General features: G+C 69.4%; 100 protein-coding genes (1 of these 100 only partly in view). 50 read left to right on the top strand and 50 right to left on the bottom strand.

What is annotated here, in order from left to right:
• From ACE3SG_RS00500 to ACE3SG_RS00485, 4 genes are all read left to right on the top strand, one after another.
• A protein-coding gene (locus tag ACE3SG_RS00500) for a glycoside hydrolase family 16 protein (RefSeq protein WP_374561895.1) crosses the window boundary here: on the top strand, nucleotides 1-939 show its 3' portion. It extends 18 nt beyond the left edge of the window; only the last 939 of its 957 coding nucleotides appear in the window; its start codon lies off the left edge, out of view; its stop codon occupies nucleotides 937-939.
• Nucleotides 939-2027: an acyltransferase family protein gene (locus tag ACE3SG_RS00495; protein WP_374561893.1), complete on the top strand. Its 1089-nt coding sequence runs from the start codon at nucleotides 939-941 to the stop codon at nucleotides 2025-2027. The genes ACE3SG_RS00500 and ACE3SG_RS00495 overlap by 1 nt, the downstream gene beginning before the upstream one ends.
• Nucleotides 2028-2185: 158 nt before the next feature.
• A complete protein-coding gene (locus tag ACE3SG_RS00490; protein WP_374561892.1) occupies nucleotides 2186-2407 on the top strand; it encodes a hypothetical protein in 222 nt (73 codons plus the stop codon).
• A gap of 328 nt (nucleotides 2408-2735) precedes the next feature.
• Nucleotides 2736-3827: an acyltransferase family protein gene (locus ACE3SG_RS00485; RefSeq protein ID WP_374561891.1), complete on the top strand. Its 1092-nt coding sequence runs from the start codon at nucleotides 2736-2738 to the stop codon at nucleotides 3825-3827.
• Between the two features lie 89 nt (nucleotides 3828-3916).
• On the opposite strand, the gene ACE3SG_RS00480 is transcribed toward ACE3SG_RS00485, so the two are convergent.
• Nucleotides 3917-4840, bottom strand: coding sequence for a LysR family transcriptional regulator (locus ACE3SG_RS00480; RefSeq protein WP_374561889.1), 924 nt, complete (start codon nucleotides 4838-4840; stop codon nucleotides 3917-3919).
• A 149-nt stretch (nucleotides 4841-4989) separates the two neighbouring features.
• Here ACE3SG_RS00480 and ACE3SG_RS00475 point away from each other — a divergent pair, with 149 nt between their 5' ends.
• Nucleotides 4990-5703 (top strand): type 1 glutamine amidotransferase domain-containing protein, encoded by a 714-nt coding sequence (locus tag ACE3SG_RS00475; RefSeq protein WP_374561888.1) that lies wholly within the window; start codon nucleotides 4990-4992, stop codon nucleotides 5701-5703.
• 10 nt (nucleotides 5704-5713) lie between these two features.
• On the opposite strand, the gene ACE3SG_RS00470 is transcribed toward ACE3SG_RS00475, so the two are convergent.
• Both ACE3SG_RS00470 and ACE3SG_RS00465 read right to left on the bottom strand, forming a co-directional pair.
• Nucleotides 5714-7684, bottom strand: coding sequence for a PhoX family phosphatase (locus ACE3SG_RS00470; protein ID WP_374561887.1), 1971 nt, complete (start codon nucleotides 7682-7684; stop codon nucleotides 5714-5716).
• Between the two features lie 143 nt (nucleotides 7685-7827).
• Nucleotides 7828-9102, bottom strand: a complete 1275-nt coding sequence (locus ACE3SG_RS00465) for a hypothetical protein (protein WP_374561885.1) — start codon at nucleotides 9100-9102, stop codon at nucleotides 7828-7830.
• 214 nt (nucleotides 9103-9316) lie between these two features.
• Here ACE3SG_RS00465 and ACE3SG_RS00460 point away from each other — a divergent pair, with 214 nt between their 5' ends.
• The 3 genes from ACE3SG_RS00460 to ACE3SG_RS00450 all read left to right on the top strand — a co-directional run bounded on the left by ACE3SG_RS00460 (nucleotide 9317) and on the right by ACE3SG_RS00450 (nucleotide 13045).
• The gene (locus ACE3SG_RS00460; protein WP_374561884.1) at nucleotides 9317-10171 is read left to right on the top strand and encodes an ROK family protein; all 855 of its coding nucleotides are present in this window, start codon (nucleotides 9317-9319) and stop codon (nucleotides 10169-10171) included.
• An 88-nt stretch (nucleotides 10172-10259) separates the two neighbouring features.
• Complete coding sequence (locus ACE3SG_RS00455) at nucleotides 10260-12401, top strand: sensor histidine kinase (RefSeq protein ID WP_374561882.1); 2142 nt, start codon at nucleotides 10260-10262, stop codon at nucleotides 12399-12401.
• A complete protein-coding gene (locus tag ACE3SG_RS00450; protein ID WP_374561881.1) occupies nucleotides 12398-13045 on the top strand; it encodes a response regulator transcription factor in 648 nt (215 codons plus the stop codon). Before ACE3SG_RS00455 ends, ACE3SG_RS00450 begins: the two co-directional genes overlap by 4 nt.
• A gap of 34 nt (nucleotides 13046-13079) precedes the next feature.
• Here ACE3SG_RS00450 and ACE3SG_RS00445 read toward each other — a convergent pair whose 3' ends face one another.
• Together ACE3SG_RS00445 and ACE3SG_RS00440 are read right to left on the bottom strand one after the other, a co-directional pair.
• The gene (locus ACE3SG_RS00445) at nucleotides 13080-13325 is read right to left on the bottom strand and encodes a hypothetical protein (protein WP_374561880.1); all 246 of its coding nucleotides are present in this window, start codon (nucleotides 13323-13325) and stop codon (nucleotides 13080-13082) included.
• A 217-nt stretch (nucleotides 13326-13542) separates the two neighbouring features.
• Nucleotides 13543-14559 carry a 1-aminocyclopropane-1-carboxylate deaminase gene (locus tag ACE3SG_RS00440; protein ID WP_374561879.1) on the bottom strand — a complete coding sequence of 339 codons (1017 nt, stop codon included), beginning with the start codon at nucleotides 14557-14559 and terminating at the stop codon, nucleotides 13543-13545.
• A gap of 127 nt (nucleotides 14560-14686) precedes the next feature.
• Between ACE3SG_RS00440 and ACE3SG_RS00435 the strand changes: the two genes are divergently transcribed.
• The gene (locus ACE3SG_RS00435; RefSeq protein WP_374561878.1) at nucleotides 14687-15214 is read left to right on the top strand and encodes an Lrp/AsnC family transcriptional regulator; all 528 of its coding nucleotides are present in this window, start codon (nucleotides 14687-14689) and stop codon (nucleotides 15212-15214) included.
• On the opposite strand, the gene ACE3SG_RS00430 is transcribed toward ACE3SG_RS00435, so the two are convergent.
• A complete protein-coding gene (locus ACE3SG_RS00430) occupies nucleotides 15177-16676 on the bottom strand; it encodes a PLP-dependent aminotransferase family protein (RefSeq protein ID WP_374561877.1) in 1500 nt (499 codons plus the stop codon). The two genes, ACE3SG_RS00435 and ACE3SG_RS00430, sit on opposite strands and share 38 nt — an antisense overlap.
• Nucleotides 16677-17029: 353 nt before the next feature.
• Between ACE3SG_RS00430 and ACE3SG_RS00425 the strand changes: the two genes are divergently transcribed.
• Both ACE3SG_RS00425 and ACE3SG_RS00420 read left to right on the top strand, forming a co-directional pair.
• Nucleotides 17030-17500: an OsmC family protein gene (locus ACE3SG_RS00425; protein WP_374561876.1), complete on the top strand. Its 471-nt coding sequence runs from the start codon at nucleotides 17030-17032 to the stop codon at nucleotides 17498-17500.
• Between the two features lies 1 nt (nucleotide 17501).
• A complete protein-coding gene (locus ACE3SG_RS00420; protein ID WP_374561875.1) occupies nucleotides 17502-18134 on the top strand; it encodes an FMN-binding negative transcriptional regulator in 633 nt (210 codons plus the stop codon).
• Between the two features lie 28 nt (nucleotides 18135-18162).
• Here the strand turns inward: ACE3SG_RS00420 and ACE3SG_RS00415 are convergent, their stop codons facing one another.
• The 3 genes from ACE3SG_RS00415 to ACE3SG_RS00405 form a co-directional block, all read right to left on the bottom strand.
• Nucleotides 18163-18603 carry a PilZ domain-containing protein gene (locus ACE3SG_RS00415; protein ID WP_374561874.1) on the bottom strand — a complete coding sequence of 147 codons (441 nt, stop codon included), beginning with the start codon at nucleotides 18601-18603 and terminating at the stop codon, nucleotides 18163-18165.
• An 80-nt stretch (nucleotides 18604-18683) separates the two neighbouring features.
• Entirely contained in the window at nucleotides 18684-19961 is a 1278-nt protein-coding gene (locus tag ACE3SG_RS00410) for a sensor histidine kinase (RefSeq protein ID WP_374561873.1), read from the bottom strand.
• Entirely contained in the window at nucleotides 19954-20595 is a 642-nt protein-coding gene (locus ACE3SG_RS00405; protein ID WP_374561872.1) for a response regulator, read from the bottom strand. Before ACE3SG_RS00405 ends, ACE3SG_RS00410 begins: the two co-directional genes overlap by 8 nt.
• A gap of 162 nt (nucleotides 20596-20757) precedes the next feature.
• On the opposite strand from ACE3SG_RS00405, the gene ACE3SG_RS00400 reads away from it, so the two are divergent.
• Both ACE3SG_RS00400 and ACE3SG_RS00395 read left to right on the top strand, forming a co-directional pair.
• Complete coding sequence (locus ACE3SG_RS00400) at nucleotides 20758-21312, top strand: ECF-type sigma factor (RefSeq protein WP_374561870.1); 555 nt, start codon at nucleotides 20758-20760, stop codon at nucleotides 21310-21312.
• A gap of 115 nt (nucleotides 21313-21427) precedes the next feature.
• Entirely contained in the window at nucleotides 21428-22051 is a 624-nt protein-coding gene (locus ACE3SG_RS00395) for a hypothetical protein (RefSeq protein ID WP_374561869.1), read from the top strand.
• Between the two features lie 42 nt (nucleotides 22052-22093).
• Here the strand turns inward: ACE3SG_RS00395 and ACE3SG_RS00390 are convergent, their stop codons facing one another.
• Nucleotides 22094-23044 (bottom strand): agmatinase, encoded by a 951-nt coding sequence (locus ACE3SG_RS00390; protein WP_374561868.1) that lies wholly within the window; start codon nucleotides 23042-23044, stop codon nucleotides 22094-22096.
• A gap of 99 nt (nucleotides 23045-23143) precedes the next feature.
• Here ACE3SG_RS00390 and ACE3SG_RS00385 point away from each other — a divergent pair, with 99 nt between their 5' ends.
• Nucleotides 23144-24109 (top strand): LysR family transcriptional regulator, encoded by a 966-nt coding sequence (locus ACE3SG_RS00385; protein ID WP_374561867.1) that lies wholly within the window; start codon nucleotides 23144-23146, stop codon nucleotides 24107-24109.
• A 130-nt stretch (nucleotides 24110-24239) separates the two neighbouring features.
• Complete coding sequence (locus ACE3SG_RS00380; RefSeq protein WP_374561865.1) at nucleotides 24240-26165, top strand: GspE/PulE family protein; 1926 nt, start codon at nucleotides 24240-24242, stop codon at nucleotides 26163-26165.
• Nucleotides 26166-26168: 3 nt separating this feature from the next.
• Here the strand turns inward: ACE3SG_RS00380 and ACE3SG_RS00375 are convergent, their stop codons facing one another.
• The gene (locus tag ACE3SG_RS00375; RefSeq protein ID WP_374561864.1) at nucleotides 26169-27149 is read right to left on the bottom strand and encodes a LysR substrate-binding domain-containing protein; all 981 of its coding nucleotides are present in this window, start codon (nucleotides 27147-27149) and stop codon (nucleotides 26169-26171) included.
• Between the two features lie 158 nt (nucleotides 27150-27307).
• On the opposite strand from ACE3SG_RS00375, the gene ACE3SG_RS00370 reads away from it, so the two are divergent.
• The gene (locus ACE3SG_RS00370; RefSeq protein ID WP_374561863.1) at nucleotides 27308-27463 is read left to right on the top strand and encodes a hypothetical protein; all 156 of its coding nucleotides are present in this window, start codon (nucleotides 27308-27310) and stop codon (nucleotides 27461-27463) included.
• 28 nt (nucleotides 27464-27491) lie between these two features.
• On the opposite strand, the gene ACE3SG_RS00365 is transcribed toward ACE3SG_RS00370, so the two are convergent.
• A complete protein-coding gene (locus ACE3SG_RS00365; protein WP_374561862.1) occupies nucleotides 27492-30470 on the bottom strand; it encodes a response regulator in 2979 nt (992 codons plus the stop codon).
• A 32-nt stretch (nucleotides 30471-30502) separates the two neighbouring features.
• Nucleotides 30503-31003, bottom strand: a complete 501-nt coding sequence (locus tag ACE3SG_RS00360; protein ID WP_374561861.1) for a DUF2231 domain-containing protein — start codon at nucleotides 31001-31003, stop codon at nucleotides 30503-30505.
• 330 nt (nucleotides 31004-31333) lie between these two features.
• Here ACE3SG_RS00360 and ACE3SG_RS00355 point away from each other — a divergent pair, with 330 nt between their 5' ends.
• Nucleotides 31334-32680 carry a hypothetical protein gene (locus ACE3SG_RS00355; RefSeq protein WP_374561860.1) on the top strand — a complete coding sequence of 449 codons (1347 nt, stop codon included), beginning with the start codon at nucleotides 31334-31336 and terminating at the stop codon, nucleotides 32678-32680.
• Between the two features lie 21 nt (nucleotides 32681-32701).
• On the opposite strand, the gene ACE3SG_RS00350 is transcribed toward ACE3SG_RS00355, so the two are convergent.
• The 7 genes from ACE3SG_RS00350 to ACE3SG_RS00320 all read right to left on the bottom strand — a co-directional run bounded on the left by ACE3SG_RS00350 (nucleotide 32702) and on the right by ACE3SG_RS00320 (nucleotide 40757).
• Nucleotides 32702-33556 (bottom strand): fumarylacetoacetate hydrolase family protein, encoded by an 855-nt coding sequence (locus ACE3SG_RS00350; RefSeq protein WP_374561859.1) that lies wholly within the window; start codon nucleotides 33554-33556, stop codon nucleotides 32702-32704.
• A gap of 59 nt (nucleotides 33557-33615) precedes the next feature.
• Nucleotides 33616-34683 carry a hypothetical protein gene (locus tag ACE3SG_RS00345; RefSeq protein WP_374561858.1) on the bottom strand — a complete coding sequence of 356 codons (1068 nt, stop codon included), beginning with the start codon at nucleotides 34681-34683 and terminating at the stop codon, nucleotides 33616-33618.
• Between the two features lie 141 nt (nucleotides 34684-34824).
• Complete coding sequence (locus ACE3SG_RS00340; protein ID WP_374561857.1) at nucleotides 34825-36522, bottom strand: glycoside hydrolase family 9 protein; 1698 nt, start codon at nucleotides 36520-36522, stop codon at nucleotides 34825-34827.
• Entirely contained in the window at nucleotides 36519-37637 is a 1119-nt protein-coding gene (locus ACE3SG_RS00335; protein ID WP_374561856.1) for an ABC transporter ATP-binding protein, read from the bottom strand. Before ACE3SG_RS00335 ends, ACE3SG_RS00340 begins: the two co-directional genes overlap by 4 nt.
• Before the next feature lie 8 nt (nucleotides 37638-37645).
• Nucleotides 37646-38488, bottom strand: a complete 843-nt coding sequence (locus ACE3SG_RS00330; protein ID WP_374561855.1) for a carbohydrate ABC transporter permease — start codon at nucleotides 38486-38488, stop codon at nucleotides 37646-37648.
• Nucleotides 38478-39404 (bottom strand): carbohydrate ABC transporter permease, encoded by a 927-nt coding sequence (locus ACE3SG_RS00325; RefSeq protein WP_374561853.1) that lies wholly within the window; start codon nucleotides 39402-39404, stop codon nucleotides 38478-38480. The genes ACE3SG_RS00330 and ACE3SG_RS00325 overlap by 11 nt, the downstream gene beginning before the upstream one ends.
• Before the next feature lie 24 nt (nucleotides 39405-39428).
• Complete coding sequence (locus tag ACE3SG_RS00320; protein ID WP_374561852.1) at nucleotides 39429-40757, bottom strand: extracellular solute-binding protein; 1329 nt, start codon at nucleotides 40755-40757, stop codon at nucleotides 39429-39431.
• A gap of 169 nt (nucleotides 40758-40926) precedes the next feature.
• Between ACE3SG_RS00320 and ACE3SG_RS00315 the strand changes: the two genes are divergently transcribed.
• From ACE3SG_RS00315 to ACE3SG_RS00280, 8 genes are all read left to right on the top strand, one after another.
• A complete protein-coding gene (locus ACE3SG_RS00315) occupies nucleotides 40927-43653 on the top strand; it encodes a TonB-dependent receptor (RefSeq protein ID WP_374561850.1) in 2727 nt (908 codons plus the stop codon).
• Nucleotides 43650-44888 carry a DUF5009 domain-containing protein gene (locus ACE3SG_RS00310; protein WP_374561849.1) on the top strand — a complete coding sequence of 413 codons (1239 nt, stop codon included), beginning with the start codon at nucleotides 43650-43652 and terminating at the stop codon, nucleotides 44886-44888. Before ACE3SG_RS00315 ends, ACE3SG_RS00310 begins: the two co-directional genes overlap by 4 nt.
• Before the next feature lie 18 nt (nucleotides 44889-44906).
• The gene (locus tag ACE3SG_RS00305; protein WP_374561847.1) at nucleotides 44907-46127 is read left to right on the top strand and encodes a glycosyl hydrolase family 8; all 1221 of its coding nucleotides are present in this window, start codon (nucleotides 44907-44909) and stop codon (nucleotides 46125-46127) included.
• A gap of 409 nt (nucleotides 46128-46536) precedes the next feature.
• A complete protein-coding gene (locus tag ACE3SG_RS00300; protein ID WP_374561846.1) occupies nucleotides 46537-47220 on the top strand; it encodes a response regulator in 684 nt (227 codons plus the stop codon).
• Nucleotides 47202-48623, top strand: coding sequence for a sensor histidine kinase (locus ACE3SG_RS00295; protein ID WP_374561845.1), 1422 nt, complete (start codon nucleotides 47202-47204; stop codon nucleotides 48621-48623). Before ACE3SG_RS00300 ends, ACE3SG_RS00295 begins: the two co-directional genes overlap by 19 nt.
• Nucleotides 48624-48674: 51 nt before the next feature.
• Nucleotides 48675-49253, top strand: coding sequence for a cytochrome b (locus ACE3SG_RS00290; RefSeq protein ID WP_374561844.1), 579 nt, complete (start codon nucleotides 48675-48677; stop codon nucleotides 49251-49253).
• A 33-nt stretch (nucleotides 49254-49286) separates the two neighbouring features.
• Complete coding sequence (locus tag ACE3SG_RS00285) at nucleotides 49287-50633, top strand: cytochrome c1 protein (protein WP_374561843.1); 1347 nt, start codon at nucleotides 49287-49289, stop codon at nucleotides 50631-50633.
• Nucleotides 50618-51058: a cytochrome c family protein gene (locus ACE3SG_RS00280; protein ID WP_374561842.1), complete on the top strand. Its 441-nt coding sequence runs from the start codon at nucleotides 50618-50620 to the stop codon at nucleotides 51056-51058. The genes ACE3SG_RS00285 and ACE3SG_RS00280 overlap by 16 nt, the downstream gene beginning before the upstream one ends.
• Nucleotides 51059-51173: 115 nt before the next feature.
• Here ACE3SG_RS00280 and ACE3SG_RS00275 read toward each other — a convergent pair whose 3' ends face one another.
• The 3 genes from ACE3SG_RS00275 to ACE3SG_RS00265 form a co-directional block, all read right to left on the bottom strand.
• Nucleotides 51174-51929 carry a GntR family transcriptional regulator gene (locus ACE3SG_RS00275; RefSeq protein ID WP_374561841.1) on the bottom strand — a complete coding sequence of 252 codons (756 nt, stop codon included), beginning with the start codon at nucleotides 51927-51929 and terminating at the stop codon, nucleotides 51174-51176.
• A 25-nt stretch (nucleotides 51930-51954) separates the two neighbouring features.
• Nucleotides 51955-52617 carry a DUF6445 family protein gene (locus tag ACE3SG_RS00270; RefSeq protein WP_374561840.1) on the bottom strand — a complete coding sequence of 221 codons (663 nt, stop codon included), beginning with the start codon at nucleotides 52615-52617 and terminating at the stop codon, nucleotides 51955-51957.
• Nucleotides 52618-52753: 136 nt separating this feature from the next.
• On the bottom strand, nucleotides 52754-55381 hold the full coding sequence (locus ACE3SG_RS00265; RefSeq protein ID WP_374561838.1) for a TonB-dependent receptor: 2628 nt from the start codon (nucleotides 55379-55381) through the stop codon (nucleotides 52754-52756).
• 383 nt (nucleotides 55382-55764) lie between these two features.
• On the opposite strand from ACE3SG_RS00265, the gene ACE3SG_RS00260 reads away from it, so the two are divergent.
• Nucleotides 55765-58560 carry a TonB-dependent receptor gene (locus ACE3SG_RS00260; RefSeq protein WP_374561836.1) on the top strand — a complete coding sequence of 932 codons (2796 nt, stop codon included), beginning with the start codon at nucleotides 55765-55767 and terminating at the stop codon, nucleotides 58558-58560.
• Between the two features lie 105 nt (nucleotides 58561-58665).
• On the opposite strand, the gene ACE3SG_RS00255 is transcribed toward ACE3SG_RS00260, so the two are convergent.
• The 3 genes from ACE3SG_RS00255 to ACE3SG_RS00245 all read right to left on the bottom strand — a co-directional run bounded on the left by ACE3SG_RS00255 (nucleotide 58666) and on the right by ACE3SG_RS00245 (nucleotide 62180).
• Nucleotides 58666-59343, bottom strand: a complete 678-nt coding sequence (locus ACE3SG_RS00255; protein ID WP_374561834.1) for a glutathione S-transferase — start codon at nucleotides 59341-59343, stop codon at nucleotides 58666-58668.
• Nucleotides 59340-60803, bottom strand: coding sequence for a diguanylate cyclase domain-containing protein (locus ACE3SG_RS00250; protein WP_374561833.1), 1464 nt, complete (start codon nucleotides 60801-60803; stop codon nucleotides 59340-59342). Before ACE3SG_RS00250 ends, ACE3SG_RS00255 begins: the two co-directional genes overlap by 4 nt.
• Nucleotides 60804-60884: 81 nt before the next feature.
• A complete protein-coding gene (locus tag ACE3SG_RS00245) occupies nucleotides 60885-62180 on the bottom strand; it encodes a TIGR03862 family flavoprotein (RefSeq protein ID WP_374561832.1) in 1296 nt (431 codons plus the stop codon).
• A 73-nt stretch (nucleotides 62181-62253) separates the two neighbouring features.
• Between ACE3SG_RS00245 and ACE3SG_RS00240 the strand changes: the two genes are divergently transcribed.
• The gene (locus tag ACE3SG_RS00240) at nucleotides 62254-63555 is read left to right on the top strand and encodes a GGDEF domain-containing protein (protein WP_374561830.1); all 1302 of its coding nucleotides are present in this window, start codon (nucleotides 62254-62256) and stop codon (nucleotides 63553-63555) included.
• 163 nt (nucleotides 63556-63718) lie between these two features.
• Here the strand turns inward: ACE3SG_RS00240 and ACE3SG_RS00235 are convergent, their stop codons facing one another.
• A complete protein-coding gene (locus ACE3SG_RS00235) occupies nucleotides 63719-64111 on the bottom strand; it encodes a DUF2917 domain-containing protein (protein WP_374561828.1) in 393 nt (130 codons plus the stop codon).
• Between the two features lie 127 nt (nucleotides 64112-64238).
• On the opposite strand from ACE3SG_RS00235, the gene ACE3SG_RS00230 reads away from it, so the two are divergent.
• Nucleotides 64239-65774 carry a PLP-dependent aminotransferase family protein gene (locus ACE3SG_RS00230; protein ID WP_374561826.1) on the top strand — a complete coding sequence of 512 codons (1536 nt, stop codon included), beginning with the start codon at nucleotides 64239-64241 and terminating at the stop codon, nucleotides 65772-65774.
• Nucleotides 65775-65808: 34 nt separating this feature from the next.
• Here the strand turns inward: ACE3SG_RS00230 and ACE3SG_RS00225 are convergent, their stop codons facing one another.
• The 7 genes from ACE3SG_RS00225 to urtA all read right to left on the bottom strand — a co-directional run bounded on the left by ACE3SG_RS00225 (nucleotide 65809) and on the right by urtA (nucleotide 72531).
• Nucleotides 65809-66054, bottom strand: a complete 246-nt coding sequence (locus ACE3SG_RS00225; RefSeq protein ID WP_374561824.1) for a hypothetical protein — start codon at nucleotides 66052-66054, stop codon at nucleotides 65809-65811.
• A complete protein-coding gene (locus tag ACE3SG_RS00220) occupies nucleotides 66038-66514 on the bottom strand; it encodes a MarR family winged helix-turn-helix transcriptional regulator (RefSeq protein ID WP_374561822.1) in 477 nt (158 codons plus the stop codon). The genes ACE3SG_RS00225 and ACE3SG_RS00220 overlap by 17 nt, the downstream gene beginning before the upstream one ends.
• 60 nt (nucleotides 66515-66574) lie before the next feature.
• Nucleotides 66575-67267 (bottom strand): urea ABC transporter ATP-binding subunit UrtE, encoded by a 693-nt coding sequence (gene urtE, locus ACE3SG_RS00215; protein WP_374561820.1) that lies wholly within the window; start codon nucleotides 67265-67267, stop codon nucleotides 66575-66577.
• A gap of 375 nt (nucleotides 67268-67642) precedes the next feature.
• A complete protein-coding gene (gene urtD, locus ACE3SG_RS00210) occupies nucleotides 67643-68524 on the bottom strand; it encodes an urea ABC transporter ATP-binding protein UrtD (protein WP_374561819.1) in 882 nt (293 codons plus the stop codon).
• Nucleotides 68521-69627, bottom strand: coding sequence for an urea ABC transporter permease subunit UrtC (gene urtC, locus ACE3SG_RS00205; RefSeq protein WP_374561816.1), 1107 nt, complete (start codon nucleotides 69625-69627; stop codon nucleotides 68521-68523). The genes urtD and urtC overlap by 4 nt, the downstream gene beginning before the upstream one ends.
• Nucleotides 69624-71210, bottom strand: a complete 1587-nt coding sequence (urtB, locus tag ACE3SG_RS00200) for an urea ABC transporter permease subunit UrtB (protein ID WP_374561813.1) — start codon at nucleotides 71208-71210, stop codon at nucleotides 69624-69626. The genes urtC and urtB overlap by 4 nt, the downstream gene beginning before the upstream one ends.
• Before the next feature lie 10 nt (nucleotides 71211-71220).
• A complete protein-coding gene (gene urtA, locus ACE3SG_RS00195) occupies nucleotides 71221-72531 on the bottom strand; it encodes an urea ABC transporter substrate-binding protein (RefSeq protein ID WP_374561811.1) in 1311 nt (436 codons plus the stop codon).
• Between the two features lie 293 nt (nucleotides 72532-72824).
• On the opposite strand from urtA, the gene ACE3SG_RS00190 reads away from it, so the two are divergent.
• Nucleotides 72825-73736 (top strand): response regulator, encoded by a 912-nt coding sequence (locus tag ACE3SG_RS00190; RefSeq protein ID WP_374561809.1) that lies wholly within the window; start codon nucleotides 72825-72827, stop codon nucleotides 73734-73736.
• Between the two features lie 19 nt (nucleotides 73737-73755).
• On the top strand, nucleotides 73756-74718 hold the full coding sequence (locus tag ACE3SG_RS00185; protein WP_374561808.1) for a hypothetical protein: 963 nt from the start codon (nucleotides 73756-73758) through the stop codon (nucleotides 74716-74718).
• A 28-nt stretch (nucleotides 74719-74746) separates the two neighbouring features.
• Here ACE3SG_RS00185 and ACE3SG_RS00180 read toward each other — a convergent pair whose 3' ends face one another.
• Entirely contained in the window at nucleotides 74747-75163 is a 417-nt protein-coding gene (locus tag ACE3SG_RS00180; RefSeq protein ID WP_374561806.1) for a hypothetical protein, read from the bottom strand.
• A gap of 148 nt (nucleotides 75164-75311) precedes the next feature.
• On the opposite strand from ACE3SG_RS00180, the gene ACE3SG_RS00175 reads away from it, so the two are divergent.
• Nucleotides 75312-76292 carry an NAD-dependent epimerase/dehydratase family protein gene (locus tag ACE3SG_RS00175; protein WP_374561804.1) on the top strand — a complete coding sequence of 327 codons (981 nt, stop codon included), beginning with the start codon at nucleotides 75312-75314 and terminating at the stop codon, nucleotides 76290-76292.
• A 7-nt stretch (nucleotides 76293-76299) separates the two neighbouring features.
• Here the strand turns inward: ACE3SG_RS00175 and ACE3SG_RS00170 are convergent, their stop codons facing one another.
• The 6 genes from ACE3SG_RS00170 to ACE3SG_RS00145 all read right to left on the bottom strand — a co-directional run bounded on the left by ACE3SG_RS00170 (nucleotide 76300) and on the right by ACE3SG_RS00145 (nucleotide 87151).
• Nucleotides 76300-77739: an NAD-dependent succinate-semialdehyde dehydrogenase gene (locus ACE3SG_RS00170; protein WP_374561802.1), complete on the bottom strand. Its 1440-nt coding sequence runs from the start codon at nucleotides 77737-77739 to the stop codon at nucleotides 76300-76302.
• A gap of 105 nt (nucleotides 77740-77844) precedes the next feature.
• A complete protein-coding gene (locus tag ACE3SG_RS00165; RefSeq protein ID WP_374561800.1) occupies nucleotides 77845-78780 on the bottom strand; it encodes a LysR family transcriptional regulator in 936 nt (311 codons plus the stop codon).
• A 21-nt stretch (nucleotides 78781-78801) separates the two neighbouring features.
• Nucleotides 78802-79746, bottom strand: a complete 945-nt coding sequence (locus ACE3SG_RS00160; RefSeq protein ID WP_374561799.1) for a response regulator — start codon at nucleotides 79744-79746, stop codon at nucleotides 78802-78804.
• On the bottom strand, nucleotides 79733-83314 hold the full coding sequence (locus ACE3SG_RS00155) for an ATP-binding protein (RefSeq protein WP_374561798.1): 3582 nt from the start codon (nucleotides 83312-83314) through the stop codon (nucleotides 79733-79735). The genes ACE3SG_RS00160 and ACE3SG_RS00155 overlap by 14 nt, the downstream gene beginning before the upstream one ends.
• Nucleotides 83315-83475: 161 nt before the next feature.
• On the bottom strand, nucleotides 83476-86130 hold the full coding sequence (locus ACE3SG_RS00150; protein ID WP_374561795.1) for a PAS domain-containing protein: 2655 nt from the start codon (nucleotides 86128-86130) through the stop codon (nucleotides 83476-83478).
• A 94-nt stretch (nucleotides 86131-86224) separates the two neighbouring features.
• Nucleotides 86225-87151 carry a recombination-associated protein RdgC gene (locus ACE3SG_RS00145; protein WP_374561794.1) on the bottom strand — a complete coding sequence of 309 codons (927 nt, stop codon included), beginning with the start codon at nucleotides 87149-87151 and terminating at the stop codon, nucleotides 86225-86227.
• A 195-nt stretch (nucleotides 87152-87346) separates the two neighbouring features.
• Here ACE3SG_RS00145 and ACE3SG_RS00140 point away from each other — a divergent pair, with 195 nt between their 5' ends.
• Together ACE3SG_RS00140 and ACE3SG_RS00135 are read left to right on the top strand one after the other, a co-directional pair.
• Nucleotides 87347-87877: a hypothetical protein gene (locus ACE3SG_RS00140; protein WP_374561792.1), complete on the top strand. Its 531-nt coding sequence runs from the start codon at nucleotides 87347-87349 to the stop codon at nucleotides 87875-87877.
• Nucleotides 87878-87915: 38 nt separating this feature from the next.
• Complete coding sequence (locus ACE3SG_RS00135) at nucleotides 87916-88365, top strand: N-acetyltransferase family protein (RefSeq protein ID WP_374561790.1); 450 nt, start codon at nucleotides 87916-87918, stop codon at nucleotides 88363-88365.
• 127 nt (nucleotides 88366-88492) lie between these two features.
• Here the strand turns inward: ACE3SG_RS00135 and fahA are convergent, their stop codons facing one another.
• From fahA to ACE3SG_RS00105, 6 genes are all read right to left on the bottom strand, one after another.
• A complete protein-coding gene (gene fahA, locus ACE3SG_RS00130) occupies nucleotides 88493-89779 on the bottom strand; it encodes a fumarylacetoacetase (protein WP_374561789.1) in 1287 nt (428 codons plus the stop codon).
• A gap of 76 nt (nucleotides 89780-89855) precedes the next feature.
• Entirely contained in the window at nucleotides 89856-90413 is a 558-nt protein-coding gene (locus tag ACE3SG_RS00125) for a VOC family protein (protein ID WP_374561788.1), read from the bottom strand.
• A gap of 12 nt (nucleotides 90414-90425) precedes the next feature.
• Complete coding sequence (hppD, locus tag ACE3SG_RS00120) at nucleotides 90426-91478, bottom strand: 4-hydroxyphenylpyruvate dioxygenase (RefSeq protein WP_374562439.1); 1053 nt, start codon at nucleotides 91476-91478, stop codon at nucleotides 90426-90428.
• 267 nt (nucleotides 91479-91745) lie between these two features.
• Nucleotides 91746-92774: a Bug family tripartite tricarboxylate transporter substrate binding protein gene (locus tag ACE3SG_RS00115; RefSeq protein ID WP_374561786.1), complete on the bottom strand. Its 1029-nt coding sequence runs from the start codon at nucleotides 92772-92774 to the stop codon at nucleotides 91746-91748.
• A 53-nt stretch (nucleotides 92775-92827) separates the two neighbouring features.
• Nucleotides 92828-93715, bottom strand: a complete 888-nt coding sequence (locus tag ACE3SG_RS00110) for a DMT family transporter (protein ID WP_374561784.1) — start codon at nucleotides 93713-93715, stop codon at nucleotides 92828-92830.
• The gene (locus ACE3SG_RS00105) at nucleotides 93712-94668 is read right to left on the bottom strand and encodes a LysR family transcriptional regulator (protein ID WP_374561783.1); all 957 of its coding nucleotides are present in this window, start codon (nucleotides 94666-94668) and stop codon (nucleotides 93712-93714) included. The genes ACE3SG_RS00110 and ACE3SG_RS00105 overlap by 4 nt, the downstream gene beginning before the upstream one ends.
• 98 nt (nucleotides 94669-94766) lie before the next feature.
• On the opposite strand from ACE3SG_RS00105, the gene ACE3SG_RS00100 reads away from it, so the two are divergent.
• Nucleotides 94767-95660, top strand: coding sequence for a DMT family transporter (locus ACE3SG_RS00100; RefSeq protein ID WP_374561781.1), 894 nt, complete (start codon nucleotides 94767-94769; stop codon nucleotides 95658-95660).
• A 12-nt stretch (nucleotides 95661-95672) separates the two neighbouring features.
• On the opposite strand, the gene ACE3SG_RS00095 is transcribed toward ACE3SG_RS00100, so the two are convergent.
• The gene (locus tag ACE3SG_RS00095) at nucleotides 95673-96212 is read right to left on the bottom strand and encodes a DUF2242 domain-containing protein (protein ID WP_374561779.1); all 540 of its coding nucleotides are present in this window, start codon (nucleotides 96210-96212) and stop codon (nucleotides 95673-95675) included.
• 149 nt (nucleotides 96213-96361) lie between these two features.
• Between ACE3SG_RS00095 and ACE3SG_RS00090 the strand changes: the two genes are divergently transcribed.
• From ACE3SG_RS00090 to ACE3SG_RS00065, 6 genes are all read left to right on the top strand, one after another.
• Nucleotides 96362-96664, top strand: coding sequence for an urease subunit gamma (locus tag ACE3SG_RS00090; RefSeq protein WP_374561777.1), 303 nt, complete (start codon nucleotides 96362-96364; stop codon nucleotides 96662-96664).
• A 12-nt stretch (nucleotides 96665-96676) separates the two neighbouring features.
• The gene (locus tag ACE3SG_RS00085; protein WP_374561775.1) at nucleotides 96677-96982 is read left to right on the top strand and encodes an urease subunit beta; all 306 of its coding nucleotides are present in this window, start codon (nucleotides 96677-96679) and stop codon (nucleotides 96980-96982) included.
• Nucleotides 96982-98709, top strand: coding sequence for an urease subunit alpha (ureC, locus tag ACE3SG_RS00080; RefSeq protein ID WP_374561773.1), 1728 nt, complete (start codon nucleotides 96982-96984; stop codon nucleotides 98707-98709). Before ACE3SG_RS00085 ends, ureC begins: the two co-directional genes overlap by 1 nt.
• A gap of 150 nt (nucleotides 98710-98859) precedes the next feature.
• Nucleotides 98860-99297 carry a universal stress protein gene (locus ACE3SG_RS00075; RefSeq protein WP_374561771.1) on the top strand — a complete coding sequence of 146 codons (438 nt, stop codon included), beginning with the start codon at nucleotides 98860-98862 and terminating at the stop codon, nucleotides 99295-99297.
• Nucleotides 99298-99615: 318 nt separating this feature from the next.
• Nucleotides 99616-100284, top strand: coding sequence for an urease accessory protein UreE (ureE, locus tag ACE3SG_RS00070; protein ID WP_374561770.1), 669 nt, complete (start codon nucleotides 99616-99618; stop codon nucleotides 100282-100284).
• The gene (locus ACE3SG_RS00065; RefSeq protein WP_374561769.1) at nucleotides 100235-100984 is read left to right on the top strand and encodes an urease accessory protein UreF; all 750 of its coding nucleotides are present in this window, start codon (nucleotides 100235-100237) and stop codon (nucleotides 100982-100984) included. The genes ureE and ACE3SG_RS00065 overlap by 50 nt, the downstream gene beginning before the upstream one ends.
• A gap of 12 nt (nucleotides 100985-100996) precedes the next feature.
• Here ACE3SG_RS00065 and ACE3SG_RS00060 read toward each other — a convergent pair whose 3' ends face one another.
• Nucleotides 100997-102262, bottom strand: a complete 1266-nt coding sequence (locus tag ACE3SG_RS00060) for an HD-GYP domain-containing protein (RefSeq protein WP_374561767.1) — start codon at nucleotides 102260-102262, stop codon at nucleotides 100997-100999.
• A 49-nt stretch (nucleotides 102263-102311) separates the two neighbouring features.
• Nucleotides 102312-103997: a hypothetical protein gene (locus ACE3SG_RS00055; RefSeq protein WP_374561765.1), complete on the bottom strand. Its 1686-nt coding sequence runs from the start codon at nucleotides 103995-103997 to the stop codon at nucleotides 102312-102314.
• A gap of 232 nt (nucleotides 103998-104229) precedes the next feature.
• On the opposite strand from ACE3SG_RS00055, the gene ureG reads away from it, so the two are divergent.
• From ureG to ACE3SG_RS00005, 10 genes are all read left to right on the top strand, one after another.
• Complete coding sequence (ureG, locus tag ACE3SG_RS00050) at nucleotides 104230-104868, top strand: urease accessory protein UreG (protein ID WP_374561763.1); 639 nt, start codon at nucleotides 104230-104232, stop codon at nucleotides 104866-104868.
• Nucleotides 104869-105045: 177 nt separating this feature from the next.
• Nucleotides 105046-106167, top strand: a complete 1122-nt coding sequence (locus tag ACE3SG_RS00045) for a 4-oxalomesaconate tautomerase (protein WP_374561761.1) — start codon at nucleotides 105046-105048, stop codon at nucleotides 106165-106167.
• Nucleotides 106164-107198 (top strand): amidohydrolase family protein, encoded by a 1035-nt coding sequence (locus tag ACE3SG_RS00040; RefSeq protein ID WP_374561759.1) that lies wholly within the window; start codon nucleotides 106164-106166, stop codon nucleotides 107196-107198. The genes ACE3SG_RS00045 and ACE3SG_RS00040 overlap by 4 nt, the downstream gene beginning before the upstream one ends.
• A gap of 17 nt (nucleotides 107199-107215) precedes the next feature.
• Complete coding sequence (gene ligK, locus ACE3SG_RS00035) at nucleotides 107216-107899, top strand: 4-carboxy-4-hydroxy-2-oxoadipate aldolase/oxaloacetate decarboxylase (protein ID WP_374562438.1); 684 nt, start codon at nucleotides 107216-107218, stop codon at nucleotides 107897-107899.
• Nucleotides 107900-107941: 42 nt separating this feature from the next.
• Nucleotides 107942-108916 carry a Bug family tripartite tricarboxylate transporter substrate binding protein gene (locus ACE3SG_RS00030; RefSeq protein WP_374561757.1) on the top strand — a complete coding sequence of 325 codons (975 nt, stop codon included), beginning with the start codon at nucleotides 107942-107944 and terminating at the stop codon, nucleotides 108914-108916.
• A gap of 125 nt (nucleotides 108917-109041) precedes the next feature.
• Nucleotides 109042-109965, top strand: coding sequence for a DUF1932 domain-containing protein (locus ACE3SG_RS00025; RefSeq protein WP_374561755.1), 924 nt, complete (start codon nucleotides 109042-109044; stop codon nucleotides 109963-109965).
• 1 nt (nucleotide 109966) lies between these two features.
• Nucleotides 109967-110878 (top strand): amidohydrolase family protein, encoded by a 912-nt coding sequence (locus tag ACE3SG_RS00020; RefSeq protein ID WP_374561754.1) that lies wholly within the window; start codon nucleotides 109967-109969, stop codon nucleotides 110876-110878.
• A 148-nt stretch (nucleotides 110879-111026) separates the two neighbouring features.
• Nucleotides 111027-111416, top strand: coding sequence for a protocatechuate 4,5-dioxygenase subunit alpha (ligA, locus tag ACE3SG_RS00015; RefSeq protein ID WP_374561752.1), 390 nt, complete (start codon nucleotides 111027-111029; stop codon nucleotides 111414-111416).
• Nucleotides 111417-111501: 85 nt separating this feature from the next.
• The gene (locus ACE3SG_RS00010; RefSeq protein ID WP_374561750.1) at nucleotides 111502-112362 is read left to right on the top strand and encodes a class III extradiol dioxygenase subunit beta; all 861 of its coding nucleotides are present in this window, start codon (nucleotides 111502-111504) and stop codon (nucleotides 112360-112362) included.
• On the top strand, nucleotides 112359-112866 hold a 508-nt coding region (locus ACE3SG_RS00005; RefSeq protein WP_374561749.1), incomplete at its 3' end, for a Gfo/Idh/MocA family oxidoreductase. The genes ACE3SG_RS00010 and ACE3SG_RS00005, both read left to right, overlap by 4 nt.

The following is a 112866-nucleotide window of genomic DNA, read 5'->3' as shown; positions in this document are numbered from 1 at the left end:
GCGGCACTGCTCGGCCTCGCGCTGTACAGCCTCGGGCTGATCGGTGCGGTGCTGCTCAGCGCCGGCAACGCCGGTGCGGCCGAGCCCCAGCGCTTTTTCGACGACTTCGGCTACGCCAGCACCGAGCAGTTGGCCAAGGAAGGCGGGTGGACGCTGCGCGACGGCCCTGGCCACCCGGGTGTCGAGGGTGCCCAATGGCGCGCCGATGCGATCGGCCTCGCGCCCGACGAAGCCCTGCCCGGCAACCAGCTGCTGCGCCTGAACGCCCGCACCGATGGCACCGGCGCCGGCACCGTGCAGGCCCAGCTGTGCCACGCGCGCAAGTACCTGGCCGGCACCTACGCGGCGCGCGTGCGCTTCGCCGACGAGCCGGTCTCCGGCGCCGACGGCGACCCGGTGATCCAGACCTTCTACGCGGTCAGCCCGCTGCGCTTCGACTACGACCCGCAGTTCAGCGAGATGGACTGGGAATACCTGGCCAACGGCGGCTGGGGCAGCGACAAGACGCGGCTGTACGGCATCACCTGGCAGACCGTGCGGCTCGACCCGTGGCAGGCCTTCAACCAGCCGCACGAAGAGTTCGGCCCGCTCGGTGGCCGCTGGCACACGCTGGTGATGCAGGTGCTGCCGCCGCCGATCGGCGTGACCCGCTGGTTCGTCGACGGCCGCCAGATCACCGAGCACAGTGGCCGCAACCACCCGGTCGTGCCGATGGCGATCAGCTTCAACCTGTGGTTCTCGTCCGGCGGCCTGTTGCCGCCCAGCGCCGCACCGCGTGTCTACCGGCAAGACGTGGACTGGGTCTTCCACGCCCGCAACGAGGTGCTGTCGCCGGCCGATGTCGACACCGCGGTCGCCGCGTGGCGGCAGGCGGGCGTGGCACGCCGCGACACCGTCCCACCCGCCGAGCCTGCGCTGGCCAGCCCCTGCAACTTCTGATGAGCAACACGAATCCGCAGCGCCTGGACAGCGTCGACGCCCTGCGCGGCCTGACGGTCGCCGCGATGATCTTCGTCAACGATCCCGGCGACTGGTCGCACCTGTGGTGGCCGTTCGAGCATGCCGAGTGGCACGGCTGCACGCCGACCGACCTGGTGTTTCCGACCTTTCTGTTCATCGTCGGCGTGGCGCTCGCGCTGGCCGGTGGCCCGAAGCTCGATGCCGGCAGCGACCTGGCCGCGCTGCAGCGCGCGTGGTGGGGCCGAGCGTTGCGCATCGTGCTGCTGGGCTGGGCGCTGGCCGCGCTGATCGCCTTCAGCTTCGGCCACCACTGGCGACCGCTGGGCGTATTGCAGCGCATCGCCATCTGCTTCGGCGGGGTCGGCTGGCTGTACCTGCACGTGTCGCCGCGTGCGCGTTGGGGCCTGCTGGCCGCGCTGCTGGTGGGTTACGGCCTGCTGTTGAACGCCGGCGCCGACCTCGGCCGCGACACCAGCCTGCCGTCGCGGGTGGACGCCACGCTGCTCGGCCCGTTCGCCTACCGCTACGACCCGGCCACCGGCCTGGGCTACGAGCCCGAGGGCCTGCTCAGCACCCTGGGCGCTCTGGCCACCACGCTGTTCGGCGCCGCCTGCGGCGACTGGCTGCGCCGGCGTGAGCTCCGGCCGATCGTGATCGCCGGACTCATGGCCGCTCTTGCCGGCGTCGCACTGCACCTGCTGTGGCAACCGATGAACAAGGCCTTGTGGACACCGGCCTTCGTGCTCTTCACCGGCGGCCTGGCCGCGCTGGCGCTGGTGCTGCTGCACACGGCGATCGATCGCCACGGCGCACCGCCGATCGGCCGCCGCTTCGGCGTCAACGCCATCACCGCCTACGCCGGCAGCATGGTGATGGTCTGCCTGATGTACGGCGTGAAGTGGCAGGGCCGCTCGCTGCACGGCCACCTGTTCGACGCCGGCTTCGCCTGGCTCGTGCCCAGCTTCGGCCCTGAAGCCGCCTCGCACGCCTGGGCTCTGGTGCAGGTCGTCTTCTGGTGGGCGGTGCTGCGCTGGATGGACGCGAAGAAGCTGCGGATCAGCATCTGATGCTGGTGCCTCACGGCATCTTTCGGCAGTACTCCATCGCCTCGGCCGGCCTGACGCCGAAGCTCTCCTCCTGGCCGAAGGCCTGAAGATTCTCGGCGGGGATCCTGGCCCACAGGGTCGAAAACCTTCTCGGGTGCCGCGGTGTCCACGGGAATCGTGTGCAAGTCGCTGATCGTTTTCGCGAGTTCTCGCCTCCGAGCATCCGCATCGCTCACGACAAGGATGCGGCTGGGTATGTCGATGTTCTGATGGGGCAGATCAACGGATTGAAAGCCTGGCTTCCCGGCCAAGATGAAGAACAGGTGGCAGTCGCGGACGTCCGTCGGCGACAGGACAAAACTTCCGTCCGCCGCGCTGACGGCCTTCATACGACCGACTGAGACGTTTCCCAGGCTGATGAGGCTCCCCCTTCGGCAATCGATGTCCACCGTCACGCCTTCGACAGGTTGGCCGCTTCCCGGATCCAGGACCACGCCCTTCGTGTTGTGCAGGGGAATGAACGGGCTGGCGCAGGACGCCACCGAAAGCGCGACAAGAATCCAGGACACTGCTCGAACCGCTGACATCCCATACTCTCGAACCGTGAAGATGCGCCCACTGTAAGGTGCCCGTGGCCCGGCCGCGTCAGCCATGCGGTCGTGGGATGGCGCTGTGTCCCGGCGGCGCGGCATGATGCCGTCCCCCCGCTGTACAGGCCCCCGCGGCACCATGCATTCCTCCCCTTCCCAGCGCTTCGTCTCGGTCGATGCGCTGCGCGGCCTGACCGTGGCCGTGATGATCTTCGTCAACGACCCCGGCGACTGGTCCCACATCTTCGGCCCCTTCGGCCATGCCGCCTGGCACGGCTGCACGCCGACCGACCTGATCTTCCCGACCTTTTTGTTCCTCGTCGGCGTGTCGCTGGCGCTGGCTGGCGGGCCGAAGCTCGACAACGCGGTGGACACCGCGGCCTTGCAGCGCAGCTGGTGGTGGCGCGCCGCGCGCATCATCGCGCTGGGTTGGCTGCTGGCCGGCATCGCGGTGCTGACGCTGCCCAGCTCCCCAGGCGACACCGTGCCCTGGCGCCCGATGGGCATCTTGCCGCGCATCGGCATCTGCTTCGGCCTGGGCGGCTGGCTCTACCTGCACTTGGCCACCAAGGCCCGCTGGTTCGTCTACGCCGGGCTGCTGCTGGTCTATGGCGGGCTGCTGCTGTGGTGGGGTGACCTGACCCGCGACCACAGCCTGCCGTCGCGCGTCGATGCACTGGTGCTCGGCCATTTCGCCTACCACTACGACGCCGCCACCGGCGTGGGCTTCGACCCCGAGGGCCTGCTGAGCACGCTGGGCGCATTGAGCAACACCGTGCTCGGCGCGCTCTGCGGCGACTGGCTGCGCCGGCGCCAACTGCGCCCGATCGTGCTGACCGGCGCGGCCTTCATCGCCGCCGGCCTGCTGCTGCACTGGAAGGTGCTGCCGCTGAACAAGAACCTGTGGACGCCGCCTTTTGCGCTGTTCACCGGGGGCATCTCGGCCCTGGCGCTGGCAGCGGTTCATACGCTGGTCGATCGCCTGGGCGTGCCGCCCATCGGCCGCCGCTTCGGCGTCAACGCGATCACCGTCTACACCGGCAGCATCCTGCTGTTGTGCCTGCTCGACGGCACTCCGCTGCACGCGTGGCTGTACAGCCACCTGTTCGATCCGATGATCCCGGCGCTGGGCGCCAAGGCCGTGTCGCACGTCTATGCCTTGAGCGAAGTGCTGTTCTGGTGGCTGATCGTGCTGTGGATGGACATCAAGCGCATCCGCCTCAGCATCTGATCGAAAGCCCGCCGCACACCACCGACTGTGCCTGCAGAGCGGGGGCACCGCCGCCGCCCTGCCGCCACCACCACGGCCAGGACGTAGGCCTAACGTTGAGCCTTCGCCGACACCCGCGCCACCACAAAGTCGACAAACGCCCGCACCCGCGGCGCCACATGGCGGTTGTGCGGGTACAGGATCGTGAACGGCCGCGAGCGCCCGCCGAAGGGCTTGAGCACCTCTTTCAGCTCGCCGCTGCGCACGGCCCCCTCGGCGATGAAGTGGTAGATCTGGCACAGGCCGCCGCCGGCCCGTGCATGGCTCACGCAGCCCAGCACATCGTCCAGCACCCGCACCGGGCCGTCGACCGCGCGCTCGATGTCGACACCGTCTTCGCGGAAGAGCCAGGCCACCGCACGGCCGGTGCGCGGCAGCACGAACGGGATGCAGTCGTGCTGCCGCAAGTCTGCCAACGTGGCCGGCGTGCCGCGCTGCTTCAGGTAGGCCGGCGAGGCGAACACGCCCAGCGTAGCCTCTTCGAGCGGCCGTGCCACCAAGCGTGAATCGGCCGGCGCGCCCAGGCGGATCGCCAGGTCGAAACCCTCTTCGACGAAATCGATGTTGCGGTTCGAGACGCTGATCTCGAGCTTCAATTTCGGGAACGCCGCGTTGAACGCCGGCAGCAGCGGGAACAGCCGGTGGTGCGCGTAGGTGGTCGGCACGCTGATGCGCAAGGTGCCGCTCGGCTCGCTCTGACGGCCCGACACCACGCGCCCGGCCTGCTCGATCTGCGCCAGCGCCTGCTCGCATTGCTCGAAGTAGCTGCGCCCGTCGTCGGTCAGGCGGATCTGCCGCGTGCTGCGCACGAACAGCCGCGCGCCGAGCCGGGCTTCCAATCTGCCCACCGATCGGCTGACCGCCGCCGGCGTGATGCCCAGCGCCTGCGCCGCCGCGGTGAAGCTGCTCAGCTCGGCGGCCTTGCAGAACAGCTCGATGCTGCCCAGCTGCATCGGGTCGAAGCTGCGCGACATGAATTACACGGGGTAATGAGTGATGTTCACTCAAGCCAGTTTATCGCCGTGGCATGGCTGCATACAGTTCACGTCACCGGGCCCCGCGATTGCCTGCCCCCCACCACCTCTCACACCACCTCACACCAGCCCGCCTGAAGGAGTCTTGAATGAACCGCCGCATCCTGATGATCGTGACCTCCAACGCCCGCATGGGCAGCACCGGCCAGGCCACCGGCCTGTGGGCCGAAGAGCTGGCCGTGCCCTACTACCGCTTCGTCGACGCCGGCCTGCAGGTCGACCTCGCATCGCCCGCAGGCGGCGCCGCGCCGATCGACGCCGGCAGCCTCAAGCCCCGTGGCCAGAACGAGCCGATGGTCGAGCGCTGGCTGGCCGACGAGGCCTCGCAGGCCAAGCTGCGCGCCACCAAGAAGGCCGCTGATGTGGACGCCTCGACCTACGACGCGGTGTTCTTGCCCGGCGGCCACGGCACGATGTGGGATCTGCCGGGCGATGCCGGCGTGCAGCGCGCGGTCGAAAGCGCCTACGGTGCCGGCCGGCTGGTGGCCTCGGTCTGCCACGGCGCGGCCGGGCTCGTCAGCGCCAAGGGGCCGGACGGCCAGCCGCTGGTCAAGGGCCGCCGCATCAATTCGTTCACCGACGAAGAAGAGGCCGCCGCCGGCCAGACCGAGACGGTGCCGTTCCTGCTCGAAAGCCGGCTGCGTGAGCTGGGCGCGCTGTTCGAGGGCGCGCCCAACTGGCAATCGTTCAGCGTGCGCGACGGCCAGTTCATCACCGGCCAGAACCCGCAGTCGTCGGACCGCGTGGCGCTCGACGTGCTGAACGCGCTGGGCGTCAAGCCGGCGCCGCAGCGCACGGCCTGAGCGCGACGGGTCAGGCGCCGAGCTTGATCTGCGAGCCGACGGCCGTCACGTAGCCCACCGCGGCGCCGAAACGGTCGTTGTAGTTGGCGCGCACCAGCGGGTCCAGCGTCGGCTTAACGATGTCGTGCAGCGGCGATTCCCAGTCGCCCGGGTGCTGAAAGTTGCTCATCAGGTAGGTCCAGCCGTTGACCTCGTCGACCGCCTGCAGCCCGGTGGATTCGGCACCCGCCGGGCAGCTCAGGATGCGGCTGAGCTGTTGGGTCTCGACGTGGTAGGCCCACAGGAAGTTGTTGACGTGCATGCCGCTGTCTTCGCCGATGAACAGCGTGCGCATCTCTTCCGAGAACTTCAGGTTGTCGGGATTGCCGATCTTGTCGGCGTTGGCCAGGTTGCCCAGCGCATCAGGCGTGGCGAGGTCTTCGCCCAGCAAGATGAACTGCGAGCTGGCCGGCACCCAGTCGCTGTCGATGGCGTTGCCGTCGCTGTCGGTCTGGCTGGCCGCGAGCGTGTGCTCCAGCACGCCGCCCGAATAGACGCCGGCCGGGAAGACCACGTTGTGGGCCGCCACGAAGCCGCTGCCGCCACTGACCATCGAGTCCTTGATGGCCGAGATCGCCGAGTAGGCCTTCTTGTCCCGGATGTTGACGGTCGTGCCTTCCATCTTGGTGAAGGCCAGGCTGCCACCCTTGAGCGCAGCGTAGCGGTGCGTTTCCAGGAACGCGGCGGCCTTCTCCTGGCCGGCCTTCACGCGCACCCACAGCGTCTTCTTGTTCAGCACGATCCGGGTGTAGCTCGCGTCCAGCGGGTCGACGTTGACCGAGTCCATGATGTCGGTCGCGACGATGCCGCCGTCCACCAGGGCCTTGATCTCGGCGCTGGTGGCCTGCCCCAGCTTGATCCAGCGGATGCTGGCGCTGGCGGTGGCGTTGAGCTCGGTGGTGTACTGGGCCACGTAGAGCGTGCCGGCGGACAGGTCCTTCTCGGTGTCTGCCACGAACATGAACAGCCCGCCGTTGGTCGCGTCGTCACCCATCAGCGCGGTGCGGTTGTCGGGCATGACCTGGATCAGCTCGTGCGAGATGCGGCCCAGGCAGTAGTGCTTCTTGATCGTGCCGGTGCCGTCGGCATTCACCGTCACTTCGGGCAGGTGCCCGTAGTCGTAGGGCTTGGCCGTGGCCGCGTCGCCGAACAGGTTCTGGCTGAACTTGCCCAGCACGGCCAGCGATTGGCCCAGCGCGCCCTGATCGAAGGCGTCGGGCTCGTACTCTTCGGACGACAGGTGAGTGCCCCAGGGCGACAGGCTGGCGCCGCAGGTGATCCACAGGCCCTTCACGCCCGAGGTGTCCACGTTGTGGTACTTCACCAGCGTGAGCTTGCCGGTGTCCTTGTTCTGGTCGAGCGTCAGCACCGCGATCGGCGACGGCAGCTGGCCGTACAACGAGCTCTGGGCCTGGTCGCGCGTGGCGTATTCGAACTGCACCACGGCAAACACGGTGTTGCCGGTGACGCCGGCCACGTTGGCGCCGTCCACGGTCAGCAGCGAGGTGCCGTCGGGGCAGTCGGAGAAGAATTGGCGCTCCGAGCCGGCCACCGACCTGTCCACGATCGGCTGGTTGTGGATGTCGTAGTAGCCGCCGGCGATCACCGTGCCGCCGGCGCCGTTCGACACCGCGGTGCCGGTGATGAAGAAGGGCTCGTAGCCCAGCGTGAAGCTCTGGGTGCTGTGATCGTCGAAGCTGGCGACCAGCGTGGAGCCGACGCTGGTGGTGGCCATGGCCGCCGGGGTCGTCAGCGTCGGGGCCGGCATCGCGGTGAAGCTGACACCGGTCAGCGTGGCGGGCGGGGTGTCGTTGTCGTCGTCGCCGTTGCAGGCGGTGAGCAGGCCGGCCGAAGCGAGGGCGCTGCCCAACGGCAGCAGCGGCACGCCGGCAAGCATCTTGACGAGGTGGCGGCGAGAGGGCTGGAAGGTGGAAGAAGTCATGGGCTCTGGCGATGGCTGAAAAGCCGTCTGTGACCGGGGCCCCCACAACCACGCAGCGGCCCGCCGATCGACGGCGAAGCCGGGCACTCTAGGAAACTTAAATGTCAGGACCGTGACCGATTCAGGACGGCCGGCCGGCCCGCTCAAGGCGTTACAGTCGTGCGCCGTTCGGCGAAGTCGGCCCACAGCCCGGCCAGCGCCACCAGGCCAGGCTCGCCCTTGACCTGCGCCAGCGCCTGGCGGGCCTCGGCCGGTTGGCCGGCCAAGGCCAGCGCCATGCCGTGGTGCAGGCGGGCCTCGTCGGCACGCACCAGGCCACCACGCTGCAGCCCTTGCGCGATCAGCGGCAGGCCGGTGTCGGCCTGGCCTTCGGTGACCCAGGCCCAGCCCAGCGTGACCAGGGCCTGGCCATCGTGCGCCTTGCGTGCTGCGGCCTCGTCGCGGGCGCGGTTGCGGCGGTCGGCCTCGGCCTGGCGTTGGGCCGAATCGCGCCGCTGGGTCAGTGCCGACATCTGCGGCGCTGTCACGCCGGGCTGCGCCAGCGCTTCGTCGATCACCTTCACCGCCTCACCCGGAAAGCCGGCCTGCTGCGCCTGCGCGGCCAGGATCAACGCGTTGTCGGCACTGCCCAGCGCCCCGGCGGCGCGCAGCAGGCGCTGCACGTCGAGCAACTGGCGCTCCGGCCAGGCGGTGGGCTCGCCCAGCTCGCGCTCGACCAGCTCGGCCCACAGCGCGGGCTGCGGGTGCTGCACCGCCATGCGGCGCAGGCTGGCGCGATAGCCGGCCTCGTCTCCCAGCTGACGCTGGCTGCTGGCGAGCAGGCGCCAGGTGGGCAACGGGGTCGGCCGCGCGGCATCGGCATCGGCCTGCGTGGCGGCCAGCAGCAGCGTGCGCGCGGCGGCGTAGTCTTTCGAGAAGTAGGCCGCCGGGGCGCGCAGCGCCAGCACCTCGGCCTCGTGGCCGCCGGCGTCGGCATAGCGCCGCAGCCACTTGGCGGCAGAGGCGAAGTCTTTCGCGCGGTACAGGGTCTGGCCCATCGACGCCAGCATCTGCAGCTGCTCGGCCGGCGTCAGCCGCTGCGCGGCCAGCACCGCCTCGAACGCCGCCTGCGCGCGCCCCAGGTCGTTCTCTTGCAGCGCCGCCGCGCCGCGCAGGCGTTGCAGCATGAAGGCTTCGTACGCGTTCAATGGCCCGAGCGCATCGACCGCCTGCAGCTTGGCAGTCGCCTGCGCGCCCTGGCCGCTGTTGACCAGCGCCTGTGCCTCGACCAGCACCGCGCCCACTGCCGGGCGCGCGGTCTCGGTGGCCGCTGCGGCCGGCGCCTTCTCGGCGGCGCACCACGCCGGTGTCAACGTGCAGGCGGCCGCACAGGCCAGGGCAATCAGCAACGCGCGAGGGGCAAAAGGGACGGTCGGCATGGCGAAGTCAGCAAGTGGATCAATAAGATACCAGTAGCGTACCACTTGGCCTCGTATTTCATCAATCACCTCGTGCAAACTGGTAACACACTGGCATTGTTTCTCACGCCGGCCGTCGGTAGAACTACCGTCACCGCCCGGTAGATCGCCGCCTTGCGACCGACCGGTCCCGCCCGTCCAATCGGGTGCCAATCGGATATGGGGAGTACGTCGCGTGAGCCGAGTGATCGCACTGGACATTGGGGGCACCCACAGCCGCGCCGCGTTGGTCGAGAGTGGGCACATCACCTGGCGGGCCCACGTGCCGACGCCGGCCCACGACGGGCCGGAGGCGGTGGTCGCCACGCTGACCGACCTGCTGCGGGCCGAGCGCAGCGAGCCCGCGCTGCCGATCGGCGTGGCGGTGGCTGGCTTCGTCGAGCGCGGCTGCGTCACGGCCCACGCCGGGCTGCCGGGCTGGCAGGCGTTTCCACTCGCCACGCGCCTGAGCGAGCGCTGGGGCCGGCCGGTGCAGGTGTTCAACGACGCGCGCGCCGCCGCCTGGGGCGAGTACCAGCACGGCGCCGGCCGGGGCTGCAGCGAGTTCTGTTTTGTGACCGTGTCCACCGGCGTCGGCGCCGGGCTGGTGCTGGGCGGGCGCCTGCACCGCGCCCGCAACGGGCTCGACGCCGAGCTGGGTGAAACCCTGGCTGCCGATGGCCGGCCGATGGAAGAGCATGCCTCGGGCACCGCGCTGACCCGCCAGGCCCATGCGCTCGGCTATGCCAACGCCAGCGCGCTGTGCGACGCTGCCGATGCCGGCGAGCCGCGCGCCGAGGCCGCGCTGCAGCACGCGGTGGCCGTGCTGGCGGCCAAGCTGGCCGACCTGAGCGTGCTGCTGGGCATCACCCGCACGGCCATCGGTGGCGGCCTGGGCCTGCGGCCGGGTTACCTGCCGCGGCTGCGCGCTGCGCTGCAGGCGCTGCCGCCGCTGTACCACCACGAGCTGGTGTCGGCCACGCTCGGCGGCGACGCCGGCCTGCACGGCGTGGCCGCCTTGATGGATCGCCCGCCGTCGGCCCCGCCATGAGGCCACCGGCTTGACCAACGGTGGCCGCGTGGGCACCAGCGGCGCAAAGCTCCACGTTACGTTGGGTGCGGCAGCAGGGCCTTCGCCTATGCTGCGGGCCAAGCCGGGTGGCGCCCACCCGGCACCGCCCCACGCCGCCGTCACCGTGCCCGACGCCCACCTGCCTTTTGTTCACCGCCGCTGGCCCTGGTGGGCCGCCTCGCTGGCGCTGGTGCTGGGCCTGTTCGTCTCGTCGACGCTGGGCTGGCAACGGCTGCGCGACCAGCGCGAGCAGCAAGAGCACCGCAGCGCGCTCGACGGGCTGTGGCTCGAACAGTCGATCCGCGCGACGCTGGACCAGCACGAGCACATCCTGGGCAACTGGGCCCACGACGTGGCGCCGCCCGCGCCGGCCGCGCTGGACGAGTTCACCGCCCGCATCGACGGGCTGATGAAGGAATACCCGGCGCTGGTGGCGATCGACTGCCTCGACCGCAACGGCCACCGCCTGGCCGGCCTGCCTGCCTATACAAGCGCCAACCTGCGCCCGGCCCACCTGCCGCCCTTGAGCGACCCGCTGATCGCCAGCGCGATCGAGCGCGCCCACACGCTGCAGCAGCCCGAGTACAGCAAGGTCATCGAGCAAGGCGCGCCGCTGTGGGTGCTGGCGGTGCCGGTCACCGACGACAGCTCGACCTACGGCACGCTGATCGCCACCTACGACCTCGACCGCCTGCTGGAGCAAGAGGTGCCGTGGTGGTTTGTGCAGCGCTACGACCTGGCGTTGGTCGACCGCCAGAACAAGCGCCTGTCGCCGCGCGACGTGGCCATGCCGGCCGACCTGTCGGCCAACGGCGCCGACCGCCAGCAGCTGGGCTTCGGCCCGCCCGACAGCGGCCTGGCGCTGTGGACGCGCCCGCACCCGAGCGGCCACCCGTCCACCTTGCTGGCCGGCCTGGCCGCCGCGGTGGTCGCCTTCGGCCTGCTGATCGTGGGCCTGCTGCGGCTGCTGCAGCGCTGGTTGCGCGAGCGCCTGGCCGCCCAGCAGGCGCTGGCCGACGCGCTGCGCTTTCGCCAGGCGATGGAGAACTCGCTGCTGACCGCGCTGGTCGCCTTCGGCCGTGACGGCCGCATCATCTACGCCAACCCGGCGCTGGGCCGCATGCTGGGGCTCGACAGCACGGCGCTGGTCGGCACTGCGGCGCCGTTCCCCTTCTGGCCGGCCGAGCAGCGCGACGAATGCGCGGCCGCCCACGCCGCGATGATGCGCGGCGACAGCCCCCCACTCGGCCAGGCGCTGACCTTGCAACGCGCCGATGGCTCGCTGCTGCCGGTGCGGCTGTTCGCCTCGCCGCTGGTCGGCAACGAGCGTGAATCGCAAGGCTGGATGGCCTCGCTGCACGACACCAGCGCCGAGCACGAAGCCGCCCGCGTGGCACGCGAGCGCGACGAGCTGCTGCAGCGCACCGCGCGGCTGGCCAGCCTGGCCGAATTCGCCTCGGGCATTGCGCACGAGCTGAACCAGCCGCTGGCCGCGATCGCCAACTACGCGGCGGTGGCCGACAGCGTGTTGTCGCAAGACGCACCGCCGCGCGGCAAGGCCGAAGACGCGGTGGCCCGCATCGGCGAAGAAGCGCGCCGCGCCGGCCGCATCGTGCAAAGCCTGCGCGGCTTCATCCAGAAGCGCCAGGTCGAGCACCGGCGCCACACGGTGCGCTCGCTGCTCGAAGAGCCGCTGCTGCTGCTGGAGCCGCTGGCGCAGCGCCTGCGTGTGCGCATCGCGGTGCAGGCCAACCACGGCGCCGAGCACGAGCCCGAGATCGACTGCGACGGCGTGATGATCGAGCAGGTGCTGGTCAACCTGCTGCGCAACGCGCTCGAATCGCTGGCCGTGGCCGACAGCCCCGGCAACCACCCGACGCCCCCGCTCGACGCCGTCAGCGTGGGCGTCGAGGTCGACGATGGCCATGTCGTCGTCAGCGTGGCCGACCGGGGCCGTGGCCTGGCCGACCCGGCGCAGCTGTTCCAGCCCTTCTACACCACCAAGTCCGACGGCATGGGCCTGGGCCTGGCGATCTGCCGCACGGTGATCGAAAGCCACGGCGGCCGGCTCTGGGCCGAGCCGCGCGAGGGCGGCGGCACCTGCTTTCACTTTCGCCTGCCGCTGGCCGCCGACACCGGGCCGCTGATGGCCGCCGCCGCCAACCCGGTCCCTGCGACCGCTTCACCTCTTCACCTGCCTGCCGAATGAGCACCGCCTCTGCCACCATCGCGCTGATCGACGACGACCCTTCCGTGCGCCGCTCGCTGGCCATGCTGCTGGACACCCGCGGCTGGGCCAGCGTCGAGTTCGAGCGCGCACAAGATTTTCTCGACGACCCGCAACCCGAGCGCTTCGGCTGCCTGGTGCTCGACGTGCGCATCCCCGGCATGAGCGGGCTCGAGCTGTACGACGCGCTGACGCGCCGCGCGCAGCGTAGCTTGGCCTACCTGCCGCCGGTGCTGTTCCTGACCGGGCATGGCGATATCCCGATGGTCGTGCAGGCGCTCAAGCAAGGCGCCGCCGACTTCCTGGAAAAGCCGGCCGACCCGCGCACCCTGATCGACGCCATCGGCCGCGCGCTGGCCAGCGACCGCGAAGCCCGCCGTGCCCACGAAGGCCGCGCCGGCCTGGTCGCCTCGATCAACGAGCTGACCCCGCGCGAGCGCGAAGTGCTCGGCGAGATGATCGCCGGCTACCTGAGCAAGCAGATCGCCGCGCACCTGAACATCAGCACCAAGACGGTCGAGGCGCACCGGCTGCGCATCTACCAGAAGTTCAACGTGCACACCAGCATGGAGCTGGCCGCGCGGCTGCGCGATGTGCCGCCGAGCTTGTGGCAGGGCTCGGCCTGACGCGAATCAGCGCGCCGCGGCGCCCCCGCAGCGCTCAGTGCTGGTGCTCGACACCCACCCGATCGGCCTTCTTGGCCGGGCGCTGCTTGGCCTTGGCCGCGTGGGCGTCCAGCAGCCAGCCGATGTCTTCGGCGGTGCCGACGACGACGTAGTGCGGCGGCTGGTCGTCGCTGGCGGGCATCTCGAGCAAGAAGCCGCTGCGGGCCGTGTACTCGATCAGGTCGAGCGACGCCAGTTTGACCGCCAGCTCGAGCTCGGGGAGGGTGTTGTCGACTTGCATGGGCATCCCTTTGTTTGGATACGTGACTTCAAAAGCAAGCGGCACGCTGGTGGCCAGGCACGGGGCCGGAGCCAGACAGACAGTGAGCGCTCCATGAAGAAGACGGAATACAGCGCGCAAGTCAGACAAGTCAGTGTGTTAGCACGGGTAACCACTTAGGTCGGGTGGGCGGGCCGGTGCGGCCCGTCGCCGGCGGCCAGCGCGGAGCGCCCGGCGCTCAGCCGTTGCGGAACAGGAAGCTGTAGGCGTTCAGCGCCGGCACGCCGCCCAGGTGGGCGTAGAGCACCTTCGAGCCCGGCGGAAACTCGCCGCGGCGAACCCGGTCGATCATCCCGTGCATCGACTTGCCCTCGTACACCGGGTCGGTCAGCATGCCCTCTTGCCGCGCGCACAGGCGAATGGCCTCCAGCGTGCCCTCGTTGGGCAGGCCGTATTCGGGCCCGCCGTAGCGGGTGTCGAGCACCACGTCGTGCTCGGTGATTGGCCGGCCGAGATCGACCAGTTCGGCGGTGTGGCGAGCGATGCGCAGGATCTGCGCGCGGGTCTTCTCGGGCTTGGCCGAGGCGTCGATGCCGATCACCCGGTCGGCCCGGCCATCGGCCGCGAAGCCGACCACCATGCCGGCCTGCGTGCTGCCAGTGACCGAGCAGACGACGATGTAGTCGAAGCGAAAGCCCAGCTCGGCCTCTTGGGCACGCACCTCTTCGGCAAAACCGACGAAGCCGAGGCCGCCCAGCGGGTGCTCGGAGCAGCCCGCCGGGATCGCGAACGGCTTGCCGCCGGCGCGTTTCACGTCGGCCAGCGCCTGCTCCCAACTCGGCCGGATGCCGATGTCGAAGCCGGCGGCGTCCAGCCGCACATCGGCGCCGAGGATGCGTGACAGCTCGATGTTGCCGACGCGGTCGTACACGGCGTCCGAGTAGTTGACCCAGTTCTCCTGCACCAGCACGCACTTCAGCCCCAGGTGGGCCGCGACGGCAGCCACCTGGCGCGTCTGGTTCGACTGGATGCCGCCGATCGAGACCAGCGTGTCGCAGCCTTGCGCCAGTGCCTCGGGGATCAGGTATTCGAGCTTGCGGGTCTTGTTGCCGCCGAAGGCCAGGCCGCTGTTGCAGTCCTCGCGCTTGGCGTACAGCTCGACCTGGCCACCCAGGTGGGCACTCAGGCGCTTCAAGGGCCGGATCGGCGACGGGCCGAAGGTCAGGGCGTGGCGGGGGTAGCGGTGCAGGTTCATGGCGAGGGCTCATGCAGTGGGTCGGTGAGCCCGATGCTAGGAACAAGCGCCTTTAACAGGGTTGCGAAATCAACGCCATGAACGCATCATCGAAACGCCACGGCCCAGCGTTTGACGCTGCCATTGCATGAAATCCATCCAACGCGCAACAAAAGTTCGTCGCCCCTCCGTGCCGGCGCCGCAGCCTTCGCTCACCAGCGAGATCGACCGCACCGACAAGGCCATCCTGCGCCTGCTGCAGCGTGATGCGTCGCTGTCGAACGTGGCGCTCGCGGCCAAGGTCAACCTAAGCCCGCCGGCCTGCCTGCGGCGTGTCGAGCGGCTCAAGCAGATGGGGCTGATCACCGGCATCGTCGCGCTGCTGAACCCGCGCGCGCTCGACGCGGGCATGCTGGTGATGATCGGCGTGGTGCTCGACCGGTCCACACCCGAGTCGTTCGCCGATTTCGAGAAGGCCGCGGCCAAGGTCTCGGGCTGCATGGAATGCCATGTCGTCACCGGCGAGTTCGACTACTTCATGCTGATCCGCACCCGCGACAACGACAGCTTCAACCAGCTGCATGCCGAGCAGCTGCTGCACCTGCCCGGCGTGCGGCAGATCCGCTCGTTCCTGGTGCTCAAGCAGGTGCTGTCGACGACGCAGTTCCCGATCTGACCGCCATGCGCCGCAGCAGCGGCGCGATCGCCGCCACCGCGCGCTGCAACGCCGCCTCGTCGTAGCCGGCGTAGCCGAACAGCCAGCCGCGCCGGGTCGACTCGATCGCGTAGCGCGACAGCGGCGCGAGCATCACGCCGGCCTCCAGCGCGCGCGCCGACAACAGATGGTCGGCCGCACCGGCGCGGGCCTCGTGCAGCAGGTGCAGGCCGTGGTCTTGCGGCGCGAGCTGCAGTGCCCCGTCGGTCGCCTCGGCCAGCCAGCGCCGCAGCGCCGCCTGGCGCGCCGGGTAGAGCTCGCGCATGCGGTTCAGGTGGCGCAGCAGATGGCCCTCTCCGATGAAGCGCGCCAGCACCGCCTGCTGGTCGCCGGGCGCATGTCGATCGGCCACCGCGCGGGCCACGGCAAACGCCGGCACTAGCGCCGGCGGCAGCACGATGAAGCCCAACCGCAAGCCTGGGTGCAGCGCCTTCGAAAAGGTGCCCACATACAGCGTGCGCTCGGCCTGCAGCAGGCTGCCCATCGCCGGCAGCCGGTGCGCGCCGTACTGGAACTCGCCGTCGTAGTCGTCCTCGACCACCCAGCCCTCGTGCGCACGGGCCCAGGCCAGCAGCGCCAGGCGCCGCGGCAGGCTCATGCGCACCCCCGTGGGGAACTGGCAGCCGGGCGTCGCCACCACCAGCTTCGCGCGGGGCCAGCGGGCGGCGCCCTGCGCGATGTCCAGGCCCTGCTCGTCCAGCGGCACCGGCCGCGCCACCGCGCCCTGGCCCAGCAGCGCCGCGCGGATGCCCGGGTAGCCCGGGTCTTCGACCATCACCTCGTCGCCGGGGTCGAGCAGCAGGCGGCCGATCAGGTCCAGCGCCTGCTGCGAGCCCGAGCAGACCAGCACCTGCGCGGGGTCGCAGCGCAGGCCGCGCGAAGCCCACAACCATTGGGCGATCGCCTCGCGCAGCGGCGCCCAGCCGGCCGGGTCCAGGTATTGCGCCAGCGCGCGGCGCTCGGCCGCCGGCACCTGGCGCGAGAGCCGGTCCCACAGCGCGTACGGAAAGCTCTCGACCTCGGGCGCGCCGATGCGAAACGGCAGCGCCGCTTGCAGCGGTGGCTGCCAGCGCAACGCAATGTCGGCGATCGCCTGCCCGCGGCGCGACAGCACCGGCGCCACCGCGCGCGCCACGCGCTTGCCGCGTGGCAGCGCGCCGAAGCTGGGCGCCACGAAACTGCCGCGGCCGACATGCGCCAGCACGTACCCCTCGGCGCGCAGCCGCTCCATCGCCCACAACACCGTGTTGCGCGACACGCCCAGCTGCTGCGCCTGGGCGCGTGTGGGCGGCAGGCGCGCGCCGGGCTTCAGGCTGCCCTGCTCGATCGCGCTGCGCAGCTGGCGGTAGACCTGCAGCCGCAGCGGCGTGTCGTCGCCAGTGGCTGGGGCAGTGGCGGGGGTCGATTTGGCTCTGCGCGGCATCCCGAATTGGCTCCTTGGCCGTTCAGCATAGCGCGTAAGCTGAAGGGCCAATACCGCTTAGGGCCTGTTAACAGTACGGAGACCCGATGCGTTGTCACCAGAACAAGTCGAGCGCAAGGCGCAAAACGAAGCCGGGGCGCGGCCCCGGCGAGGCTTTGCAACGTCGCGATCGGCTGTTCTGGTGGCAACCCTTCGGGAACGGGCCGTGCAGGGCGCATGGCGTCGTTGCCCACCTTGCCCAGGCACCAGCCTGGGCGGCGGCGGGCGCCTTGCCCTGCATCCCTGCACTGCCCGTTCGCACGGGTCTCCGTAGTGTTAACAGGCCCTAACCCGCCCAACCCGAGGACCACCCGATGGCCGATTACACCGCCCGCACGCTTTGGCAGCGCCAGCCGCACGAAGTGTTCACCGACCAGCGCTACCACCGCCGCCACTTGCTGCAGTTCGACGGCGGGCTCGAGGTGCCCGGCTCGTCGTCGCCGCACTCGGTGCCGCTGCCCTATTCCGACCCCGCGGCGGTCGACCCCGAAGAGGCGCTGGTCGCGTCGGTGTCGAGCTGCCACATGCTGTGGTTCCTGTCGCTCGCGGCCAAGGCCGGTTTCGTCGTCGACGACTACCGCGACGACGCCAGCGGCACGATGGCGCGCAATGCCGAGGGCCGGATGGCGATCACGGCCATCACGCTGCGGCCCGCGGTGCGCTTTGCCGGCACGCCGCCTTCGGCCGACGCGCTGCAGCACCTGCACCACGAAGCGCACGACGCGTGCTACATCGCCAACTCGGTCAAGGCCGAGGTGCGTTGCGAGCCGAAGACCGAGGTCTGACATGCACCTGCCGCAGTTCACCAACGACGACCCCGCCGCTTGGCAGGCGCTGATGGCCGAGTACCCGCTGGGCACCTGGTTCAGCGCGCACGACGGTGCGTTCCGCGCCGACCATGTGCCGTTCCTGTTCGACCCCACGCGCGGCGCGCACGGCACGCTGCTGGCGCACGTGTCGCGCGCCAACCCGGTCTGGCGCCACCCGGGTCAGAGCCTGGTGGTGTTTCACGGCCCGCAGGCCTACGTGTCGCCCAACTGGTACCCCAGCAAGCACGCGCACGGCAAGGCCGTGCCGACCTGGAACTACGCGGTGGTGCAGGTGCATGGCCAGGCGCGGGCCGTCGAGGGCCGCGACGAGTTGCTGGCCCTGGTCGAGCGCCTGACCGCGACGCACGAGCGCGGCCAGGCGGCGCCGTGGCAGGTGTCAGACGCCCCGGCCGACTACATCGACCAGTTGCTGCGCGCGATCGTCGGCATCGAGATCACGGTCGAGCGCATCGAGGGCCGCTGGAAGATGAGCCAGAACCGCAGCGAGGCCGATCGGCTCGGTGTGGCGGCCGGGTTGCGGCAGATCGGCAGCGAACAAGCGCAGGCCGTGGCCGCGCTGGTTCAGCCCCGCCAGGCCCCTGCCCCGTGAGCCGGACCACGGCCGATGCGGCAGGGGGTCAGTGGCGCGTCTGGCGCGGGCTGGCCTCGATCTCGGGGAAGTGCTCGGCGTATTTCTCGATCCACTCGGCGGCGGCCTCGTCGATGCCGAGCTCGCGGCCCTCGGTGCGTTGCACCGCGCGGCGGTAGTCTTCGATGTGGCACACCTGCTCGACCATGCGGGCGCGGAACGCATCGTCGGCATCGAGAAAGGTCACCCCCAGCTCGTAGCCGCTCAACGGGTGCGGTTTGCACCAGGCCACCCGGGCATGCACCTGGAACGGCGGCTGCACATAGCCGATGCTGATGTCGACCATCGAGCCCGGCCGCACCGCGCAACCCGACCGAAAGGCGAGCCCGCCCAGGCTGATGTCGTGGGTGTGGTAGCCCGAGACAGGGCCGTCGTCACCGATCCCGATCTCGATCGGGACATCGATGGGGTGCCGAATGAACTGACGCATGTCACCTCCCTCCGGGCGCTCGCCCAATCCGAGGATACGCCTTCGGCCGCCGCCGCAACAGCCACCCCCCCAATAGCCCGTCAGCCATCCAGCGGCAGCTGCAGCTCGACCCGGGTGCCGCCGCCGGGCCACGAGTCGACCTCGATGCGCCCGCGCAGCGCCGCGATGCGCTGGGCCATGAAACGCAGGCCCCGGCCCGACGCGGCGCAGACCACGTCGAAGCCGCACCCATCGTCGCTGACGCGGATCCGCAGCGTGCCGCCCCGCGGCTGCGCCTCGACCCGGATGCAGCGCGCCCCGGCGTGCTTGATCGCGTTGGTCAGCAGCTCTTGCACCACCCGCAGCAGCTGCAGTGCTTCGGACGGCCCGAGCCACGGCACCGCGGGCAGGTCGTGCATCTGCCAATCGAGCGTCACGCCGGCAGCCGCCAGCCGGTCGCTCATGCGAAACCGCAGCGCGGCCAGCAGGCCGACCACGTCCAGCTCGGCCGGCTCGAGCGAGTCGATGATCAGGCGCAGGTCGACCAGGCATTCGCGCAGCATGTCGGCCAGCGCCTGCGGCCGGGCCTCGCCGTTCTCCACCGCCACCAGCGACGCGGTCAGGCCGCCGCCGACGACGTCGTGCATGTCGCGCATCAGCCGTTGCCGCTCGAGCAGGATCGCGCGCTGGCGCTCGCTCTCGACCAGTTGCGCCTGGCGGTGCTGCAGCTCGGCGGCCAGGCTGTCCGCCACGCGCCGTTGCCGAAACACCGCGAAGATCGCGTCGCCCAGGCGCACGCTGTAGGCATAGATCAGCCCGAAGCCGACCACGCAGCCCAGGCTCGCGTAGCCCAGCCCCAGCCGCCACACCGGCGCCAGCGAGGTCGGCACGCAGGCGGTGACGATCGCGCAGGTCAGCATGCCGCGCGTGACCGGGGTGTTGGCGGCGCAGAAGAACAGCATCAGGTTGAACGCGCAGGCCAGCAGCATCGCCGGCGCCGACGGCGCCGTCAGCAGCCACGGCACCGCCCCCCACAGCAGGCCGCTGCAGCCCACGCTGGCGGTCACCCACGGCATGCAGGCGGCGATGGTGTCCAGGCTGCGCCCCGCGCGTTGGATACGCCGGTACAGCCAGCCCTGCCCCGCATAGTTCAGGCACGCCGCCGCGCACCAGCCCGCGAGCAGGGCCGCGGGCGCCTGGTTCTTCCAGCCCAAGGCCACCGCGATCGTCACGAGTGAGATCGCCAGCAGAGAGACCCGCCAGTACGCGACGAACGCCAGCACCAGGTCGATCAACGCGGCGTCGGCGGCCGACGGGGCGCCGACGCGCTCGTCGGCGTGGACCGGTGCGCCGCCGACCGGCAAGGCCAGCTCAGTCATGCACGATCCCCAGCTTGCGGGCCTCGTAGACCGCCTCGGTCTTCGAATGCACCTGCAGCTTGCGGTAGATTCGCTTCACGTAGGTCTCGACGGTGTGGCGCGACAGCCCCATCAGGCCGGCGACCTCTTCGTAGCCGTAACCCTTGGCGCTGAGCACCAGCACCTGGCGCTCCTGCGTCGAGACCAGGCCGGCGCTGGCCTGTGGGCTGGCCAGCGCGCCGATGCGCAACATCAGCCGGCGCGCCACGGTTGGGCTGATCGGGCTGCCGCCGGCGCACAGCAGGCGGATCTGCTCAACGATGTTGACCGGGCGCGCGTCCTTCAGCAGATAGCCGGTGGCACCGGCCTCGATGCACGACAGCACCGCCTGCTCGTCGGCAAAGACCGTCACGACCATCGACTCGCACGCCGGCCGCGTGGCCTGCGCGTGGCGGATCAGCTCGATACCGCTGCCGCTGGGCAGCCCGAGATCGACCAGCAGCACGTCGGGCTCGGTCGCGTCGAACAGCTCACGCGCTTCGGGCAGGTCGGCCGCAACGCCCGCGACGCGCAGGTCGACGGTAGCGCGGATCGCCAGCTCGAACCCGCGGCGGATGCGTTGGTCGTCTTCGACGATGAGGACCGTTCGTGCCATGGCGCCGACTCTACGAGGCCCGGTCGAGGCGTGCGCTGCCACCCCGGCCACTCGTCATCAACATGCATGAGGTGTCACGGGATCCCGGTACGTGCGCCGGTCGACGCGGCGCCGTGGCCGCTTCCACAGTGCCCCCGCATCGACACAGAGGGCACCGACACCATGCCGGATCTCAGTTTGCTCATCGACCAGGTCGCCAACGGCAGCCACGAGGCGCGCCATCTCTTGTTTGCCGCCGCCTATGGTGAGCTGCACCAGCTGGCGCGTGCGCGGCTGCGCCGCTGCGGGCACGACCCGATGCTCGACGCGACCACGCTGGTGCACGAGTCCTACCTTCGGTTCCTGACCGCCGCGCCGCTGCGGCGAGCCGATCGACGCACCTTCTTTGCCTATGCGTCGCAGGTGATGCGCTCGGTGATCACCGACGCTGCGCGCAGCCGCTGGACCGAGCGGCGCGGCGGCGGCGACTCACCGCAAGTGCTGGACGACGACACGCTGGCCGCGCTGCCCGCAGGCCACGAGCAAGGACAGTGGGTGCACGAGGCCTTGGCCGCGCTGGAAGCGGTCGAGCCTCGGCTGGCGCAGGTCGTCCACCTGCGCTGTTTCGGTGGCTACGAGGAACGCGAGATCGGCGCGGCCCTCGGCCTGCACGAGCGCACCGTGCGGCGCGACTGGCGCAAGGCCTGCCGGCTGCTGAAGAGCTTGATCCGCAATTGAGGGGATGCCGCGAAGCCGCCTGTCCGCTTTGCCCTGACGCCCACGTCTGGGCGGGTGAAGGGCTTCAGGTGGCATCGCCGCCGACCTTCGACATCCAAACGCTAGGAGAGAAAGCATGAACGTCAACAAACTCGCCCGCCTGCTGGCCGCCGCCGCGCTGTGCAGCAGCGCGGCCGTCCAGGCCCAATCGAGCTGGGACGGCGTGGGCAACTTCAGCATCGGGGCGAACGCCAACGGTGCCTGGTCGTACCGCGTGCGCGCCGCCGACGGCAGCCTGTCGCTGATGGGCTACTCGAACGCCAACTGCCGCGGCACGCCGGGCCTGGCCTGCTGGAACACCGATGCAGGCGACTGGGACCTGCCGATGATCGGCCTGAACACCACCGGGGCCGAGATCGTGTTCCCGAGCGGCGTGGTCCCGCTGTCGTCGCTGCACATGCACCCCGGTGCCGACGGCGATCGGCCGGTGCTGACCTTCACCGCGCCCGCCACCGACTGGTACCGCGTGACCGGCCAGTTCCAGATGGTCGATCGCACGCCGACCGGTGTGCAGGTGCTGGTGAGCCAGGACGCGACGACGCTGGTCGACAAGCCGTTGACGCTGTTCGGCCAAACCGTGCAGTTCAACCTGAAGCGCAAGCTCAACGCCGGACAGACGATCAACTTCTCGGTCGACGCCGCGGGCAACTTCGCCAACGACAGCACCGAGCTGAAGGTCGGCGTCCTGCGCCTGAACTGATGCGTTAGGGGCTCTCAGGCCTGCGGGGCCCGCGTCCGGTCGTCAGGCCGTGCGCGGGCCTTTTGCCGTGCCGTGGGCCATGCGCCCGCACAGGTGAGTCCAGACGAAGCTGGCCGCCGCGTACGAGGTCAGCTCGGCATGGTCGTAAGGCGGCGCCACCTCGACGCAGTCCATGCCGACGAAGTCGAGATCGGCCAGGTCTTCGAGCAAGCTCAGCACCTGGTTGGTCGTCAGGCCACCGGGCTCGGGCGTGCCGGTGCCGGGGGCGAAAGCGGGGTCGAGGCAATCGATGTCCAGGCTCAGGTACAGCGGCGGCTGGCCGTGGGCCGCCAGGCGCTGGCGGATCGCGCCGGTCACCTCGGCCAGCTGCGCGCTGCTCTCGCGGCCGCGCAGGTCGCGCGCGGTGAAGATCTGGCCGCCCTGGTCGCGCACATAGTCGCGCGCGGCGCGCTCGCCGGCCGAGCGGATACCGATCTGCGTGAAGCACTCGGGCACCACCAGCCCTTCCTGGAAAGCCTCGTAGACCCAGGTGCCGTGGCCGCTGGGCTCACCGAAATGGTCGGTCCAGGTGTCGCAGTGGGCGTCGAAGTGGATCACCGCCAGCGGCCGGCCGAGCCGCTCGCGCTGCGCACGCAGGATCGGCAGCGTGATGGAGTGGTCGCCGCCCAGCCAGACCATGTGCTGGCGCGCCAGCAGCGCCGGCAACTGCCGCGCGAACGCGGCGCGCATGCCGTCGATGCCGGTGTTGGGCAAAGCCAGGTCGCCCCGGTCGTCGAGCGCGTCGATCGGGCTCACGTCGAACAGCGGGTGGATCGCGTCGCACAGCATGTGGCTGGCCTCGCGGATCGCGCGCGGGCCCAGGCGTGCGCCGGGCCGGTTGGTGGTCGAGCCGTCCCAGGCCAGGCCGGCCAGGCCGAACGGGCGCGCCGCGCCGTCGACCGGCGGCGGCGCCTTGAGAAAGCTGGACCCGGAAAGGAAGGCGAATTGGCTCATGGCAACCGTCGGTGAAGCCGCGGCCGGCGGCTCTGGCAACATGCCCGCCACCGTCGCTCGCGAAGACCCGCAGCCTAGCCTGCCTGCCCGCCACCACCCATGACCCGCCGCGCAAGTTCACTTGACACGCCGGCGCTGTTCGCCGGCGACGCGGCGCGCGGCCTGGCACCGGTCGGCGATGCCGAGTTGCGCCAGCTGCGCCTGTTCTGCGTCGTCGTCGCGGCGGGTGGCTTCTCGGCCGCGACGGCCGAGCTGCAAGCCGACCTGTCGACCGTCAGCCGGCGGTTCAAGGAGCTGGAGACCCGCGTCGGCACCCGGCTCGCGCAGCGCGGGCGCAGCGGCTTTGCGCTGACGCCGGCGGGCGAGCAGCTGCACCGCGCGGCGCAGGCGCTGCTCGCGTCGCTGCAGGGCTTTCGAGACCAGATGGCCCACCTGGGCGAGGCCCCTGCGCCGGTGCTGCGGCTGGGCATCGTCGACGCGCTGCTGACCGCGCCACACAATCCGCTGCCGGCCGCGCTGGCGCGCTGTGTCGACAGCCTGCCCGGCCTGCGGCTGCAGTTGCTGTCGCTGCGGCCGATCGAGATCGAGCGGCGCCTGGTCGCCGGCGAGCTCGATGCCGGCGTGCTGGCCGCCCATGCGCCGGCCGCCGGGCTGCAGCAGCAGCGCCTGTACGCCGAGCCCAGCAGCCTCTACATCGCGCCCGGCCACCCGTGGTTCGAGCGCGCCGACGCGACGATCACGCGCGACGACCTGGCGCTGCTGGGCTGTGTCACCGACCCGTATTCGGTCGACCTGCCGCCGCACGCGCAGGCCACCGTCCAGCCCGGCAGCCCACGTGCCGACAGCATCGAGGGCGTGGCGCTGCTGGTCGCCAGCGGCCGCTTCGCCGGCTTCCTGCCCGACCACCTGGTCGCCTCGACCCCCGCGCTGGCCGGTTGGCGCCGCGTGCACCCCACCGTGTTCAGCCACCGGCAAGACATCGTGCTGAGCACCCGACGCGGCAATGCCAGCCCGGCGCTGCGCCGCCTGCTGCGCGAACTTGAGCAGGTTTCGCCGGCCGCTTGACACCGGTCAAATCCGCGACGAAATCGGCCCCGCGCCGCGATGCGGACGCTGGACTTGCAGAATCCATCACAGGCATCCGAGAGGCCATCTGCCGACAATGGTTTTGTAGTCACGAAGCCCTGCCGGACCGATGTCTGTCGACCTTGCCACCGCCCCCAAACCCCAGCCCGCCGCCCCCGGCAACAGCTCGATGCCCGGCAACCTGGACGAGTTGTGGGCCCGCCTGGCCAACCCGCCGGGCCGCCGCGCACGGCATCTCGGCGAAGCCTTGATCGACCACGGGCTGATCGACCAGCAGATCCTCGCCGCGGCGCTGCAGCAGCAGGCCGCCACCCGGCCCCACCGCCTGATCGGCCAGCTGATGGTCGAGCGCGGCGCGCTCTCGTCCAGCCAGCTCGACGCGGTGCTGGCCGAATGGCTGGGCGTGCCGACGGTGGACCTGCGCCAGCTGCTGCCGCAGCCCGACGCGCTGGCCCGCGTACCGGCCGGCCTGGCGCTGCGCGAGACGGTGCTGCCGCTGATGCAGCGCGGCGAGACGCTGGTCATCGCGCTGCCCGACCCCTGGGACCACGCGCTGATCGACGAGCTGCGCTTCGTCAGCGAACGCCATGTGCTGCCGGTGCTGGCCGCGCCGGGCAGCCTGGCGCCGGCGGTGGCCCGGGCCTACACCACGCCGCGCGGCGACACGGCCAACACCCCCGCCGCAGGCGCCACCGAACACGCGTTCGCCCAGCGCGACGTGCACGCACTGGCAGCCGAGCTCGCGGCCTACGACAACGGGCCGGGCCGCCCGGGCGAGGCCGTCGTCTCCGAGTCGGACAACACGCTGGTGCGCCTGGTCAACACGATGATCAGCGATGCGATCCGCCTGCGCGCGTCGGACATCCACGTCGAGACCGCCGACGGCGCGAGGCCGACGCGCATCCGCCTGCGGGTGGACGGTGAGCTGCAGGCCTACCTCGAGCTGCCGGCGCACTGGCGCTTCGCGGTCGTCGCGCGGCTGAAGATCATGGCCGACCTGGACATCTCGGAACACCGCAAGCCGCAGGACGGCAAGATCGACTTCGCGCGCTTCGGCGGCCCGTCGATCGAGCTGCGCATGGTCACCGTGCCGACCACCCGCGGGCTCGAAGACGTGGTGCTGCGGCTGCTGTCGGGCCTGAAGCCGATGCCGCTGGAGTCGATCGGCCTGAGCCCGGGCAACCTGGCCGCGCTGCGCACGATCACCGCCAAGCCCTACGGCCTGATCCTCGTCTGCGGCCCGACCGGCTGCGGCAAGACCACCACCTTGCACTCGGTGATGCGCGAGCTGAACACCACGCAGCGCAAGATCTGGACCGCCGAGGACCCGGTCGAGATCACGCAAGACGGGCTGCGCCAGGCGCAGATGAACCCGCGCATCGGCTGGACCTTTGCCGCCGCGATGCGCACCTTCCTGCGCGCCGACCCCGACGTGATCATGATCGGCGAGATGCGCGACGAAGAGACCGCCCGCATCGCGATCGAGGCCTCGCTGACCGGCCATCTGGTGCTGTCGACGCTGCACACCAACTCGGCGCCCGAGAGCATCACGCGGCTGCTCGAGATCGGGCTGGACCCGTTCACCTTCTCCGACTCGCTGCTCGGCATCCTGGCCCAACGCCTGGTGCGGCGCCTGTGCGTGCACTGCCGCGTGCCGCAGCCGCTGAACGAGGCCGCGCAGCAGCAGCTGGCCGACCACTACCTCGGCCACCGCCGCGACGATGCCGCGGCCCGCACCGCGCTGCTGGCCGGCTGGCGCCGGCTGCACGGCGGCCCCGGCGGCGAGCTGCGCCTGTACCGGCCCGGCGGCTGCGCGGCCTGCGAAGGCCACGGCTACCACGGCCGCCTGGGCCTGCACGAGCTGATGCTGTCCGACACGCAGATCAGCGAGCTGGTGCGCCACCGGGCGCCGGCCTCGGCCCTGCAGACCGCGGCGCTGGCCGGCGGCATGGTCACGCTGCGGCAGGACGGCATCAACAAGGCCCTGGCCGGCTTGACCGACCTGGCCGAGGTGCTGGCGGCCAGCAACAGCTGAGGGCTACCTGCGCGTGCGGCGCGGCCGCGCGGTGACCTTGGCGGTGGCGGCCGCCGTTGTCGTGATCGAGGCGGCTGCGGCGACCGGCGCGTCCAGCTCACGCTGCGACAAGGCCAGCTCGTCCAGCAGCCATTCGCGCAGCGCCACCAGCGGCGGCCAAGCGGCCAGCTCGGGTGGGTAAGCCAGCCAGTAGGTCTGGCCCTGCTCTTCGCGCATCGCCACCGGCGACAGCCGCACCAGCCGACCGTCGCGCAGCGCGTCGGCCGCGAGGATCTCGCGCGCCAGCGCCAGGCCCAGGTTCTGCTCGGCGGCCTGCAGCATCAGGCCCGCGTCGCTGAAGGCGGCCACCGGGTTGACGCGGGTTCGCACCTGGTTGAGCGCAAACCAGCGCTGCCATTGCACGTTGCTGCCCAGCAGCGGCTCATCGGCCAGCTCGGCGGCGCAGCAGCCCTGCAGCCGGCGCGCCGCCTGCGGTGAGCCCAGCACGATCATCGGCGAGTCGGTCAGGCAGACCGCGTCCAGCCCGCGCCATTGGCCGCTGCCCTGGCGCAGCGCGGCGTGAAAGCCCTCGCGCTGCAGCTCGACCAGCTGCTGCGAGGTGTGCAGCTCCAGCCCGATGTCGGGGTGCCGCTCGCGCCAGCGGCCCATGCGCGGCAGCAGCCAGCGCTGCGCGAACGACGACAGCAGCGTGATGCGCAGGCGCTGCTCGGCGTTGCCCGAGGCCAGCGCGGCGGTGCGCACACCTTCGTCAAGCGCCGCCAGCGCCGGCTCGACCGCCCGCAGCAATGCCATGCCGGCCGCGTTCAGCGCCACACGGCGACCACGCCGGTCGAACAGCTCGAAGCCGATCTGCTCTTCGAGCAGCTTGATCTGCTGGCTGACGGCGCTGTGCGTCAGGTGCAGCTCATCGGCCGCGGCGCGCAGGTTCTCGAGCCGCGCAACGGCGCGGAAGGCGGGCAGGGTCTGGAGCGGCAGTCGGGCCATGGCATTTCCCTCGTCTGGTAAGCATAGACGACCAACTTCGCCAGAACAAATCGATTCCTTTCCAGCGACTGGACTTCTATTCTTACCAGCACCGAATCACCCGGCAGCCCCACCGCCCCACCCGGGCGGCCCGCGCTGCCACCTGCCGGAGAAGCCGTATGAAGACCCCGCTGCGTGTTCGCGCCACCGCCCTCGTCGTCGCCGTGATGTTGACGACCGTGCTGGCCCAGGCCCTGGCCCTGTTCGCGCTGCCGCCCTCGGGCGACGTGCTGCTCGCCCAGGCCGCCACAGCCGTCGCTCACCACGCGCCGTGAGGGCCGGCCTGCAGGCAGCGCCGGCCGGTCACGCGGTGGCCATGCCGGCGGCCGCGGCGACCCGCGGCGCCACCGCGTCGAGCGTGGTGAAGGCCTGCTCCAGTGCGCCGTGCAGCCGCGCCGCGGCGGCAGCCTGCGCACTGTCCGGCCTCACCTGGCTGTGCGACAGCTCGCGCGCCAGCTCGTGCACCTCGGCCAGGCCCAGCATGCCCGACGAGCCGGCCAAGCCATGGGCCAGGCGCGACAACGCCGGCCAGTCGCCGGCGCGGCTGAAGGCGTCGATGCGCGCCAGGTCGCCCTGGTGGTGCGAGACGAAGGCCTGCAGCAGCTTGCGGTACATGCGCGTGTCGCCGGCCAGCCGCTCCAGCGCCTGCGGCACCGCCACCCCGGGCAGCAGTTGCGCCAGCGCGCTGGCCTCGCCCGAGATGCCGGACTCGGTCTGCGCCAGTTGCACGCTGCCCTGCTTCGGCGCGATGCGCGACAACAGCGTCTCGACCAGCTCGCGCGGGTCGATCGGCTTGGCCACATGGCCGTCCATGCCGGCGGCCAGGCAGTCCTGCCGGTCTTGCGACAGGGCCGACGCCGTCATCGCGACGATCGGCAGCTCCTGCCCCTGCGGCAGCGTGCGGATCAGGCGCGTGGCCTGCAGCCCGTCCATCTCGGGCATCTGCACGTCCATCAACACCAGGTCGTAGTGCTGGCCCTTGACGCAGTCGACGGCCTCGATGCCGTTGCCGGCCACCGTCACGTTCATCCCGGCCTTGGCCAGGAACTCGGCCGCCACCTGCTGGTTGATCGCGTTGTCCTCGACCAGCAGCACGCGCGCACCGTGGATCGGCCGCGTCGCCTCGGCAAAGTCGAAGCGGCGCCGCGCCGCCGGCGTCACCTGCACCCGGCCGACGCTGCGGTTTTGCAGCAGCACCACCGCGTCGAACAGGCGTGACGGCGTGACCGGCTTGGTCAGCAGCATGTCGGCCGGCACCGCGCCGGCCAGTGCCAGCACCCGCTCATGCGCCGACACGGCGACCAGCATCACGATCGCCAGCGGCCGGCCACGGGCCGGGTGCGCGTGCCGGCGCAACGCGGCGGCCAGCCCGCCGCCTTCGGCGATGCCGGGGGTCTTCTCGTCCAGCAGCACCAGGTCGAACGGCGCGCCGCGCTCGTCGGCGGCGCGCAGCTCGGCCAGCGCCTCGTCGCCGGCCGCGGCGCCCTCGACCTCGAAGCCCCACGACTGCAGTTGCTGCGTCAGGATCTGCGCCGAGGTGTCTTGCGGGTCGACCACCAGCACGCGCATGGCCTGGATGCGGTGCAGCTCGAGCCGGCGGCGCTGCAGCGGCGCCGCGTCGAAACGCGCGGTGAAGGCGAACACGCTGCCGTGCCCCGGCGCGCTGCTGACGCCGATCTGCCCGCCCATCAGCCCGACCAGCCGGCGGCAGATCGCCAGCCCCAGCCCGGTGCCGCCGTACTGGCGCGTGGTCGACCGGTCGGCCTGCGTGAAGGGCTGGAACAGGCGCGCTGCCTGCTCGGGCGACATGCCGATGCCGGTGTCGCGCACTTCGAAGCGCAGCATCACGGGCGGTGAGGGTGCGTCGTCGCTCGCCGCGGCCGGCGCCGACTGCGGGGTGGCATCGACCGCCACGATGACCTCGCCGCGCGGCGTGAACTTGATCGCGTTGCCGACCAGGTTGGCCAGCACCTGGTTCAGGCGCATCGCGTCGCCCATCAGGCTTCGCGGCACGCCGGGGTCGATCTCGAAATACAAGCCGAGCCCGGCCTCTTCGGCCCGCGCCGCGAACAGGCTGCCCACCTGGTCGACGACCTCTTCGGGGCTGAACTCCTCATGTTCGAGCGTCAGCTTGCCGGCCTCGATCTTCGAGTAGTCGAGGATGTCGTCGAGCAGCCGCATCAGCGAGCGCGACGAGCCGTGCACCTTGGTCAGGTAGTCGCGCTGGCGCTCGCTCAGCTCGGTGTCCAGCGCCAGGTGCGTCAGGCCGATGATCGCGTTCATCGGCGTGCGGATCTCGTGGCTCATGTTGGCCAGGAACAGGCCCTTGGCGCGGTCGGCCTCCAGCGCGGCGTCGCGCGCCTCGGCCAGCGCGGCGCCCTGCTCGTGCTCTTGCCGGTGCATCGCCACCAGGCGGCTGTACAGGTGCGCGTTCTCGGCCAGCAACTCGGCCAGCACATAGGTGGCCGCCAGCAGGCCGTACAGGCGCCCGCCGTAGAAGCCCAGGTCGTAGCGGCCGGCGTTGAAGACGGCCGACAGCGCGATGTCGAAGGTCCACGCGAACATCACGACCACCAGCCACAGGTCGAGCACGGTCTTGCCGGGCCGGCGCAGCAGCAGCACCACGGCCGCCAAGTTGACCAGCCAGACGCCGCCCACCACCGTCGTCATCGCCGGGCTGTAGTGGTTGCCGACCATGATCGGCGGCAACAGCCCTTCGCCGGCGGTCGCGAGCACCGTCAACGCAGCCACCACCGCCAGCACCACCAGCAGGCCCAGCCCCACCGCCCGGCGAACCCACGCCAGCGACCGCACCGGCGCCACCCCGGGCAGCGCGCTGCGGCCGGCGTAGACCAGCACCCCCAGCGGAAAGCCGGCATGCCAGAGCATGTAGAGCCAGGCGGTGGTCTGCGGCCCGGCGCCGAGCGCACCGCCCGGCGCGAACAGGCCCGGAAAACTCAACGCATGCACGCTCGCCATCAGCGCCGAGAACAGGTAGGCCGCGGCCAGCCCACCCAGCATCGGGCGCCCGAGGATGCGGAACTGGCCCAGCAGCAGGTAGGCCGTGATCAGGTCGCTGAGCACCAGCGCCGACTGGTACAGCGGGATGAAAGCCGTCAGCGGCGGCAGCGGTGTCTTGGCCCATGGCACCAGTGCCATGAACAACAGCGCCGAGACCAGCACCACGGCCAGCGCGCGGCGCTGCACCGGCCGGCGCGCCGGCGTGGTGGCCACGAAGAGCTCGCTGCTGTCGGGGAGCGCGGCCGGCGGCGTCGACACCATCGGCCCAGCGCGGGGGGTATCGGCCGGCACCTTCAGCGGGCCCTCGGGTGAGGCGGCATCGGCGGCGGCTCGGTCGGCGGGCTGCCCGTGTCCGCCGGCGCGCGCGGCGGCACCGTCTTCAACCGATCGACCAGTTCACCGCCCAGCCAGGCGGCGACCAACGCGACCGCCGCCGCGCCGAACGACAACAGATGCGCCAGCATCGGCGGCGGGGCCGTCTCGTCCTGGCGCAGCCACCAACTGCCGGCGAACAACAACAGGACCAGCACATTGCCCGCGCCGTGCCAGGCGCCGATGCTCTTGGCGCGAGAGCCGCGCGCCATCGCCCGCCAGTCGAGGTAGCCCCACGGTGCCGCGACCACACCGCCGACCAGCCCGGCCGCGATCAGCGGCCGCGCGACGATCGCCGCCGATTCGCTGTCGCCGAGCAGATGGACCAGGTCGAACACCACCGACGCCGCCAGCAAGCCGAGCGGCAGCACCACCAGCACCTGGTGCAGGGGGTGTCCGAACAGCGTGGCGCGACTTTGCATGGACAAGCGGCTTGGCGCGGGGCGATGTGGGAATTCGGCAATCGGCATTCCCGGCGAACGCCGGGCCGCCGCAGCGCAAACCGCTCATTTCTCAGTGAAAGCTGGCAAGCGACGGCCTGCGCGAACGGCGCCCAGCGACGCAGCGGCAATTTCGGCGGCAGGTTTGCCCGGCGTGCGGGCACACCGGCGTTGCGGGCGCGGGGGCGGTCGACGTAAAGGCCAGGTAAAGCAGCCCCGCAAAAGCGCGCGCCCCTGGCTCGCCAGTGGGACGGACGAACCCGTGGCTCCTACACTGGTTTCTTCACCACTTCGCGAACGATGGCCATGCGCTTGCGTGCCCTCCCCTCGTTGTTGTTCGTCGGTTTCGCCGTCGCCGCGGGCCCGAGTGCCCAGGCGGCGGCGCCGTGCACCGTGTTCAGCGGCAGCACCTTGCCAGCGATCGATCCGCTCACCTACAAGTACCGCGACCCCGGGCACCCGGAAGACGACCTGACGGTGACCTACCGCAAGTGGAACGACTACTGCTATGCCGACGCCGAGACCTGGCAGGAATGGCGTGACGAAAACAACTGGCTGACCTCGAAGGGCAAGCCCGACAAGGTCTCGCTGTCGCAGCGGCTGGACTTCTATCGCCGCGCCAACCAGCCGCTGACCGAAACCCTGCCGCTGGTGCTCTTTGCGCATCCAGGTGGCCCGACCGAAGATTTCTCGGACGACTCACCGCAGTTGCGCTGGGTCGTGATGACGCTGGTCAAGGCGGGCTATGCGGTGGCTTCCGTCGAATCGCGCCACCCGCTGAGCAGCATCGTGGCGCCGCGCCTGCCCAAGTTCGAGAGCCCCGACTGGCCGCCCGTCACCAAGAGCCCGATCCCCAGCGACGACATCGCCTCGGCGGTGCGCTGGCTCAAGCTCAACAAGACCGCTTTCGGCATCGACCCGACCCAGGTGGTGGTGGTCGGCCAGTCGCGCGGCTCGGCCGCGCTGCTCAACGCACTGCTGAACATCCCCGGCGATCCGCATGCGAGCGACTGGCGGTCAAAGTCATCGACCGTGCGCGGCGCCTATCTCTACCAGGCGCAGACGACCTATGTCGAGGACGAACTCGCCCAGGTCTTCGTCGCAGACGAAGGGCTGTACCGCTACTGGCTGCACCAGGACACGCCCGACGCCATCTTGCCGCCCGGTGGTGACCCGAACCGGTTGCCCGGCAGCGCCGTGCAACTGGCCCGAACGATCCCGCTCGACGGGCTGGTGCCGGTGCACCTGTCATACGACCACGACACCGTGCTTCAACCCGACGGCGTGCACCTGAAGCCGCAATGCTTCGAGAGCAACAACCGCAACCGCCGCTACGAGGGTGACGACGACGACAACGATCCCGACACCAAGCCGATCTACGACCCCCGTCTGATGCCACGCTGCCCGGGCGACGTGGATCGCGAAGTGTTCGATGTGCACGACCCGAACTACGGCCAGTATTTCGCCCAGGCCTATGCGGACCGCGGCACGCCCGAGCGCGTGACGCGTTGCGGTGGTGTCGGCGACGACAACGTCAAGGGCGGTTATGCCGACCTGCTCGGCTTCGTGCAGAGCGCGCTGAAAGGCTTGCCTTACACGCCCACCTGCCCGGCCGGCGGCCATGTCGTGCCCACGCCGCCGCCCGACGCCATGAACTGATGTGGCCCGGTCGACGAGGTATCAGCCCTCGTCGACCACCGGGTTGCGCAGCACACCGATCCCTTCGACCTCGACCTCGCAGACGTCGCCGGCCTTCATCCACACCGGCGGCGTGCGGGCCATGCCGACGCCGGCCGGGGTGCCGGTGATCAGCATGTCGCCGGGCTGCAGCGTCATCGCCTCGGAGCAGGCGGCCACCAGCGACGCCACGTCGAAGATCATGTCGCGGGTGTTGGCGTTCTGCAGCGTCTGGCCGTTCAGGCGGCACTGGATCTGCAGGCCCGCGGCACCCGGGGGCAGCTCGTCGGCGGTCACGAACACCGGGCCAAAGGCGCCGGTGGCATCGAAGTTCTTGCCCAGCAGCCACTGCGGCGTGCGCAGCTGGTGGTCGCGGATCGATCCGTCGTTGAACATCGAATAGCCGGCGACATGCGCCAGCGCCTGCTCGCGCGGGATGTGGCGGCCGCCACGGCCGATCACCGCGACCAGCTCGGCCTCGTAGTCGAACTGCACCGACGCCTTCGGCCGCACCAGCGGCTGGCCGTGCGCAACCCATGACGATGGGTAGCGCGGGAACACCACCGGGTGTTTCGGCAACTCGAAGCGGCTTTCAGCCGCATGATCTTGGTAGTTCAGCCCGATGGCCAAGGCCTTGGCGGGCTGCAGCAGTGGCGGCAGATAGGTGAGGCCGGCCAGCGGGCGGCGTGGGGCTTTTTGAAGCGCGGCCGGCACCGCGGCGAGGCCGGCGGGGCCCAGGCGCAGCAGCCCGTCCAGCGTGTCGGGCAGGCCCGCCGCGCCGAGGTCGGCCAGTTCCTCACCCACGCAAGCGCCGAGGGCCGGCCGGCCCTGCTCGTTGACGAACGCGATCAGTCTCATCACCGCTCCCCGCCCCGGGGCGGGGCACCGGCCGATGATGCCTCAGTGACCGAAGGTGGTCATTCAGCGTCGTCGCCGTAGCGCGCCTGAGCCACCGGCTTCAGCCGCTGCCGCGACACCCGCGCCGTCACCCCCTGCTGCCCCGGCTCACTCGGCGTGATCGAGACCACCACCGCGTCACGCTCGAAGCGAAGGTCGACACGATCGTCGTTGGTGCTGACACAGTCTTCGTCGAGCGCCTGCTCCGGGTCGTCGGCATCGACCACGCTGCACAGCTTGGCCAGCTCAGGCAGCGCGGCCGCATAGGCAGGCACGGCGCCGGGGTAGACGGCGCGGGAGGTGTCGATCATCACCAGCCAAGCTTTGCCCGCATGCGCGTCGAGCACGGCCAATTCGCGCCCGTCGGCCGACCAGACCAGCCGGGACAGGCTGACGTGCCGATCGGCCGCCGCGTCCACCACGGTCGATCGCGCCAGCTCCCGCGCGGACAGAGGATAGAGCGCGACACCGGGCGCGAAATTGCTGAGCGTGTCGCCGTCTGTGGGCCCCGCAGGGTGTTTCTTCGAATAGGACGGCCGATTGGCCTGCGGGGTCGAGAAGACGTCGTACAGGCGGTACTGGCTCTCGCCCTGGGGCGCGAACGGCGCCGGGTGAAAACGCTCGAAGGCGATGCGCCGCCCGTCCGGCGACGCCGAGACGTTCTGCCCCCAGAAGTTGTCGAGCTGCCGCCCCGAGGCCAGATCGAAGAGGGTGACATCGCCACGCAGGCTGTGGTTGGCCCAGGCGCACACCACCAGCCGGCCATCGGCCACCCACATGCGGTGGACGACCCCGGCGATGCTGGACAGGTCGAACAAGCGCAGCACGCCGTCCGGGCCCTTGGCACTGACCTGCTTCGTCTCGCCCTTCTTGTTCTGCACCACACGCAGCTCGAAGCCCTGGCTCGACACCGGTGTCTTCACCCCATAGCGCGGGTGCTGCATGTCAAAGACACTGGCCACGTCGTCCGCGCCGTATTGCTGGCCGATCGGCTGGCTCCAGACCGTGGGCGCCAGGGCGGACAAGACCAGCGCCGGCGCCAGGCAGCGGCAAAGCGAGAAACGCGAAGGCGAGAGACGTGAAGACATGAGGGCGGCGTGATCCAGGCCAGCCCCGCGCCGGCCTAACGCCAAGAATGCTAGGCAATCCGACTGCGCACCACCGACTGCAAACGTGGGGTGTGGCCGGCGAGCCACGGGGCAGCAGCCTCGCCGCGCGCCGCCACCGGCCTATGCCTGCGCCAACGCCAGCGCCAGCATCAGCCACGCCCCGTGCGGCAGCCACTGCTCGCTCCAGCGCCACGAGTGCATCGGGTCGGTCTGCGCGGGCAGGCGGAAGTCGATGTCTTCTTCGTCGTCCAGCCCGGCGGTGATGCCGTTGCAGACGCCGCCGGGCGCGTTCCAGTAGCGCGGCTCGTAGCGCGGCGCGGGGCCGTGGCCGGCACCTTGCATCATGCAGGTGTCGAAAGGGTTGCGGCCGAAGATCCAGTCGAGCGTGGCATCGGCGTAGGCCTGCAGCGGGCCTTCGCCGGCTGCGCCCAGGTGCGGGCGGGCCCACAGCATCGCCGCGGCCAGCGAGGCCAGGCGCGCGTTCTCGCCTTGCCACCAGTAGCCGCTGTCGTTGGTGTGCGGCATGAAGAACTGCGCGCGGCCCGGCCGGGTGGGCGTCTGAACGTATTGGCGCGGCAGGTCGAACGGGTTGCTCTCGCCACTGGCGGTGACCTGCAGCTCCCACTGCAGGCCGCGGCGCAGTGCGGCGCGCAGGGCATCGGCATCGGCCACGCCGGCGCAGGCTTCGAGCGTGCGCAGCAGCGCCACATAGGGCAGGCCGGCTTCGGCGGCGTGGGTGTAGCTGCGGGTCTTCGCGTCGTCGGCCCAGAACCAGCCGTCGGCATGCTGGCGGGCCAGCAGGCGTTCGGCGCGGTGGCGCACCGCGGCGGCATGGGTCGCCTGGCCGTCGGTCGCTGCGCACAGCTCGGTCGCAGCGAGCAACGCGCAGTAGTCGTCGATGATGTTCTCGCGGCCGTCGGGCAGGTAGCGGGTGTTGTGCTCGGCCAGGTGGGCAAACGCGCGCTCCGCGGCGGCCAGGTAGGCGCCGCGCGTGAACGCACCGTCGCGCGGCAAGCTGCTCGCGCGGGCCAGCGCCGCGATCGCGCTGCCGGCGCCCTGGCGAAAGCCGGCCTGCAGCGTGGTCAGCAGCTGGCCCTTTTGCGTGGCGTAGGCGCAGAGCCGGCGTTGATCGACATCCTTGCTCCAGCGGTCGAACACTGTCTGGCAGAAATAGCCATCGGGGTGCAGCATGCGGTGCAAGAAGTCGGCGCCGTGCAGCGCCTCGTCGACCAGGCGGTCTTCCATCCAGATGCCGGGCTCGGCCAGGCGCGCGCGAGTCTCGAGCAGGTTCCACACCACCTGCGGCGTTTGCTGCGGGTTGAGGAAGTTCGCGTACGACAGGTGCGTCAGGTACTTGCTCGCGTCGCCCGAGGCGTCGTACCAGCCGCCGTGCACGTCCATCCGTTCGGCCAGTTCTGCGTCCTCACGCTGGACGGGGCATTGGCGATCCGCCGCGTCGAAGACACCCCCACAGCGCTGCGACTTGATGTAGTGCAGCAGGTCGGAGATGTGTTGCCCGTCGTAGAGCTGCTCGCTGATCGAAAAGGGCTGCGACTGCAAGGGCAGGCCGGTGCCCGCTGCGGCGACGATGTAACGCCCCGGCGCCTGCAGCGCACCGAACTCGGCCGCCCAGTACTGCCAATCGCGCCAGCGCTGCACCGGGCCCAGCGGCTGCCAGCGGCCCGCGAACACGACCTGGCGTTGGTCCACTTCATAGACGATGAAGCGCTCGCCCGGTGGCGCGCTGCTGGCTTGCAGCAGGGCGCGTTTGCTTGGTGCCGCGGCGCGGTAGCCCAGGTGGTTGTGCAGGATCTTCATGGCGCGTCGTCTTGGCGGGTCCGCGGCAGGGCGCGGCCGGCGGCGTCGAACAACAAGGCCTGGCCGGCGGCCGCCTGCAACACCACCGGGCTGCCGACGGGCGCCACATCGAGCGGTGGTCGCTTCAACGCCAGCCGCGTGCCATCGGGGCCTGCCACCACGTGCAGCAGCTGGTGGTCGCCCAGGTACTCGGCCAGCGCCACCTGGGCCGGCAGGCTGTTGCCAATGGGCGTGGCATCGGCCAGCTCCAGGTGCTCCGGCCGAATACCCACCGTCACCGCGTCACCCGTTGTCAACCGGCGCGCATCGGCCGCCACCTGAAGCCGCGCGAGACCCGTCACCTCGACCTCGGCCAGCTCGGCGCCGGCGCGCAGCAGCCGCCCCGGCAGCAGGTTGATCTTCGGCGAGCCCAGGAAGCCCGCGACGAACAGGTTGCACGGCGCACGGTACAGCTCGGCCGGCCGCCCCACCTGTTGCACCACGCCGCCGTCGAACACGGCCATCCGGTCGGCCAGCGTCATCGCCTCGACCTGGTCGTGCGTCACGTAGACCATCGTCGCGCCGAGCCGGCGGTGCAGCGCGGCCAGTTCGACCCGCAGCGTCTGCCGCAGCGCGGCGTCGAGGTTCGACAGCGGCTCGTCGAACAAGAAGACGCGCGGCTCGCGCACGATCGCGCGGCCGATCGCCACGCGCTGGCGTTGCCCGCCCGACAGCGCCGCCGGCTTGCGCTGCAGCAGCGGCTCGATCTGCAGCAGCTTGGCGGCTCGGTTCACACGCTGCGTGACCTCGGCCTTGGCCATGCCGGCCATGCGCGGCGCAAAGGCCAGGTTGTCGTGCACGCTCATGTGCGGGTACAGCGCGTAGCTCTGGAACACCATCGCCACGCCGCGCTGCGCCGGCGGCAGGTCGGTCGCCCGGCGCTCGCCGATGAAGATCTCGCCGCCACTGGCTTCTTCGAGCCCGGCGATCAGCCGCAGCAGCGTCGATTTGCCCGAGCCCGACGGGCCGACGAAGACGACGAACTCGCCGTCGGCGATGTGCAGGTCCACGCCCGCCAGCACCGGTTGACCGGCGGTGAACTGTTTCGCGACGCCCTGCAGAGATACCGAAGCCATCTTTGAACCTAACCCTTGACCGCACCGGCCGCCAAGCCCTTGACGAAGTAGCGCTGGCCGGCAAAGAACACGATCAGCACCGGCAGCGTGGCCACCGCGCCGGCAGCCATCATCAGATCGACCCGGTGCTGGAACTGGTTGATGAACAGGCGGATGCCCACCGGAATGGTCTGCACCTCGGGCGAGCTGGTCAGCACCCAGGCGAAGAACAGCTCGTCCCACGCCAGCAAGAAGACGAAGGTGGCGGTGGCGATCAGGCCCGGCGCGCACAGCGGCAGCACCACGCGCACGAACGCGCCCAGGCGCGAACAGCCGTCGAGGATGGCCGCTTCTTCCAGCTCGCGCGGCACCGAGACGAAGAAGCCGCGCATGATCCAGATGCTGGCCGGCGTGAACAGCGCCACGTAGAGAAACACCAGGCCGTGGCGCGTGTCCAGCATCGCCACGCCCCACTCGTCACCGATGTGGCGGTACAGCATGTACAGCGGCAAGAAGAACAGCATGCCCGGCACGACCTGCGTCGCGGTGATCGACATCGACACCACCTTGTCGCCGCGGAAGCGAAAGCGCGCCAGTGCGTAGGCCGCGCAGGCCGCGCAGGCGGTGGAGATCACCGTCGCCGCGCCGCAGACGATCAGGCTGTTGGCGAAGTAGTTGAAGAAGTCGACCTGCAGCCACAGGTCGACATAGTTGCGCCAGCGCAGGCCCGCGCTCGGCTCGCCCTCCAGCGCCAACTCGCTGGGCAAATGCAGCGACGACCACAGCAGCCACATGATCGGCGCCAGCATCAAGGCGACGATGGCCCAGGTCAACGCGTCCAGCGCCCAGGCGCCGAGATGCCTAGATTTCATGGCTCACCAGGCTGCGGCGGAAAGCCCGCATCCACACCGCGACGAACGCCAGCATCAGCGCCATCAAGACGAACGACACCGCCGCGCCCTGGCCGAACAGCCAGTAGCTGAACGACTGGCGCGTCAACAGCGGCATCAGCAGGTCGGCCCATTCGCCCGGGTGGCCAGCGCCCTGGCCGAACATCATCGAGACGATGTTGTACGAGTAGACGTTGTCGATCACCTGGAACAGCGCCTGGATCGCGATCACGGGTTTCAGCAGCGGCAGCGTGATGTGTACGAAGCGGCGCCAGCGGCTGACACCGTCCAGCTCGGCGGCTTCGTAGGGCTCGGTCGGCAAGGCCTGCAGCGCGGCCAGGAAGATCAGCATCAGCAGCGGCGCGTTGCGCCAGACGGTGGGGATGACGATGGCCCAGAAGCTGTTCGAGCCAAGCAACCAGAACGGTCGCTCGTCCAGCAGGTGCAGGCCATCGACCAGGATCGTGTTGATGAGCCCGTTGTCGCGCTGGAACAGCTGGCCCCACAAGGTGCCCACCACATAACTCGGTACGATCCAGGGCAGCAGCAACAGCGTGCGGGCGATGTTCTTGCCGGCGAAGTCGCGGTGCATCAGCAGCGCCAGGCCCATGCCGATGGTGATCGACAACGCCGACACCACCAGCGTGAACAGCGCCGTGTTGCGCAGCGCCAGGCCCAGGCCATGGCGCAGCGGGCTGGCCGGGTCGGTCAGCACACGGCGGTAGTTGTCCAGCCCGATGAAGGGCGCGTCCAGATACTGCGCCAGCGTGTACTGGTTCAGCTTCAGCAGCGACATGTAGAAGCCCTGCACGATCGGCAGCAGATTGACCGCCGCCATCAGCCCGATCGCCGGCAAGAGCATCAGCCAAGGGAAGGTATTGGCGCTGCGCAGACGCATGGCGACGACCCGGATGCGTCAGCTTCAGTTTGATTCCGACAGCACCTGGTCGGCTTCTTTCGCAGTCGCATCCAGCGCCTGCTTCACCGCCAACGGGCTGTACTTGCCGCGCACGCCGGCGACCATGTCGAACATGTTGCCCAGGTTCTTCAGGTACACCGATTCGAGCGGGCCCCAGCCGGCCACCGACGGGTAGTGGCGGCCGTTGCGCACCTGGGCGAGAAACTCGGCGTAGTGCGGGTCGGCGGTCAGCGCCGGGTCGTTGGCCGCATCCAGCCGCGCCGGCAACATGCCCGACATCTGGCTGAACTGCACCTGGGCGTCGCGGCTGGTGATGAAGGCGGCGAGCTTCCACGCGTCGGCCTTGTGCTTCGATGACTTCATCACCGCCAGGTTCGAGCCCGAGAAGAAGGTCTGGCTGCCTTTCAGGCCCGCGGGGTAAGGCGCGATGCCGAAGTTGCGCGCGGCCAGGCTTTCGAGCTGGCCACCCTTGGCCTTGGGCGTCTTCATCTGCTTCAGGATCCACGGGCCCGAGAAGATCACCGCGTACTGGCCGTTGAAGAAACCGTTCTCGATCTGGCCCGAGTCCTTCTCCAACGCGCTCAGGGGCACCAGGCCCTCGGCGGCGAAGCTGGTGTAGTAGACGGTCGCCTGCACGGCCTCGGTCGAGTTGATGGTCGAGCGCTTGCGGTCGTTGCCGAGAAAGTCACCCCCGGCGTTCCAGATCCACGGCGCCATGTTGTGGACCACGTTCCAGTCGTTCTTGCCGGGGTAGCCGAGCGCGGCGATCTTCTTGCCGTTCAACTCGGTGCCGTTGAGCTTCTGCATCGCCTGCTTGAAGCTGCCCCAGTTGGCGAACGCGTCGCGCGGCTCGATGCCGGCCTTCTTGAACACATCGGTGCGGTAGAAGGCCGCGCGCGCGTCGGCGTACCAGGGCACGGCGTAGACCTTGGCGTCGTCGTAGCGGTGGGTCGTGCCCCACATCACCGGGAAGTACGCGGCCGCACCGCCCGCTTCTTTCTGCTGCGCATCGCTCAAGGGCTCGAGCGCGCCCATCGACGAGATCGCGGCGACCCAGGTGCTGCCCAGCTCCAGCACGTCCGGCCCCTGGCCCGACGCGGCGGCGGCGGTGATCTTGGCCCAGGCCGATTCCCAGTTCAGCACCGTCACGTTGACACGCAGGTTGGGCTGTTTGGCCAGGTAGGGCTTGAGCAGCTCGCGCATGTCCTGCTGCTGCTGCTCGGTGGTCGACATGACCCACAGGTTCAACTCGGTGGCCTGGGCGGCGGCCTGGGTGCAGGCCAGTGCCAACGCGGCAGCGGCCAGGCCGCGGGTGACAAGAGAGGACAGCATCGGGAGTCTCGGTTTCACGGCCATCATTTCAGGCGAAGGCGCTTTCACGCACAAGACAGAGATATACCCTCGACCCTTGGTAGAACTACCGGGGCGCCGAGGTACATCTCAGAATGGCCCGCCCGGGCGTGTGAGGCTCCAATGGCGACGTTGTCGATGAGGAGTACGCATGAGATTGGCCTCCAGCCCCTTGATCCGGTTGACCCCGCTGGCCGCCGCGGCCGCCCTGGCCCTGGCCGGCAGCTGCCTGCCGGCGTTCGCGCAATCGGCCGCCGAGCCGGGCAGCGCCCCCGCCCCGGTCGAGCCGCCGAAGGACAGCAAGAGCACCGAGCCGCCGGTCGAGCGGGTCGAGGTGACCGGCATCCGCGCGTCGCGCCAACAGTCGCTGACGGTCAAGCGCCAGGCCGATTCGCTGGTCGAGGTGATCTCGGCCGAAGACCTGGGCAAGCTGCCGGACAAGAACGTGGCTGACGCGATCCAGCGCGTGCCGGGCGTCAACATCAGCTCGTCGTCGGGCGGCGAAGGCGGCTTCGCCGAGAACGACCGCGTCAGCATCCGCGGTCTGTCGCCCAGCCTGACGCAGACGCTGGTCAACGGCCACGGCGTGGCCAGCGGCGACTGGTTCGTGCTGGCACAGACCGAGGCGGTGGGTCGCAGCGTCAGCTACTCGCTGCTGCCGTCAGAGATCGTCGGCCGCGTCGTCGTCAACAAGAGCATGACGGCCGACCTGCCCGAAGGCGGCGTCTCGGGCGCGGTCGACATCCAGACCCGCAACCCCCTGAGCTTCACGAAGCCGCTGACGATCGAGCTGGCGGCGCAGGCGGTCTATGCCGATCTGTCGGCCAAGACCGACCCGCAGTTCAACGCCTTGTTCAACTGGAAGAACGAAGCCGGCACGTCGGGCCTGCTGTTCCAGGTGTTCTCCGAGACGCGGCACGAGCGCCGCGACGGGCAGGAGTTTCTCGGCTACAGCGTGATCGACCCCGAGAGCGCGGTGGCCCTGGCCCACCCCGACCTGGCCGGCATCGTCTACCCCTCGCTGATCGGCTCGGCCTATTTCGAGCAAAAGCGCGTGCGCCAGGGCGGCCTGCTCGATTTCGAGTTCAAGCCGACCAAGGACCTGACGCTCGACCTGAACGGCTTCTACTCGCACGTGGCGGCCGACAACTACGACAACAACTTCATGGCCGCGCCGCAGGCCCTGATCGACGGCGGCGTGTCGCCGACGAGCTACAGGATCAAGAACGGTACCCTCGTGCAGGCCACCTTCCCGACGGTGGCCTACAACCCCAATGACCCGTTCACGACACCGGGCATCGTCGACCGCATCTACCGCCCCGGCGCCGCCGCCGAGACCTACTACATCGACGCCGGCGCCAAGTGGCGCGTCAGCGACGACGTCAAGCTCTCGGGCAAGCTGGGCTACACCCACGGCATCGGCGAGACGCCGGGCGACCTGGGCTACGAGTCGGCGCTGGCCGGCCACGGCATGGCCTACCAGATGTACGGCCTGGGCCAACCGGCCGATGTCTCGTTCCCCGGCGGCGACCCGACCGACTTCACCAAGGCCTACCCGCTCGGCGCCTGGTACTCGACCGTCAAGGTGGTCGACGAAGAAAGTTATGCCCAGGTCGACGGCGAGCTGAGCATGGACATGGGCGTGCTGGACTCGTTCAAGTTCGGCCTGCGCTGGAACGAGCACAAGCGCACGCTGAACTTCCCCAACAACGGCGGTTGCGGCTGGGCCGATGGCGGCTGCGGCGCGGTGCCCGAATGGCACGGCGAGCAGTACCCCGGCAACTTCGGCCATGGCCTGGGCGGTGGCGCCGGCTTCCTGTCCCACGTCTGGCACCTGGACGGGCGCGCGGTCGAAGACTTCGTGCTCGGCCACGCCGCCAAGACCACGCCCTACTGGCCCGGTGAGCTGGCGGTGAACGAGCAGGTGAGCGCCGGCTACGGTATGGCCAACCTCGAAGGTGAACAGTGGCGTGCCAACGTCGGCGTGCGCCTGGCCAGCACGCGGCAGAAGGTCGACTTCAACGAGCCCGACGGCCCGGCGCCGGTCGATTCGGAGTTCGGCCCGTTCACCCACGTGGTGGCGACCAATACCTACTTCGATGCACTGCCGAGCGCCAACATCCGCTTCAACCTGAACAAGGACCTGGTACTGCGCGCCGCCGTGTCGCGCACGATCGCACGCGCCGACTACAGCGCGCTGGCCGGCGCGATCACCAGCCAGGACGACCTGACCCACTCGGGCACCGGCGGCAACGCCGAACTGAAGCCGGTGCGATCGAACAACTACGACGCCACGGTCGAGTGGTACTACGCGCCCAAGGCCTTGTTGTCGTTCGGCGTGTTCTACATGGACATGCCCAGCTACGTGAGCTTCGGCACCTCGCGCCACCTGCTGCTGAACAAGACCACCAAGCAGCTCGAGTGGTACGACATCACCTCGCCGGTCAACGTCAGCGCCAGCAACCGCGGCTTCGAGCTGAGCTGGCAGCAGCCGCTGTGGGGCGGCTTCGGCGTGCAGGCCAACTACACCTACGCCGACGGCAAAGAAGGCAACGGCGCCAAGCTGATGGGTTCGTCGAAGAACACCTACAACGCCGAGGCCTACTACGAGAACGACAGCTTCAGCGCCCGTGTGGCCTACACCTGGCGCTCTGACTTTCTGGTGGGCCTGGACCGTTCGACCAACGAGTACATGGCCGCCGAGGCCAACCTGGCCGCGAGCCTGAACTACAAGATCAACGACACCTTCACCGTGACCTTCGATGCGCTGAACCTGAACAACCCGGTGCTGAAGTACTACGCCGACAACAAGGACCAGCCGCGCGCCTTCTACTCCAACGGCCGCCAGTTCTACCTCGGCGTTCGGGTGTCGCTGTGATCGCCACCGCGGCCCTGCCCCGCCTGGCCGTGCTGCCGCGCCTGAACGAGCTGCAGCGCGGCCGGGTGCTGCCGATCGACGCGTTCCGCGGCCTGACCTTTCTGGTGATGGTGTGGGTCAACGAAATGCACGGCGTGACCGGCATCTCGCGCTGGTGGAAGCACATGCCGGCCGACGCCGACGCGATGAGCTTCGTCGACGCGGTGTTCCCGGCCTTCCTGTTCATCGTCGGCATGTCGATCCCGTTCGCGATCCACGCGCGCATCGCCAAGGGCGATGGCTGGGCCGCGCTGCAGGGCCACATCGTCTGGCGCGCGCTGGCGCTGATCGTGATGGGCGTGTTCATGGTCAACGCGGAGGAAGACTACGTGCACCCCGCTTCGATGGCCCTGCCGGTCGAGGCCTGGTCGCTGCTGTTCTACGCGGCCGTCGGCCTGGTCTGGGGCGTGTACCGCGCGCCCAGCCCGGCGCTGGACCGCGTGTTGCGCCTGGGCGGCGTCGCGCTGATGGGGCTGCTGGCGCTGCTGTACCGCGGTGGGCCCGATGGCAGCCAGGGCCTGGCCCCGCAGTGGTGGGGCATCCTCGGGCTGATCGGCTGGGCCTACCTCATCGCCTGCATGCTGTACCAGCTGTCGCGTGGGCGCCTGCCCGTGCTGTGGGCGATGCTGGCCGGCTGCGTGGCCTACTACGCCGCACACGCGGCGCTAGGCGACGGCGCAACCGGCCTGGCCGCCACGCTGCTGAGCCAGGACGGCCATGCCGCGCACACCAGCATCGTGCTGGCCGGCGTGATCTGTGCCTTGATCTACCACGAGCGACAAGACGCACGGACGCTCGACCAGCGCCATGCGCGCGCGCTGGCGATGGCCGCGGCGCTGGTGGCCGCCGGCTTCGCGCTGCGGCCGTGGTTCCCGATCTCGAAGATCTACGCCACGCCGAGCTGGTGCCTGCTGAGCGCGGCCGGGTGCGTCGGCGTCTACGTGGTGTTGCAGGCGCTGATCGTGCAGGTGGGCGCGACGGGCTGGGTGGCCTGGGTCGAGCCGGCGGCGAACAACCCGCTGGTGACCTACCTGCTGCCCTTCGTGATCGGTGCGGTGATGGGCTGGGCCGGCTGGGGCTGGCCGCCGGCGCTGAAAGACGGCACGCTCGGCATCGCCTTCTGCGCGCTGTACGCCGCCGCAGTGCTGTGGGCGGTGTCGCGCCTGAACCGATGGAATGTTCGCCTCAAGATCTAACCACTGAAGGAGACTGACTTGTTGCATCTGAACCGTTGGGCTGCTGCCGGCCTGCTGGCCTGCACGCTCGCCACCGCGTGGGCCGGCAACCGCCCGTTCCCGCAGCACGTGACCTACACCGCCGGCGCGATCAAGCCGAACCATGTCACCCAGGCCAGCATGGACGCCGCGGTGAGCAGCCAGTACGCCAAGTGGAAGACCACCTACCTGCGCAGCGACGGCGGCGACGGCAGCTGGATCAAGTACGACAACACCAACTCCACTGTGTCCGAGGCGCATGGCTACGGCATGGTGCTGGCCGCCTACATGGACGACCAGGCGGTGTTCGACGAGATGCTGCGCTACTTTCGCAACCACCCGACCGACCAGAGCCCCGACCTGATGGCCTGGAAGCAGACGCTGCAGAACGGCCAGATGGTGGACGTGGAAGGTGTCGACTCGGCCACCGACGGCGACCTCGACGTGGCCTATTCGCTGCTGCTGGCGCATGTGCAGTGGGGCTCGAACGGCAGCCACAACTACCTGGCCGAGGCCAAGAAGGTGATGGCCGCGATCCTGCAGTGGGACGTCAACCCGAAGAAACACAACCTGACGGTGGGCAGCTGGGTCAGCGGCACGGATCGCAAGTTCACCCGCCCGTCAGACTTCATGGCCAGCCACATCCTCGCCTTCGCGCGCTGGGACACGGCCAATGCCACCGCGTGGAACCAGGTGCACGCGTCGATCGTCAAGGCGGTCAACGACCAGTTCACCCACGGCAGCGAAGCGACCGGCCTGGTGCCCGACTTCATGGTCTTCAAGAACGGCGTGTGGGTGCCCACGCCCGGCAAGTTCCTCGAGACCAAGCACGACGGCGACTACAGCTACAACGCCTGCCGCACGCCGTGGCGCCTGGCGATGTCGTGGCTGGTCGACGGCCGCACCGACCTGCTCGCCGCGCAGCAGAAGACCGCGAGCTGGATCCGCGCCAAGACCAACGGCGTGCCGACCAACATCGATGCCGGCTACATCGTGCTCAACGGCACCAACGGCCAGTCGTTCCGCAGCTACGACGACCTGCCGTTCACCGCGCCGATGGCCGTCAACGCGATGACGGGCGGCGCGGCGACGCAGACCTGGCTCAACAGCCTGTGGACCTCGATCAACGGTGGTGACTACGGCGCGGTGGTCGACTACTACGGCGATGCGATCCGGATGCATGTACTTTTGACCGTCTCCGGCAATTGGTGGACGCCGTGACACCCGAGGTGGCTTGCTGACAGGCGTGACGGTGGGGCGAGATCGGGAGCGCGGGTGTTCCGTTCCGCTCATGTCCCCCGGGCCGGGCTACGCCCAGCCCTCCTCCTAATACTTCGCTGCACGGAACACCCGCCCTCCCGATCCGGCACTGTCGCGTTTCTCCCGCGTGTCAACCCCGGGTGATGGCCGAGGGTGCCGGGTGACTGGCGAAGTGAAGTATTAGGAGGAGGAGATGGCCGTCAGGCCATCGCCGGGGGACATGAACGGAGCCGGTCACCCGGCGCCCTCGGCCTGCGCAACATCCGCGCACTTGATGAAAGGCAAACCGGTCCACCAACTGCCCAGCCCGTGAACTGCCATTGCCTTACGATGGCCATCGCCCCGCAAAGCGGTGTCGAGGGCCATTGGAATGCGCATATTGCTGGTTGAGGACGACGAACTGGTGGCAGCCGGCCTGCGAGAGGCCCTGGGCGAGGCCGGCTATGCGATGGACCACCTGCCCTCGGCCGCGGCCGCGCTGGACGCGCTGGCGCACGGCATGCACGACCTGGCCATCTTCGACATCGGGCTGCCGGGCATGGATGGCCTGAGCCTGCTGCGCAAGGTGCGTCAGGCCGGCTTGACGCTGCCGGTGCTGATGCTCACCGCGCGCGATGGCCTGTCGGACCGGGTCAGCGGCCTCAACGAGGGCGCCGACGACTACCTGACCAAACCGTTTCTGCTGCCTGAGCTGATGGCGCGGGTGAAGGCGCTGATCCGGCGCAGCAAGTCGGTGGCCACCTCGGTCATCAGCGTCGGCCCATTGACGCTGAACCTGGCCACCCACGAAGCCAGCCTGCGTGGGCAGGTGCTGTCGCTCACCGGCCGCGAGCGAAGCCTGCTGGAAGCCCTGATGCTCGACGCGCCGAAGGTGGTGGCCAAGCGCAAGCTGGCCGACAGCCTGAGCCGCTGGGACAAGGAGCTGACCGACAACGCGGTGGAGATCTACGTCTCCCGCCTGCGCGCCAAACTGGCCGATGCAGGCCTGGCGCTGCGCACCGTGCGCGGCATCGGCTACCGGCTCGAAGCCGACGCATGCGACCCGCCAGCCTGAGCCTGCGCACCCGGCTGCTGCGGCAGCTGGGGTGGCCCTTGCTGACCGTGTTGCTGCTCAGCGGCGTGTACGACTACGTGCGCGCGCTGGAACGCGCCCGCAGCGACCAGGACCTGGCGCTGGAGCGGATCGCCATCGCACTGGCCTCGCGCCTGGACCTGGACGCTGACGACAAGGAAGACAACCTGGCACCGCACCTGCAGGGCACGGTCGGCGCGATCCAGCGTGCCGACGGCATGGACCTGCTGTACTTCATGGCCACCGGCGATCGGCAAGGCCTGATCGGCGGCGACCCGGCCCTGGCCTCCATCGTCGATCTCGAGGCCGGGCAGGACGCCACCTTCGTCGACCACCAGTTCAAGGGTCATGACGTGCGCGTCGTGACCTACCCGCACCTGTCACCAATCGGCCAGACCACGGTCGTCGTGGCGCAGACCACGCGCCGGCGAGACGACCAGGCCCGCCTCGTGCTGTTCGACACGCTGACGCCCAACGTGGTGTTGCTGGTGTTGGCGCTGCTGCTGGTGCGCCGCGCGGTCACGCAGGCGCTGCGGCCGCTGGACGAACTGAGCAGCGCGTTTGCCGTGCGGCAGGCCGAAGACCTGAGCCCCGTGTCCGACCTGTCGCTGCCGAAAGAGCTGGTGCCCGTCATCAAGGCCATCAACCAGCTGGTGTCCAACCTGAGGAATGCGGCACAGATGCAGCAGACCTTCTTGTCCAACGCCGCGCACCAGCTTCGCACCCCGCTGGCCGGCATCCAGACGCAGATCGAGCTCGCGCTGCGCGAAGACCCATCGGTGCCACAGCACCACGAGCGCCTGAGCGCGGTCGACGCCGCGCTGCGACGGCTGGCCCGCTCGACCCACCAGATGCTGGCCCTGGCCCGCTCGGGCCCGCAGGCGGTGACGGTGGATGCGATGGGCGTGGTCGACCTGCAGGTGTTGCTGGAAGAGGCCGCCTCGACCTGGCTCGACACCGCCTTGCAAGCCGGCGTGGACCTCGGCTTCGAGGCCTCGCCGGCCAAGGTCTGGGGCTCGGCCTGGATGCTGGGTGAAGCGTTGAACAACATGGTGCACAACGCGATCCGCCACAGCCCGCGCGACGGGAAGGTAACGGTTCGTTGCGGGACAGACGCGCAAGGGGCCGGTTGGCTGTCGGTCGAAGACGAAGGCCCGGGCATTGCCGTGGCCGAGCGGGCGCGCGTTTTCGAGCGCTTCTACCAGGCCGCCGGTGCCGCCTCGGGCGGCTCTGGCCTGGGCCTGGCCATCGTGCGCGAAGTGGCACAACGTCACGGTGCGAGCGTCACGCTGGCCGACCCGCCGAGTGGGCGCGGCCTGCTGCTGACCATTCGGATACCGGCAGATACATCGCGCGCGAGCGCCGAAAAACTGTCAGGCGTTTGAAGGCTTCGGGCCCGTACCCTGCGGGCCCGATCAAAGCCTGCGCGCCCGACCATGTCCGACCCTACTTCTCCTGCCGCCTCGGCGCGGGCCATCGCGCGCCACCCTAACGCGATCGTTGCTGCGCACTGGCTGACGGTGCTCGCGATCCTGCTGGCCTTCTCGCTGGTGTTGTTGCGAGAAGTGGCAGACGGTGACTTTTTGCGCGCCGGGCTGCTCAACGTGCACCGCATGCTGGGCCTGCTGATCGGCCTGCTGGCGATCGGGCGGCTGCTGTTCCGCTGGCGCCAGCCGATGGCCAAGCCGATGGCCACGACGAGCCGCGCGCAGCGCTGGGCCGCCGCGGCAGTGCATGGGCTGCTGTATGTGCTGCTGCTCACGCTGCCGGTGCTGGGCATGCTGCTGACCAATGCGCGCGGCCACCTCGTCACGCTGCCGATGCTCGGCAGCCTGCCGCCGCTGGTGGCGCAAGACCTGGACTGGGCCGACAGCCTGGAGGAATGGCACGGCACGCTGGCCTGGCTGCTGGCCGGGCTCGTCGCCCTGCATGCCGCAGCGGCCCTGTGGCACCACTGGGCCCGCAGAAACGACGTGCTGGCTGCCATGGCGCCCTGGGTGCGCAGCCGGACCTGATTTGCTTTTCTTTTCACAACACGAGGAGATCACATGACGATGCGCCGACGATTTCGGCTGGGCCTGGCCGCCCTGTGGGGCAGCCTGGTGCTGGCAGCGCCGATGACCAGCCATGCAGTGCCGAGCTTTGCGCGGCAGACCGGGCAGGACTGCGCGTCCTGCCACGTGGGCGCCTACGGGCCGCACCTGACGCCGTTCGGCGTGAAGTTCAAGCTGGGCGGCTACACCGACAGCGACGGCAAGGACGGGCACGTGCCGCTGTCGGGCATGGTGGTCGCATCCAACACCCACACCGACAAGGCGCTCGACGAAGCGCCCGCCGGCTACAAGACCAACAACAACACCGCGCTCGATGAAGCGTCGCTGTTCGTCGCCGGCAAGCTGGCCGACAAGCTCGGCGCGTTCGTGCAGATCACCTACGACGGCATCGAGAAGTCGACGGCTCTCGACCAGATGGACCTGCGCTTCGCCCACGCCACCGACCTGAGCGGCAAGGACCTGGTCCTCGGCGCCTCGCTGAACAACAACCCCGGCGTGCAGGACCCGTTCAACACGATGCCGGTGTGGGGCTTTCCGTTCGCCGGCTCGGCCTTCGGCTTCGGTGGGCCCGAGACCGGCTCGCTGGTCAACGGCGCGCTCGAGCAGCGGGTGCTGGGCCTGTCGGGCTACGCCTTCTACGACAACCGCTGGTACGCCGAGCTGGGCACCTACCGGTCGCTGTCGCCCACGATGCAATCCAAGTTCGGCCTGGGCCGCGAAGACGACCCCGGCCGCCTGGGCGGCGACACCGCCTACTGGCGCCTGGCCTGGTTCGAGGACCACAAGAGCCAGGCCTGGTCGGCCGGACTGTTCGGCCTGCGCAGCAGCGTGTCGCCCGATCGCGCGTCGGGCACCCCGAGCAACCGCTACGACGATGTCGGCATCGACGGTCAGTACCAATGGCTGGGTACGCGTGAGCACATCTTCACGCTGCAGGGCAGCTACCTGAGCGAGCGGCAGCGCCTGAACGCGATGGTGGCCGCCGGTGAAGCCGCGAAGGCCGGCGGCAACCTGCACGAGCTGAAGCTCAACGCGAGCTACTACTTCCAGCAGACCTGGGGCGCGTCGCTCGGCTACTTCAAGACCACGGGCAGCGCCGACACGGTGCTGTATGGCGGCAATGTCGGCTTCAAGCCCGACACCGTCGGCCACGTGATCCAGGTCGACTGGACACCCTGGGGCAAGGAAGACTCGTGGGCCGCGCCGTGGGCCAACCTGCGCCTGGGCGCCCAGTACACCAGCTTCTCGAAGTTCAATGGCGCCAGCCACAACTACGACGGCGCCGGTCGCGACGCGGCCGACAACAACACGCTGTTCCTGTTTGCATGGACCTCGTTCTGACCTCGACCAAGACGCGGGCCGCGGCCCGCGCCGGCCAGCGCCGGCGCTGGGCCCCCGCCCTGCTCGCCAGCCTGGGCCTGTTCGGCCTCGGCCTGGCGTGGGTGCCGGCCCAGGCCGCCGGCGACGCGAAGGTGGGCTCGGCCGTGTTCGCCGAACAGTGCGCCGAATGCCACAGCCTGAAAGAGGGCAAGAACAAGAAGGGCCCGTCGATCTTCGCCGTGATCGGCCGCCGCCCCGCCAGCGTGGCCGGCTTCAACTACTCGGACGCGATGAAGGCCCGCACCCAGCCGTGGACCGAGGCCAACGTCTCGGCCTATGTAGAACAGCCCAAGGTCGCGGTGCCCGGCGGCACGATGAAGTACGACGGCCTGGCCGACGCCAAGGCGCGCGAGGACCTGATCGCGTTCCTGTTGACCGTGCGCTGATGATCCAGGCGCGCGGAGCGACGCCGCCCATCAAGTGGCGTGCGCGGATCCGGCTCTGCCGGTCCGCTGCGCGAGCCCCCTCGGGGGGCAGGCCCCGGGAGGGGCCGTGGGGGCCTCAATTCGCCGCCAGCTCGGCGATGAAGTCGTAGGTGTCGCCGCGGTAGAACGACTGCGAGAGTTCGACCGCGCGACCGTCGCGCAGATAACCCAGGCGCTCGACCAGCAGGCCCGCGTCACCCGGCTGGGCCTGCAGCAGCGCCGCCTGCTCGTCGTTCAACAGCAGCGCACGCAGGCGCTGCAACGCGCGCACCGGGCGGTGGCCGTTGGCTTCGAGCGCGTCATACAGCGACTCTTGCACCGCGTCCAGCGACGGCAGCGCGCTGGCGATCACGGTCGCGTATTCGAGCGCCATCGGCGCGTTGTCGGCAAAGCGCAGGCGGTGGAAGCGGTACACCGTCGACCCCGGGCTGAGCGCCAGCTTCAGCGCCTCTTCGGGCGACACCGTGCCCGTGGTGCGCTTCAGCCACTCGCTGCGCGGCGTGCGGCCGCGGGCGCGCATGTCCTCTGAGAACGAGGTCAGCTTGGCGAAGTTCTTGTCGATGCGCGAGCTGACGAAGTTGCCCGAGCCCTGGCGGCTGACCAGCAGCCCCTCTTCGGCCAGGCCATCGATTGCCTTGCGCACAGTGATGCGCGAAACACCCAGATCCGCCGCCAGTTGCCGCTCGGACGGCAACGCATCGTCGGCCGCCAGGAACTGGCTTTCGATCGCATCGCGCAGCGCGCGCTGCAGTTGCTGGTACAGCGGCTGGCTGGCGGTGCTGTCGAGCGCGGCGAGCAAACGCTCGACCAAGGTCGCGGGGGACGTGTTCATGGAGCCGGATTGTCGCCGGCCGAATTCAGAAGTCATAGAAGGTATTCACCGTCAGCCGCCCCTGGCGGGGATCGCTGCTCAGGCTACGGGCCGGGTTGATGCAGGCACTGTGCAGCAGGCTCCCGGGATAGATCACCAGGCGGTTGAAGCGCGCGGGCATCATCCCGAGGAAGGTGAACTGCTCGTCCGACCGGTCGAAATAGCGAGCCGGCGGGCGGCGGTGGTTGACCTCCTCGTGGTAGGCGTCAAGGTAGCGCTCGCGGTTGTCGGCCGTGATTCGTTGCAGCCCGGTGGCGTTGTGGCGGTAGAAACCGGTGCCGCCATGGGTCTGGTCGCACAGGTAGAGCAGCGCAGCCATGTGGTGCGGGGTGCTGGCATCGAAGTGGGGCGTGCGCTGCAAAGGGCCCAACGCATCGGGCAAGGTGGTGGTGAGGGAAAAAGCGCTCAGGCCGACCTTGACCGGCAGCTGCTCCGGCACGCCGAAGTTCACCTTGATCAGCGGATCCAGCAGCCCGGTGATCACCTGCGTGTAGGCCAGCGGGGCCGGCGCCCGCAGGCCGGGATAGCCCTTTTGCTCGGCGGCGGGCGAGGCAGGCTCGAAGCGGCTGTTGCACGCCGCCTGGACCAAGCTGTGCGGGTCTTCCAGAAAATCGTCGACAAAGACGATGGTCTGGCCGCCGACGGTCACCGATTGGACGTCGCAAGGCATGCGGATGGCAAAGGGAGAACTCATCGTGACAGTACGGAGCGGCGATTCACCAGTATCACGAAAAAGCCCGGCCGAGGCCGGGCTTGTCTGAATGTGGTCAGAGCCACCTGCTCGTTCAGAACTTGACGCTCAGGCCCACACGGTAGGTGGTCTCGCCCTCGAACGACCAGGCCGGGAACCCGTTCTGCAGCGAAGCGCGCTGCGCGGGCGCATCGCCGGCACCGTACTGCACGTCGTCTTCCGCGGTCAGGTTGACCGCCTCCAGCGACAGGCGCAGGTTCTTGTTGATGTTCCAGCCCAGGCTCAGGTCCAGGCTGCCGATGGCGTCGTGCATGCGGTTGCCGTACCAGCCGGTCTCGCGAACCATGTACTTGGAGCGCCAGCTGTAGGCCAGGCGGGCCGAGTAGGTCTCGTTCTCGAAGTAGCCCACCAGGTTGGCGGTGTGGCGCGAGGACAGCGTGAACATGTTCAGCTCGTCCTGGTAGCTGGTGGACGGCGCCTTGGCGTCGGCATAGGTGTAGTTGAGCGCCGCGCCGAAGCCGTTGCCGAAGGCGTGGTTGCCCTGCAGCTCGATGCCGTTGATGCGGCCCCCGCCAGCGTTGATGTACCGGTTGATGGTCCAGTTGTCGACGCCGGTGTCGGGGCTGATGACGCCGACCTTCTGGTTCAGCAAGGTCTGGGTGGTGACGAAGTTGTCGATCCGCTTGTGGAAGATCGACGCGGCCAGCAGGTTGCCGCGGCCGTAGTAGTACTCGAAGCCGAAGTCGAGCTGGGTGGACTTCTGCGGCTTCAAGCCAGGCGAGCCGTAGTTGAAGGCATCGTTGCTCGCGTTCGTGTCGTCGAAGCCGACCACGGACGTGAGGAACATGTTGTCGAAGTTCGGGCGCGTGATCGCCTGGGCAGCGGCAAAGCGCAGCTTCGTGCTGCGGCTCAGGTCGTAGACGGCGTTCAGGCTCGGCAACACCTCGCTGTAGGTCGCGCTCTTGGTCGTCTTGTCGGTGCTCCAACCGTTGTTCTGGCCGATGTCGGTGGTCGGCGTGCCGTCGAAGACATAGCCGGTGGCCGAGACGTTGGTGCGGATGTAGCGCAGGCCGAAGTTGCCGTGCAGTGCGTCTTTCTCGAACTCGAACATGCCGTACAGCGCGCTGTTCTTCTCTTGCAGCTGCGCGTAGGCCGAACGGTCGTCCACCCACTTGGTGATGTTGTCCGAGGCCAGCGACAGCATCGCGTCGATGTCCGGGCGCGGCACGCTCCAGCCGCCCGCCACGTCGAGCGAGCCGTTGTACAGGTCCGCAGAATCGCCCGGAATCGCCGTGGCCGCATGCACGCCACGCTGGCCGGTGCGGGTGAAGGTGTGCTTGGTCGCACGGGCGCCGGTCTTGAAGGAGGTCAACAAACCCCAGTCGACGTTGAAGTCGCCGTCCAGTTGAAGGAAGTCCTCCTTGTCGGAATTGGGCCCGCGGCCAGAGGCCCAGGTTTCGGGTGACGAGGTGTCCGGCAGGTTGCCGACGCCGATCGTCTGGTCAGACGAGGGATGAACCTTGATCTGGTGCCCTTGCGCGTCGATCGTGCCGGTCCAGTAGGGCAGTGTCGCGCCCGGCGTCCAGCTGCCATAGGCGAAGTTGGCGGTCTGGTCCGTGCCACCCTCGGCCTTGGTCGTACCGCCGATGGCCGACACCTTGAAGCCGTCGCCACGGTACGAGCCATCGAGCACCAGGCTTTCAGACGACATCGATGCGGAACGCACCCAGTTCTGCAGGAACACGTTGTCCGTCGCCGGAGTGGCCACGTCGCGGTGGTGCAGCACGCACAAGCCCGAGGCGTTGGTCTTCTCGCAGGTGCCGGAGTTGCCCGTGAAGATGTAGTGGCTGGTGTTGGAGTTGTTGGCGTCCAGGTTCAGGTGCAGGTAGTTCAGGCCCAGATCGACACCTTGGGCCGGGCGAGCCTGCAAGGTCACGTTCAAGGCCTGGCGCTCGCGCTCTTGCACGAAGGTGGTGGGTGCCACGTCGCCGGACCAGCGCATGTCGGCCTCGACACCACGGCGGATGTAGTCGCCCTTCTCCCAGGCGCCGGCGATCAGCACGCCGAAGGTCTTGGCTTCGTTCTTCCAGCTGTACAGGCCCGACGCCTCGTAGCTCGGATCGCTGATGGTGCCCGTGCCGTAATGGACGCTGCCGAAGATGGTGTTGGCGTCCATGTCCAGCGGCTTGCGCGTCTTGACGATCACCGTGCCGCCGATGCCACCCTCGGTCAAATCGGCCTGCGACGACTTGTACACCTCCAGGCCGCCGATCAGTTCTGAAGGCAGCAGCGAGTAGTTGAACGACCGATCGACCGCCTTCTGGTCATACCAGCCCGTGGAGGCGACCGTCTGCCCGTTCAATGTGGTGTAGGTCATCTGCGGGTCGGTGCCGCGGATGGACACCGAGGCGCCCTGGCCGAAATCGCGGCCCACCGCCACGCCCGGGATGCGGCCCAGGCTCTCGCCCACGTCCGAGTCCGGCAACTTGCCCACGTCTTCGGCAGACACGGCATCTACCACGGCGTTGGCATTGCGCTTGACGTTGACGGCGGTTTCCAGCGAAGCGCGGATGCCGGTGACCACGATCTTGGTGGCTCCCGCATCGGCATCGGCCGCCGCCGGGGCGGCTGGCGTCTGGGATTGCTGCGCCTGGACGGCCAGGGCGGCCCCCATCAGCAAGAGCGCGACGGCTGCAGCGATGGGAGTGGGCTTGCTATTCATGTTCATCACCTTCGGGTTGGACCTCTTGATGCACCTCGGCCGGCGATAGGACTCCCAAGGCGCCCTCGCACCTCGATCGGAGTGGACTGTGCAGTGCACTGGCATTACAGCCCTTAACGCACCGATGCATGCCACTATGATACCAATACATGCCAGTGTGGTACCACCTAGTAGAAACGCTGGTTCCCTACCCGACGGCCACACCTGCCAGACGCCCCGCAATGGCGCATGTCGACTCCCATTTCTGGGGCGGCTTGCGGTCCACTCAAGAGACCAGCGGCTACGTAAGGCGTTTCCCCTAGTAAAAAGTGGTAGCTAAGTGGCATTCAATGGTCGTACATTGGTACGCATCAGATGTTCGCTAACTGCTCTGGAGGGGTCCCATGAAAGCTCAGCTCACACCGATTGCCGCGGCGGCGGCCATGTTTCTGCTTCATACCGCGGCGGTCGCGCAAACGGCACCGCAGCCCGCGGCAACCACACCGGCAGCCACAGCGGCCGGCGATGACAAGGTTGAGCGGGTCGAGGTGATCGGCATTCGCGCGTCCATGCAGCGCTCGTTGCAGGTCAAACGTGACGCCGACACCCACGTCGATGTGATCACGGCCGAAGACGTAGGCAAGATGCCCGACAAGAACGTCGCCGACTCGTTGCAGCGGGTGGCCGGCGTGACGATCAGCTCAGCTGGCGCCAACGAAGGTGGCTTCGATGAGAACGACCGCGTCAGCATGCGCGGCACCAACCCAAGCCTCACCCAGACGATGATCAACGGCCACGCCGTGTCGTCAGGTGACTGGTTCGTGCTGAACCAGACGGGCACGGTCGGCCGCAGCGTCAGCTACTCGTTGCTGCCCTCAGAGTTGGTGGGCCAGGTGGTCATCCACAAGAGCGCACAGGCGAGCGACATTGAAGGCGGCGTGGTCGGCACGGTCAACATCGTGACGCGCAAGCCTCTGGAGTTCCGCAACCCGCTCACTCTGGAAGGCAACGTCGGCGTCGTCTACGCAGACCTTCCCCAGAAGACCGATGCGCAGCTCAGCGCACTGCTGAACTGGAAGAACGAATCCAGCACCTTCGGCATCCTGGCCCAGGCCTTCTCCGAAAAGCGTCACCTGCGTCGCGACGGCCAGGAGCTGTTGGGCTACGAGCAGATCGCCCCCGGCAGCGCCGTGGCCAACCTACACCCCGATCTGGCGGGGGTCTGGTATCCGACGATGGTCGGCGCTGCGTTGTTCGAGCAACAACGTACGCGCACCGGCGGCCTGATCGACGTCCAACTCAAGCCGTCGAAAGACCTGACGCTCGACCTGACCGGCTTTGCGTCGACGATGGATGCGCCGAACTACAACCGCAACTACTTGTTGTGGAACACGCACTTCCTCAACAAGGGTGCCGGCCAATCGCCTGATGCAGGCTATGTGGTGCGCAACGGCACGCTCGTTTCGGCCAGCTTTGCGCCGGTGGCCGGCACGCAGTACGGCGTGTACGACCAGATCTCGCGCCCCGACTCGAAGGCAGATTCGTCGTTCGTCAATTTCGACGCCAAGGTCCGTGCCACCGAGAACCTGACCTTCCTGACCAAGATCGGCACCACACGCGGCACCGGTGAGACACCGACGCAAGACGTGGCCGAGTGGAACACCGGCATCGGCTCTGGCGGCAGTTGGGGACTGAACGGCACCGATCACGCGGCGGACTGGTCTCTCGGCAACGCGAACAATGCCAGCCCCTCCGGCGTACCTCTGGGTTGGATCTTCGGCGACCAGTTCGTCAAGGTGCGGGACAAGGAAGATTGGTTCCAGTTTGACGGCGACCTGAGCCTCGACGCGGGCGCACTGACTGGTGTGAAGTTCGGCCTGCGAAACGCGCAGCACAGCCGCGAGTCGCATGGCGTCGTCGGCCAAGGCCCGGGCTGCAAAGACTCTGCGGGCAACACTGTGGCCTTCGATTGGTCTCAGCAGTACTTCTGCCCAGCGGGAACGCAGTCTCCGTTCGACCCCGCCAACTTCCCGACCGGCGGCTACTCGAACAACCCGAGCAACTTCGGCGGCGGTCTGGGCGGCAACTTCCCGCGCAACGCGTGGTTCTATTCGCCAGAGCAACTGGCAGCATTCAATGACAAGTTCACCAACCGCGCCACCGATGGCTCGCGCGAGGACTGGAACTCGGAGTACGGCCTGAAGGAACGCAGCAGCGCCGTCTATGTGCAGGGCGATCTGTCCGGCGAAGGCTGGTCCGGCAACGTCGGCATGCGCCTGGTACAGACTCGCGAGCGAGTGGTGAACAACACGGCCGTCAGTGCCACCACGCCGGGCGCGATCACCACGTCGGCCTTCGGCCCGTTCCTGCCCGTGGTCACCGAGCACACCTACAGCGATGCGCTGCCGAGTGCCAACCTGCGTGTCAGCCTCAGCAAGGACATGGTCGCGCGCTTTGCGGCCTCTCGCACCATGACCCGACCCGACTATTCCGCCCTGGCCGGCGTGGTGGCACTGTCGCCGCCGGCCGTCGCCGGAGGCGAAGGCACGGGCTCTGGCGGCAATCCGGACCTGAAGCCCGTGCGCTCGAACAACTTCGACGCCGCGGTCGAGTGGTACTTCGCGCCACGCTCGCTGCTGTCGGTCGCCGCGTTCCACATGGATCTGGCGAGCTACATCGGCTACGGCCAGGTCAGCAAGGAGTTCATGACATACAGCGCACAGAACCCGAACGGTTCGCTGGACACCTATGTGCTGACCGTGCCGGTGAACACCAAGGGTCGGGCCAGCGGCTTCGAACTCGCTTACGAGCAGCCGGTCACGTCGAACATTTCGCTGACCGCGAACTACACCTATGTGGACGCGAAAGAGAAGGGTGGCAAACCGCTCGTCGGCGCGTCGAAAAACTCTTACAGCCTGGGCAGTTCGTATGAAAACGACTACTTCAGCGCCCGCGTGAACTACAGCTTCCGTTCGAAGTTCTACAGCGGGCTCGATCGCTCGACCGCCTTCTCGCAAGACGACGTGGGCAATCTGTCGGCCACGCTTGGCTACAAGATCAACGACACGTTCTCGATCTCTCTCGACGGCCGCAACCTGAACAATCCCAAGTTGAAGTACTACGCCCTGAACGAAGACCAGCCTCGGTCGATCTACGAAAACGGTCGCCAGTACTACCTCACGCTGCGCGTGAAGATGTGAGCTTCGGCTAGGCAAGACACTCCTCGCTCGGGCCTGCATGCCGAGCAATTTCAAGGGCGGGTTGATCCCCGCCCTTTTTTCTTTTCCCGCCCCCGCCCTGCCCCGTCAATCCCGCGCAAAGTCATACGGCCCGCCGCGCTGCAGTGCGCGCTGGTAGGCCTGGCGCGAATGGATGCGCTTCAAGAACGCCATCAACTTCGGCCGGCTCGCATCGAGCCCGGCGCGTTGTGCGGCGGCTTCGAGCGGGAAGCTCATCTGGATGTCGGCGGCGCTGAACTTCTTGCCGGCGAACCATTCGCTCTTGGTGAGTTCGGCCTCCATGTAGTCGAGCTGGCTCTGGATGTTCGGGTCGACGAAGCTGGTCAACACCTTCTTCGCGATGCCCTTGGCGATGGGCTTGGCAAAGAAGGGCATCGGCGCGGTCACGATGCGGTTGAACACCAGCTTCATCAGCAACGGGTTCATCGCCGAGCCCTCGGCAAAGTGCAGCCAGTAGGTGAAGCGCAGCCGCTCGGGCGTGCCGGGCGCGGGCCGCAGCAGGCCTTCGCCGTAAGCGTCGAGCAGGTACTCGATGATCGCGCCCGACTCGGCCAGCACCGTGGCGCCGTCGGTCACCACCGGTGACTTGCCCAGCGGGTGGATGGCCTTGAGCTCCGGCGGCGCGAGCATCGTCTTCGGGTCGCGCTGGTAGTGCTTGATCTCGTAGGGCAGCTCCAGCTCTTCGAGCAGCCACAGCACACGTTGCGAGCGCGAGTTGTTCAGGTGGTGAACGGTGATGGTCATTCAGTGTCCTTGCGCCGGTCGAATTCGGCATTGGCGTGAAAGGCTTTCTTCTGGCGGTACATCTGCGCGTCGGCGCGGTGCAGCGCCGCTTCGAGCCGCTCGCCGGCCTGCGAGATCGCGGTGCCGACCGAGAAGCGCAGCGGGTCGCCGCTGTGGAACTGGTTGTTCAGCTCGACCAGCTCGTGCAGCGTGGCCAGGAAGGCCTCGGCCGCGTGCTCGTCGCCACCGGGCATCAGCACCGCGAATTCGTCACCGCCGATGCGCGCCGCGGTCGCCGGCGCCTGGGTGGCCTTGGCCAGCACCTCGCCGGTGCGGCGCAGCAGTGCGTCGCCCGCGCGGTGGCCGCGCTCGTCGTTGACCTGCTTCAGGCCGTTCAGGTCGATCACCAGCATCGCGACCGGGTGGATCTGCTTGCGTTCGAGCCGGTTCAGCTCGTCGTCGAAGAACGACCGGTTGCGCAGCTTCGTCAGCGCATCGTGCTTGCCGAGAAATTCGAGGTAGCTCTCGGCGCGCTTGCGGGCGGTGATGTCGGTCAGCGACACCTGCACCAGCGACCAGTCGCGCTCATGCCCCGGCAGCACCGCGAACTGCAGGTGAACATGCAGCATCTCGCCATCGAGCGCGTAGTTCACCGTCTCGCGCTGCTGGTGCAGCTTGCCGGCCCACAGGTCGATCAGCTGCTCGGTGAACGGGCGGCGCATCTCGTCGCGAAAGATGTCGGGCAGGCGCCGCAGCAGCGCCGTCTTGTCGGGCGCGCGAAACATCGTCAAGGTCTGCGTGTTGACGTCGATCACGCGGATCTCGGCCATGCAGCGGTCGACGAACTCGGGGTGCACGTCGGTGAAGACGCGAAAGTCTTCGATGCCCTGCTCGCGCACCTCGTCGATCAGGCGTTTGACGGCGCTGAAGTCTTCGACCCACAGCGAGACCGGCGAATGCTCGAACAGGCCTTGCGCATAACGCTCGCTGCGCTGCAGCGCCTGGCGCGCCTGCTCGCGCACGCTCAGGTCTTCGAGCGACAGCAGCACGCGGTCCCAGCCCTGCTCGTGGCCGGGCAGCACACGCACCTGCAGGTTGACGTCGAGCCGACGACCGTCGAGCGTGTAGTTCACGGTCTGGCTGGTGTAGCTGCGCGCGCCGTTCCACAGCTGCACCAGCTCGTCGACATGGTGGTCCAGCATGTCGTCGCGAAACACCTTGCCCAGGTTGGCCAGCAGCGTCGCCTGGTCCGGCGCGCCGAACAGCTCGAGCGTGCGGCGGTTGACCTTCAGCACCTTCAGCTCGCGGGTGCACCGGGCGATGCGGGCGCGGTCGGCGCGCAGGTAGGTGCGCAGGTCGCTCACGCCCTCGGCGCGCCACTGGGCGAACAGCGCCCGCAGGCCGCTGAAGTCTTCCAGCCACAGCGAAACCGGGGCCAGGTCGAACATGGTGGCGTCGTCTCGATCGTTGTCAGGGGTCATGACAGGCTCCACGGTGGGGCGGATCGGCGTCGAGTCTCGCACGGCCCCGGGTGTCGGGCCGCCCGGGTCAGGCCGCAGGGATCAGGCCGCAGGGGTCGGCCACCCTGCCAGCAAGCCCCGCGCCGCGACCACGCCGCTGGCCAGGCAGGCCGTCAGCAGATAGCCGCCGGTCGGCGCCTCCCAATCGAGCATCTCGCCGGCGCAGGCCACGCTCGGGTGCGCGCGCCAGCGCAGTGCGTCGTCCAGCGCCTGCAGCCGCACGCCACCGGCGCTGCTGATCGCTTCGTCGAGCGGCCGCGCGGCGCGCAGTGTCAGCGGCAAGGCCTTGATGCGCTGGGCCAGCCAGGCCGCGTCACGCGAATGCTCGTTCCACTCGGCGCTGGTGAGGCCTTCGCGCAGCAGGCCGGCCTTGGCGCCATGCAGCCCGGCCTGCTCGCGCAGGTGGTTGGCCAGCGAGCGGGCGCCGCGGCCGCGGGCCAGCGCCTCGGTCAGGGTGTCCAGCGGGCGCTCGGGCAGCAGGTCCAGCCGCAGCGTGGCGCTGCCCTGGGCTTCGATCTCGTCGCGCAGCAAGGCCGAGGCCGCGTAGACCAGGCTGCCTTCGAGCCCGGTCGCGGTCAGCACACATTCGCCCTTGCGGTGGAACGGGCGGCCCAGCCGGTCGGTGAAATCCAGCAGCACGCCCTTCAGCGGTGCGCCGGCATGCTTGGCCACCAGGTGCTCGCTCCAGCCGATGTCGAAACCGCAGTTCGACGGCTTCAGCGGCGCACTGTCCAGCCCCGCGGCCTGCAGCGCCGGTAGCCAGGCACCGTCCGAGCCGAGCCGGGCCCAGCTGCCGCCGCCCAGCGCCAGCAGCACCGCGTCGGCCTCGGCCTGTTGCTCGCCGGCGGGCGACTCGAAACGCAGGTGGTGCACCCCGTCGACCGGCACCAGCCCGCCCGGCGCCCAACGGTGCCGCATGTGAAAGCGCACGCCCGCCGCGCGCAGCCGGTGCAGCCAGGCGCGCAGCAACGGCGCGGCCTTCATCTCGGCCGGAAAGACCCGGCCCGAGCTGCCGACGAAGGTGGTGATGCCCAGCGCGCCCGCCCAGTCGCGCAGGTCTTGCGGGCCGAACACCTGGAGCCAGCGGCCGACCTCGTCGGCGCGCTCGGCGTAGCGGCCGGTGAAGGCCGGCAAGGGCTCGGAGTGGGTCAGGTTCAGCCCGCCCTTGCCGGCCAGCAGGAATTTGCGGCCGACCGAGGGCATGCCGTCGTACAGGTCGACGCGGGCGCCGCCGGCGGCCAGCACCTCGGCCGCCATCAGGCCGGCCGGGCCGCCGCCGATCACCGCCACCCGGGGGGCGGCCGATGCGGGTATGTGTGGATTCGTGTGCAGGGTCATCAGGCCGCGCAGTCTATGCCCCATGGCGCCGCCGGCTGCACAATCAACGCTCTTTTCGCCCACGCCCACCGCCTTGTTGTTGTTGCTCGAAGCGTCTGCGCCCGCCCTGCCCCCAGGGCTGGACGCCGTGACGCCGGGCCTGCAGCGCTGGCCCTTGGCCGAGGTGGCGGCCGGCGACGTCGGGCTGCTGGGCGAGCTGCGAAGCCGGCTCGGCGAGCCCGGCGCGCTGCTGTTGGTCGATGTGGCGGTGGCCGACCAGGCCCGCGCGGCGCTGCGCCAACTGCAGCTGGGGGCCGGGCTGGCCACGCCGTGGCTGGCGCTGCTTCCGGCCGGTGCCGAGGCCGACACCGACACCGACGCCGACACCGCTGCCGAGAGGTGGTGGCGCGATGGCGCCTTCGACGCGGTGGCCCGCGACAACGCCCCCGCGCTGGCCCGGGCGCTGCGCCGCGTCGCCGCCCAGGCCGGCGCGCTCGCCGAGCTGCAGGGGCTGCGCGCCCAGGTCCACGCGATGCAGGCCAGCCTGGACAACATCCCGGCGCCGATCTTCGCGAAGAACGCCGAGGGCATCTACACCGGCTGCAACCAGGCCTTCGTCGACTTTCTCGGCCTGCCGCGCGAGCAGATCGTCGGCAAGACGGTGTACGACGTGGCACCGCCGCACCTGGCCGCCGTCTACGACCAGGCCGACCGCCAGCTGCTGGCCAGCGGCGGCCGGCAGGTCTACGAGGCGCAGGTCAAATGGGCCGACGGCAGCCTGCACGACGTGATCTTCCACAAGGCGGTGTTCCGCGACGGCCAGGGCAGCGTGGCGGGCCAGGCCGGCGCGATCTTCGACATCACCGACCGCAAGCGCCTGGAGCACGGCCTGCGCGAGCTGGCCCAGACCGACTCGCTGACCGGCTTGATGAACCGGCGCTGCTTCATCGAACGCGCCAGCGCCCAGCTGGCCGAAGCCCGCACCGTGCGCGGGCCGGTGGCGGTGCTGCTGTTCGACATCGACCATTTCAAGCAGGTCAACGACAGCCACGGCCATGCCGCCGGCGACGCGATGCTGTGCCACCTGGCGCGCCTGGGCCGGCAGCAACTGCGCGGCGACGATCTGTTCGCCCGCATCGGCGGCGACGAGTTCGCGATCCTGCTCACCGGCGCCAGCGACGCGCGCGCGGTGGCCATGCGCATCCCGGCGCGGGTGGCCGCGTCGCCGCTGGAGTTCGACGGCCGCGAGCTGCCCTGCGCGATCAGCCTCGGCGCCGCGGTGGTGATCGCCGACGACCACGACATCGACTCGGCCCTGCGCCAGGCCGACGCCGCGCTCTACGAGGCCAAACGCCAGGGCCGCGGCCGCGCGGTGGTGTTCGACTCGTCGGCCTGAGAGGTTGAGAGTCCTTCACCCATGCCCGCCTTGCGCATCAAAACGCCCCGGCTCTTCGTTGCAAATGCTCGCCATAGCCCAAGCTATGGCTGTGCTTTGCGCCTCGATCAGGCGCGTTTTGACGCGCCTTTCGGGCACGGCCGAAGAACTCTCAACCTCTGAGTCAGGCGCGCAGCGTTCGCCACCACGCGCCCAGGTCGACACTCAGCGGCTGCGGGTGCCGAGCCACCAGCCGCACCACCGCAGGCACCGCCGACAGGCGCGGCTCGGCCTCGACCAGTACCCCATCGGCGGTCGCCAGCACGCTGCCCCAGGGCGCGGGTGGCAGCAGCAGGCTCTGGCCGGCGAGCAGGAACACATCGTCCTCGCCGCCCGGCCAGGTGAGCCAGACGGCACCCCGCAGCACCTGCAGCGTCACAACGCCCTCAGCGGAGCGGCCGGGCCACCAGCGGCGCGGGTCATGGCGGCCCGTCTCGGCCAGCGGCGACAAATGCAGCGCCCGGCCCGGGGTCAGGTGCAAGGGCCGCTGCAGCGGGGTGGGGTCGGTCAGGTTCATGGCCCTCACAGTAGGTGGCACACGCCGCAGCGCCAAGGCACAGACAGCGGCGGCGGCAGCGAACACCGCCGCTGTGAAGGCATCTGTACCGGTGCGGCGCGCGGGCATCTGTACCGGTTCACCACCGATGCCGCACCGCACAATCAAGCGCATGGAGCCGCCGTTCACCGCCGCCCCGGAAGCCCCGATCTACCGCCAGCTGTGCGAGCGGATCGCCGCGCTGATCCACGCCGGCGCGCTGCACCGCGGCGACCGGCTGCCTTCGGTGCGGCAGATGGCGCAGCAGCAAGGCGTGTCGCTGTCGACCGTGCTGCAGGCCTACCGCGAGCTCGAGGCGCAACGCCTGGTCGAGGCACGGCCACGCTCGGGCTATTTCGTCGCGGCGATGCCGCCACCACCGCGGCGCCGGCCGGCGCTGGCGCTGGCGGTGCCCGAGATCACCCGCCCGCCGGCCGAGTCACAGGCGGTGGGCGTCACCAGCCTGGTCGAGCGCGTGATGGGCGCCGCGTCGGACCCGTCCATCGTCTCGTTCGGCGCAGCCTGCCCCGGCGGCGACCTGTTCCCGACCGACAAGCTGCGGCGCGCCATGGCCCGCGCGATGCAGCGCCACCAGGCCTCGCTGGCGCGCTACCCGTTCACGCCCGGCGTGGCGCCGCTGCGCGAGGCGGTCGCGCGGCGCGCACTGGGCATGGGCTGCAGCCTGGACCCGGCGCAGATCCTGGTCACCAACGGCTGCCTCGAATCGATCAGCCTGTGCCTGCGCGCCGTCACCCAGCCGGGCGACGTGGTGGCGCTCGAATCACCCACCTACTTCGGCCTGCTGCAGATCCTCGAAAGCCTGCACCTGCGCGCGCTCGAGATCCCGACACACCCGCGCACCGGGCTGTCGCTGCCGGCGCTCGAACTGGCGCTGGACACCCAGCCGGTCAAGGCCTTGTTGACGGTGCCCACGCTGTCGAACCCGCTGGGCGCGACGATGCCGCTGACGGCCCGGCGCGCACTGGTGCAACTGGCCCGCGCCCGCCAGCTGCCGATCATCGAAGACGTGCTCTACAACGAGTTGCACGAGCGGGCCGAATGCCGCCGCGCGCTGAAGTCGTTCGACACCACCGGCCAGGTGATGCTGTGCGGCTCGTTTTCGAAGACGCTGGCGCCGGGGCTGCGGCTGGGCTGGGTCGAAGCCGGCCGCTGGTCGGCCCCCGTGCGGCGGCTGAAGAGTGCGCTGAGCGGCGGCCACACCGAGCTGATCGAACACGCGATGACCGAGGCGCTGAACCAGCCGGGGCTCGAGCAGGCATTGCGCCAGCTGCGGGCGACGATCGGCCACCGCATCCAGCAGGCCCGGCGCCTGATCGGCGCCAGCTTCCCGCCGGGCACGCGCGTGACCTCGCCCGAAGGCGGCTTCATCCTGTGGCTCGAACTGCCGGCCGGCCTGAGCGCGGTTGAGCTGTTCGAGGCCGCGCTACGCGAAGACATCTGCATCGCGCCCGGCCCGATGTTCAGCACCAGCCAGCGCTACGACCATTGCGTGCGGCTCGGCCTGGGGCGCGGCTGGGGCCCGGCCGAACAGCAGGCCTTGCAGCGTGTGGGTGAGCTGGCGCGGCGAATGCTCGACCGCGCCCGGCCCGGGCTGGACGGCGAGGCGTTGCAACGCGCCGCGTGAGCCTAACGCTCAACCATCACGCACCGATTCGAGCCTATTGGCCGCTGGCGGCGGCCACGACACGCGGGTGCTGCGCCCAGGCCGGCATGCGCGCCATGTAGGCCAGCGTCTGCTGCTCGGCGGCTGCCCGGCCCAGGCCCTTGTTCTCGCGCAGTGCCCACTGCACCATGCGCTCGAAGCGGGTGTCGAAGTCCTGCAACTGGCCGTGGGTGTCGACGCAGTAGGGGCAGTAGCGGCCGTTGTCGATCGGCATGCCGCAGCTTTCACAAGAGTGGCTCATGGTCAGGATCTCCGGGGGTTGAATCGGCACGCCGCGGCGGCACCGCGGCGATCAGGGTACGCAGGCCCTGCAACAGCGCCTGGCGCTGCGCATCGTCCAGCCGGGTGGCCGCCTGGGCCAGGCGCGGGGTGTCGAGCACCTCCAGCGCTTCGTCCAGCGCCGCGCGGCCAGTGGGGCTGAGCCAGATCTCGGCGCGGCGGCCGTCACCCTCGTCACGCTGGCGCGTCAGCCAGCCTTGCGCCTGCAGCGCCGCGACCTTGGCGCTCAAGGTCGACAGCGCACGGCCGAAATGCTGCGCCATCTCCGACAGCGTCATCGGCCCGGCTTGCGCCAGGTGCAGCAGCAGCGCCGTGGTCTCGGCCGACACCTGGTCGCGCCCGTCGTCGATGCGGCGCACCGCCACACTGTAGAGCTCACGGTACAGCGCACCGAACTCGCGCGCAAAACCTTGTTCGTCCATGCCGCGAGTATCGCGATCGGACGATGCTTCGAACAGACCGAAGCATTGTCGAAGGCCTGTTCAGATCGACATCAGCGCACGCACCCCGCGGGTCTCCATCTCGTGGCCGCGGCCGCGGGCGACGATCTCGCCGCGCTCCATCACCAAGTATTGGTCGGCGAGTTCGGCGGCAAAGTCGTAGTACTGCTCGACCAGCACGATGGCCATCGTGCGGCGGTCCGCCAGCATGCGGATCACGCGGCCGATGTCCTTGATGATGCTGGGCTGGATGCCCTCGGTCGGCTCGTCCAGGATCAGCAGTTTGGGGCCCGCTGCCAACGCCCGGGCAATCGCCAGTTGTTGTTGCTGCCCGCCCGACAGGTCACCGCCGCGGCGCGCGAGCATCTGCTTCAGCACCGGGAACAGCTCGAACAGCTCCGGCGGGATGGGCGTGCCGCCGGGTTTCGTCGCCAGGCCCATGCGCAGGTTGTCTTCCACCGTCAGGCGGCCGAAAACTTCGCGGCCCTGGGGCACGTAGCCGATGCCTTGCCGCGCCCGTTCGTACGAGGTGGCGCGGGTGATTTCCACCCCATCGAGCTTGATGCAGCCACTCTTGACGGGCACCACGCCCATCAGGCTCTTCAACAGCGTGGTCTTGCCGACACCGTTGCGGCCGAGCACCACGGTGACTTCACCGAGCGCCGCCTCGAAGCCCACGCCACGCAGGATGTGCGAGCCGCCGTAGTACTGGTTGAGTGAATCCACGCTCAGCATGGTCGTACCCTGTGGCAACGGGCGAAACTTCTCGGGGACGACCGCAACGGTAGCAGCGAGATCAGGCCGCCGCGGTACTCTGCTCCGCTCATGTCCCCCGCCGCCAGCCTGCGGCTGCCGGCTCCTCCTTTACTTCGCTGCGCAAAGCACCCCGCCGTCCCGATCGGGCACCGTCGTGGTGCCTCAACGCAAGGCAGAGCCCGTGACGGGCCGAGGGCGGCGGGTGACCGGCGCAGTGAAGTAAAGGAGGAGGCGGTGGTCGCAGACCAGCGCCGGGGGACATGAACGGAGCCGGTCGCCCGGCGGCCTCGGCATGCGCCGACGCAGGCCCGTATCAAGGATGCCGCGGTGCGCGTGTGCCAACGGTCAGCCATCTCATCGCCCAAGGTACACCTCGACCACCTGCTGATTCGCCTGCACGTCAGACAACGTGCCCTCGGCCAGCACACGCCCCTCGTGCAATACCGTGACCTTCTTCCAGCCTTCGGTCAACTGCTCGACGAACTTCATGTCGTGTTCCACCACCACCAGCGAATGCTGGCCTTCGAGCGACAGAAACAGCTCGGCCGTTCGCTCGGTTTCTTCGTCGGTCATGCCGGCCACCGGCTCGTCCAGCAGCAGCAGCTTCGGGTCCTGCATCAGCAGCATGCCGATCTCCAGCCACTGCTTCTGGCCGTGGCTGAGCAGGCCTGCCGTGCGCTGAGCTTCGGGCAGCAGGTGGATCAAGGCCATCACCTCGCCGATGCGGTCCAGCTGCGCGCCGCTCAGCCGCGAGAACAGGCTCGCCCGCACGCGGCGGTCGGCGGCCAACGCCAGCTCCAGGTTCTCGAACACGCTCAGCTGTTCGTAGACCGTGGGCTTCTGGAATTTTCGGCCGATGCCGATCTGCGCGATCGCGTTCTCGCGCAGCCGCAGCAGGTCGATGTTCTGGCCGAAGCTCGCGCTGCCCAAGTCGGGCCGGGTCTTGCCGGTGATCACGTCCATCATCGTGGTCTTGCCGGCGCCGTTGGGGCCGATGATGCAGCGCAGCTCGCCTACGTTGATCGCCAGGCTCAGCGCGTTGAGCGCCTTGAAGCCGTCGAAGCTCACGGTGATGTCATCCAGGTACAGCGCCACGCCATGCGCAAAGTCGGGCTCGTGCGCGTGCACCGGCCGGCCGAACGACGCACCCCGGCCACCCGAGCTGGCCGACACCTGCTCTTTCTCGCGCCAGCGCTGCAGCGCCTCGGCGCCCGCTTGCTGCAACTCGGGCGTCATGCGCGGTCACCCTTGTTCTTGCGCAGTTGTGCCACCAGGCCGACCAGCCCATTCGGCAAGAACAGGGTCACCGCGATGAACAACGCGCCGAGGAAGTAGAGCCAGAACTCCGGCACCACCTGCGTGAACCAGCTTTTGGCACCGTTGACGAAGAAGGCGCCGACGATCGGGCCGATCAGCGTCGCACGGCCGCCGACCGCCGCCCAGATCGCCATCTCGATCGACGCGGCCGGGCTCATCTCGCTCGGGTTGATGATGCCGACCTGCGGCACATAAAGCGCGCCGGCCACACCGCACATCACCGCCGACAACGTCCAGATCGCCAGCTTGTAGGTGAGCGGGTCGTAGCCGGTGAACATCACCCGGCTCTCGGCATCGCGGATCGCCTGCAGCACGCGGCCGAACTTGCTGGTGACGATGGCCCGCGCCATCACGAAGAAGCCGATCAGCACACAGCCCGTCAGCACGAACAGCAGCATGCGTGTCGACGGTGTGGCGATCGGCGTGCCGAGGATGCGCTTGAAATCGGTGAAGCCGTTGTTGCCGCCGAAGCCCGTCTCGTTGCGGAAGAACAGCAGCATCGCGGCGAAGGTCAGCGCCTGCGTGATGATCGAGAAGTACACGCCCTTGATGCGCGAGCGGAAGGCGAAGAAGCCGAACACCAGCGCCAGCAGCCCCGGCACCAGCATCACCATCAGCATCTGGAAGGCGAAGCTGCCCGAGCCGGCCCAGTGCCACGGCAAGGCTTTCCAGTCGAGAAAGACCATGAAGTCGGGCAGCTCGCTCGCGTAGTTGCCGTCGCGGCCGATCTGGCGCATCAGGTACATGCCCATCGCGTAGCCGCCGAGCGCGAAGAACAAGCCATGGCCCAGCGACAGGATGCCGGTGTAGCCCCAGATCAGATCCATCGCCAGCGCGCAGATCGCGTAGCACATGATCTTGGCGGTCAGGCCCACGGTGTAGTCGCTGAGGTGGAACACGCTGCCCGTCGGCAGCACCAGGTTCGCCAGCGGCACCAGCACCGCCACCAGCGCGAACGCCGCGCCCACGCCCGCCCAGCCGGCGAGCGACAACAGTCGAGGCCGGGCACCGTGTGCGCTCATGCCTCGGCGCTCCGGCCCTTCATCGCGAACAGCCCTTGCGGCCGTTTCTGGATGAAGACGACGATCACCACCAGCACCATGATCTTGGCCAGCACCGCGCCGGCCCAGCCTTCGAGCACCTTGTTCAGCACACCCAGCCCCAGCGCCGCGAGCACGGTGCCGGCCAACTGGCCGACGCCGCCGAGCACGACGACCATGAACGAATCGACGATGTAGCTCTGCCCCAGGTCCGGCCCGACATTGCCGACCTGCGCCAGCGCACAGCCGGCCAGTCCGGCGATGCCGGCGCCGAGCGAGAACGCGTAGGTGTCGATGCGGGCGGTGTTGACGCCCACGCACGCGGCCATGCGGCGGTTCTGCGTCACGCTGCGCACGAACAGGCCGAGCCGCGTGCGCGCGATCAGCAACGCCACGCTGGCCAGCACCAGCAACGCGAACCCGATGATCGCGATGCGGTTGAACGGCAGCGTCAGGTTGCTCATCACCGCCACGCCGCCAGACAACCAGGCCGGGTTCTCGACCGGCACGTTCTGCGCGCCGAAGAGTGAGCGCACCGACTGCATCAGCACCAGGCTGATGCCCCAGGTGGCCAGCAGCGTTTCGAGCGGCCGGCCATACAGCCAGCGGATCACGCTGCGCTCCAGCGCCGCACCGACCAGCGCCGCCACGGCGAACGAGGCCGGCACCGCGGCCCAAAGGTAGTAGTCGAACGCCGCCGGCGCATGGGCCCGAAACAGGTTCTGCACCACATAGGTCGCGTAGGCGCCGATCATCATCAGCTCGCCATGGGCCATGTTGATCACGCCCATCAGCCCATAGGTGATGGCCAGGCCCAGCGCCACCAGCAGCAGGATGCTGCCCAGGCTGACGCCGGTGAAGACCACACCCAGCCGCTCGCCCCAGGCCAGGCGGCGCGACACCTGGTCCAGCGACTGGCGCAGCGCGGCGCGCACACGGTCGTCGGGCTCCACCCCATCGGCCAGCCGCTCCAGCAGCAGCGCCTTCACCGTGGGCTCGCCGCTGTCGCCCAGCGCCTGCGCCGCGTCCAGCCGCTTGGCGGGGTCGCTGGCGGCGACCAGCACGCCCGCGCGCATGCGGCCCAGCTGGGCCTTCAACGCCGCGTCGGGCTCGGTGGCCCAGGCCTTCTCGATCAGCGGCAGCTGCGCTTCGTCCATCGCCTGCTTGCCCAGCTCGTCGATCGCCGCCGCGCGCGCGCCGCGATCGGTCGACAGCAGGCGCAGCGAGGCCAGCGTGGCCTGCAGCGCACCACGCATGCGGTTGTTGTTGACCACGTCTTCGGCGTCGCCAGGCAGCGTGCCGGCCTCGCCGCTCGCGGCGTCCACCGCCTTGTCGCCTTGCACGACCAGCACCTGCGTGGGCGTCAGCTTCACCGCGTCGTCGAGCAGGGCCTGCACGAACGCCGCCAGGCCCGGCTCGCCGGCGGCGGCGGCAGCGCCGAGGGCGGCCACCCGCGCATCGGTGTCGCCCTCGGCGATGGCCCGCGCCTGCAGGGGCGTCAGCGCCTGGGCCGACGCCGCCGCGCACAGGGCGCTGATCAACAGCAGATCACGCAGCCACCGCATCGCAACGTGCTCAGCTCTTCTTTTCGGGCGTGTTTTTCTTGCCCTTGTTCTCGGGGATGTAGTCGCTCCACGGGTCGGCCTGCACCGGGCCCGGCGTCTTCCACACCACGTTGAACTGGCCATCGGCCTTGACCTCGCCGATGAACACCGGCTTCCACAGGTGGTGGTTCTCCTTGTCCATCGTGCTGACGAAGCCGCCCGGCGCCTTGAAGGTCTCGCCGGCCATCGCGGCGATCACCTTGTCGGTGTCGGTCGACTTGGCCTTGGCCACCGCATCGGCCCACATGTGCACGCCGATGTAGGTGGCCTCCATCGGGTCGTTGGTCAGCGGCTTGTCCTTGTGGCCGGCCACGCCCTTGGCCTTGGCGTAGTCGCTCCACTTCTTGACGAATTCGGTGTTGGCCGGGCTCTTGATCGACATGAAGTAGTTCCACGCCGCGAGGTGGCCGACCAGCGGCTTGGTGTCGACGCCACGCAGCTCTTCTTCGCCGACCGAGAAGGCCACCACCGGCACGTCGGTCGCCTTCAGGCCCTGGTTGCCCAGCTCCTTGTAGAACGGCACGTTGGAGTCGCCGTTGATGGTGGAGACGACCGCGGTCTTCTTGCCCTCGGCCGAGAACTTCTTGATCTTGGCGATGATGCTCTGGTAGTCGGCATGGCCGAAGGGCGTGTACTCCTCCATGATGTCGGCGTCGGCCACGCCCTTGCTGTGCAGGAAGGCGCGCAGGATCTTGTTGGTCGTGCGCGGGTAGACGTAGTCGGTGCCCAGCAGCACGAAGCGCTTGGCGCCGCCGCCGTCCTTGCTCATCAGGTACTCGACCGCCGGGATCGCCTGCTGGTTCGGCGCGGCACCGGTGTAGAACACGTTCTTGCTCAGCTCTTCGCCCTCGTACTGCACGGGGTAGAACAGCAGCGAGTTGGTCTCTTCGAACACCGGCAGCACCGACTTGCGGCTCACGCTGGTCCAGCAGCCGAAGACCACCGCCACCTTGTCCTGCGTGATCAGCTGCTTGGCCTTCTCGGCGAACAGCGGCCAGTTCGACGCCGGGTCCACCACCACCGGCTCGAGCTTCTTGCCGAGCACGCCACCCTTGGCGTTGATCTCGTCGATCGCCATCAGCACGGTGTCTTTCAGCACCGTTTCCGAGATGGCCATGGTGCCGGACAGGCTGTGCAGCACGCCGACCTTGATGGTGTCGGCGGCCTGGGCCGAAAGCGACACCAGCGGCAGGCCGGTGGCGGCCACGACCGCCAGCGCCACGGCGCTGACCTGGCGGGCAAAGAGACGACGGGGGCTCGAAGGCGTGCGGGACGTGCTCATGACTGCGGGGCTCCTGCGGGGTTGAACAGAGACGCCCTGCAGGGTAGGCAGCCGGCCGCCGGCGCGAAATACGCCGGATGGCGTACAGCGCCCTGAACTTGTCCGCCAACAAGTGCGCAGCACGCCGCCCTGTGAACGCTGCCGGCCGCCCCATCGCCATGCGATCCTCAAGCTGGCGCCCGGCCCTGCCGATACCGCGACAGGGCCTGGTTGTGGAGGGCCTCTTCCGAAATGCAAAAAATGTCACGCTGCTGTTCGTATCCCCGCCGCGCTGGCAAGCTGGAGGCTCTTGCGTGAGCACGCTCGCCAGTCCCGTCGGGACCCGCCGCGTGCTCGTGGTCGACGACAGCCGGGCGATGCAGGCCATCATCCGTCGCGTGCTCGAAAGCCAGGCGCTCGGCCGCACCGAGGTGGAGACCGTGGCCTCCGGCGAGGCCGCGCTCGACGCGCTGGAGCGGGGTTTGCCGAACCTGATCGTGTCCGACTGGCACATGCCGGGCATGAGCGGCATCGAGCTGCTGCAGACCGTGCGCCAGCTGGGCCACAGCGACCTGGCGGTCGGCTTCGTCACGACCGAGACCACGCCCTCGCTGCTGCAGCAGGCGCTGACCAACGGCGCGGCCTTCATCGTCCACAAGCCTTTTCACGACCACGAGCTGCTCGCCGCGGTGGGCAATGTGCTGAGCCGCCCGGCCGTGGCCGAGCCTGGCGCCGTGTCGCCCGAGCCGGTGCAAGGCGTGCGCGCGCTGCGCCGCTTCATCCAGGCCTGGATGCCGGGCGTGCCCTTCCGCGTGATCGAAGGCGAGAAGTTCGACAGCACCCACCTGACCTCGCAGAACCTGCTGGCGGTGTATTCGCCCGAAGAGGGTGGCAACCTGTGCGCGCTGGCCGCGGCCAACCTGCCGGCGCTGTGCATGCTGGGCGGCAGCGCGATCCAGGCCGACCCGAAAGACATCCGCCGCGCGATCCAGGACGGCACGCCGAGCCAGGAGATGATCGACAGCGGCATCGCGTTCTTCCGCGACATGACCCCGCTGCTGCTCAGCCAGATCGGCGTGTCCGACGCCCGCTTCAAGGGCGCCAACCTGGTCGCCCGCGACTTCGCGAAGCTGCGCGCCGCGGTCGACAGCTCGGTCGCCCGCGCCGACTACCGGCTGTCGGTGCCCGGCTACGGCGACGGCCGCCTGGTCTTCATCAGGGCATGATCGCCGAAGGCCCGCGACCATGAACCTGATGGACTTCGGCATCGCGGCGGTGATCGCCTGCAACCTGCTGTTCGTGGCGCTGTGCACCTACATGGCCTACCGCATGATGGTCCACATGCGCGACAGCCAGGCCGATCTGTCCGCGTTTGCGAACAGCCTGAAGGCCCACGCGAGCCGGTTGAACCGCACCGCCGACAACACGCTGGAGGTGTTTGCCGACACCAAGCGCGAGCTGGCCAAACTGATCGAAACGGCGCGTGGCGGTTTGGGTGGCGGGCGCGCGCAGCCCGGCGCCAACGGCCGCCCCGGCGACCCCTACCAACAGTGGGCGCAACGCGACCCGAAGGCGCTGAACCGGCTGATCGACCAGCAGGGCAACATCCTGGACGAGGTCTCCAGGGTCGACGCCAAGCAGTTCGAGGAATGGCGCCGCGCCAAGCAGGTCGAGCTCGACCGCCTGCTGCAGCAGAAGCAGCATGTGCAGCAAGAGTTCCAGCGCCTGCGCCAAGCCCACGATGAAGCCGTGCACAAGCTGCGTGAGCACGAGCTGCGCAGTCGCCAATACCAGAAGGCCACCGCCGAGGCCGGCACGCTGCGTGGCGAGCTGGGCGAGATGCGCCTGCAGCTGCAGCAGGCCCAGGCCCGTGCCCATGCGGCCGAGCAGCTGGCCGAGGCCTCGCACGCGGCCAGTGCCGGCCTCGGCGCCGACACCATCACCACGCCGTCACCGCGGGTGAAGGAGCTGGCCGCGCAACTGGCCGAGGCCGAGGCCGACCGCCAGCGCCTGCGCCGCCAGCTCGAACTGATCCAGGACAACCTCAAGCGCACGCTGACCGAGAAAGAGTTCATCGAAGACCGCTTCCTGCAGCTCGATGCAGATCGGCAAGAAGCCGCCGCGCCGGCGGCACCGGCTGAAGCGACCGAAGCGACCGAAGCGACCGAAGCGGCAGAAGACTCGACGATGGTGGTGCTGCCGGTCTGAGCCTGCGGCCGCCATCGGCCCCAGGCGATCAACCGCCCGGCGCAGCGCTGGCCGCCGGCGCGTGAACACAGGCGGCCCGCTGGGCCGGCGCCGACAAGGCCTTGCAGCGCGCGACCTGGTCGTTGACCTTGCTGCCCACCGGTGCGGCCGCGGCGCCCGCCGCCGCGCTGGCGGCCGGCTCGGGCGGTGCCAGTGGCGCCTTTCTGCCCAACGGGATCACCACCTGCGGTGCGATCGGGCGTTCGGGTTGCGAGCCGTCGGGGAACTGCGCGCTGCTGCGCAACTCCTCGGGTGTCAAGGCGCGGCGGGGCGGTTTGGCCGGCGACGGCGCCGACGCGCCGGACGCCGCCGGCGCGGCCGGTGGCAGCGGCACGCTGGCCTGAACCGGCGCGTCGATCAACACCCCCACCAGGGCGATCAACTCAAGCAGACTGGGGCGCTTCATGGTGCCTCCTTCGTGTGCGGCTGGCATCGCTGCAGACTGCGCCCGACTGCAGCGGGGCGATGTAGGAAGACCCGCCATTTGCCCATCGGCGGCGACCGCGCGCCGGTACGCCGTCATCAGCCGCCGGCCGCTGTGCCACGATGCGGCCATGCCACATCCCTCTGCCTCTTTGAACCTGCTCGTGCTGGGCGGCACGGTCTTCCTCGGCCGCCATGTCGTTGACTCTGCGCTGGCGGCAGGGCACCGCGTGACGGTGTTCAACCGCGGCCGGCGCAGCATCGACTGGCCCGGCCCGGTGCGGGCGCTGGTGGGCGACCGCGACGGCGACACCTCGGCGCTGCGCGGCCAGGCCTTCGATGCGGTGATCGACTGCAGCGGCTACCGGCCGGCGCAGATCACGTCGGTGGCCCAGGCGCTGGGGCCCGCGCTGCCGTTCTGGGTCTTCGTGTCGACGATCTCGGTCGTGGCCCGCTTTCCGCCCGGCCTGCCGCACGACGAGCACACGCCCGTCACCACCGACACCCAGGGCTACGGCGGCGAGAAGGCCCGCGCCGAAGAGACGCTGCTGTCACTGTGCGATGGCCGCGCGGCGGTGGTTCGGCCCGGCCTGATCGTCGGCCCGCACGACCCCACCGGCCGCTTCGGCTATTGGCCGTGGCGCATCGCCCAAGGCGGCGCCGTGCTGGCGCCGGGGCGGCCCGAGCGGCCGGTGCAGGTGATCGACGCGCGTGACCTCGCGGCCTGGTGCGTGCAGCTGGCGCAAACGCAGGTGGCCGGCACCTTCAATGCCGTGGGCCCGTCGATGCCGATGCACAGCGTGCTCGACGCGTGCCGCGACGCCAGCGGCTCCGACGCCCGCTTCGTCTGGCGCTCGGACGCCGAGCTGCTGGCCGCCAACGTGGCACCGTGGACCGGAATGCCGCTGTGGATCCCGGAAGACGACGCGGACTTCGGCGGCATGCTGCTGGCGCGCCATGACCGGGCCATCGCCGCCGGGCTGCGCTGCCGCCCGATCGCCGACACGGTGGCCGACACCTTGGCGGCCCTGCGCGCCAGCCCGCAGCCGGTCGTCTTTGCGAACGTGATCTCGCCCGAACGCGAAGCGCAGCTGATCGGCGGCGGCCCGTAGCGCAGGCTCAGGTCGCCTCGTGGATCGTCTTCGTCACGAGGCAGGCCTCCAGGCCCTCGGGGCCGTCTTCTGCGCCATGGCCGCTGTGCTTGATGCCGCCGAAGGGCGTGTCGTGCCCGGCGATCACCGTCGTGTTGATGCCCACCATGCCGCTCTCGATCGCGGCGCTGGCCTGCATCGCCGTCTTTTGTGAGCGCGTGAAGACATAACCCGCCAGCCCGTAGGGCAGGCGGTTGGCCTGCGCGATGGCCTCTTCCGGCTCGTCGAACGGGGCCATCAACGCGACCGGGCCGAAGGGCTCTTCGTTCATCGCCCGCGCCGTTTCCGGCACGCCGGCCAGCACGGTCGGCAGGTAGTAAAAGCCGGCCCTGTCGGCCATGCGGCGCCCGCCCAGCAACAGCTCGGCGCCCTGCTCGCGCGCACCACCGACCAGCGCGTCGATCGCGGCGGGCCGGCGGGCATGGGCCAGCGGGCCCATCTGCACACCGTCGAACAACCCGTCGCCGACGACCACCTCGGCGGCATGCCGCACGAAAGCGCAAACGAAGCGGTCATAGACGCGACGCTGCACATAGAAGCGGGTCGGCGAGATGCAGACCTGGCCGGCGTTGCGGTACTTCGAGCGCGCCAGCAGCGCCGCGGCGGCGTCGATGTCGGCGTCGTCGAACACCAGCACCGGCGCGTGGCCACCCATCTCCATCGTCGTGCGCAGCGCCTGGTCCGCCGCGAGCCGCATCAGCTGCTTGCCGACAGCGGTCGAGCCGGTGAACGACAGCTTGCGGATCACCGGCGACGCCAGCAGGTGGCGCGACACCTCGTCGGGCACGCCGAACACGATCTGCACCACGCCAGGCGGCAGGCCCGCGTCGACCAGCGCCTGCGCCACATGCAGCGCCGAGGCCGGTGTCTCCTCAGCCGGCTTCAGGATCACCGAGCAGCCCGCCGCCACCGCCGGCCCGATCTTGCGCGCCGGGTTGTGCAGCGGAAAGTTCCACGGCGCGAACGCCGCGACCGGCCCCACCGGCTGCTTGGTGACCAGCGAGCGCCGACCCACCGGCCGCACCAGCACGCGGCCATAGGTGCGCCGGCATTCTTCGGCGTAGAACTCGAACAAGCCGGCGCAGCCGAGCACCTCGGCCTGGGCATCGGCCAACGGCTTGCCCTGCTCCAGCGTGGCATGGCGGGCGATCAGCGGCGCCCGCGCACGCAGCAACGCGGCGGCGTCTTTCAACACGCGGGCACGTTCGTCGACCGGGCTGTCGCGCCAGCGGGCGAAGCCCCGGGCCGCGGCATCGAGCGCGCGGTCGAGGTCGGCGGCATCGGCCAGGGGCAGCTGGCCCAGCGCCTGGCCATGGGCCGGGCAGATCACCGGCGCCGTGCGGCGCGGGCCGGCGGCGAGCCATTCACCGTCGATCAACAGGTTCAGTTCGGGGGCGTAGTCGGTCATGCGCGCGGTCGGGTTTGGAAAGGCGCGGATGATCAGGCGCCGGGCCGAGCCTTGTCGAGAGGCCGGCGTGGCATCACGATCGCTGCAGGCGATCAGCCTGCGCGGTCACCGGCCGTGCGGGTCGGGCCGGCTGCGCGCGAACGAGGCCAGCATCGCGGCCAGCGTGCGCGCCTCGCGCGACAGCGGCCGAGCGGCCTTGTGCACGACCGCCACGGTGTAGCGCGGCGACGCCGGCTCGCGCAGCGGCAACGCGCCCACATGGCCCCGCGCGAGCGGGTGCTCGAGCACCGCACGCGGCAGGCGCGCCAGCGCGTCGGACTGCGCCAGCATCGCGATCGCGCCGAACAGCGAATCGGTCACCGCCGCCACCATGGGCCGCGCGAGCCCGCGGGCCACGAACAGCTCGTGGATGCTGGGGTCGTCGTGCGCCGGATGAGCCGGGTCGCCCACGACCACCCAGTCGCAGGCCACCAGGTCGGCCACCGCCACCGGCGCGCTGGCCAGCGGGTGCCCCAAACGCGCGGCCACGATCGACTCCGATTCGAACAGCGGCGCGACGACCAGGTCACCGTCTTCGAAGTTGGCCGGCAGCCGCGTGACGGCCAGTTCCAGCCGGTTCTCGCGCACCCCCGCCAGCAACGCGCTGGCGACGCCTTCGGTCAGCCGCACGGTGACCTTGGGCCACACACGGTGGAAATCGGCCAGCACGGCGGGCACGACATGCAGCGACGGTTCGACCGACACACCGAGCGCAATGTCTTGCGCACTCGGGCCCTGCGGTTGCGCGGCAGCGAGCAGCCAGGCCTCGGCGCGGTCGGCCTCTCGCAGCAGGGCCTGCGCACGCTGCAGGAACTCGGCGCCATCTGCCGACAGCGCAATGCCCTTGGCCGTGCGGTCGAGCAGGACCACGCCATGCTCCTGCTCCAGCCGCGCCACGCTCTTGGTCAGGCCGGCCTGCGCCACCCCCAGCGCACGCGCCGCCGAGCGGTAGCCGCCATGCGCGACGACCGCGACGAAATCCCGCAGCTGCTGCAATGTCATGCGGGCAGTATCGCGGCGCCGTCAGCGCTGCGTGCGACTCATCGCCAGGCTCGCTGCCGCGGTGCGGGTCTCGACGCCGAGCTTGGCGAAGACCCGTTCGAGGTGCTTCTTCACGGTGGCCGGGCTGGCACCGAGGATGTCGCCGATGTCGCGGTTGGTCTTGCCCTGAATCACCCAGTACAGCACCTCGGCCTCGCGCGTGGTCAGGCCAAAGGCTTGCACCCAGGCGGCCAGCATCGCCGCCTCGGAGGCTTCGCGCAGCACGACCAGCCACTGGCCCTCGCTCGGCGCGGCGTCTTCGAGGGGGTGCAGCGAGCAGGTCAGGCGGCCGGCGCCGCGGCTGAGCGTGATGGTCTGCGCCTCGGCACCGGCGCGCTGGCGGATCGCCTGGCGGCCGACCCAGGCCATCAGCTCGGGCGGGGCCTGGTGCTCGGGCAGGTCGCTGAAGTAACGCGACAGCAGCTCGCGCGCCAACGCGGTCTGCCAAATGCGGCGGCCGTCGCGCTCGCGCACGACCAGCGTCGCGTGGCCGAACGCGTCGAGCGCCTGGCGGGCCTGGCGCTGGCTGCGCGCATTGCTCAGGTGGGCGGCGATGCGCGCGAGCACCTCGCGCGGGCGGATCGGCTTGGTCACGTAGTCGGCGCCACCGGCGCCGAAGCCTTCGAGCACATGCTCGGTCTCGGTCAGGCCGGTCATGAAGATGATCGGCACCGCGGCCGTCGCCGGCTGTGCCTTCAGCCGGCGCGCGACCTCGAAACCATTCAAGCCCGGCATCACCGCGTCGAGCAGCACGATGTCGGGCGGCGCCTTCGCGGCCAGCGTGAGCGCGGCCTCGCCCGAGGTGGCCACCAGCACCGTGTAGCCCGACTCATCGAGCGCGTCGTGCAGCACGGCCAGGTTGTCGGGCACGTCGTCGACGATCAGCACGACGTTGCTGGCGTCGGTCAGCAGGTCAGGTGGGTTCATCGAGGGTCTGGCTCAGCAGCCGGTTCATCGCGTCCAGTTGGATCTCGCGCGCCATGGCGCGCAGCCGCGCCACGTAGCGCGCACAGGCGGGTTCGGCCGCTTCGATCTCGTCGAGCTTGTGGCCGATGCCGCGCAGGTAACCCAGCCCGACCAGCTCGCGCAAGGCGCGCAGGTGCTCGCCCGCCGGCACCGCGCCAGTGTCTTCCAAGGGCGGTGGCGCGGGCGCGGTGGCGTCGTCGAGCCAGTCAATCTCGAGGCGCCGGCCCAACCAGTCGAGCAGCGTGGGCAGGCGCACCGGCTTGACCAGGAAGTCGGCCGGCGGCAGGCCGACGTCGTTGTCCAGCCCCTGGTCGAAGGCGTTGGCCGAGACCACCGCGACCGGCACCTGCGCCAACGCCCCGTCGTCGCTGGCGCGCAGGCGGCGGATGGTTTCCCAGCCGTCGATGCCGGGCATCGCCAGGTCCATGAACACCGCATCGGGTTGCAGCGCCGCGGCGCGCAGCAGGCCGTCTTCGCCGTTGGCGGCGCCCTCGATCACGAAGCCCAGCGGCTGCAGCAGGTCGGCCAGCAGGCGGCGGTCGGCCTCTTCGTTGTCGACCACGAGGATGGTGCGGCGCGGCCCGGCGTAGCCGCTGCGGCGACGCGGTGCGAGCGGGTGCTCGGCCGACTCGGCACGCAGCTCGGGCAGGAACAGGCGCAGCGTGAAGGTGCTGCCGGCGCCGGGCATGCTGGCCACGCGCATCTCGCCGCCCATCAGGTCGGTCAGCATCTTGCTGATCGTCAGGCCCAGGCCCGTGCCACCGATCACCGCCCCGGCCGCGTTGCCGGCGGCCGAGCCGCGCGCGAAGGGCTCGAACACCCGCTCCAGCTCGTCGTCGCTCATGCCGGGTCCGGAGTCGATGATCTCGATCCGCGCCATCTCGCGCGCATGGCGCAGCCGAAAGCGCACCTGGCCTTGCGCGGTGAACTTGACCGCGTTGCCGAGCAGGTTGATCAGGATCTGGCGCAGGCGCTTTTCGTCGGCGCGCACCACGTCGGGCAGCGCGCCTTCGGGCTCGAACGAAAACGCGATGCCCTTGGACACCGCCTGCAGCTCGAACAGGCCGGCGATCTCTTCGATGCTTTCGCGAAAGCGCATCGGTTTCTGATCCAGCCGCAGCTTGCCGGCCTCGATGCGCGCCAGGTCGAGCGTGCCTTCGATCAGGCCGAGCAGGTGGTCGCCGCCGCGGCGGATCACGCTCACCGCGTGGCGCCGGTGGGCCGGCATCGCGGGGTCGTCTTCCAGCAACTGCGCGTAGCCCAGCATGCTGTTCAGCGGCGTGCGCAGCTCGTGGCTGACGGTCGTGATGTAGCGCGTCTTCGCGCGGTTGGCCGCATCGGCGCGGCGCTTGGCCTGTTGCAACGCGAGGTCGGTCTGGCGGTGCGAGTCGATCTCGCGCTGCAGGGCCTCGGTCTGGCGCAGGCTTTCTTCTTGCGCGACACGGCGGCTTTGCTGCGCCAGCACCAGCCACCAGGCCACGATGCCGGCCACCAGCAACAAGGCGGCGTAGGCCTTGAGAAAGCCGGCACGCAGCGCGGGCTCGAGCCAGCCGGCCACCTCGGTGCCGCGCAGCTGCATCGCGCGCAGCTCTTGCTGGTACAGCAGGCCGAACAGCGCCGCCAACAGCGGCACGATGCAGGCCATCAGCAGCAGGTACTGGCCCAGGCCCGAATCGACCTGTGGCTTGAAGCGCTGCGGCAGCAGGCGGTGCAGCAGCGTGGCCCAGCGCGACCAGACCTCGTCAATGAAACGCGGCACCGGTTTGCAGCGGTCGCCGCAGCGCGCGTCGAGCGTGCAGCACAGCGAGCAGATTGGCCCACCGTAGGCCGGGCAGCCGGCCATGTCGTCGGCTTCGTAGTGGCGGTCGCACACCACGCAAGAATGCAGGCCCCCAGGTCGGCCCGGGGCCGCCCCCCCATCGAGGGGGTCAACGCACCCAGCAGCGGCCCTTCGTTCGTCGAGCGGCTTCAGCCGCGCATAGGTGCCGGGCTCGTCCACCGGCCGCGCCAGGTAGTAGCGGCCTTTCGTGGCCCAGGCGATCAGTGGCGCTGCGACGAACGCGGTGACCAGCGCGATCATGGCCGAGAAGGCCTGTGCCAGCGGGCCGAAAGCGCCCAGGTGCGCGGCCACCGAGAGCAGCGAGGCCAGCGCCGTGGCGCCGACGCCGACCGGGTTCACGTCATGCAGATAGGCGCGGCGAAACTCGATGCCCGGTGGGCTCAGGCCCAGCGGCTTGTTGACCACCAGGTCGGCCACCACCGCCATGATCCAGCTGATCGCGATGTTGGCGAACAGGCCCAGCACGCCGCCGAGCGCCTGGAACACGTCCAGCTCCATCAGCATCAGCGCGATCAGCAGGTTGAACACCATCCACACCACGCGGCCGGGGTGGCTGTGGGTCAGGCGCGAGAAGAAGTTCGACCAGGCCAGTGAGCCGGCGTAGGCGTTGGTGACGTTGATCTTCAGCTGCGAGACGACGACGAACAGCGCGGTGACCGCCACCGCCCAGCCGTAGTGCGGCAGCAGCGGCTCCCAGGCCGCGAGGTACATCTGGTTCGGGTCGACCGCGCGGTCGGGCGAGACCATGTGCGTCAGCGCCAGGTAGGCCAGCAGCGCTCCGCCCAGCATCTTGGCCACGCCCAGCAGCACCCAGCCCGGCCCGCCGGCGATGACCGCGAACCACCAGCGCTTGCGGTTTGTGGCACCGCGCTCGGGCATGAAGCGCAGGTAGTCGACCTGCTCGCCCATCTGCGTGATCAACGCGATGCCCACCGTCAGCGCGGCGCCGAAGCCGGCCAGCGTGAAGCCCGCCGTGCCTTGCTCGCCGGCATAACCGGCCAACTGGGCGGGCAGGCCGGGGTTCAGCCACAGCACCGAGGCGTAGGGCACCAGCAGCAGCACCAGCCACAGCGGCTGCGTCCAGACCTGCAGCCGGCTGATCCAGGTGACGCCGTAGGTGACGAGCGGGATCACCGCCAGCGCGCACAGCAGGTAACCCCAGGCCGGCGGAATGTCGAACGCCAGCTCCAGCGCATAGGCCATCACGGCCGCCTCGAGCGCGAAGAAGATGAAGGTGAAGCTGGCGTAGATGAGCGACGTGAGCGTCGAGCCGAGGTAGCCGAAGCCGGCGCCGCGCGTCAGCAGGTCCATGTCGACGCCGTGGCGGGCGGCATAGACGCTGATCGGCCAGCCGGCCGCGAAGATGATCAGCCCGGTGGCCAGGATCGCCCAGAAGGCGTTGGCAAAGCCATAACGCACCAGCAACGTGGCACCCACCGCTTCGAGCACCAGGAACGACGCGGCGCCGAACGCGGTGTTGGCGACCCGCCATTCCGACCATTTGCGAAACGCCCGCGGCGTGAAGCGCAGTGCGTAGTCCTCGATCGTTTCGCTGGCCACCCAGGCGTTGTAGTCGCGCCGGATCTTGATCACCCGCTGCGGGCGCGCGGCGGCCCCGCGCACCGGCGCATCGGGCAACGCGTCGGGCAACGCGTCAGGCGGGGCGGTGGTGTCGAGCGCGGGCGGCATCCCCCGGGGCGTTTCAAGAACTGCACCAGCTTCAGCAGCCCCCACGCACCACGGCGGCTCATCGGCAGGCTGCCGCGCGCGTACCGGCCCCCGGCGATCACCAGACTCGTGCACCAGCGCACTGCCGCGGTGCCGCAATGTCGGCGGGGGCCCGGTGCCGGTCAGGCGTCCATGGTCGCGTTGGCGACCGCGTGGCCGCGGCCGGCGGCCTTGGCGCGGTACAGCATCGCATCGGCGCGCTCCAGCGCCTGGGTCCAGCCCCCGGCCGTCGCGGCGTCGCCCGGCCGCCAGCAGGCCACGCCGACGCTGGCACTGACCTGCAGCGTCCCCGCCGGCAGCTCGAACGGCAGCTCGGCCGCGGCCACCACCTTGTCGGCCACGATCATCGCGTTGGCTTCTTCGTGCAGGCCGTCGATCACCAGCACGAATTCGTCGCCGCCCAGCCGCGCGATCAGGTCGGTCGGCCGCACCAGCTGGCGCAGCCGCCGGGCGAACATCTGCAGCAGCTGGTCGCCCACCGCATGACCGTACAGGTCGTTGACCGGCTTGAAGCGGTCGAGGTCGATGTACAGCAGCGCCACCAACGCATCGGGCGCTTCGTCGGGCGCGCGCGCGGCCCGGTCGTCCAGCGCACGCTGGAAACCGGTGCGGTTGAGCACCTGGGTCAGCGGGTCGGTCTGCGCCAGGTCGCGCAGGCGGCGCTCTTCGGCCCGGGCGGCCGAGATGTCGGTGGTGACGGCCACGAAGCCCTCGACCTCGCCGGCCTCGTCGAACAGCGGGATGTAGTCGACCCGCACATGGCGGTGCTGCTCGCGCGACGGGTCGTCGCGCTCGAAGGTCAGGCGCTCGCCGGCCAGCACCCGCTCGATCCAGGGCCGGCGGATGGCGTATTCCTCGGCGCCCACCACTTCTTCGGCGGTGTGGCCCAGCAGCTGGTCGCGCGGGCGGCCGACCCACGCCTCGAAACCCTGGTTGACGAAGACGCAGCGCTGGGTCTTGTCGACCACCGCGATCGCCATCGGCACCACCTCGGTCAGCGAGCGCAGCACGGCTTCGCTGCGGTGCAGCGCCTGCTGGGCCGACTTCTGCGCGGTGATGTCGCGCAGGATCGCCGAGAACGCCTCGACGCGGCCGTGCCGGTCTTTGTGGGCCAGCAGCAGGTGGCTGACCAGCACCTCGCGGTGTTGCGCGTCCCATTGCACGGTCTCGCCGGCCCAGACGCCTTTGTCGACCGCGGTCGGCACGATCTCGACCGCATGGCGGGCGACCGTGGCCGGTGGGTTGAACGACAGCGCCGTCAGGTGCTTGATCGGCGCGTCGGGCGCCAGCCCCATCATGCGGCGCGCGGCCGGGTTGACGTAGAGCAGCCGGCCCTTGTGGTCGGTCTGCACGACGAAGTCGGTGGTCGCTTCGAAGATCGCGGCCTGGGTGCGCAGGGCCCGGTCGCCTTCGATGCGCTCGGTCACGTCGGCCACCGTGCCGACATGGCCTTGCACCCGGCCGTCGATGACGATCGGCGCGCTGCGCACCACGACGACGATCGTGCGGCCATCGGCACGCTGCAGGCGCCGCGTCACGTGCATGCCCACCGGCTCGGTGACGATGCGCCGCCAGGCCTGGCGGGCTTCGTCCTGGTCGTCCTTGGGCAGCATGCCGATCCAGCCTTCGGCGGCCTCGTCGCGGTCGGCGAAGCCGTGGATGCGCAGATAAGCGTCGTTGACGTAGCTGAGCCGGCCATCGAGCCCGGCGCGGAACAGGCCCAACGGCGAGGTGTCGCTGACCGCCGCCAGCTCGGCGCGCTGGGCCCGCAGCTCGTGCATCAACCCTTCGAACTCACGCGCCAGCTGGCCGCGCTCGTCGTTGGCCCGGGTGTCGATCGGCACCACCACGTCGGGCGTGCGGCGCTGCTCTCGCATCGAGCGCCACAGCGTCTCGAGCGGCCGCATCAGCCAGCCCAGGCCGGCGCTGACGGCCAGCACCGTGCCGATGCCGGTCAACAGCAGCGCCAGCAGCAGCGTGCGGCGGGCCCGCTGCAGCGGCCCGAACGCCTCGTGCGCCGGGATCACGATGCGCAGCTCCCACGGCACGTGGCGCAGGGTGCGGCGGGTGACGAAATCGCGCCCGGTGTCGAGGTCGTCCGGTGTCGCCAGGTTGGCGGCCGGCTTCATCAACAGCGCCGGGTCGGGGTGCATCACGTAGAGCGGCGACAGGTCGCGCGTCACGACCTCGTAGTGGCCGCTGGCGCCGACGTGGGCGTGGCCCAGGTCGCCCAGCGCGTTGTCGCTGAGCAGGTCCAGCCCGCCGGCGAGCGCGCCGATGAACCGGTGATTGGCATCGAACAGCGGCACCGCCATCAGCACCACCGGGTGCCCGTTCGAGCGCGACAGCACCGGCGCCGAGATCGTGGGCTGGCCGGTCACGCGCGCCTGGCGAAAGTAGTCGCGATCGCCAATGTTGACCGGCGCCGTGTTGGGCGGGTCGTTCAGCGCGACCATGCCGTCGTCGCCGACGATCGCCACGCCGTTGAACGGCGGGCGCAGCGCATTGGCCTCGAAGAAGCGGGCCTGCGCCGCCGGGCTGGTCAACACCGCGGCATCGACGCGCCGCGCCGCGCCGGCCAGCGCGGCCAGGCTGGCGGCGAGCTTGAAGTCGAGGTTGGCGGCCATCGCGCTGGCCAGCGTGTCCTGCTGGCTGCGCAGCAGCGCGACATGGTCCCGCGCCTGCTGGCGGTAGAGCCAGCCGCCGGCCAGCGAGACGGTGGCCAGCACCACCAGCGTGGTCACCAGCGCAGCCTTGGTCTTCAGCGTCAGGTTCATGCGGGTGCGCGCCGGGGCGCGGCGCTCGGGGTGCCGGCCAAGCATAGCCGGCACGCGGGCCGCGCGCCATCGGTGGTCGCGGCGCCGGCGGCGGTCAGGCCGGTGCCAGCTCGCCGTCCAGTGCGGCCACCAGGTCGGGGATCAGCTGGCGCAGCTCGCCGGTGGCGATGGCGGCGTCGGCGTCGAAGCCCTCGTCGGCGCGCGAGCGGCCGGCGTCGAACAGCCCGTCGTCGACGCTGAGCTTCTTGATCTGCAAGGTGTCGGTCAGCACGAACGAGACCCTGCCCTTCCAGGTCAGCGCCAGCCGGGTGGGCTGCTTGCCGCCGGCCATCACGTGGGCGCGAACCTCGTCGGTGTCCAGCGGGTGGCGCGCATAACGAACGACGGATTTCATCTCGTCGGCCGATTTCAGCTCACATTCGCGGTCGACGGTGAAAGCCGACGGCGGCTCGCCACCGGCGAGCCAGGCGGTCATCGCGGCGGCCGGCGACAGCGTGGTCTGCACCAGGCGCAGCGCCAGGCCGTCCAGCGATTGCACCAGCATCGTCGCCGCCTCTTCGGCCCGCTTCGCGCTGCTGGCGTCGACCATCAGCAGCTGGGCCTTGGTGTCCATCCACACATTCACCGAGGCCTGCTTGGTGAAGGCCTGCGGCAGCAGCGCGAGCACGGCTTCTTCCTTCAGCTCCTTGGCATGCCGTTTGCCCGGCTTGCGCCCAGTGGCCTGTTCGGACTTTTTTGCCAACTCTTCCACACGCCGTTTGACCACCGCTGACGGCAAAACCTTCTGCTCGACCATCAAACGCATCAGCCATTGACCACCGATCGACTCGACCAGCGGCGCCGTACCGCCCTCACCGCCGTCGCCGTGGCGCGGCGAGACCCAGCCCGCCGACATCGGCTGCGTGGCCATGCACGGCACGAAGCGCGCCTTGGCCAGGCCGTCTTCGACCTCGGTCAGCGTGGGCCCCCAGGGCTCGCCGCTCGCCGCAGCGAGCCGGTAGACCACCAAATTCTTGAACATCAACAAGGCCACTGGGCCCCCTTCTCATGCATGGCGTGGTTTCTGAAGACAAACGGGCCGTTGCGCTCGCGCATCAGCCCGGTGTCAGGATTGTCTGTCATACCGTCATGGGCATAAGCTGCCTCAGAACTTGCCTGTTAGGCTGGGCTACACTTAAAACCCTTGGGGGGTTCAACAGCTGTATCGGGGAATCTCATGAAATACCGTGAAGTCGTGATCTTCAATGGCGACACGTACACCGTGCCGCAAAACATCCAGCGCATCGATCACCTGGCCACCCACGGCTGGCAACTGCGCTACGGCGGAACCAAGCTGTTCTCGGACCACACCAGTGACGGCAGCGGCGCTGCCGCCTCGCTGGAAGCGGCCACCAAAGAACTGCTCAAGCGTATCGCCAAGCTGCCCGCGCCCTCGCGGCTGCAGCAAAAGCCGAATCACAACAAGACCAGCGACCTGCCGGTGGGCATCTCGGGCCCGATCGTGCGCCAGCGCCGTGGCGGCCGGGTGCGCGACTGCAGCCTCGCCGTGCTCTTGCCGCGTTATGGCCAGCCGGCGCGCCGGGTCAACGTCTACATCGGCACCGAGAACACCTACACGGTCGAGCGCTTCCAGGAGGCGCTGGCCAAGGCGGTGGAGATGCGCGAACGCGCAGTGTCGGCCTACGAGACGGCGACCACCCGGGCGATGCGGGCGGCTGGCCGCGAAATGCGCGCCAACCTGCGTTGACCGCGCAGGCCCCGATCACCGCGCCCCAGGCGGGCGCGGTGCCCATCGTTCGCCGCGCGCAGCCCGGTGACCTGGAGCCGCTCGCGGCGCTGTTCGACGCCTACCGCGGCTTCTACGAGCAAGCATCCGACCTCGTACTCGCCCGCCGGTTCATGGCCGAGCGGATGACGCGGGACGAGTCGATTGTTTTCGTCGCGGTGCCGGCCGAAGGCCAGGCGCTAGCGGGCTTCTGCCAGCTCTACCCGACGTTTTGCTCGGTCGAGGCGGCCCCCATCCGTGTGCTGTACGACTTGTTCGTCAGCCCCGGCGCCCGCGGCCAGGGCCTGGCCGGCGCGCTGATGCAGGCGGCGGAAGACGATTCGCGCCGCGCCGGCTGTGTCCGGCTCGACCTGTCGACCGCGCACACCAACCTCAGCGCCCAGGCTTTGTATGAATCCCGGGGCTGGAAGCGCGACGAGGTGTTCAGGTACTACAGCCTGGCTTTGTAGCTTGCTGGTGGCAGTTCCGGCCACCAGCATGCTCGTTAGGACCGCGGCTGCGCCGCAGCGAATCCGCGCTGTCCCTTCGTTAGGGGACAGCCGCCCGCACGACGAGCCTGCCCCTCGCGGCCGCCCGTCAGCCCTTGCGCGGGCGCGCCGGCAGCACCGTGCCGCGGCATTCGCCGAAGCCGATACGGCGCGCCCCTGGGCGCTCGCAGTGGGCCTTCAGGATCACCGTGTCGCCGTCTTCGAGGAAGCTGCGCTGCTCGCCGTTGGACAGTGTCAGCGGCTGCTTGCCGCCGTTGCTGAGTTCGAGCAGCGAGCCGGCCTGCTCGGGCGCGGGGCCTGACAGCGTGCCGCTGCCCAGCAGGTCGCCGGCCTGCAGGTTGCAGCCGTTGACGGTGTGGTGGGCCACCAGCTGGGCGATCGTCCAGTAGGCGTCGGCGTAGTTCGAGCTGGAGACACGGTCGCCCGCATGGCCGGCCTCGCGCATCGCCGCGGTCTGCAGCCAGACCTCGAGCGTGATGCCGATCGCGCCCTGGTCGCGGTTCGAGGCCGAATCCAGGTAGGGCAGCGGCGCCGGGTCGCCTTCGGGGCGGCGGAACGGCTGGCGGAAGGGCGCCAACGCCTCCAGCGTCACCATCCAAGGCGACACGGTGCTGGCGAAGTTCTTGGCCAGGAACGGGCCCAGCGGCTGGTATTCCCAACCCTGCACGTCGCGCGCGCTCCAGTCGTTGAACAGCGTGAGGCCGAACACATGCTCTTCGGCCTGCTCCATCGGCACCGGCTCACCCAGCGCATTGGGCCGGGCGATGAAGATGCCCAGCTCCAGCTCGTAGTCGAGCCGGCGGCTGGGGCCGAAGTTCGGCGCGCTGCCTTCCGGGGCCGTGGCCGGCCGCGTCTGGCCCCAGGGCCGGTGGAACGACTGGCCGCTGACGCCGATCGACGAGGCGCGGCCGTGGTAGCCGATCGGCACCCACTTGTAGTTCGGCAGCAGCGGGTTGTCGGGGCGGAACTGCCTGCCCACTGTCGTGGCGTGGTGGATCGAGGTGTAGAAGTCGGTGTAGTCGCCGATCGTGCACGGCAACCCCATCTCGGCCGCGCTTTGCGGCACCAGCGCCTCTTTCCAGCGCGTGGCCAGCGCAGAGCCGGCGCGCAGCCCTTCGGACAAGGCCGTGCGCAGCGCACGGCGCGGCTCGGGCGCCAGGCGCATCAGGCTGTTCATGTCCGACGCGTCGAACAGCCCGGCGGCCCGCAAGTCGAGGATCTGGTCGCCGATCGCGACGCCCAGGCGCCACTCGCCACCCGCGACGCGAAAGCGCCCGAACGGCAGGTTCTGGATCGGGAAGTCGGTGTGCGTGTCGTTGGCCGATTCGACCCAGCTTTGCAGCGCCGGGTCCAGCGTGTCGTTCAATCCGATCATGATGTTTGCCCCCTACGTCGCTGCGCGCCGGTCCCCCCGTGGGGGAGCGATCGCCTTGGGAGCGGCCCGGCGGCGATCATGAGCCGGCCCTTTCAGCGCCACCGAATTCCTTGGCGTGCAGGAAGGCCGCGTGCTTGGGCGCGCGCTTGGTCTTGGACCACTCTTCCAGCATGTCCCACTTGACCTTGTCGAGCTCTTTCAGCTGGGCTTCTTCGGCCGGGTCCGGGCAGGCCAGCTCGACGCGGTGGCCGTTGGGGTCGAAGAAGTAGATCGAGTGGAAGATGCCGTGGTCGGTGACGCCGAGCACGTCGACGTCGTTGGCTTCGAGGTGGGCCTTGAACTCGAGCAGCTCGGCACGGTCCTTCACGCGGAAGGCGATGTGCTGCACCCACTCGGGCGTGTTCAGGTCTCGGCCCATCGGCGGCTGCGTCGGCAGCTCGAAGAAGGCCAGCACGTTGCCCATGCCGGCGTCCATGAAGACGTGCATGTACGGATCAGGCGCTTTGGTCGATGGCACGAAGTCCTCGGCGATCGCGAGCACGAAGTCCATCTTCAGCATCTTCTGGTACCAGAGCACCGTCTCTTTCGCGTCCTTGCAGCGGTACGCGACGTGGTGGATCCTGTCGATTTTCATGACGATGTTCCTTCAGGCGGTTTGCAGCACGCCACGGCGGATCTGGTCGCGCTCGATCGACTGGAACAGCGCCTTGAAGTTGCCTTCGCCGAAGCCGTCGTCGCCCTTGCGCTGGATGAACTCGAAGAACACCGGGCCGAGCAGCGTCTGCGAGAAGATCTGCAGCAGCAGGCGCGGGCGTTCGCCGCTGGTCGAGCCGTCCATCAGGATGCCGCGCGTCTGCAGCGCCGCCACGTCTTCGCCGTGGCCGGGCAGGCGCTCGTTCAGCATCTCGTAGTAGACCTCGTTGGGTGCGCTCATCAGCGGCACGCCGGCCATCGCCAGCTGGTCGATCGTGGCCTTCAGGTCTTCGGTCAGCAGGGCCACGTGCTGGATGCCCTCGCCGTTGAACTGCATCAGGAACTCTTCGATCTGGCCCGAGCCCTTCTTCGATTCCTCGTTCAGCGGGATGCGGATCTTGCCGTCCGGCGCGGTCATCGCCTTGCTGGTCAGGCCGGTGTACTCGCCCTGGATGTCGAAATAGCGGATCTCGCGGAAGTTGAACAGCTTCTCGTAGAACGCCGCCCAGAACGTCATGCGGCCGCGGTAGACGTTGTGCGTCAGGTGGTCGATCAGCTTCAGGCCCACGCCCGCCGGGTGGCGCTCGACGCCGTCGACGAATTCGAAGTCGATGTCGTAGATCGATTTGCCGTCTTCGAAACGGTCGATCAGGTACAGCGGCGCACCGCCGATGCCCTTGATCGCCGGCAGCCGCAGCTCCATCGGGCCGGTCGGGATCTCGATCGGCTGCGCGCCCAGCTCCAGCGCGCGGGCATAGGCCTGGTGGGCGTCTTTCACGCGGAAGGCCATGCCGCAGGCGCAGGGGCCGTGCTCGGCGGCGAAATACGCGGCCTGGCTCTTGGGCTCGTTGTTGACGATGAAGTTGATGTCGCCCTGGCGAAACAGCAGCACGTTCTTCGAACGGTGCTTGGCCACGAGCGAGAAGCCGAGCTTCTCGAACAGGGGTTCCAGCTGGCCGGGGGTGGGCGAGGCGAATTCGACGAATTCGAAGCCCATCAACCCCATCGGGTTGTCAAACAGGTCGGTGGTGGTGTGGCTCACGGCGATGCTCCTTGAAACGGTGACGGTCATTGACGGCGAAAGAGTCAACAGCCGCACGCGGCGGAGCACCCGGCACACCCCGCACGCTGCGCGCCAAATGGTCACCGACGACACCTTGAAAAACTGGCGAGGTCATGGACGTTTGGGGCGTTGGAGTGAGGTGGCGGCCAAAACCGTCAGTGTACGGTCGAATTCCCGGCATGCCAAGCGTGGCGCGCCCGGGGCCCGCTGTCAATCGAGCGTGATATTCGCCTTCTTGACCAGCTTGGCATACCGGGCCACCTCGCTGCGGAAGAACGCCGCTGCCGCCTCCGGCGTGCTGGGGTGGATGTCGTTGCCCTGCCTGGCCATCGCCTCCTTCACCTCGGCGGTGTTGAAGGCGGTCACGAACGCATCGTGGATGCGCCTGACCTCGGCCGGCGGCAGCTTGGCCGGGGCGATGACCGCGAACCAGCCCTCGATCTCGACCCCCGGCATGCCCTGCTCGGCGAAGGTCGGCACATCCGGCGCGGCCGCATTGCGCTTGGCGCTCATCACGCCGATCGCGCGCAGCGAGCCGTTCTTCAGCTGGCCCTGGATCGCCGGCAGCGCCAGCACACCCAGCTCGACCTGGCCGCCCACCAGGTCCGCGATCATTGGGCCGGCGCCCTTGTAGGGAATGTGGCGGATCGGCACGCCGGCCTCGTCGACGAAGAGCTCGGCCGCCAGGTGCAGCACGGTGCCGTTGCCCGACGACGCGTAGTTGTAGGCATCGGGCCTGGCCTTCAAGAAGGCGACCAGCTCCTTCGCATTCTTCGCCGGCACCTTGGCCGGGTTGACCACCAGCACCATCGGCGTGGTGCCGAGCACGCTGATCTCGGTGAAGTCTTCCACCGTGTCGAACGGCATCTTCTTGTAGACGCTGGGGTTGATGACATGGTTGTTCGAGACGATGCCGATGGTCAGCCCGTCCGGCGCGGCCTTGGCCAGCACCGAGGCCCCGGTGACGCCGCCCGCGCCGGGCAGGTTCTCGATGATCACCGGCTGGCCACCCAGCGCCTTGATCAGGGCCGGCTGCGCGGCGCGGGCAATCGTGTCCACACCCGAACCGGCGCCCACCGGCAGGATGATCTTCAGCGGCTTGTCATTGGCCTGGGCGCGCGCAGGACCTGGCGTCAGCTGCGCAATGGCCGCCACCAGGGCAGACGCGCCCGCGGCGATCAGGGCGGCGCGGCGCCGGTGCGGGCATACGGTGGCAGAAGGGGCTGTGCGGGGCGGCATGCGTGGGTCTCCGTCGGGTATGGGGCCAGCCAGCGGATGATCGCCCAGCTGGCTCAACGCCTGGCCAGCCAGACCCCGAACACCGCCACCCCCATGCCGACCAGGGCCAGGCCGGTGAGGGTTTCGCCAAACAGCGCCCAGGCGATCAGCGCCGTGGTCGGCGGGGTCAGGTAGAACAGGCTGGCCACGTTGACGGCGCTGCCGCGGCGGATCAACACGTTCAGCAGGCTCACCGCCCCGAGCGACAACACCAGCACCAGCCAGCCGAGCGCGAACACGAAGGCCCCGGTCCAGTGCACCTGCATGGTTTCGGTCTGCCGGGCGACCACGAACGTGAGGGCCAGGCAGGGCAGGAACTGGATGACCGAGCCGGTGCGCAGATCGAACGCCGGGCAGAACCGCTTCTGGTAGAGCGTGCCGGCGGTGATGCCGAGCAGCGCCACCACCGCAGGCGCCAGCATCTGCGCCAGCGCGGCCGAGCCCACGCTGGCCGCCACCTTGTGCGCCACCACCAGCGCCACACCGGCAAACCCCAGCGCCAGGCCCAGCCACTGCGTGGGCCGCACGCGCTCGCCCAGCCACGCCCCGGCGCCCAGCGCCGTGAGCACCGGCTGCAAGCCGACGACCAGGGCCGTCACCCCGGCCGGCAGGCCGTGCCCGATGGCGGTGAACACGCCGCCCAGGTACACCGCATGCACCAGCACCCCCGAGACGGCGATGTGCAGGCACTCGGCGGCGCTGCGCGGCCACGGCGCGCGGGTCAGCCCGGCGATGGCGCCCATCAGCACCAGCACCGCCACATAGCGCACGGTCAGAAAGGTCAGCGGCTCAGCGTCGGGCAAGCCGAACTTCGCGCCGATGAAACCGGTGCTCCACAGCGCAACGAACAGCAGCGGATACAAGCGCGTCGAGGCGTGGGGCGAATTCGTCGAGGAGGTCATGGTGGTGTGTTGTCTGATTCCTGGGTCGCCTTGCCCGATGCGCGCCCTGCCCCGGCGGCCACCAGGTGGTCGATCAGCACGCGCACCTTCTGCGGCAAGAAGCGTGAGGGCGAGTACACCGCGTGCACGGTGCGGGTGCCGTAGGGCCCGGCCAGCCGCCAGTCGGGCAGCAGGCATTGCAGCCGGCCGGCCCGCAGCGCGTGGGCCGCGGTGAAGTCCGGCACGATGCCGATGCCCACGCCGGCCTCGACCGCCGACAGGATGCCCTTGCTGTTGTTGATCGTCAGCGGGCCCCGCACCCGCACCGCCGCCGGTGCGTGCCCGTCACGTTCGAACTCCAGCCGGTCCTGGAACGGGCCGTAGCCGAGGTAGACGCAGCCGTGCGTGGCCAGGTCGGCCGGTGCCTGCGGCTCGCCGTGCGCGGCCAGGTAGGCGGGTGTGGCGACCAGCTGGTACGACATGTCGAACAGCGCCCGCGCCACCAGCCCGGGCGACAAGGCCCCCGGCGCGGCGATGCGGATGGCCAGGTCATAACCCTCGTCGGCCAGGTCGACCATGCGGTCGATCAGCGTCAGGTCGACCTCGACCTCGGGCCAGCGCGCCAGGAAGGCCGGCAACTGCGGCACCAACCAGACCTCGCCGAACACCGTGGGTGCACTGACCCGCACCCGGCCCTGCGGCGCCATCGCATAACGCCCGGCCAGCGCCGACACCTCGCGCGCCGTCTGCGCGATGCGGGCGCAGCCGGGGTAGACCTCGGCGCCCAGCTCGGTCAGCGAGACCGAGCGGGTCGTGCGATTCAGCAGCTTGACGCCCAGGTGGCTTTCGAGCCGGGCCACCGCGCGGCTGACGGCCGAGGTGGTCAGCCCCAGCTGGCGGGCCGCCGGTGCAAAGCCCCGCAGCTCGACCACCTTGGCGAAGACCCACATCTCGGACAGCAGTTCGACGGCCATTTGTTGACTCTTGGGAATCAATGCGATGCCTGGATGCAGGATTGTGGCGCGAACGGCGGCGTGAGATCGTCCAGCATCCCTTTCCCAGAGCCTTCACGATGAACACCGATTCCCGCTCCGGCACCTGGCGCATGCTGGTGGCGATGGCCCTGTCCGGCACGATCGGCCTGTTGGTGGTCGAGAGCGGGCAGCCACCGGCGGTGGTGGTGTTCTTTCGTTGCCTGATCGGCGGTGCCTGCCTGCTGGGCTGGCTGGCGTGGACCCGCGGCTGGCGGCCGATGAGCCGGCGCGACCTGGGCTGGCTGGTGCTCGGCGGCGCCGCGCTGGTGGTGAACTGGCTGTGCCTGTTCTCGGCCTACCGCACGGTCAGCATCTCGGTCGCCACCGTCGTCTACCACACCCAACCGTTCATGCTGGTCGCACTGGCGGCGCTGTTCCAGGGTGAGCGCATCGTGGCCGGCCGGCTGCCCTGGCTGGGGCTGGCGATGGTCGGCGTGGTGCTCAGCAGTGGCCTCGAATGGGGCGCCGGCTCGGCCGCGCCGGCCTGGCAAGGGGTGGCGCTGGCCTGCACCGCCGCGGTGCTCTATGCGATCGTCACGCTGGCCACCCAGCGCCTGAAGCACCTGCCGTCGGCCCAGATCGCGGCGGTGCAGATGGGGGTCGGCGTGCTGATGCTGGCGCCGCTGGCGCTGCCGCTGCAAGCGCCGCTCGGCGCGCGTGGCCTGGCCGCTGTTGCGGTGCTGGGCGCCGTGCACACGGCCTTCATGTACACGCTGATGTACGCCGCGTTCCAGCGCCTGTCGTCGCAGGCCGTGGCGGCGCTGTCGTTCACCTACCCGGCCGTGGCGCTGCTGGTCGACCTGGCCTGGTACCACGCGGTGCCGAGCGCCGGCCAGTGGCTGGGGATGGCGTTGATCGTCGTTGCCGTCGTCGCCCACCGGCTCGGGTGGGACCTGTTCAAGCCCCGCGCCCGCGGCGTGCGCCCGGCCTGAGCGCTGCGCCGGCTATTCGGACGCGGCCTGCTCGCGCAGGTAGCGGTGCATCAGCGAGAAGAAGCGGTCGTAGAACGGGCCGGCGGGGATCGTCTCGCTGGCCACCTTGACCAGTGAATCGTCGCTGGACATGAACGGGATCGACACCGAGCCGATCGCCGACACCCCCACGCTGGCCGAGTTCGGGCTCTTCTTCAGCGCGTAGCGGTCTTGCAGCGCACTGACATAGGCGGTGGCCAGCTTGCCGCCGCTGCCATCGGCCGCGCAGACGACATGGAACTCGATCTGCACGTGCACGTCACCCTCGGGCTGGAAGCTCTTGGTGCCGTTGATCGCATCGGCCTTGAGCACCGACACCACATAGCCCTGGCTCAGCAAGGCGCGGCGTGCGGCCTCGCAGGTCACGTCGACCGGCGCGTCGAACAGGCGCGAGAAGGTCTCGTTCGATTCAAAACCTTCTTCCTGGTAGACCTTGACCTTGGGCGCGGTGGAGTTGCAGCCGCCGGCCAGCGCCAGCGCGGCCGCGGCCAGGGCCCAGCGGAGAGAAGGCAAAAAGGTTCTTGCGTGCATCACGGGTCGAATTATCCGGGCTGTGTGGACACGCGGTCGTGACCATCGGTTCCATCTTGGTGCTGGCATCGGCCTTGCTGGATACTGGGCCGCGCCGGTGGGCCCTGCCCTGCCGCGCTGGAGACCGACCGATGGACCTGACCCCGCGCGAGAAAGACAAGCTGCTGATCTTCACCGCCGCGCTGCTGGCCGAGCGCCGGCGCGCCCGCGGGCTGAAGCTGAACCACCCCGAGGCGGTGGCGCTGATCAGCGCCGCGATCATGGAGGGCGCCCGCGACGGCAAGACCGTGGCCCAGCTGATGAGCGAAGGCAAGACGGTGCTGACGCGCCACGACGTGATGGACGGCGTGGCCGAGCTGATCCCCGAGATCCAGGTCGAGGCCACGTTCCCCGATGGCACCAAACTGGTCACCGTGCACCAACCGGTGGCATGAAAGGCAGGCCCGATGATCCCCGGTGAGTTGTTGACCGACCCTGGCGAGCTGGTGCTGAACCCCGGCCGCCGCACCACCACGCTGGTGGTCGAGAACGCCAGCGATCGGCCGATCCAGGTCGGCTCGCACTACCACTTCGCCGAGACCAACGCCGGCCTGCGCTTCGATCGCGCGGCCGCCCACGGCATGCGGCTGAACATCGCCTCGGGCACCGCCGTGCGCTTCGAGCCGGGGCAGCAGCGCACCGTCGAGCTGGTCGACCTGGCCGGCGGTCGCGTGGTCTTCGGCTTCCGTGGCCTCGTGCAAGGGGCCTTGTGATGGCGACGATCGGGCGACGCGCCTATGCCGAGATGTACGGCCCCACGGTGGGCGACCGGCTGCGGCTGGCCGACACCGGCTTGGTGATCGAAGTCGAGCAAGACTTCACCTTGCGGGCCGGCGGCCATGGTGAAGAGGTGAAATTCGGCGGCGGCAAGACCATCCGCGACGGCATGGGCCAGGGCCAGGTGCCCAACGGGCCCGGCGCTCATGAGGCGATGGACTGCGTCGTCACCAACGCGCTGATCCTCGACCACTGGGGCATCGTCAAGGCCGACATCGGCCTCAAGGGCTCGCGCATCGCGGCGATCGGCAAGGCCGGCAACCCGGACGTGCAGCCGGGCGTGGACATCGTCATCGGCCCGGGCACCGAGATCATCGCCGGCGAGGGGCTGATCGTCACCGCCGGCGGCATCGACAGCCACATCCACTTCATCTGCCCGCAGCAGATCGACGAGGCCCTGGCCAGCGGCGTGACGACGATGCTCGGCGGCGGCACCGGCCCGGCCACCGGCACCTTTGCCACCACCTGCACGCCGGGGCCGGAAAACATCCACCGCATGCTGCTGGCGGCCGACGCCTTCCCGATGAACCTGGGCTTTCTCGGCAAGGGCAACGCGAGCCGGCCCGAGGCGCTGCGCCAGCAGATCGAGGCCGGCGCGATCGGGTTGAAGCTGCACGAGGACTGGGGCACCACGCCGTCGGCGATCGACTGCTGCCTGGGCGTGGCCGAAGACACCGACACCCAGGTCTCGATCCACTCGGACACGCTGAACGAATCGGGCTTCGTCGAAGACACCATCGCGGCAACCCGGGGCCGCACGCTGTGCGCCTTTCACACCGAGGGTGCCGGGGGTGGCCACGCGCCGGACATCCTCAAGGTGGTCGGCGAGGCGAACTTCCTGCCGTCGTCGACCAACCCGACGATGCCCTACACCGTCAACACGGTCGACGAGCACCTGGACATGCTGATGGTCTGCCACCACCTCGACGCGGCCATCGCCGAGGACCTGGCGTTTGCCGAAAGCCGCATCCGGCGCGAGACCATCGCCGCCGAAGACGTGCTGCACGACCTGGGTGCGATCAGCATGATGTCGTCCGACAGCCAGGCCATGGGCCGCGTCGGCGAGGTGATCATCCGCACCTGGCAGACGGCGCACAAGATGAAGGCCCAGCGCGGGCCGCTGCCCGGGGATTCGGAGCGCCACGACAACACCCGCGCCAAGCGCTACATCGCCAAGTACACGATCAACCCGGCGCGGGCCAACGGCATCGCGCACGAGGTGGGCTCGATCGAGGTCGGCAAATGGGCCGATCTCGTCTTCTGGCGCCCCGGCTTCTTCGGCGTCAAGCCCAGCCTGGTGCTCAAAGGCGGCTTCATCGCGCTGGCCGCGATGGGCGACCCGAACGCGTCGATCCCCACGCCGCAGCCGGTGCACATGCGGCCGATGTTCGGCGCCTTCGGCGGCGCCCTGGCGCGCGGCTCGCTCACCTTCGTCAGCCAAGCGGCGCTGGCCGGCGGCGTGGCCGAGAGCTACGCGCTGCACAAGCGGCTGGCCGCGGTGAAGGGCAACCGCAGCGTCACCAAGCGCGACATGGTCCACAACGCCTACCTGCCGACGATGCAGATCGACCCGCAGACCTACGAGGTGCGGGCCGATGGGGTGCTGCTGACCTGCGAGCCGGCCAAGGTGTTGCCGATGGCGCAGCGGTACTTCCTGTTCTGACGGGCTCGGGCGCCCGGGTGGCGCCAGATGAGGCCGGATGAGGTATGTGTCACAACTTCGCGGTGCGGCGGCCCGCGCGCCGCTCAACCCGACCGGAGGCGGGTCGATAGGCCGTAGACGGACCGCGGTGGTTCGCCCGAGGAGACTGCGATGTCGTTCAAGAAGATCCTGGTCACGACCGACCGGTCGGCACTGTCGAACAAGGCCATCCACGCGGCCATAGAGCTGGCGCAGGAATCCGGCGCCAAGCTGGTCGCCGTCACCGTGGTCCAGCCCGACCCCTACGCCGGCATGGCCGGCCGCCAGAGCGAAGCCAGCGACAGCCACTTTGCCCGCCAGCGCGTGCAGGCCGAAGAGTGCCTGCACGACCTGCGCGCCGCGGCCGAGAACGCCCACATCGAGTGCGACGTGCTGACCAAGGAAACCGACACGCCGTGGGAAGGCATCGTCGAAGCTGCCGAAGAAGAAGACTGCGACCTGATCGTGATGGCCACCCGCGCCCGGAGCATCTGGTCGACGCTGTGGAAGCGCAGCCAGATGCAGGCCGTGCTCGCGAATTCGAAGCGGCCGGTGCTGGTCTACCGCTAGGGTGTCCTGTCCCGCAGAGAACTGTCATTGCGACGGGACGCAATGGGGATGATCGCGAGTCGACGAGCCGGGCAGATACCCTGGTATCTGCCCGGCTTGGCGGCGCTGCGAGCGCCCCATTTCGCCCCGCCCGCAGGGTTCGACCAGATGGCGCCCTCGCGCGCCCGGTCATCAGGGCAGATACGCTGGGTATCTGCCCAGCCGCCCGGCCGCGCGATCATCGCCATCTGGTCGAATCTCAATGGCAGTTCTCTGCGGGACAGAACACCAGCCGCCACGGCTACCATCGGGGCATCCCAGAATCCCCGAGACAGCCGCATGTTGAATGTCACCAAACTGATGCCGCAGGGTCGCGGCCTGGCCGCGGCGCTGCTCAAGCGCGCCGCCAGTGTCGAGCTCGACTGGGACGTGCGGCAGAAAAGCCGCTTCGATGCCACCGACAGCCAGGGCCGCGCGCTCGGCGTGTTCCTGCCCCGCGGCCAGGTGGTGCGCGGCGGTGATGTGCTGGTGGCCGAAGACGGCAGCCTGATCGTCGTCAAGGCCGCGCCGCAGCCGGTGCTCGAGGTGCGCGCCTGCGCCGAGCACGGCACCCCGCTGGACCTGCTGCGCGCCGCCTACCACCTGGGCAACCGCCACGTGACGCTGGAAGTGCAGCCCGACCACCTGAAGCTCGAACCCGACCATGTGCTGGCCGACATGCTGCGCCAGCGCCACCTGATCGTGACCGAGGCCCAAGGCGCCTTCGAGCCCGAGGGCGGCGCCTACGCAGCCACCGGCGCCCACGGGCACTCGCATGACCATGGGCACGCCCATGACCATGCACACGGGCACGACCACGCCCATGACCACGGCCACGCCAAGGCCGACGATCACAGCCACGACCAGGGGCACGAGCACAAGCACGAGCACCAGCACGAGCACGGCCCCGGCTGCGGCCATGACCACAGCCACGACCACGGTCACGGGCATGGCGGTCACCGGCACTGAGCCGGCCCCATCCAGCCCGCCGGCCGCCTCGACGCTGATGCGGCTGATGTGGCTGGCCTCGCCGGCCCTGCCGGTCGGCGGTTTCAGCTATTCCGAAGGCCTGGAGGCGGCGGTCGAGGCCGGCCAGGTGCACGACGAGGCGAGCGCGGCCCGCTGGGTGCACGACCAGCTCAGGCTCGGCCTGGGCCGCGCCGACCTGCCGCTGGTGGCGCAGGCTTTCGGCGCCTGGCAAGCCCATGACCTGCCCCGCGTGGCCGCGCTGAACGACTGGGTGCGCTGCACCCGCGAGAGCAGCGAGTTTCGCCAGCAGACCGAACAGATGGGCCGCTCGCTGCACGACTGGCTGCGCCAGCGCACCCCGGGCGACGAGCGCGTGGCCTTTCTCGGCCAGCTCGCGCCCGCCCCGACCTGGCCGGTGGCGTTTGCGCTCGCCGCGCTGCATGCCGGCGCCGCCGCGCGCGAGGCGCTGATCGCCTGTGCCTTCGGCTGGGCCGAGAACATGGTGCAGGCGGCCTTGAAGGCCGTGCCCCTGGGCCAGAGCGCGGGCCAGCGCATGCTGGGCCAGGCCGTCGAGGCGATCGGCCCGGTGGTCGACGCCGCGCTCGCCACGCCCGACGATGCGCGCCAGGCTTTCACGCCGATGCTGGCGATCCTGTCGGCCCAGCACGAGGCGCAGTATTCGCGGCTGTTCCGCTCCTGATGGCAGGCGGCGTCAACGCGCCGGCGCGCTGCTGCTGGCGTCGAAGTAGTAGGTGGTGCGCTTGCGCGGGCTGAGGTATTCGTACGCCGCCGGGGGCAGCTCTTGCGGCTTGAGCGTGCGCGCGATCGTCACCTCGGGCTCTTGCTCGAGCTCGACCAGCACCGCCTCGTCGCGCGGCACGTCGGCGTCGTAGAGCAGCACCGTCGGCTTCAGTGGCCGCGTGCTGTTGACCGCCACCACCAGGCCCATCACCCCGTTCGACAGCACGACGATCGTGCCGGGCGGGTAGATGCCCATGCAGCGCACGAAGGTCGACAGCGGCGTCGCCTCGAAGTGCGCCCGCTGCTGCGCCCACATCACCGACAAGGCCTCGTGCGGCGTCAGCGCACGCGCCGGGTTGTTCGGGTTGCACAGGTTGTCGAAGGTGTTGGCGATCGCCACGATCTTCGCCAGCAGCGAGATCTGCGGCCCCTTCAGCCCCTTCGGGTAGCCGCTGCCGTCGACCCGCTCGTGGTGCTGGGCGATCACGCTCATCGCCTCGGCCGGCAGGTACAGCTTGTTCCCGATCTCCAGCCCGAACGCGCAGTGCTGCTGCAGCGCCACCGTCTCCTGCCGCGTCAACGGCTCGAGCTTGCGCGTGATGCGGTCGGGCAGGTTGAGCTTGCCCACGTCGTGGAACACCGCCCCCATGCCGAGCGCGCGGATCGCCTCGGGCGGTGCCTTCAACTCCTTGGCCAGGGTCATCGCCAGCAACGCGACGTTGAGCGAGTGGAAGTAGACATCGTCGCCGCCGATCTTGTCCTTCATCAGCTGGATCGCGATGTCGGCCTCAACCAGCAGCGAATCGGCCATCGTCTGGACCAGGTGGGTCGCCTCTTCGCGCGCCACGCTCGGCTGCGCGAACAGGTTCTGGCTGATCGACCTCATCGCCCGCGCCGACGACAGGAACTCGCGCTCGCAGGCGGCGGCGCGCCGGCGCTGGGCCGACAGGCGCTCGATGCGCTCACGCTTGGCCTGGTAGACCGGTCCGTCGCGCGGGGCGGTGGGCGGCGGCGGCGCATCGACCAGCGGTTCGGCCAGCGGCTCGACGTCGCTCCTGGCGGGGGAGTAGCGGATGCGCGTGAGCCCCAGCGATTGCAGGGTCTCGATCTGGTCGAGGCTGCGGATCTTGAAGCTGGAAAAGGTGAAGGGGTGCTCCGTCCACGGCAGATCGAGGTGCACATGCAGCCCGATGCGCAGCTGCTGCGGCGACACGAACTGCGATGTCGACTCTCCCATGGTCGCCAATATAGGCAAACCGCGGGCCCGGTGGCTTGTCCTGGCGCAATCAGGGTGTTTCGCGCTGCCAGACGGCGAACAACACCTTGGCCTTCTGCCAGGCCGACAGGCGCTCGTCGGACAGCACGTCGAGAAAGTCCGACAGGCGCTTGGACTTGCCGATCGTGTAGAAGGTCAGCAGCGTGGTCAACACAAACACCACGGCGAACAACACGATGCGCCGGGGCATCGGCGCATCGGCCTCGGCCAGCAGGTTCATGCCGAGAAAGCCGGTGGTCACCGTGCCGATCAGGCCGAACATCGTCACCACCGTCAGCCGCACCACCGTGTTGGCCTGGCGGCGCAGGCTGTCGGCATCGAGGTACGCGTTCATGTCCGCCACGCGCTCTTTCACGTCGGCGTACAGCGCGTCCAGCCCCAGGTGGCCGGCGGTCATCTGGAACAGCGCCCGCGCCTGCGCCTGCTCGGCGACCTCGTGGAACCAGTAGCGGTGCGTGAAGCGCAGGAAGCTCTCGAAACAGCTGCGGATCTCGCGCTTGAAGCGCTTGACGCTGTGCGCATCGCGCACGTTCAACCGCCGCAGCGCCTGGGCCAGCCGGTCGCTGAACATCAGCAGCGAGGCCTTCTGGAAATGCGCGATCAGGAAGATCATGAAATGCGGGTGGCGAAACTGCGCCAGCACGCCCCGGTCGCCACAGCGAAAGAAGTGCGCATCGGCCCGCCCCACCACCACCAGCGAGCGGCCGCTGCACAGGTAGCGCGTGTCCGGCGCCGCGCCCTGCGGCGACCAGAAGCGGTCATAGCAATGGCGCGCCTCGAAGTCGGCCAGGTGGCATTCGGCGTACGGCAACTCACCCTCGCCGCCGGCACCGGTCACCAGGCCCAGCCGCACGAAATCGGACCGTGACAGCGCGCGCGGGTCGTCGAGCGCCAGGTAGGCCATCGTCGGCATGCGGTAGTACTCGATCTGGCGGTAACGCAGCTGGCCGGCCGCGCCGGAATGGTCGGGCACCAGCGGTTCGAGCAGCCAGGCCCAGTGCGACGAGATGCGCGGCGAGCGGTGCTCGGCCACCTGGGCCAGGAAGACCTCGCGCGCGCTGGCATCGGACCGGGCCAGCACGCGCCCGTCGGCCGTCAACCACTCGACCGCGTAGTGGCAATGCTGCGGCCGGCCGGCTTCGTCCCAGCCCGGCGGGTAGGCCCGGCCGGTGCGATAGAGCAGCTCTTGCGCCAGCCGCAACGGCAACTGCTCGGCCGCGAACTCGACGTTCAGCACCACCACGTCCACATCGAAGAAGAAGTACAGGTCCACGTGCACGACCCGCAGCTCGGTCGGCTCGGCGCCGGCGTGCGGCCAGACGCGGGCACGCGCCACGTCGCGGCGGCGGAACACGCGCATCGGCGCGCCCTGGTCGTCGCCATCGGCCTGGGTGCGCGCGGCCCGGCCTTCGCCATACAAGAAGCGCTGGACGTAAGGCAGGAAGGTGACGAACTCGCTGTAGTGGCGCTCGTGGAACTGCGCGGGGTCGCCGGTGTATTCGTCGACCTGCTCTTGCCACGGCGATGCGGCGCCCAGATCGCGCAGGCGGTGCCATGGGGCGCGCTCGTCGCCATCGTCACGGTCGGGCATCAGGCGCAGCGGCCACAGCAGCACCTGCCGCAGATGCTGCACGGTGGGCCCGGCAGGCTTGGCCGGCGCCGCCCCGGTGGCCGTTGGCGCGCTCTGATCAAGCATGGCGTGAGTGTCGCCGGGCTGGTGGCCCACAGCAAGACAGGGGCACGCGGCAGCAACAAGGGCGAAACACCGGCACCGCAAGATGCGCCGGGTGCGGACGGCCGGGCGGCCTCCGGTGCCCCCTCCCTCACCCGGGGGCGGCCCGGCCGCCGCACACCCCGGCCCGGGTGTTCAGGCACGCGACGTGCATGCCATGATGGCGCGACAATCCGCCGCCCTTCGCCCTGCCGCCATGACCACTGCCCCGCCCCGCCGCACCAAGCCCCTGCCCCCGTTGCGCGTGGGCGTCGGCGGGCCGGTCGGCTCGGGCAAGACCACCCTGGTCGAGATGCTGTGCAAGACCATGCGCGAGCGCTGGGACCTGGTGGTCGTCACCAACGACATCTACACCAAGGAAGACCAGCGCCTGCTCACCGTGGCCGGCGCGCTGGAGCCCGAGCGCATCATGGGTGTCGAGACCGGCGGCTGCCCGCACACGGCGATCCGCGAAGACGCCTCGATCAACCTCGAAGCGGTCGACCGCATGCTCGACCGCTTCCCCGATGCCGACATCGTCTTCATCGAATCCGGCGGCGACAACCTCGCCGCCACCTTCAGCCCCGAGCTGAGCGACCTGACGATCTACGTGATCGACGTGGCGGCGGGCGAGAAGATCCCGCGCAAAGGCGGCCCCGGCATCACCAAGAGCGACCTGTTCGTCATCAACAAGACCGACCTGGCGCCCTACGTGGGGGCCGACCTGTCGGTGATGGAAGCCGACACCCGGCGCATGCGGGGCGCGAAGCCGTTCGTGATGACGAACCTGAAGACCCGGGCCGGGCTGGCCGAGGTGGTGGCGTTCATCGAGCGCAAGGGCTTGCTGACGGCGTGAGGCGCGGTGCCGTTCGCCTGGGCCAACCGCACCATGCCATGCCATGCCATGCCATGCCATGCCATGCCATGCCATGCCATGCCATGCCAAACGAAGATAGCTGCTAGTCCCCACCCAACCTAGCCGGCATGGCGACCGGTTCCGAGAATGCAAGCCACTGCCTCGGACACAGCGCCCATGCCTCAAACCGCCATTCCCTGCCTGCTGATGCGGGGCGGCACCTCGAAGGGGCCGTTCTTCAGGGCCGCCGACCTGCCGGCCGACACGCCCACCCGCGACCAGGTGCTGCTGGCCGCGATGGGCTCGCCCGACAAGCGCCAGATCGATGGCCTGGGCGGCGCGCACCCGCTGACCAGCAAGGTCGGCATCGTCTCGACGAGCACGCGCCCCGGCATCGACCTCGAATTCCTGTTCGCACAGCTGCAGCCCGACAAGAGCACCGTCGACACCACGCCCAACTGCGGCAACATGCTCGCCGCCGTCGTGCCGTTTGCGCTCGAAACCGGCATGGTGCCGGCGCAGGGCGAGACCAGCACCTTTCGCGTGCTGACGCTGAACACCGACATGGCCTGCGACATCACCGTGCAGACGCCCGGTGGCCAGGTCGAGTACGAAGGCGACGCGCGCATCGACGGCGCACCCAGCACCTCGGCGCCGATCACGATCAACTTTCTCGACACCGCCGGCTCGGTCTGCGCGGGCCTGCTGCCCACCGGCCGCGTGCGCGACACCATCACCGTCGAAGGCGCCGGCTTCGCCAGCTTCACGCTCGACGTGACCTGCATCGACAACGGCATGCCGCTGGTGATCTTCAAGGCCGCGGACCTGGGCCGCAGTGGCTACGAGAGCGTGGCCGAGCTGAACGCCGACGCCGACCTGAAGATGAAGATCGAGGCGCTGCGCCTGACCGTGGCGCGCCGCATGGGCCTGGGCGATGTGAGCAGCAAGAACTACCCCAAGATGACCTTGATCGCGCCGCCGCGCGCCGGCGGTTCGCTGACGACACGCAGCTTCATCCCCCATGTGTGCCATGACGCGATCGGCGTGCTCGCCGCGGTCACCGTGGGCACCGCCTGCGTGCTCGAGGGCTCGGTCTGCGACGGCGTGGCGGTGATGCCCAAGGGGGCCACCAAGAAGGTCTCGGTCGAGCACCCGACCGGCGAATTCAGCGTCTCATTGGCCACCGACCCCGCCAACCCGCAAAGCGTGACCCAGGCGGCGCTGCTGCGCACCGCGCGCTTGCTGATGCGCGGCGAAGTGATGGTGCCCGCATCGGTCTGGAAAGGACATCCAGCATGAGCCTCGTCATCGACGTCCATGGCCACTACACCACCGCGCCGGCCGCGCTGGGCGCCTGGCGCGACCTGCAGATCGCGGGGTTGAAAGACCCGTCCAAAGCGCTTCGCGCCGCCGACCTGAAGATCAGCGACGACGACATCCGCGAGACGATCGAATCGAACCAGCTCAAGCTGATGAAGCAGCGCGGCTCGGACCTGACGATCTTCTCGCCGCGCGCCAGCTTCATGGCCCACCACATCGGCGACTTCGAGACCTCGTCGGCCTGGGCCGCGATCTGCAACGAGCTCTGCTTTCGCGTCAGCCAGCTGTTCCCGGACCACTTCATCCCCGCCGCGATGCTGCCGCAGTCGCCAGGGGTGGACCCGAAGACCTGCATCCCCGAACTCGTGAAGTGCGTGGAGCAGTACGGCAATGTCGGCATCAACCTGAACCCCGACCCGTCCGGCGGCCACTGGACCTCGCCGCCGCTGAGCGACCGGCACTGGTACCCGATCTACGAAAAGATGGTCGAGTACGACATCCCCGCGATGATCCACGTGAGCACCAGTTGCAACGCGTGCTTCCACACCACCGGCGCGCACTACCTGAACGCGGACACGACCGCCTTCATGCAGTGCCTCACGTCGGACCTGTTCAAGGACTTCCCGACGCTGAAGTTCCTGATCCCGCACGGCGGTGGCGCGGTGCCCTACCACTGGGGCCGTTTTCGCGGCCTGGCGCAAGAGCTGAAGAAGCCGCTGCTGCAAGAGCACCTGCTGAAGAACATCTTCTTCGACACCTGCGTGTACCACCAGCCGGGCATCGATTTGCTGACCACCGTGATCCCGGTCGACAACATCCTGTTCGCCAGCGAAATGATCGGCGCGGTGCGCGGCGTCGACCCCGAGACCGGCTTCAACTACGACGACACCAAGCGCTACATCGAGGCCTCGACGATCCTGACGCCCGAGCAAAAGCACCAGGTCTACGAAGGCAACGCGCGGCGCGTCTTCACGCGGCTGGATGCGGCGTTGAAGAAGAGAGGGCAGTGAGCATGAGCAACCTACCGATGAACCAGCTCGGCGTCGTCAAGCGCCGCATCGAGCGCGCCGACAAGGCCGCAGTCGACAAGCTCTCGCAGTTCGGCGTCGCGACCATCCACGAGGCGATGGGCCGGGTCGGGCTGATGAAGCCCTACATGCGCCCGGTCTACGCCGGCGCCAGGCTCTGCGGCACGGCAGTCACGATCCTGCTGCAGCCGGGCGACAACTGGATGATGCACGTGGCCGCCGAGCAGTTGCAGCCCGGCGATGTGGCGGTGGCCGCCTGCACCACCGACAACGAAGACGGCTTCTTCGGCGATCTGCTGGCCACCTCGTTCCAGGCGCGCGGCGCCAAGGGCCTGGTGATCGACGGCGGGGTTCGCGACGTGGCCGAGCTCGAGAAGATGGGCTTCCCGGTCTTCAGCAAAGCCATCCACGCCAAGGGCACGATCAAGGCGACGCTGGGCTCGGTCAACGTGCCCATCGTCTGCGCCGGCGCGGTGGTGAACCCCGGCGACGTGGTGATCGCCGATGTCGACGGCGTGGTCGTGGTGCCCGCCGCGATCGCCGGCCAGGTGGCCGATGCGGCCGAGAAGCGCGAGCGCTTCGAGGGCGAGAAGCGCGCCAAGCTGGCCAGCGGCGTGCTCGGCCTGGACATGTACCAAATGCGCGAGCCGCTCGAGAAAGCCGGGCTGCGCTACGTCGATTGAACAACTGACCTGTTGTGGATGGGAACCAAGACGATGACAACCATGAACCGCCGCGCCGCCGCGGCACTGTGCGCCGCCGCGGCCTGGGCAGCCACCTGGCCTGCCCAGGCGCAGGAGTGGCCGACCAAGCCGGTGCGCATCCTCACCCCGTTCCCGGCCGGCGCGGGGCCCGAGGCGGTGCTGCGCGTGCTGGCCGAGAAGCTGCAGAAGAAATGGGGCCAGCCGGTGGTGGTGGAGAACAAGCCCGGCGCCAACGGCTTCATCGCCATCGACGCGTTCAAGCGCGGCGCGACCGATGGCACCGACCTGATCCAGCTCGACAACGTGCACCTGGTGGCCTACCCGCACCTGTTCAAGAAGCTGCCGTACGACCCGGTGAAAGACTTCGAGCCGGTGACGCCGCTGTTTCGCACCTACTTCTTCGTCGGCGTGGGCAGCACCAGCCAATACAAGAACGTGGGTGACATCGTGGCCGACGCCAAGGCCCACCCGGGCACGCTGAACTACGGCTCGTGGTCGGTCGGCAACCCGGTGCACCTGGGCTCGGCGTTGCTCGAGTCGATGACCAACACCGAGATGCAGCATGTGATCTACAAAGAGACCTCGATGCTGTACACCGGCGTGGCCAACGGTGAGCTGAACTTCGCGCTCGGCTCGCTGGCCACCGCCGGCCCATTGCAACGCTCGGGCAAGCTCAAGTTCATCGCCGTCACCGCGCCCAAGCGCCACCCGGCTTTCCCCGACGTGCCGACGGTCGCCGAATCCGGCGGCCCCGCGGGCTACGAGGTGACCGGCTGGACAACGATCGCCGCGCCCAAGGGCCTGCCGAAAGCGGTGGCCGACAAGATCCAGAAAGACATCGAAGCCGCGCTGGCCGAACCGGACATCAAGGACCGCTACGCCACCTTCGGCTACGAGACCTTCCCGGTCACCCGCGACCAGTTCCATGCCTTCATCGGCGCGGAGTCCACCAAATACGCCGACGTGATCAAGCGGGCCAAGGTCGCCTTGGACTAGCCCCCACGCCCCTCCGGGGCTGCCCCCCGAGGGGGCTCGCGCAGCGGACCGGCAAAGCCGGATCCGCGCACGCCACTTGGAGGGCGGCGGCCGCTGCGCAGCGCCACCATGGAATGCGAGGCATCATGATGAACCCTAAACACTGGCAGATCGGGCTCGTCGGCTACGGCGAGGTGGGCCGCATCCTGGCGGAAGACCTGCGCAAGCAGGGGGCGGCGGTCAGCGCCTGCGACCTGAAGCTGGGCCATGCCGAGAGTGCCGGGCCGCTGATGGGGCATGCGGCCCGGCATGGTGTGCGGCTGACCGCGTCGCACACCGAGCTGGCGGCCGGCAGCGACTTGATCATCAGCGCAGTCACCGCCAGCCAGGCGGTGCCGGTGGCGCAGGCTTGCGCCGCGGCGCTGCGGCCCGGCGCCTTCTTTCTCGACCTCAACTCGGCCTCGCCGGGCGCGAAGCAGCGCGCGGCCCAGCTCGTCCAGGCGGCCGGTGGGCGGTATGTCGAAGGCGCGGTGATGACCAGCGTGCCGCCGTACCGCATCAAGGTGCCGCTGCTGCTGGGCGGGCCGGATGCGGCCGCGCTGGCGCCCACGCTCGACGCGCTCGGCTTTGCGGCCCAGGTGGCGAGCGCGCAGATCGGCGTTGCGTCGGCCACCAAGATGTGCCGCAGCGTGATGATCAAGGGCCTCGAGGCGATGGTCATCGAGAGCTTCACCGCCGCGCGCCACTACGGTGTCGAAGACGCGGTGATCGCCTCGCTGCGCGAGACCTTTCCCGGCATCGACTGGGAGAAGCAGGCCGCCTACTTCTTCCAGCGCGTGATCGAGCACGGGCGGCGCCGCAGCGAGGAGGTGCGCGAGGTTGCGCAGACGGTGCGCGAAGCGGGGCTCGAGCCCTGGAGCGCCGCCGGCACCGCCGAGCGGCAGGCCTGGGTCGCCGACCTGGCCGACGCGGGTGTCTTCGGCCCACGGGACATGCCGGGCTTTGCCCGCAGCCCCGACTGGCGCACCGAAGCCGATCGCATCCTCGGCACACTGAAGAAGAAGGACTGAGATGCCGTTCGACAAGACTCCAGGCTGGCTGGACTGGTACGCCGGCCCCGCCAAGCCGCGCTTTCAGTTGCCGCCCGGCAGCGTCGACGCGCACTGCCATGTGTTCGGCCCGGGTGACGAGTTTCCCTTCGCCCCCGAGCGCAAGTACACGCCGTGCGATGCGGGCAAGCAGCAGCTCTTCGCGCTGCGCGATCACCTCGGCTTTGCCCGCAACGTGATCGTGCAGGCCACCTGCCACGGTGCCGACAACCGCGCGATGACCGATGCCTGCCTGGCCTCGAACGGCCGGGCCCGCGGCGTGGCCACCGTGCGCCGCAGCATCAGCGAGGCTGAGCTGCAGCAGCTGCACGCCGCCGGCGTGCGCGGCGTGCGCTTCAACTTCGTCAAGCGCCTGGTCGACTTCACGCCCAAGGACGAGCTGCTGGAGATCGCCGGCCGCATCGCCCAGCTGGGCTGGCACGTGGTCGTCTACTTCGAGGCGGCCGACCTGCCCGAGCTGTGGGGCTTCTTCACGGCACTGCCCACCACCCTCGTCGTCGACCACATGGGCCGGCCCGATGTGAGCCAGCCGGTCGACGGGCCCGAGTTCGAAGGCTTCGTCAGGTTCATGCGCGAGCACCCCAATGTCTGGAGCAAGGTCAGCTGCCCCGAGCGCCTGTCGATCACCGGCCCGAAGGCGCTGAATGGCGAGCAGGCCGCGTACCGCGATGTCGTGCCCTTCGCCCGCCGCATCGTCGAGACCTTTCCCGACCGGGTGCTCTGGGGCACCGACTGGCCGCACCCGAACCTGAAAGACCACATGCCCGACGACGGGCTGCTGGTCGACTTCATTCCCCACATCGCGCCCACCGCCGAGCTGCAGCGCAAACTGCTGGTCGACAACCCGATGCGCCTGTATTGGCCTGAAGAATGAAGCCCCCACGCTCCCTTCCGGTCGCTGCCCCCCGAGGGGGCTTTTGCAGCGGACCGGCTAAGCCGGATCCGCGCAAATCCCTTGGTTCGGTTGGCGCGGTGTCACACCCGCTTCGACGGCAAGCCCCGCGCCATTCAGGAGAGCCCCCATGGCATTGAACAAGCCCTACCAGGACGTGCCCGGCACGACCATCTTCGACGCCGAGCAGTCGCGCAAGGGTTATTGGCTGAACCAGTTCTGCATGTCGTTGATGAAGCCCGAGAACCGCGCCCGCTTCAAGGCCGACGAGCGCGCCTACCTCGACGAGTGGGCGATGACCGAGGAGCAGAAACAGGCCGTGCTCGCGCGTGACCTGAACCGCTGCATCGCTGCCGGCGGCAACATCTACTTCCTCGCCAAGATCGGCGCGACCGATGGCAAGAGCTTCCAGTACATGGCCGCCAGCATGACCGGCATGACGCAGGAAGAGTACGCCGCGATGATGCTGGCCGGCGGCCGATCGCCCGAGGGCAACCGTTTCATCGGGGAGAAGAAGTGAAGCGGGCCAAGCGCCGGGCCGCTCCCAAGCCGGCCCGCATTCCCGCGGGGGATCGGCCGATGTACTCATCGGACAAGGGGCTCACATGACCGCCAAGATCACCGCCAGCGTCTACACCTCGCACGTGCCGGCCATCGGCGCCGCGCTCGACCTTGGCAAGACGGCCGACCCGTACTGGCAGCCGGTGTTCAAGGGCTACGAGGTTTCGAAGCAATGGCTGAAGGACGAGAAGCCCGACGTCATCTTCCTCGTCTACAACGACCACGCGACCGCCTTCAGCCTCGAGCTGATCCCGACCTTTGCGATCGGCTGCGCGGCCGAGTTTCCGCCGGCCGACGAGGGCTGGGGGCCGCGGCCGGTGCCCACCGTGATCGGCCACCCGGAGCTGGCCGCGCACATCGCGCAAAGCGTGATCCAAGACGACTTCGACCTGACCATCGTCAACAAGATGCCCGTCGACCACGGCCTGACGGTGCCACTGAGCCTGATGTGCGGCCAGCCTGACGCCTGGCCCTGCCCGGTGATCCCGTTCGCGGTCAACGTGGTGCAGTACCCGGTGCCGTCGGGGCGGCGCTGCTTCATGCTGGGCCAGGCGATCCGCCGCGCGGTCGAATCGTTCGACACCGATCTGAAAGTGCAGATCTGGGGCACCGGCGGCATGAGTCACCAGCTGCAAGGCGCGCGCGCCGGCCTGATCAACCGCGCGTGGGACAACGCCTTTCTCGACCGGCTGATCGACGACCCCGAAGGCTTGTCCCGAATGCCGCACATTGACTATGTGCGAGAGGCCGGCTCCGAGGGCATCGAGCTGGTGATGTGGCTGATCGCCCGCGGCGCGATGGCCGACATCGCTGGCGGTGCAAAGCCCACCGTCAAGCACCGCTTCTATCACGTACCCGCCTCGAACACGGCGGTGGGCCACCTGATCCTGGAGAACCATCCATGACCGACAAGACGATCAAGGTCGCGCTGGCCGGCGCCGGCGCCTTCGGCATCAAGCACCTGGACGGCATCCGCAATATCGCAGGCGTCGAGGTCGTCTCGCTCGTCAGCCGCGAGCTGGACAAGACCAAGGAAGTCGCCGCCAAGTACGGCATCGCCCACGTCAGCACCGAGCTGGCCGACAGCCTGGCGTTGCCCGAGGTCGACGCGGTCATCCTGTGCACGCCGACGCAGATGCACGCCGCGCAAAGCATCGCCTGCCTGAAGGCCGGCAAGCATGTGCAGGTCGAGATCCCGTTGTGCGACGTGCTGCGCGATGGCGAAGAGGTGGCGCAGGTGCAGCGCGAGACCGGGCTGGTGGCGATGTGCGGCCACACCCGCCGCTTCAACCCCAGCCACCAGTTCGTGCACCACAAGATCACGGCGGGCGAGTTCAACATCCAGCAGATGGATGTGCAGACCTACTTCTTCCGCCGCACCAACATGAACGCGCTGGGCCAGCCGCGCA

The organism is Ideonella sp. (assembly GCF_041914305.1).
Classification (GTDB): domain Bacteria; phylum Pseudomonadota; class Gammaproteobacteria; order Burkholderiales; family Burkholderiaceae_C; genus Ideonella.
This window is presented reverse-complemented; position numbering and strand designations above follow the sequence as displayed.

Coding starts and splice junctions, on each gene's coding strand:
- ACE3SG_RS00495 (WP_374561893.1), top strand. CDS start 939: ATGAGCAACACGAATCCGCAGCGCCTGGACAGCGTCGACGCCCTGCGC.
- ACE3SG_RS00485 (WP_374561891.1), top strand. CDS start 2,736: ATGCATTCCTCCCCTTCCCAGCGCTTCGTCTCGGTCGATGCGCTGCGC.
- ACE3SG_RS00480 (WP_374561889.1), bottom strand. CDS start 4,840: ATGTCGCGCAGCTTCGACCCGATGCAGCTGGGCAGCATCGAGCTGTTC.
- ACE3SG_RS00475 (WP_374561888.1), top strand. CDS start 4,990: ATGAACCGCCGCATCCTGATGATCGTGACCTCCAACGCCCGCATGGGC.
- ACE3SG_RS00470 (WP_374561887.1), bottom strand. CDS start 7,684: ATGACTTCTTCCACCTTCCAGCCCTCTCGCCGCCACCTCGTCAAGATG.
- ACE3SG_RS00465 (WP_374561885.1), bottom strand. CDS start 9,102: ATGCCGACCGTCCCTTTTGCCCCTCGCGCGTTGCTGATTGCCCTGGCC.
- ACE3SG_RS00455 (WP_374561882.1), top strand. CDS start 10,260: ATGCTGCGGGCCAAGCCGGGTGGCGCCCACCCGGCACCGCCCCACGCC.
- ACE3SG_RS00450 (WP_374561881.1), top strand. CDS start 12,398: ATGAGCACCGCCTCTGCCACCATCGCGCTGATCGACGACGACCCTTCC.
- ACE3SG_RS00445 (WP_374561880.1), bottom strand. CDS start 13,325: ATGCAAGTCGACAACACCCTCCCCGAGCTCGAGCTGGCGGTCAAACTG.
- ACE3SG_RS00440 (WP_374561879.1), bottom strand. CDS start 14,559: ATGAACCTGCACCGCTACCCCCGCCACGCCCTGACCTTCGGCCCGTCG.
- ACE3SG_RS00435 (WP_374561878.1), top strand. CDS start 14,687: ATGAAATCCATCCAACGCGCAACAAAAGTTCGTCGCCCCTCCGTGCCG.
- ACE3SG_RS00430 (WP_374561877.1), bottom strand. CDS start 16,676: ATGCCGCGCAGAGCCAAATCGACCCCCGCCACTGCCCCAGCCACTGGC.
- ACE3SG_RS00425 (WP_374561876.1), top strand. CDS start 17,030: ATGGCCGATTACACCGCCCGCACGCTTTGGCAGCGCCAGCCGCACGAA.
- ACE3SG_RS00420 (WP_374561875.1), top strand. CDS start 17,502: ATGCACCTGCCGCAGTTCACCAACGACGACCCCGCCGCTTGGCAGGCG.
- ACE3SG_RS00415 (WP_374561874.1), bottom strand. CDS start 18,603: ATGCGTCAGTTCATTCGGCACCCCATCGATGTCCCGATCGAGATCGGG.
- ACE3SG_RS00410 (WP_374561873.1), bottom strand. CDS start 19,961: ATGACTGAGCTGGCCTTGCCGGTCGGCGGCGCACCGGTCCACGCCGAC.
- ACE3SG_RS00405 (WP_374561872.1), bottom strand. CDS start 20,595: ATGGCACGAACGGTCCTCATCGTCGAAGACGACCAACGCATCCGCCGC.
- ACE3SG_RS00400 (WP_374561870.1), top strand. CDS start 20,758: ATGCCGGATCTCAGTTTGCTCATCGACCAGGTCGCCAACGGCAGCCAC.
- ACE3SG_RS00395 (WP_374561869.1), top strand. CDS start 21,428: ATGAACGTCAACAAACTCGCCCGCCTGCTGGCCGCCGCCGCGCTGTGC.
- ACE3SG_RS00390 (WP_374561868.1), bottom strand. CDS start 23,044: ATGAGCCAATTCGCCTTCCTTTCCGGGTCCAGCTTTCTCAAGGCGCCG.
- ACE3SG_RS00385 (WP_374561867.1), top strand. CDS start 23,144: ATGACCCGCCGCGCAAGTTCACTTGACACGCCGGCGCTGTTCGCCGGC.
- ACE3SG_RS00380 (WP_374561865.1), top strand. CDS start 24,240: ATGTCTGTCGACCTTGCCACCGCCCCCAAACCCCAGCCCGCCGCCCCC.
- ACE3SG_RS00375 (WP_374561864.1), bottom strand. CDS start 27,149: ATGGCCCGACTGCCGCTCCAGACCCTGCCCGCCTTCCGCGCCGTTGCG.
- ACE3SG_RS00370 (WP_374561863.1), top strand. CDS start 27,308: ATGAAGACCCCGCTGCGTGTTCGCGCCACCGCCCTCGTCGTCGCCGTG.
- ACE3SG_RS00365 (WP_374561862.1), bottom strand. CDS start 30,470: ATGGTGTCGACGCCGCCGGCCGCGCTCCCCGACAGCAGCGAGCTCTTC.
- ACE3SG_RS00360 (WP_374561861.1), bottom strand. CDS start 31,003: ATGCAAAGTCGCGCCACGCTGTTCGGACACCCCCTGCACCAGGTGCTG.
- ACE3SG_RS00350 (WP_374561859.1), bottom strand. CDS start 33,556: ATGAGACTGATCGCGTTCGTCAACGAGCAGGGCCGGCCGGCCCTCGGC.
- ACE3SG_RS00345 (WP_374561858.1), bottom strand. CDS start 34,683: ATGTCTTCACGTCTCTCGCCTTCGCGTTTCTCGCTTTGCCGCTGCCTG.
- ACE3SG_RS00340 (WP_374561857.1), bottom strand. CDS start 36,522: ATGAAGATCCTGCACAACCACCTGGGCTACCGCGCCGCGGCACCAAGC.
- ACE3SG_RS00335 (WP_374561856.1), bottom strand. CDS start 37,637: ATGGCTTCGGTATCTCTGCAGGGCGTCGCGAAACAGTTCACCGCCGGT.
- ACE3SG_RS00330 (WP_374561855.1), bottom strand. CDS start 38,488: ATGAAATCTAGGCATCTCGGCGCCTGGGCGCTGGACGCGTTGACCTGG.
- ACE3SG_RS00325 (WP_374561853.1), bottom strand. CDS start 39,404: ATGCGTCTGCGCAGCGCCAATACCTTCCCTTGGCTGATGCTCTTGCCG.
- ACE3SG_RS00320 (WP_374561852.1), bottom strand. CDS start 40,757: ATGCTGTCCTCTCTTGTCACCCGCGGCCTGGCCGCTGCCGCGTTGGCA.
- ACE3SG_RS00315 (WP_374561850.1), top strand. CDS start 40,927: ATGAGATTGGCCTCCAGCCCCTTGATCCGGTTGACCCCGCTGGCCGCC.
- ACE3SG_RS00300 (WP_374561846.1), top strand. CDS start 46,537: ATGCGCATATTGCTGGTTGAGGACGACGAACTGGTGGCAGCCGGCCTG.
- ACE3SG_RS00295 (WP_374561845.1), top strand. CDS start 47,202: ATGCGACCCGCCAGCCTGAGCCTGCGCACCCGGCTGCTGCGGCAGCTG.
- ACE3SG_RS00290 (WP_374561844.1), top strand. CDS start 48,675: ATGTCCGACCCTACTTCTCCTGCCGCCTCGGCGCGGGCCATCGCGCGC.
- ACE3SG_RS00285 (WP_374561843.1), top strand. CDS start 49,287: ATGACGATGCGCCGACGATTTCGGCTGGGCCTGGCCGCCCTGTGGGGC.
- ACE3SG_RS00280 (WP_374561842.1), top strand. CDS start 50,618: ATGGACCTCGTTCTGACCTCGACCAAGACGCGGGCCGCGGCCCGCGCC.
- ACE3SG_RS00275 (WP_374561841.1), bottom strand. CDS start 51,929: ATGAACACGTCCCCCGCGACCTTGGTCGAGCGTTTGCTCGCCGCGCTC.
- ACE3SG_RS00265 (WP_374561838.1), bottom strand. CDS start 55,381: ATGAATAGCAAGCCCACTCCCATCGCTGCAGCCGTCGCGCTCTTGCTG.
- ACE3SG_RS00260 (WP_374561836.1), top strand. CDS start 55,765: ATGAAAGCTCAGCTCACACCGATTGCCGCGGCGGCGGCCATGTTTCTG.
- ACE3SG_RS00255 (WP_374561834.1), bottom strand. CDS start 59,343: ATGACCATCACCGTTCACCACCTGAACAACTCGCGCTCGCAACGTGTG.
- ACE3SG_RS00250 (WP_374561833.1), bottom strand. CDS start 60,803: ATGACCCCTGACAACGATCGAGACGACGCCACCATGTTCGACCTGGCC.
- ACE3SG_RS00245 (WP_374561832.1), bottom strand. CDS start 62,180: ATGACCCTGCACACGAATCCACACATACCCGCATCGGCCGCCCCCCGG.
- ACE3SG_RS00235 (WP_374561828.1), bottom strand. CDS start 64,111: ATGAACCTGACCGACCCCACCCCGCTGCAGCGGCCCTTGCACCTGACC.
- ACE3SG_RS00230 (WP_374561826.1), top strand. CDS start 64,239: ATGCCGCACCGCACAATCAAGCGCATGGAGCCGCCGTTCACCGCCGCC.
- ACE3SG_RS00225 (WP_374561824.1), bottom strand. CDS start 66,054: ATGAGCCACTCTTGTGAAAGCTGCGGCATGCCGATCGACAACGGCCGC.
- ACE3SG_RS00220 (WP_374561822.1), bottom strand. CDS start 66,514: ATGGACGAACAAGGTTTTGCGCGCGAGTTCGGTGCGCTGTACCGTGAG.
- urtE (WP_374561820.1), bottom strand. CDS start 67,267: ATGCTGAGCGTGGATTCACTCAACCAGTACTACGGCGGCTCGCACATC.
- urtD (WP_374561819.1), bottom strand. CDS start 68,524: ATGACGCCCGAGTTGCAGCAAGCGGGCGCCGAGGCGCTGCAGCGCTGG.
- urtC (WP_374561816.1), bottom strand. CDS start 69,627: ATGAGCGCACACGGTGCCCGGCCTCGACTGTTGTCGCTCGCCGGCTGG.
- urtB (WP_374561813.1), bottom strand. CDS start 71,210: ATGCGGTGGCTGCGTGATCTGCTGTTGATCAGCGCCCTGTGCGCGGCG.
- urtA (WP_374561811.1), bottom strand. CDS start 72,531: ATGAGCACGTCCCGCACGCCTTCGAGCCCCCGTCGTCTCTTTGCCCGC.
- ACE3SG_RS00185 (WP_374561808.1), top strand. CDS start 73,756: ATGAACCTGATGGACTTCGGCATCGCGGCGGTGATCGCCTGCAACCTG.
- ACE3SG_RS00180 (WP_374561806.1), bottom strand. CDS start 75,163: ATGAAGCGCCCCAGTCTGCTTGAGTTGATCGCCCTGGTGGGGGTGTTG.
- ACE3SG_RS00175 (WP_374561804.1), top strand. CDS start 75,312: ATGCCACATCCCTCTGCCTCTTTGAACCTGCTCGTGCTGGGCGGCACG.
- ACE3SG_RS00170 (WP_374561802.1), bottom strand. CDS start 77,739: ATGACCGACTACGCCCCCGAACTGAACCTGTTGATCGACGGTGAATGG.
- ACE3SG_RS00165 (WP_374561800.1), bottom strand. CDS start 78,780: ATGACATTGCAGCAGCTGCGGGATTTCGTCGCGGTCGTCGCGCATGGC.
- ACE3SG_RS00160 (WP_374561799.1), bottom strand. CDS start 79,746: ATGAACCCACCTGACCTGCTGACCGACGCCAGCAACGTCGTGCTGATC.
- ACE3SG_RS00155 (WP_374561798.1), bottom strand. CDS start 83,314: ATGCCGCCCGCGCTCGACACCACCGCCCCGCCTGACGCGTTGCCCGAC.
- ACE3SG_RS00150 (WP_374561795.1), bottom strand. CDS start 86,130: ATGAACCTGACGCTGAAGACCAAGGCTGCGCTGGTGACCACGCTGGTG.
- ACE3SG_RS00145 (WP_374561794.1), bottom strand. CDS start 87,151: ATGTTCAAGAATTTGGTGGTCTACCGGCTCGCTGCGGCGAGCGGCGAG.
- ACE3SG_RS00140 (WP_374561792.1), top strand. CDS start 87,347: ATGAAATACCGTGAAGTCGTGATCTTCAATGGCGACACGTACACCGTG.
- fahA (WP_374561789.1), bottom strand. CDS start 89,779: ATGATCGGATTGAACGACACGCTGGACCCGGCGCTGCAAAGCTGGGTC.
- ACE3SG_RS00125 (WP_374561788.1), bottom strand. CDS start 90,413: ATGAAAATCGACAGGATCCACCACGTCGCGTACCGCTGCAAGGACGCG.
- hppD (WP_374562439.1), bottom strand. CDS start 91,478: ATGGGGTTGATGGGCTTCGAATTCGTCGAATTCGCCTCGCCCACCCCC.
- ACE3SG_RS00115 (WP_374561786.1), bottom strand. CDS start 92,774: ATGCCGCCCCGCACAGCCCCTTCTGCCACCGTATGCCCGCACCGGCGC.
- ACE3SG_RS00110 (WP_374561784.1), bottom strand. CDS start 93,715: ATGACCTCCTCGACGAATTCGCCCCACGCCTCGACGCGCTTGTATCCG.
- ACE3SG_RS00105 (WP_374561783.1), bottom strand. CDS start 94,668: ATGGCCGTCGAACTGCTGTCCGAGATGTGGGTCTTCGCCAAGGTGGTC.
- ACE3SG_RS00100 (WP_374561781.1), top strand. CDS start 94,767: ATGAACACCGATTCCCGCTCCGGCACCTGGCGCATGCTGGTGGCGATG.
- ACE3SG_RS00090 (WP_374561777.1), top strand. CDS start 96,362: ATGGACCTGACCCCGCGCGAGAAAGACAAGCTGCTGATCTTCACCGCC.
- ACE3SG_RS00085 (WP_374561775.1), top strand. CDS start 96,677: ATGATCCCCGGTGAGTTGTTGACCGACCCTGGCGAGCTGGTGCTGAAC.
- ureC (WP_374561773.1), top strand. CDS start 96,982: ATGGCGACGATCGGGCGACGCGCCTATGCCGAGATGTACGGCCCCACG.
- ACE3SG_RS00075 (WP_374561771.1), top strand. CDS start 98,860: ATGTCGTTCAAGAAGATCCTGGTCACGACCGACCGGTCGGCACTGTCG.
- ureE (WP_374561770.1), top strand. CDS start 99,616: ATGTTGAATGTCACCAAACTGATGCCGCAGGGTCGCGGCCTGGCCGCG.
- ACE3SG_RS00065 (WP_374561769.1), top strand. CDS start 100,235: ATGACCACAGCCACGACCACGGTCACGGGCATGGCGGTCACCGGCACT.
- ACE3SG_RS00060 (WP_374561767.1), bottom strand. CDS start 102,262: ATGGGAGAGTCGACATCGCAGTTCGTGTCGCCGCAGCAGCTGCGCATC.
- ACE3SG_RS00055 (WP_374561765.1), bottom strand. CDS start 103,997: ATGCTTGATCAGAGCGCGCCAACGGCCACCGGGGCGGCGCCGGCCAAG.
- ureG (WP_374561763.1), top strand. CDS start 104,230: ATGACCACTGCCCCGCCCCGCCGCACCAAGCCCCTGCCCCCGTTGCGC.
- ACE3SG_RS00045 (WP_374561761.1), top strand. CDS start 105,046: ATGCCTCAAACCGCCATTCCCTGCCTGCTGATGCGGGGCGGCACCTCG.
- ACE3SG_RS00040 (WP_374561759.1), top strand. CDS start 106,164: ATGAGCCTCGTCATCGACGTCCATGGCCACTACACCACCGCGCCGGCC.
- ligK (WP_374562438.1), top strand. CDS start 107,216: ATGAACCAGCTCGGCGTCGTCAAGCGCCGCATCGAGCGCGCCGACAAG.
- ACE3SG_RS00030 (WP_374561757.1), top strand. CDS start 107,942: ATGAACCGCCGCGCCGCCGCGGCACTGTGCGCCGCCGCGGCCTGGGCA.
- ACE3SG_RS00025 (WP_374561755.1), top strand. CDS start 109,042: ATGATGAACCCTAAACACTGGCAGATCGGGCTCGTCGGCTACGGCGAG.
- ACE3SG_RS00020 (WP_374561754.1), top strand. CDS start 109,967: ATGCCGTTCGACAAGACTCCAGGCTGGCTGGACTGGTACGCCGGCCCC.
- ligA (WP_374561752.1), top strand. CDS start 111,027: ATGGCATTGAACAAGCCCTACCAGGACGTGCCCGGCACGACCATCTTC.
- ACE3SG_RS00010 (WP_374561750.1), top strand. CDS start 111,502: ATGACCGCCAAGATCACCGCCAGCGTCTACACCTCGCACGTGCCGGCC.